Source organism: Nonomuraea sp. NPDC049158 (assembly GCF_040648335.1).
GTDB lineage: Bacteria > Actinomycetota > Actinomycetes > Streptosporangiales > Streptosporangiaceae > Nonomuraea.
Genome location: NZ_JBEZDM010000004.1, coordinates 169319 through 282641 on the forward strand (window position 1 = coordinate 169319; position 113323 = coordinate 282641).

Here is a 113323-nt window from a genome sequence, read left to right on the forward strand (position 1 = left end):
CCAGAACATGGCCTACGGCGTCAAGACGCCGCCGCTGGGCGAGTGGATCATCAATCTCGGCGAGGCGGCCGAGTACATGTTCGACCACACGCTCTTCCAGGACAATCTGGTCTTCGTCGACTACTGCGAGCAGATCGTCAAGGAGACCAACCCCACCCTGCTGCGCAGGGCGGAGACCACCGAGGCACCGCATGGCGGCGTCCACGGGTACCGGACGATCGCCGACATCATGCGGGCGTTCAACCCGTTCACCGGCGCGATGTACCGCGAGGCGCTGCAGGTCAGCCGGGTCACCCGGGAGATGTTCTGCCTGATGGAGGGGCGGCACGTACACCCCTCGACGATCTACCCGGGCGGCGTGGGCACGGTGGCGACGCCTCAGCTGTTCACCGACTACCTGTCGCGGCTGCTCAGGGTGCTCGACTTCGTGAAGAAGGTCGTCCCGCTCAACGACGACCTGTTCGACTTCTTCTACGAGGCGCTGCCCGGGTACGAGGAGGTCGGCCGGCGGCGGACGATGCTAGGTTGCTGGGGTTCGTTCCAGGACCCGGCCGTGGTCGACTACGACTACCGGAACATGGGCGAGTGGGGCCGGGGCATGTTCGTCACTCCGGGCATCGTCCTGGACGGCGAGCTGCGCACCACGAGCCTGGTGGACATCAACCTCGGCATGCGCATCCTGCTGGGCAGCTCGTTCTACGACGACTGGGTGAACGAGGAGGTCTTCGTCACCCACGACCCGCTGGGCAACCCGGTGGACCGGCGTCATCCGTGGAACCAGACGACGCTGCCCAAGCCGCAGAAGCGCGACCTGGCGGACGGCAACTACAGCTGGGTCATGAGCCCCCGCTGGTACGACGACCGCACGGGCGATCACCTCGCGCTCGACACCGGGGGCGGGGCCCTCGCGCGGCTCTGGACGACCGCGCTGGCCGGCATCGTCGACACCGGAGGCGTCCGGGCGACCGGCAACAGCGTGGAGATCAACCTGCCCAAGAGCGCGGCACTGCCGGAGACGCGTTTCGAGTGGAAGATCCCCAAGTGGTCCAACACGATCGAGCGCAACCGGGCCCGCATCTACTTCGTCGCCTACTCCGCCGCGATGGCCTTCCACTTCCTGGACCAGGCGATGGCCGAGGTACGCGCCGGCCGGACGCGGGTCTTCGCCGACTTCGACGTGCCCGATGACGCGATCGGCTGCGGGTTCCACGAGGCGGTGCGCGGGGTCCTGTCCCACCACATGGTGATCCGCGACGGCAAGATCGCCAACTACCACCCGTACCCGCCCACGCCGTGGAACGCCAGCCCACGGGACATCTACGGCACCCCCGGCCCGTACGAGGACGCGGTCCAGGGCATGCACATCTTCGAGGAGAACGGTCCGGAGAACTTCAAGGGCATCGACATCATGCGTACGGTCCGCAGCTTCGACCCCTGCCTGCCGTGCGGTGTCCACATGTACCTCGGCGACGGGAAGGTGCTCAAGCAGGTGCACTCCCCGACGCTGGGCGCGAGCATCTCCGGTTAGGGGCGGGCGATGTCACTGACCGACCGCGAGGTGGCCGACCGGCTGGCCCGGGTGGACGCCCTGCTGGACGGCGTCGAGTCGCTGCCCGACCCGGAGTCCACCATCGAGGTGCTCCAGGGGTTGCTCGACCTGTACGGCGAGGCGCTCGCCCGGATCGTCGCGATCGGCGGCGAAACGCTCGGGCCGGCGCTCGTGCGGGACGAACTGGTCTCCTACCTGCTGGTGCTGCACGACCTGCACCCGCTGGACGTGTCCGCCCGGGTGGAGAAGGCCGTGAGCGGTGTACGGCCCCGGCTCGGCGGCGCGGCCGTGGAGACGGTGGCCGTGGCGGACGGTGTGGCGAGCGTACGGCTGCTGCGCGGTCGCGGCGGCTGCGGCACCGCCGATCGGGCGGCTCTGCTGGAGGAGGCGATCCGCAACGCGGCCCCGGAGCTCGACCGGGTTGAAGTCGAGGAGATCGGCCCGCCACCCGTCTTGATCTCCATCGACGCCTTGCGCCGCGACCCCGGCGCGCGGACGTCGTGAGGGAGCGCGGCATGGCACGAGGGGGTCTGCGCGGCCTCATCGACCGGACAGCCGAGCGGCGTGCGGCTGACCAGCCGGCGGCTGATCACGACGGCAACCCCTGCCGGTGTGAACTGTGCGCCGCGCCCATCCCCGCCGACCACCGTCACCTGCTCGAACCGGCGGTCCGCGAACCACGCTGTGCCTGCCGCCCGTGCGCCCTGCTCTTCGAGCATCCACCGGCCGAAGGGGACCGCTACCGCCTAGTGCCCGACCGCCGGTGGTACCTGCCGGACTTCGCCCTCGACGACGCCACCTGGGCGGCCCTGGACATTCCCGTTCAGATGGCCTTCGCCTGTCACGACTCGGCCGAGGGCCGGACCGTGATCCGCTACCCGGGCCCGGCCGGAGCGGTCGAGGCCGCGGTCGAGCCGGCCGCCTGGGCCGCGGTGGAGGAGGCCAACCCCGTGCTGCGGCGGCTGGCCCCCGACGTGGAGGCGTTGCTGGTCAACCGGACGCGCGACGCGCGCGACCACTGGCTGGTGCCGATCGACGACTGCTTCGCCCTCGTCGCCGTACTCAGGTCTCGCTGGAAGGGCCTGGCCGGCGGCCAGGACGTCTGGAACGAGGTCGGCGCCTTCTTCACCGAGCTAGGGCGCCGAGCCAAGCCCATGCCCGTGGGCCTGTCGAAAGGAGTTCCACGATGACCGGCACCATCAAGGTGGGTCGTCCCGATGTGCGGCCCGACATGACCGCGCACCTGAAGGGCGTCCATGAGGGCAACGCGGTCGGCAACTACGAGCAGCAGCCCGGTCACCTTCCTGACGGCTGCTCGACGGCGGCCCGATCCACCGGGATCAACCCCAAGGACCGCGACCCGATCGACCCGGCCATGCCCAACCTGTCCCCGGCATGAGGCCGGAACCTGTCCCCGGCATGAGGCCGGACGCCGCCTTCGCCACGCGGGAGGACGCGCCGCCGCCGGTGCTCAGGTTCGTGATCGAGAGCGCCGCGGCGGTGGAGTTCGCCGCGGTGCCGACGGTGCGGTTCACGCTGCGGATCGACGGCGCCGGCTCGTCGCCGATCCGCAGCGTCGCGCTGGACACCCACATCCGCATCGACGCCGCGCGGCGCCAGTACGACCCGACCACCCGGCAGCGGCTCACCGATCTGTTCGGCGCGCCCGAGGATTGGGGCCGGACGTCGAGGAGCCTGCTGTGGGCGCGGGCGGTGACGCAGGTGCCCGGCTTCGACGGGCACACGGTGGCGAGCATCGACGTGGCCTGCACCTACGACTTCGAGGTGGCGGTCGCCAAGTACTTCCACTCCCTGCCGGACGGTGAGGTCCCGCTGACCTTCCTGTTCAGCGGGACGATCTTCTACCTCGACGCCGGCCTGCTCCGGGCGGCCCGGATCCCGTGGGACACCGACGTCGCGTTCCGGATGCCGGTCCGGGTCTGGAAGGACGTCATGGAGCACTACTTCCCGCGCAGCGCCTGGCTCCGGCTGGACCGCGACGCCTTCGACCGGCTGTACGACTACAAGGTCCGGCACACCCTGACGACCTGGGACGACGTCGTGACGGCACTGCTTGTACGTGAAGAGGGCGGTGGCTGACCGATGGACCAGGTGACACAGGTCGCGCGCGCGGTGCTGTACGAGGGCTACCTGCTGTGGCCCTACCGCCACTCGGCGCTCAAGAACGCGCAGCGCTGGACCCTGGGCGGCGTCTACCCCGAGCGGTGCGCCGAGACGGGCGACTCCTCGCTGATGCGCACCCAGGTGCTGATCGAGGCGGACCCGGCCGACACCATCGACGTCCGGGTCTGCTTCCTGCACTCCGTCGCCCGCCAGGTCGCGCGCGGCACCGGCGAGGAGCTCGTACCGGTCGCGGAGCTGACGGCCGGGGGCGAGCGCCACGTGGCCAGGGACGAGGCGACCGAGCGGGAGGCCGCCGCGCTCGGGCTCGACCTCGCGGGTCTCGTCCAGCGGGCCGCCGTGGTGGACATCGACATACCCGAGGGCGGGGACGTCGAATGGCTGATCGGCCCGGACGGGCGCGGGGTCGGGGCGCTTTCGCGCAGCTGGCGGGCGCTGCGCGGGCGGATCGAGGTCAGCGCGGAACGCCCGGCGCCCGGCGTCTTCCGGATCACCGTCGAGGTCGCCAACACGACCGGCTGGGCGGGCGGCAGCCGTACCGAGGGGCTGAAACAGGCGTTCCTCTCCGCGCACACGGTCCTGCACGCGCCGCGCGGGCGGTTCGTCTCGCTGACCGACCCGCCGGAGGAGCTGCGGCCGCTCGCGGAAGGTTGCGACAACGTCGGCGCCTGGCCGGTCATGGTGGGCGAGGAGGGCGAGCGGCACACCATGCTCTCGGCGCCGATCATCCTGTACGACTACCCCCGGATCGCGCCGGAGAGCCCGGGTGACCTCTTCGACGCCACCGAGATCGACCAGTTGCTCACCCTGAGCGTGCTCGCCCTGACCGAGGAGGAGCGGCGGGAGATCCGCGACGGCGATCCCCGGGCCAGGGAGATCCTCGACCGATGCGCCTCGCTGACACCCGAGCGGCTCATGCGGTTGCACGGAACCGTACGCGAGATCCGTCCGCTGATCGAACAGGAGCCGGTACATGACCGCGACGGATGACTTCTGGGCCCGGATGGAACGACGGGGCCCGGACACGGTGATCGTGGACGGCGTGACACTCGGCGCGGGCAGCCGGGTGCGGCTGCGCCCACGTTCGCGGGCGGACGTCTTCGACCTGGCCCTCGGCGGCCGGGTGGCCGTCATCGAGAGCGTCGAACAGGACGAGATGGGCGCTCTTCACCTGGCCGTCACCCTTGAGGAGGATCCCGGCCGCGACCTGGGAGAGGCGAAGCTGCCCGGACACCGGTTCTTCTACTCCGCCGAGGAGGTGGAGCCGATCGTGGAGGAGAGCCGGCCCGCCCGCGTCCTGGTCGCGGGCATTGGCAACATCTTCCTGGGCGACGACGGCTTCGGCGTCGAGGTGGCGCGGCTGCTGGCGGCCGAGGACCTGCCGCCCGGAGTGGACGTCGTGGACTTCGGGATCCGCGGTATGGACCTGGCCTACGCCCTGCAACGCGGCTACGACACGGTGATCTTCGTGGACGCCGCGCCGCGCGGGGAGACTCCCGGGACGCTGACCGTACTCGAACCGGCCGAGCCGGAGGCGGGCGTGCCCATGGAGACCCACGGCATGGACCCGGTACGCGTGCTCCGGCTGGCCGCCGAGCTGGGCCGGATACCGCCCCGGGTGCTCGTCGTCGCCTGCGAACCGGCGACCGTGATGACCGGGGCGCCGGACGAAGACGTGCTGGTCGAGCTGAGCGAGCCGGTTCGCGCGGCTCTCGGCCCGGCACTCAAGACGGTCCGGTCCCTTGTCGAGACTTGATCGAAGCCATCGATGGACCGGGGTTACTGAAAACCGAGGAGGTGGAAACGGATGAGGAAGGGGCCGGTGGTGGCTCTGGTGACGCTGTGCGCGGTCGTCGCGATGATCGCCGCGCAATGGCCGGAGATCAAGCGCTACCTGAACATGAGAAGGATGTAGGCACTTCATGCATGAGCTAGGAATGTGCGAGGGCCTGGTCGACCTGGTCCGGCAGCAGGCGGACGGCCGGCGGGTCACCGGGCTGCGGGTCCGGATCGGCGCCCGCCACGCCGTCGTGGGCGAGGCGTTCGACCATGCCTTCGCGCTCGCCGCCGAGGGCAGCGCCGCCGAGGGGGCGGCGCTCGACCTCGTCGTCACGCCCGTCACCGTGGACTGCGGGGCCTGTGGCCACCAGTCGGAGTCCGTCGACGTGCTCGCGGTCTGCGCGCGGTGCGGCGACGACGACGTGGACGTCCGCGGCGGCGACGAGCTGGTCCTGGAATCGGTCCAGTTCAAGGAGGAAGCGGATGTGCCTCGGGATCCCCGGTGAGCTGGTGGGCGACGTCGAGGAGCACACCGACCTCGCCATGGTGGACGTCAGCGGGGTACGCCGCCGCATCAACATGGGGCTGCTCGCCGACGACCAGCTCAAGCCCGGCGACTGGGTGCTCGTCCACGTGGGCTTCGCCCTGTCGAAGATCTCCGAGGCCGAGGCCAAGGCCGTGATGGACATGCTGCACGGACTCGGGCAGGCGTACACCGACGAGATCGACGCGCTCAAGGAATCGGACATCTCATGACCCTCCTCTGCAAGGAGCGCGATGCGCTTCGTCGATGAGTTCCGCGACGCCGACGCGGCCCGGGCGCTGGCCGCGCGGATAGCCGCCCGGTGCGAACCGGGACGCCGGTACAAGTTCATGGAGGTGTGCGGCGGACACACGCACACCATCTACAAGCACGGCATCGAGGACTACCTGCCGGAGGCCGTGACGCTCGTGCACGGGCCGGGCTGTCCCGTCTGCGTCATCCCCATGGGACGAGTGGACGACGCCGTCCACATCGCCCGGCAGCCCGACGTGATCATGACGTCGTTCGGCGACATGATGCGGGTGCCCGGGGGAGCGGCCACGTTCCTCGACGCCAAGGCCCAGGGCGCCGACATCCGGATGGTCTACTCGCCTCTCGACGCGCTCAAGATCGCCCGGGACAATCCGGACCGGCGGGTCGTGTTCATGGCGATCGGCTTCGAGACCACGGCGCCGTCGACGGCGGTGACCGTGCTGCGGGCGGCCGAGGAGGGCATCGACAACTTCTCCGTCTTCTGCAACCACGTCCTGATCATCCCGGCCGTCAAGGCGATCCTCGACTCGCCCGACCTGCGGCTCGACGGCTTCATCGGGCCCGGCCACGTCTCGACGATCATCGGCTGCCGGCCGTACGAGTTCATCGCGCGCGACTACCGGCAGCCGTTCGTGGTCGCCGGGTTCGAGCCGCTCGACATCCTCCACGCGGTCGACCTGCTCCTCGGCCAGCTGGCCGAGGGCCGTGGCGAGGTGGAGAACCAGTACGCGCGGGTGGTCCCGTGGGAGGGCAACCGGGTCGCCATGGAGGCGATCGGGACGGTGATGCGCGTACGCCCGCACTTCGAGTGGCGTGGGCTCGGCTTCATCTCGCACTCGGCGCTGGAGATGGCCGAGGAGTACGCCGCCTTCGACGCGGAGCGGATCTTCGACATCCCCGGCACACGCATCGCCGACCCCATGGCCTGCCAGTGCGGCGAAGTGCTCAAGGGCGTGCTCAAACCGTGGGAGTGCAAGGTGTTCGGCACCGCGTGCACCCCGGAGACGCCGATCGGGACCTGCATGGTCTCCTCGGAGGGAGCGTGCGCGGCGTACTACAACTTCGGCCGGTTCAGCCGGGAACGAGTGCGGGAGGCGACCCGGGCATGACCACCGAGAAGCAGGTCCTCGACCGGATCGAGCGCGTACGGCGGCGCCGCGCGGTGGTCCGGGAGGAACGCATCACCCTGGCGCACGGCTCCGGCGGCAAGGCGACCCGGACCCTGATCGACGCGGTCTTCCTGGAGGCGTTCCGCAATCCGCTGCTCGCCCCGCTGGAGGACGGGGCCATGCTGGCGCTGGACGGTTCCCGCGCGGTGTTCACCACCGACGCGTTCGTGGTCTCCCCGCTGTTCTTCCCCGGCGGCGACATCGGCGACCTGGCGGTCAACGGCACCGTGAACGACCTCGCGGTGTGCGGGGCCCGTCCGCTGTACCTGTCCGCCGGGTTCATCCTCGAAGAGGGGTTCCCGGTCGGCGACCTGCGGCGGATCGTCGCCTCGATGGCGGCCGCGGCGGAGGCGGCGGGCGTCACGATCGTCACCGGCGACACCAAGGTGGTCCAGCGGGGCAAGGCCGACGGCTGCTACATCACCACCGCCGGCGTCGGCGTCGTCGAGCGCCCGGCCACGCCGTCCATCTCCGCGGCCCGGCCCGGCGACGCGGTCATCGTGTCCGGGCCGATCGGCGAGCACGGTGTCGCCATCATGCTGGCCCGTGGCGAGCTCGGCATCGAGGCGGACACGGTCTCGGACACCGCGCCGTTGAACGGCCTGGTGGCCGAGCTGCTGGACGCCCTTCCCACCCAGGTGCGGACGTTGCGGGACGCCACCCGAGGTGGTGTGGCCACCGTGCTGAACGAGGTGGCGGGTGCCTCGGGCGTCTCCGTGGTGATGGACGAGGAGTCCGTACCCGTCCAGCCCGCGGTCACCGGGATGTGCGAGCTGCTCGGGATCGACCCGCTGTACGTCGCCTGCGAAGGGCGGCTGGTCGCCGTCGTCGACGGCGATCACGCCGAGCAGGCGGTCGACATCATGCGCGGCCATCCGGTCGGCGCCGGGGCCGCGATCATCGGGTGGGTCGGGGAGGACCCGCCCGGCCTGGTACTGCTGAGGACCGCCTTCGGCGGCACCCGCATCGTGGACCTGCTGGTCGGCGACCCGCTGCCGCGCATCTGCTGACGCCCTGCGCCGTGTTCAGCGGGTCGCTCTGTCCCGAGCTCCCGGTGTCGTGTTCAGCGGGTCGCTCTGTCCCGAGCTCCCGGTGTCGTGGTCAACGGGTCGCTCGATCCCGAGCTCCCGGTGTCGTGGTCAACGGGTCGCTCGATCCCGAGCGCCCGCCACCACGGCCTGCCCGAGACTGATGCCGCCGTCGTTGCAGGGGACGCGCCGGTGCAGCAGAACGCGCAGGCCGTGGCGGCGCAGCCCGTCGACCACGGCGCCGAGGAGGAGGGTGTTGCAGAACACCCCGCCGGACAACGCCACCGCCTCCAAGCCGTTGGCGGCCGCGACCCGCGTCGTGGCCGTCACCACCGCCTCGGCCAGCCCGTGGTGGAACCGCGCCGCGATCACCTCCGACGCCTCGCCCCGGCGAAGGTCATCGACGACCGCGCGGATCAGGTCGGTGCTGCGGATGACCGTTCCGGCGACGGCGACCGGATAGCCGCCGCGAACCCCCGGATCCGCCCGCTGCTCCAGCTCCACCGCCGCCTGCCCGTCGTAGGTGACCGTGTCCCGGATCCCGAGCAGCGCGGACACCGCGTCGAACAGCCGCCCGGCGCTCGACGTCACCCGATCCGCCGGGCCGTTCGCCACGAGCGCCGCCACGGCCGGCCACCGGTCGTGATTGCGGCGAACCACGTCGAGGTCGTCGAAGCCTTCGGGTCCGTACGCGCTGTGCAGGAAGGCCGCGGCCATCCGCCAGGGCTGCCGGATCGCCGTCACGCCGCCGGGCATCGGCACCGGCTCCAGGTGCCCGGCCCGCTCGAAGCCCGCCAGGTCGGCCACGAGCAGCTCGCCGCCCCAGATCGTGCCGTCCGTGCCGTACCCCGTGCCGTCGAGGGCGACGCCGACGACCGGGCCGGGCTCGCCGTTGTCGGCCAGGCAGGAGGCGATGTGGGCGTGGTGGTGCTGTACGCCGAGTGGCTGGACGCCGTCGAGGGTGAGGGCGTACTTGGTGGACAGGTATTCCGGGTGGAGGTCGTGCGCCACCACCTCCGGCTCGATCCCGAACAGCCGCCGGAAGTGCGCGACGCCACCGGCGAAGGCCTGCATCGTCGCGTAGTTCTCCAGGTCGCCCAGGTGCTGGGAGACGAACGCGTGGCCGCCCGTCGCCAGGCAGAAGGTGCTCTTGAGCTGCGCTCCGCACGCGAGCACCGGGCGGGGGAACGTCCAGGGCAGCGCCAGTGGCGCGGGAGCGTGCCCGCGCGCTCGCCGTACCGGAACCTCCACGTCGCGGAAGACCCGGACCACCGAGTCGTCAAGGCCCGCGTGAATCGGCCGATCGTGGGTGAGGAAGGCGTCGGCGGCCAGCCGCCGCGCGTCCTCGTCGCGGTGCGCGATGGGCTCGCCCGACAGATTCCCGCTGGTCAGTACGAAGGGGCGGCCCAGTTCGCGGGCCAGCAGGTGGTGCAGGGGCGTGTACGGCAGGAGCACGCCGATGTCCCGGTTGCCGGGCGCCACTGAGACGGCGATGGGCGAGCCGGGGCGTCGTGGCAGCAGCACGATGGGGCGGCGCGCGCCGGTGAGGGCGGCGACCACCCCGCTCGCCTCGCCGTCCAGCTCACACAGCTCGCGTACGGCGGCCAGGTCCGGCGCCATCACGGCGAACGCCTTGTCCCCACGGTGCTTGCGGGCCCGCAACGCCGCGACCGCGTCCTCGTCGGTGGCGTCCACGGCCAGGTGATGGCCGCCGAGCCCCTTCACCGCGAGGATGGACCCCCTGCGGAGCAGCGCCGCCGCCTCGGCCACCGGATCGCCCGCGATCACCGCGCCGTCGGAGGTGTGCAGGACGAGCGTGGGACCGCAGGCGGGGCAGCACACCGGCTGGGCATGGAAGCGGCGATCGCGGGGATCGCGATACTCGGTCGCGCACGCCGTGCACATGGCGAAGGTCCGCATGGTGGTCGCGGCGCGGTCGTAGGGGATGGCCGTGATGATCGTGAACCTGGGGCCGCAGTTGGTGCAGTTGACGAAGGGGTAGCGGTAGCGGCGGTCGGCCGGGTCGAACAGCTCGTCCAGGCAGTCGTCACAGGTCGCCGCGTCCGGCGACACATGCGCGCGTGGGGCGCCGCCGATCACGCCCGGTCCGCCGGTCGTGCTCTGGACGCTTTTCTCGCTCGGTACGCACATCCCGCTCGGTACGCACATCCCGCTCGGTACGCCCATCCCGCTTCTTGGTTCGCCTGTCTCGCTTGGGACGATGCGGAAGCCGCGGGCGCCTGTGGAGGGAACCGATTCCACGCTCACCCGGTCCACGACCGCCAGCGCGGGCGCGTTCCCGCTGACCGCCTCGACCAGCGCGCTCACCGCCCCCGGTGGGCCCTCGACCTCGATGAACACCCCGAAGCCGTCGTTGCCGACCGTGCCCGACAGGCCGTACCGGATGGCCAGGCCGTGGACGAACGGCCGGAACCCCACGCCCTGGACGATGCCCTCGACCCGGATCCGGGAGCGCATGATCGGGTCCAACGGTCAGTCCGCCTCGTCCAACGCCCGCTGAACCGACTCCCACAGCACATGGCACACGGTGGCCTGCGCCTCCTGGATCCGATGGACGGACGAGGACGGGATGACCAGCAGATGATCGACGGCACCGCACTCGGCCAGCTGGCCGCCCCCCGAACCGGCGAGCCCGACCGTCACCATGCTGAGGCGTTTCGCCTCCTGGAGCCCGCGTACCACGTTCAGCGAGCCGCCGCTCGTCGAGATCCCCATCGCGATGTCCGTACCGGTGCCCAGGGCGGCGAGCTGCCGGGCGAAGACCGCGTCGAAGCCGATGTCGTTGGTGAGCGCGGTCAGCAGCGCGATGTCGGTCGTCAACGACATCGCCGGCAGCCCTCTGTGGCTGGGTCCGGGAGCGAGGAACAGGTGGGCCACGGCCTGCGCGTCGGTGCTGCTGCCCCCGTTCCCGAAGGTGAACAGCCGACCGCCGGCGGCGAACGCCGCGGCGAGCGCCCCGGCGCACGCGGCGATCCGGGGGCCGAGCAGGGTGAGCACCTCTCGTCGCAGCGCGACGATCTCCTGGGCCTTCTCCGCCGTGGACCGGGTCACCGTGGCCAGCAGCGATTCGACGTCGCCCGCCGCAGAGGACAGGAAGGGATAGAGCGCGTCATTCACCGCCTTATCTCCAGCACCGCTCACTCCGGCACCGTTCTTTCTGGAACTGTTCTTTCCGGAACTGTTCTTTCTGGCACCGTTCTCTCCAGCACCGCGATGGCCTCTTTCGCGTGTACCAGGACCACGTCGCCGGCCCGCGCGTCGACCAGCCGGACGCTGATCTCCTCCGCGCCGACGGCGGTGTCGGCCAGCGCGAGGTGGCCGGGCCGCAGGGCGACGATCCGGACGGGTACGGCCATGTCCGAGCAGGTCACACACACCTCGTCGGGGCACTCCGGACTCGACCGGTCCGAACCTCCCGGCGAAGCCGTCGGACTGGACTGGTCTGGATCTCCCGGCGAGGTCATTGGGAGACCTCCGTCGCCGCGAGCCGAGGGTCGTTCAAGAACACATGCACCAACTCCCACAGCACGTGATATGTCGTCATTTGGAGCTCGCGGGCGACCCGCGGATCACGGCTGTGTGCCGTGAGAAGGTGATCCACCACCGCGCTGCCGAGCCCGCCCGCCTTCGTCAGCGCCACCGTCGTCATGCCCATCTCACGCGCCACGGCGAGCCCCGCCGCCACCTCGGCACAGTCCTCGTCGATCGTGATGCCCACTGCGATGTCCCCGGCGCGCCCGAGCAACCGCAACTGCGTCGCGAACACTCCCGCGCGGGCGAGCCCGCTCATCGCCGACGCGTCGTTGGCCAGCGAGAAGGCCGGCAGGGCGCGCTTGCCCACGATCACCGGATGGACGAACTCCACCGCGAGATGCGCCGCGTCGGCCGCCGACTGACCGGTGCCGAAGCTCAGCAGCCTGCCTCCCAGATGGAAGCGCAGGGCCACGGCATGGCACGCGCGGGCGATTCGCTCGGCGTCCTCCGCCAGCGCGAGGCCGGCTTCGTCGCGTTCCTGGAGAGACGTGCCGAGAACGAGTGTCATGGATGATCCTTTCCTCGGCTCTCGATTCTCAGTGCCCCGGAAGAAAGGCTGGCAATCGCGTTTTACAGGAGGTTGAAGTTCCGTTTCCTTTTAGCGGCGACAATGTATACAAATGGTCGTACTGGCGCGGAGAAAAGACATCAACCGGCGCTGATTCGGTGGCGGAAAACCCAATAGGTCCAGCTCTGGTAGAGCACCACCAGCGGCAGAAAAATCGCCGCGACCCTGGTCATGATGCCGAGCGTCTTCGGCGTCGAGGCCGCGTTCTGGAGGGTCAGGCTGTAGGCCGGGTTGACCGTCGAAGGCAGGACGTTGGGATACAGAACCACGAACAGGCAGATCACGCTCACGCCGACGGCGACCGCGGACAGCAGGAACGCCCATCCCTGACGGCCCTTGGCGATGGCGCCGAGCGCGGCCACGAAGGAAAGGGCGGCGAGGGCGGCCAGGATCACCGTGCCGGGCCCGCCGCCATGGAACTGCGTCCAGGCCAGGAAGACCACCGCGAGCACGGCCGCGACGCCGCCGGTCTTCAGCGCCAGCGTGGTCGCGCGCCGGCTGATCTCGCCGCTGGTCTTCAACGCCACGAACACGGCTCCGTGCGTGACGAACAGGGTCAGCGTGGTCAGCCCGCCGAGCAGCGCGTACGGATTGATCAAATCCCAGAACGTACCGACGTAGTCGTGGTGGGAGTTGAGCTTCACCCCCCGCACGATGTTCGCGAACGCGACCCCCCACAGCAGCGCGGGCACGAACGAGCCGATCGCGATGCCCACGTCCGACCACCGCCGCCACGGCACGGAGTCCCGCTTGCCGCGGTACTCGATGGCCACCCCGCGCACGATCAGCGCCAGCAGGATGAGCAGCAGCGGAACGTAGAACCCGCTGAACAGTGAGGCGTACCACTCGGGGAAGGCGGCGAACGTGGCGGCGCCCGCGGTGATCAGCCACACCTCGTTGCCGTCCCAGACGGGGCCGATCGTGTCGAGCATCGCCTGGCGTTCCGCGTCGTTCCGTGCCATGACGTGCAGCAGCATGCCGACGCCGAAGTCAAACCCCTCCAGGACGAAGTACCCGACCCACAGGACGGCGATCGCCACGAACCAGATCTCGGTGAGCTCCACTACCCGATCCCCCTAGTAGGCGAAGGACGTCTCGCCGCCGTCCTGCGGCTCGGCACCGTCGGCGGGCGGCGGGGCCGCCCTGCCGTACTTGATCATGAGACCGACCTCCACCAGGGCCAGCGCGCCGTACAGGGCGGTGAAGACGATCAGCGAGGTGAGTACGGTCCCCGTGCCGACGCTCGGCGACACGCCACGCGCGGTCTTCATCTGGCTGAAGACGATCCACGGCTGCCTGGCCATCTCGGTGAAGATCCACCCGAAGCTGTTCGCGAGGAAGGGCAGCACGACCGACCAGACGGCGGCCCTCCACATCCAGTCCTTGCCGCGGATCATTCGTCCGCGGGTCAGCCAGAGCAGGAGGAGCGCCACCAGCGCGGCGAGCATGCCGAAGCCGATCATCAGCCGGAAACCCCAGTAGGCGACCGGGATGTAGGGACGGTAGTCGCCCGGTCCGAACCTGCGTTCGTAGTCCGCCTGGATGTTGTTGACGCCCTCGACCTTGCCGCTGAACGAGCCGGTGGCCAGCTGGGACAGCAGGCCCGGGATCTCGAGCTGGTAGATCGGCTTGGTGCCGTCCAGCGTCCCGATGGTGAACACGGAGAACGGCGCGGGCTGCCGCGTCTCGTAGAGCGCCTCGGCGGCGGCCATCTTCATCGGCTGGGTCTGCGTCATGATCTTGCCGAGGAGATCCCCGGACACGAGGGTGCCGAGCGCGCCCAGCAGCACCGCCACGATGCCCAGCCGAAGCGACGGACGAAAGACGTCAATATCCCGCTTTCTAGCCAGATGCCAGGCGGAAACCGCCATGAAGATCACGCCACCGGCCAGCCAGCACCCGAAGATCGTGTGCGGGAAGGTGACCAGCAGGACCTTGTTGCTCAACACGGCCCCGAAGTCGACCAACTCGGCCCGCCCGTCGAGCCGGAAGCCCACCGGCCACTGCATGAACGAATTGGCGGCCAGAATGAAGTAGGCGGACAGCACCGTGCCGAACGCGACAATCCAGATGCACGCGAGATGCACCTTCTTCGGCAGCCGATCCCAACCGAAAAGCCACAGCCCCAGGAACGTCGACTCCAGAAAGAACGCCAGCAGCGCCTCCAGCGCGAGCGGCACCCCGAAGATGTCGCCGACGAACCTGGAATAGCTACTCCAGTTCATCCCGAACTGGAATTCCTGCACGATCCCCGTCACCACGCCCATAGCGAAATTGATCAGGAAGAGCGTCCCGAAGAACTTGGTGGCGCGCAGGTAGGCCACCTTGCCGGTCCGTACCCAGGCCGTGTTCAGGATCGCCACCAGCAGTGACATCCCTATCGTGACGGGCACGAACAGGAAGTGGTACACCGTAGTGACCCCGAACTGCCAGCGTGCGAGATCAACGGCATTCATGTGCACTACTGTACGTATCCGACCATGCCCAGCGCGTCATGACACACTGGGCCGGAAGTAGCGCACTCGCGCGGGTCAGTCCCAGGTGGGGAGGTGCTGCTCGGGATAGCGGGCGCCGAAGCCGCCGGCCGGGAGGATGTCGGCGATGAGCTTCAGGTCGGTGTCGTCGAGGGTGAGATCGGCGGCGGCGACGTTCTCCGCCAGGCGCTTGGGGTCGCGGGTGCCTGGGATGGGGACGATGTCGTCGCCCTGGGCGAGGAGCCAGGCCAGGGCGAGCTGGGCGACCGTGGCGCCCTTGGTGGCGGCCAGGTCGGCGAGCTGGTCGGTGGCCGCCACGTTCTTCTCGTAGTTGCCGGGCTGGAAGCGGGCGTCCCAGACTCGCATGTCGGTGGCGTCGTACTCGGCGCCGGGCTTGGCCTGGCCGGTGAGGAAGCCCCGGCCGAGCGGCGAGTAGGGGACGAACCCGATCCCGAGCTCGCGCAGGACGGGGAAGAGGGACTCCACCTCGCGCTCGAACAGGCTGTACTCGGTCTGCAGAACCGACACGGGATGTACGGCGTGCGCGCGGCGGATGGTGTTGGCGCCCGCCTCGCTCAGGCCGAAGTAGCGTACCTTCCCGGCCTCGACGAACTCCTTGACCGTCCCGGCCACGTCCTCGATCGGCACACTGGGGTCGACGCGGTGCTGGTAGAGCACGTCGATGACGTCGACGCCGAGGTAGCGCAGGCTGTTGTCGACGACCTCGCGGATGTGCTCGGGACGGCTGTCGACGCCGCCCTCCCGGGTGCCGCTGAAGTCGAACCCGAACTTCGTCGCGATGACCACCTCGTCCCGCACCGGTGCGAGCGCGGCCCCGACGATCCGCTCGTTCTCGCCCTGTCCGTAGAGCTCGGCCGTGTCGAAGAACGTCACTCCCAGCTCGTGGGCCCGGCGGATCGTCGCGGCCCCCTCCTCCTTGTCCGAGGGTCCGTACGCCAGGGAGATCCCCATCGCGCCGTATCCCAGAGCCGACACCGTCAGGCCCTGTTGTCCGAGATTTCGCTGCTCCATGATGCGCCTCTGTTCCGAATGTTAGAAGGCTCTTACATAAAGTAAGAGTACTCTAACATCTGGAAGAGGGGACAATCGTTCGCCGTGAGCAGTCCAACGACACCGCAACGCGGTTACCACCACGGCGACCTGCGCGCCGGGTTGATCCGCGAGGGCATCGCACTCCTGGCCGAGATCGGCGTGGCGGGTTTCTCCGTGTCCAAGGTCGCCGCCCGCGCGGGTGTGTCGTCGGCGGCGCCCTACCGCCACTTTCCCGATCGCGAGGCTCTGCTGGCCGCCTGCGCGGCCGCCATCGTCGCCGACATCGCCGACCTCCTCGCCCAGGCGGCCGAGCAGGCGGGACCCGACCCGATCGACCGGCTCGCCGCCACCGCGGGCGCATACACCCGCTATGTCCTGGATCATCGCGCCGGCGTCGACCTCGTCTACTCGTACGACTTCGGCGCCCCCTACAAACAGACCGTCCAGGAGCAGGGCCGCCGCCTCATGGACACCCTCATGGCCCTGGCCTCGGCCGCCCTGCCCGACGACATCTCCTGGGCCGAGACGACGGACTTCGTCTACGTTCATCTGTCCATGGCGCACGGTTACGCCACGCTGGTCCCAAGAGACGCCCGGCCACCGCAGGAAATCGACAACCTGGCCATCCGCGCCGTCACCGCCGCCCACGACCACATCACCGGCTACCTCGTGCGCCTGCGCGACCGGTGAGACCCCCTGACGAAGCCCTCAAGGCATGATCACCGTCGTCAGGCGTCAGCCTTCGTCCGAACGCTCCCGGGAACGGTTGATCCGCAGCGCTTCGGCGAGCTGGTCTTCCAAGATGACGATGCGGCAGGCGGCTTCGAGGGCGGTGCCCTGGTCGACGAGCTCGCGGGCCCTGGCCGCCAGACGTAGTTGGTAGCGGGAGTAGCGACGGTGGCCACCGCTGGAGCGTTGCGGCTCGATCAGTTTGGCGGCGCCCAACGCACGTAGGAAGGCGGCGGTGACGCCGAGCATCTCCGCGGCCGCGCCCATGCTGTAGGCGGGGTAGTCCTCATCGTCGAACCGGTCATTGGCTTTGCTGGGTGCGAGTGTGGGGTCGCTACGTGCTGGAGGTGTTTGATCCATAAATGCCTTCCGCATGCGTCAGGGGGCCCCGGCGCGTATTGCGCCGGGGCCCCGAAGAGGTTCAACACCATCTACCGGCCATCTAGCCGGTCTACTGTCGTCCGCATCAGCCGTAGTGGACGGCCATGACGCGGGGATCGCGGATGCGTGACCGTGTACCACCTTCCCATCTGTGGAACTCCGGTACCCGAGCGGCGAGTGATCAGCCGGCAGCGGGCGATCCCGATGGCGTTCAACGCTCCCTTCTCTTACTCGAACTTCTTTTCCTACTTCTCGTGTGGCAGCGCGTCCACGGCCAGGGCCCCTTGCCACTGCGCTGGCCCCGTCAGTCCGACCTGCTGCCATCACCTGGTATTTCGTCAAAATCATCCGGGCAGCTCGTCGTGGTGCTGGGGTCTTCGTGTTCTGCCCGGTTGGATCCGTTTCTTGCGATGTCAGAAACTCTAGCTTCCGTCATCGCGAATGTCTACCGCAGCCACTACAGATTTTTGGCAGCCGGTGGAGCAGGCCCTGAGCTCGTGGTTGATCGTCTTCGCGGTACGGAACGGGCGCCACGCGCGTGCGACACTCGGGGGTGACGGGCCCGCCGAGCCGTCCCGGCGGCAGCTGGACGGCCACCGCCGCCGGGTCAGGCGCGCAATGTGGGAGGCCTCAGCGTGAGCGTCCAGCGTTCGCAGCCGTACCGGCACTTTGACGCGGCGCTGATCCGCGCCACCGCGCACGGGACTGAATTGGATCTCCCTCCATGGCCCGAGCCGCATGCCCCACCGCCCCCTCAGCCGTATGTCGCGCCGCGCCCCGAGCCGCATGTCCCGCTGTCGCGCGAGCTGGATGACGAGGCCGACGTTGAGCGGTGGTGCGGGTGGCTCGTTCAGGTCTGGGCGCGGGAATCCGTGGCAGCGGCCGTCTCACTGGCCAGCCCGATCCTGGCGGCCCAGATCGAGGCAGTCCGCGCGGGCCGTCGGCCCCGCCCCGGTCGCCTCCGGCGCATGGCGCTGTCACTGGCCCGGTATCTGGTGCGGATGCGCGGCCGAGCCACGCCTTTCGGGACGTTCGCGGGCGTAGCCCCGCTCCGCTTCGGCGCGGAGCCGGAGCACCTGGCCGGAGACCCGCGCACGCGGACGACGGCGGACGGCGTGTGGCTGGCCGCGGTGATCGCCCGCCTGGAATCGGACCCGGAGCTGCGGCATCGCCTCCCGGTCATGGTGAACGATCTCGCGTTCGTACGGGGGGAACGCCTCGTGGTGCCCTGGCAGCCGCACGCGGGCGATCCGGCTCGCAGTGAGCTGACGGAGGTGTCGGTACGGCACAGCGTGGCCGTCCGCACAGTCATGGAGCTGGCCCAGGCACCCGTTCGGGCTGGTGACCTGGTCGACGGGCTGGCCGCCGCGTTCCCCAATGCCAAGGTCCCGGCGATCGAGACGATGGTCGCGGAGCTCGTCACGTGCGGGCTGCTGATCACCAGCCTGCGTGCTCCTTCGACCAGCGTTGACGGGCTCGCGTACGTGCTCGACCGGCTGCGAGACGCGGCGGACTCGCTCGATGACACCACCCCGCAGGAGCAGGTACGGGAGGCCGCCCCGCCGGGCCGGGAGGTCGAAGCCGCTCCGCAGGTCCGGGAGTCCGAGATCAGCTCGCTGGGCAGAGAGTCCGAGGTTGGATCGCTGGGTCAGGGGTTCGAGGTGGGCACGCTGGGCCGGGGCTCCGAGGTGGTTCGGCTGGTGCGGGAACTGCGTGCGATCCACACGGAGCTGCGGGCGGCCGATCAGGCGACCGGCGAGGCCGCCGTACGGGCCAGGCGAGCGGTCGGGGAGCGGATGCGGGACCTGGTGCCGGTTGAGGTCGCCCAGCCGCTCGCGGTGGACCTGCGGCTGGGCGGCACCGTGGTACTTCCTCGGGAGGTGGCTGCCGAGGCCGAGTCCGCCGCCGGGGCGTTATGGCGGTTGACGCCGGACCCGGCCGGGCATCCCGCCTGGCGGGAGTACCACGTCATGTTCCTGGACCGGTACGGGGTCGGCGGCGTCGTACCGATCGAGCAACTCGTCGATCCCACGGCGGGGCTGGGGTTCCCCGGCCATTACGACGGGCCTGCCGTCCCCGCGCCCCTGTCGCGCAGGGATCAGCGCCTGCTGGCCCTGGCACAGCAGGCGGCTCTGGACGGCGCGCAGGAGATCGTGCTGGACGATGCCGTGATCGAGGCTCTGGCGGCAGACAGTGTGGATGGGGCACGACCGCTCCCGTACATGGAGCTGGTCGCCGAAGTCCACGCGCCCACCATCGACGCGCTGACCGCCGGAGCCTTCACCATGATGGTCCTCGCCGTCGACGGCACGGCGGCCGGCCTGGTGGGCCGGTTCGCCGACCTCCTGAGTGACAGGCAAGACGGCGACTTGCGGGACGACCAGCCGCAGGACGGTCTCCCACGCGACCGCGACCGGCAGGGCAGCGGCTGGAAGGACGGGGACCGGAGTCAGATGGTCGGCCTCTACGGTCGGCTGCCCGTCGCGGTGGACGGTGCCGTGCCCGCCCAGTTGTCGTTCCCCGCCCGGCATCCGCGCGCCCAGGATGTCGCCCGTACCCCGCTCCTGCTGCCGGAGCTGATCACCCTGGCCGAGCACCGCGCCGGCCCCGACCGGCGGATCCCCTGGCGGGATCTGGCGGTCACTGCGGACAACGACCGGCTGTACCTGCTGTCGCCGTCGCGGCGGCAGGTGGTGGAGCCGGTGCTGAGCAGCGCGGTGGCGCGGCATGCGATGCCGCCGGTCGCGCGCCTGCTGTTCGAGATCCCGCGTGCTCGGGCGGCTGTGGTGTCGCCGTTCTCCTGGGGGGCGGCGGCCTGTCTGCCGTTCCTGCCACGGGTCCGGTACGGCCGCAGTGTGCTCGCGCCCGCTCAGTGGCGCATTCCCGCCGAGGCACTGCCCGGGCCGGGCGTCGCGTGGCCGGAGTGGGTGCGGGCCATGACAGAGCTGCGCGCCCGCCTGCGGCTGCCGGCCGCCGTGTCCGTGGGTACGGCGGACCGCCGGCTGCGCCTGGATCTGGACGAGCCCATGAGCCTGGCGCTGCTCCGCGCCCACCTGGACGGCGCCGGCGAGAGCGCCGTCGTGTCGGAGGCGACAGGACCGGCGGAGCACGGCTGGTTCGGCCGCCGCGCGCACGAGGTCGTCATCTCGCTGGCCGCCACCGCGCCGCCCGCCCGTGCCCCCGCCGCCGTGACGGTGCCGGGGCCGCTGCCGCTGGTCGGGCGCGAGGATGGGGTTCTGCCGGGGGCGCGCGTTCTGTTCGCCAAGCTGTACGGGGATCCCGGCGTGGTCGACACGATCCTCATCAGGCATCTGCCCGACCTGCTTGAGACCTGGGACGAGCCGCCGATGTGGTGGTTTGTGCGTTACCGCGACCCTCGTCCGCACTTGCGGCTTCGCTTGCACCTAGGCGAGCACGACTACGGTCCGTCTGCCGCCCGGGTCGGGGCGTGGGCCGCCGAGCTGCGTGGTCGTGGCCTCGTGGGTGACCTGGTCCTGGATACGTACCACCCGGAAACCGCGCGGTATGGATCGGGAGAGGTCATGGCCGGCGCGGAGGCCGTCTTCGCGGCCGATTCCGCCGCGGTGGTCGCCCAGCTCGCGACGCTGTCGGCGGCTCGCCACGTACACCCGCACGCGCTCACCGCGGCGAGCCTGGTCGATCTGACGGCCGCCCTGATGAGAGGCCGGGCGGCGGGGGCGCGTTGGCAGATCGAGCATCCTTTGACCGGGCACGCTGCCCCGAATGACCGCGAGGTCGTCCGCCAAGCGGTCGGCCTGGCGGACCCGGGCGGGGACCGGGCAGCGCCGGCGGCTCTTCCAGGCGGGGACCGGGCGGCGCTCGCGGCTCTTCCGGGCGGCTCGCGGATCGTCAGGGCATGGGAGCACCGGCGGCGAGCCGTGGCCGCCTACCTGGACCGCCTTCCACTCGGCGCACCACATCTGACCGAATCATCGGTGGTGGCGTCGCTTCTGCACATGCACCACATACGGGCGCTCGGGATCGACCGCGATGTCGAACGCCGGTGCCGCAAACTGGCCCGCACCGTCGCGCTGACCTTCGCCGCCCGCGACGACGCTTCACTTGGTGTCGACGAGTGACGCTGCCTGCCGCAGGGCAGCCCCCAGGCCGCAGCGGGCCGTGGCCTGGGGGCTGCGGTTGATATCGCCGGGCGCCCGTGTCCTGACTGATCGCCTGGTGCGGTGGTAGGTATGGACGGTGGCCCCTTTTTTCCGGACCAACAGCCCGGAATTCGACTTCCCGCCGTACGCCGGGCTGCCGCCGACTCGCTACGTCCTGGCCGCGGCGCCGCGCTCCGGCAGCAATATGCTCGTCCGCACGCTCTGGCACACCGGGCGGGCCGGTTTCGCCGACGGGTACCTCGCGGACACCCATGTTCTCGACTATTTCGAGCGCTGGGGATTCGACACCGCCGATCCGGAAGGCCGGGTGAAGGGCTATGTCAGTCGGTTAATGACCTGCCGCACCAGCCCGAACGGGGTTTTCGGCATCAAGGTGCACGGTGAGCACCTGCAGGGGCTCGAAGTCGACCTGGACGAGCTCCTCATGTCGCCTCAATACATCTGGCTGCGGCGCAGGGACCGGATCCGGCAGGCCATCTCGTACGTCCTGGCGAAGCAGACCGGCGTCTGGATCGTGGACGGGATCTACCTGTCGACCAGCCGGGCGCAGTCCGAGCCCCACTACGACTACGCCGAGATCCGCCGCCACCTGCAACACCTCGACGACGAGACGAGGGCGTGGCAACAGTACTTCGACCGCCGCGAGCGCGTCCCGCACGTCATCTACTACGAGGACATGCTCGCCGACTACCCGGAAACCGTCCTCGGCTGCCTGCGGCACCTGGGCGTCGACCCGCCCGAATCCCTCCCCGAGCCCGGCATCAAGCGCCAGGCGGGTGCGGTCACCGAACGATGGCTGGAGATGTTCGAGCGGGACAGCACCCAGGAAGCACAGGTGAGCGCCGACTATTAAGGGATCGTCGAGCTGAGCGGCCAGCGCCTGATCCGGTACGGCGTCCACCACACGTACCGCCCCACCTGATGCAGCAGGTCCGCCCGCAGATAGCGCTCCGTCACCGTCGGCGCCAGGCTCGTCGCCCGCACGCCCCGCAGCAGCGGCGCGATCGCCTCCTCGCGGTGCGGGTTGCGGATGACGAGGCGCCTGAACGAGCCCGTCCGGCGGTCGCGGATCTCGATGAAGCCGGGACCGAGCCGGTAGCCGCACTTCGCGATGTGGAAGGTGTCGCGCCACTCGGCCGCGATGCCGTCCCCGGCGGACCCCGCGTACACGGCAGCCGGAGGATGAAGGTGACTGAGCGGCCGCCAGCCCGCCGGACCGACCGACATGCGGAGGGTCCAGTCGACCGCGATGCCGTGGCTGGTCAGCTCGCGGATGACGGCGAGGGCGGCCACCGCCGCCGCGCCGCCCGGGTCGTCCAGATCGACCATGTCGTCCAGCTGGGCGAGCTGGACGCCGTCCGCCGCCAGCCGGGACACGGTCGCGAGGGGGTCGCCGGTGACGTTCACGCGGCCCGCGTACATGCCCCGGACGCGCATGGCCGCCGGGTCGCGGTCCTTCCACAGCGTCATCGGTACGTGCGCCGGTAGCGCGGCGTCGGTGCTCATCTGGGCGTCCCCACTGGTACCGCGGCCTCCGCGAGTGCCGGTACGAGCGGTTCGCCGCGACTGAGATTCTCGCCGTCGAGCCGCATCAGGTCCTGGTTGGCGACCGCCGGCGCGACGTGGACCGCCTGGCCGGCGTCGCAGAAGATCACGCCGAGTTCGCGCCAGCGCGCGAGCAGCTCGTCGATCCGGTCCTCGGTCGCATCGTCGTGCCGGGCCGCGGCCTTGCGTACGAGCGCCGCCGGGCTGTGCGGCGTGTCGAGCAGGCGGAACACCGTCAGCTCCAGCGGTTCGGTGAGGTCGAGCAGGTGCCAGGAGAAGCCGGGCCGGGTGTCGACGAGCACGATGTGGTCGCCCAGGTCGCAGTGGGTCAGGCGGCTGCGTGGATAGGCGTCCGTCCAGGCGGCGACGGCCGCGCGCAGGCGGTCGAGGCAGTCCGCGTCGATGCCGCGGCGCGGGGAGTCGAAGACGTAGACGAGGTCGTTGAGCTCGGATTCGGGAAGATCGTAGATGTGCTGGTACTGCGCGGCCGGACGGAGCTCCCCGAAACCCAGCTCAGGGCGGTCGAAGTACGGGCTGAAGCGCTCGACCTTCAGCCGGGTGGCGTTCGACGGCGGCATGAGGTGGTGCAGGGCGGGCGCCTGGTCGATCACGCTGTCGTAGTCGGCCTCGGACTCCTCCGGGAAGCCGTAGAGGTAGTTCCAGTTCAGGTTGATGCCGACGGTCTCGGCGTCACGCAGCAGCCGGACGTTCAGGCAGCCCGTCACGCCTTTGTCCATCAGGGTGAGAACCCGGCTGCTGAGGTTCTCGATTCCGGGCTGCATGTAGTCGATGCCGGCCGCGCGAAGGATCTCCAGCTGGTCCCGGCGCAGGTTCGACTTGATCTCGTAGCCGATCCGCAGGTCGTAGCCGGACTCCTGGAGGCGCGGCGCCATCGAGGTCAGGTAGGCCATGTCGAGGATGTTGTCGGTCACCCACACGTCGAGGACCCGATGCCGTTCGACGAGGCTGAGGATCTCCGCCACGAACCGGCCGGGATCCTTGCTGCGGAACTGCATGAGCGAGCCGTTCAGCCCGCAGAACGTACAGTGATGTTTCTCGCCCCACCAACAGCCGCGCGAGCTCTCCACGGTGAGCCGCGGCTCCACCCAGGAGCCCGCGAGGGATCTGGCGTGCTGTTCGAAGTAGTCGCCGAAGTCGGGCGGGACCAGCGCGTCGGGCGGTAGCGGCCGGGCCTCCACCGGGTTCACGACGGACTCGCCGCCCGGCCCGCGCCAGCACAGTCCGGCGATCTCGCTGACCTCGCCCCCGTCCCCGCCGTCGGCGCCGATCGCGGAGAGCAACTGCGGGAAGGCCAGCTCGCCCTCACCGCGTACGACGAAATCGATGAACGGGAAATTGCGGTGCATGGCCGCGCCTTGCGGACCCTCGCAGTTCGCGCCCCCGAACACCGTGACGGCATCCGGCGCCTGCCTCTTGACCGCGCGCGCCGCCGCGAGGGCCGCGGCGTTCTGCGCGAAGGTGGCGGTGAAGCCGACCACGTCCGGTGTCATGGCCGCGATCCGGGCGGCGGTCTCCTCGATGAACAGCGGCGCGAGCTCGTGGAGTTGCGTCGCCTTGGCGAGCATCGGCTCCGGCACGCTGCCACCGAGGAACTCGGCGAACTCCGCCACCTTCCACCGAGGCCGCTCGTTCAGCGCCGCCGAGAAGATCCACTCGCTGTGACCGGAGAAGTAGGAGCTCACGAAGGTGTCGTACTCCTCGAACGTGAAGCCGACATGCTCGTCCACCCAGTCGATGTAGTCGAGCTTGGCATGGATGACGTCCACTTCGGCGTCCGGAAACACGTCGAGGACCCGGCGCTTGAGCACACCGAGCGAGAGCGACGGCGCGTCGATCGACGACCACGGCATGTCCACCAACACGATGTGCATGGGTTTGTCCCTCATCTCCAGGTCGTACGGCTTACCGGGTCACCACAGGCCGCGCCGGGACAGCGCGCGACGCGCCGCGTCGCTCTCGGCCGTCGGGATGGCCGCGAACGCCGCGGCCACGCGCTCGGAGACCACGCCGCGAGTGACCCCGGCGGGCGTGGCGAAGTACGCGTACGGCACGCCGCCCGCCTGGCCGCCGCCCGCTTGGCCACTGCCCGCCTGGACGTCGACCGCTTGGCCGCCGCCCGGCGTGGCCTCGCTCCAGGAAGCGAGGGCGGCCGGCGTGTACCGGCGCAGAGCGGCGTGACCGCGGCCGGTCTCGACGATCCCCTCGCTCTCGATGACGAACGACAGCGGCTGCTCGCACGCCAGCGCCGCGAACAGGGCGATCATCAGCTCGTGTCCCACGGTCTCCCGCAGGATCGCGGCGTCGGCGTCGGCGTCGGTGTCGGTGTTGGCCTGCCGCGCCCGCCGCGCCTCCGTCAGATCGAGCAGGAACGCGGCGAACGCCTCCTCCACCGACACCCCCGGCCCCGAGTACGGAATCAGCCGGAACCTGCTGAAATGCGGCGACCCGAGGAAGCCGTCGAGCAACTCCGCATCACCGAGGCCGGTCGCCGCGAACACCGACACACTGCGCGGAAACGCCGACGCCAGGCTGCCGCCCGCGCCGAGCCGCCAGATGTTCGAGCGGAATCGGCGGGCGGCGGCGTCGAGCTCGTCAAGGTCGATGGTCTCCAGACACTCCAGCTCGCCCGCGTCCGCCGCCACGGCCATGGCGCCGTCGGTGGCGAGCCGCTCCCGCAGCCGGGCGTCGAGCAGCAGCCGCATGATCAGGTCGGCGAGCTGCTCACCGTCGAGTGACCGCGCGACCGGGGTACTCATCGCGCCGTCCTGTCCTGGCGCATCGTCCTATCCGGCTGCGTGGTCCCATCCGGGTATGCGGTCCCATCCGGGTGCGCTGTCTCGTCCCGCTGCGCGGTCCCGTTCCGCCACGCGGTCTCGTCCCGCCATGCGCCCACCAGCGCCTTCAGGCGGCCGTAGTTTCGCCGCGACTTCTCGACCAGTCGGCCGTCGTCGCGGAACATCGGGTCCTCGTAGGTCACGCCGAGCAGGTTGGGGCAGCGCGGCAGCAGGTACTCGGTGAGTTCGAGCTGCTCGTCCAGCAGCACCCCGTGATGCAGGTCGCGGAACTTGCCCTTCACGATCTGGCAGCCGGACAGATGCAGCTCCCGGCAGCGCTCGAGCGGCAGCGCCTCGATGTCGTCGACCATGTGGCGGCCGGTACGCCCACGCAGCCACTGGTAGCTGAGCAGGTGGCCCACGTCCAGCGTGACGTGCACGTCGGCGTCGTCGGCCAGCCGCGCGAAGTAGGTGAAAGCGTCGAGATGCCCGAGAACGAACGACCCGCCTTCGGTGAACCCGGGGAACTCGACGTGCAGCGGCAGCTCCAGGAGACGGGCGGTCTCGGCCACGTTCCGCGTGGCGATCTCCAGGCCCGGCTCGGTCAGCGGCGGCGGCAGCGGGTACGGCAGCGGATAGCCGCGGAGGTTCCAGATGCCGAGGTCCTCGACCACCCAGCGGAACCCGTAGCGAGCCGCGAGTTCGTTGGTGAACTCGGCCGCGGGTCGCCGGTCGTAGCGCTCGGGCGTTCCCATGTTGAACTCGGTCTGATGGAAGGCCCGGCCGAGCCCGGTGGGAAACGCCTGGAAGAAGCGGTCGTAGGTACGGATGTAGTCGGCTGCTCGCGGGGTCGCGCGTGAGCGGGGCTGGTAGGCGAAGGCGGCGTACGCGAAGTCGTCGCCATGGCGCTCGGCGAAGGCACGCACCCGTGGCGTGATGTCCCCGCCGCCGTCCGTCTCCACGAACCCGACGCCGCGCCGACCGAGCGAACCGCCGCCCCACGGCATGTCCATGAGGAGTCCGAACCCCAGCCTGACTGGGCCGGCCTCGCCGTCCCGGATGGTCCCGGTCGTGATGTCGGTCGTCATGTCGGCCTCCTGACGGGCTCCCCGCCCGCGACCACAGGCGGCGTCTCCCGATGCTTCTCATCCGCGCGTTCCGCGTCCGTGCCTTCGGTGCCCGGGTGTTCCTCATTCGTGTGCTCTGTGCCTGCCGTCGCCTCGACCAGGCGGGCCAGCAACCGCCGTCCGTAGGGGGTGCGCGCCTCGAGCACGCCGTCGGCGCGCTGCTCGACGTCTTTCAGCGGCAGCGCGTAGAACCGTTCCCAGACCAGATCGGCCACCAAGATCCGGCCATTCCCGTCCCCCTTGTCGCGGGTGGCACTGGCATCCTGGCCCTTCGCCCCCGCGAAACCGGCCGCGTCCACGCCCGCCGGCACCGTCCGTACCCATGGATACGGCCTGACGGCTGCGACGGCCGTCCGGGGCCCGACGCCGGGGCGGCGGGGCAGGATCGCGCTTACCTTGCCCGGCTTGACCGTGTGAAAGACGCGCACCAGGCGGTCGAGTGCCTCCGCCCGGGTGGGGCCGCCGGGCACCGTCAGGGGATGGCCGACACGGCCGGAAAGGTAGCTCAGCTCGGGATTGCCGACCAGCGCGCCCGAGGTGTCCAGCGAGAGGCCGAAGCCGTCCGGGTCCCGCGCCAGCCTGCTGCCGGGCTCGGACACCATGAGCTCCAGCGCGTCGATGCCGATGCGCTCCTGGTTCGCGGCGAGGAAGCGCAGGGACTCCTCGAACTCGGCGGGCGTCTCGTCGAAGACGTACCCCATCACCGAGAACCGCAGGACGATGCCCGCCGCCGCGACGTTCTCGACGATCCGCTGGTAGTCGGCCGCCCGTACGCCCCGGTCCATCAGGTCGAGCAGCCGCTGGGAGGTCCCCTCGTAGCCGACCGACATCAGCTCGCACCCCACCTCGGCAAGGCTCCGGCAGAACTCCGGGTCGGCCAGGGTGGCGTCCAGCCTGCTGCGTACGCCGAACCCCACGGTGACGCCGCGGTCGCGCACCTCGCGCATCGCCTTCACGATCAGCCGCAGGTTGGTGTTCTCATCGGAGATCGACACGAAGGCCGCGCCCGTGTCGCGGACCACGGTCTCCACGGCGTCGGCGATCTGGCGCACCGTGCCCTGCTGGTAGGCGCCCGGCGCGAGGGACCGGTTGCCGTACGAGCAGAACGCGCACCGCCCCCAGTAGCAGCCGACGCACGAGATGATCGCGACCTCCATGGTCTCGTTGAGGTACGAACGGACCGGCAGCCCGGCGAAGTCGGGCGGCCCGAGGTCGTGAAAGCGCAGCGTGACCGGCTGCTCGGAGCGATGGGCGAGCGAGGAGCGATGGGCTGGCGAGGAGCGGTGGGCGGGCGCGGAGGGTAGAGCGGGCGTGGCGCGCGGCAGCCAGATCATGCCGGGGACCGCGTCCGCCGGGACGTTCCCGTCCAGCGCGTCCAGCCAGCGTTCGAGCGGCTGCTCGCCGGCGGTCCAGCACAGCGCGTCCACCGTGTCCTGTACGCCGGGCAGCCGCGCCAGCTCCTCGTGCCGGAGCATCACCTGCTGGCCACCGAGGCAGATCCTGGCGTCCGGCCGCAGCCGCCTGATCCAGGCGGCGATGAGCAGCGCGGGGGCGAGCTGGCTGAAGAACGCCACGGACAGGCCGACCACGCGTGGCCGGTGCCGGGCCAGCAGCGCCTCGACCATGAGGTACAGCCGCTCAAGCGGTATCCCCGACGCGGCGGGCGGCAACCGGGCGGACCGCCGCACCGCGTCGTCGAGCTGGGCCAGATCCCGCCAGGTACGGACCAGAAAGGAATCGCGCACCAGCAGCTCGATCGCGTGATGGGCGAGCCTGACCGCACGAGCGGGGCCCAGCTCTCCGGCCGGCTCCTTCCGCAGGACATGCGCACGGAGCTCGTCGACGTATCGGGCCACGACGTCGGCCATCGCCCCTCGGTACCAGGTGCCCGCCCCGTCGTCCGGCTGCTCGCGCACCACGTCACCCAGCAGTTCCGGATGCCCCAGCAGGTCGTGCAAGAGGGCGATGTTCAGATCGGCCTGGTGGACCCGCCGCCCGTGCCGCCGTAGATGACCGGTGAGATAAGGCAGGCTCAAATAGGGAAAGAACCTGGCTTCGGTCTGCGGCGGAAACAGGAGCAGAACGTCGGCGTCGCGCGATTCCACCGGACCGGCCGACAGCCTCGTCAGCCCTTGGCGGGTAGGTCGCCGGTGTCCTCCGCCGCCTTGTAGGTGTAGGAGTGGTACGACCCGCTGAGCTTGAGCTCGCTGGATTCGATCACCTCAAGCTGGTCCAGCTCGGTGAATTCGTCGTCGATGACCATTTCGGGTTTCACCGCGACCACGGTGCCTCCTCGTGGGAATCTGCCAGGCAGTCTGGCGGTCCCGGCGGCAGTCAGCGCATGGACCGCACCCTTCTTAACCTGTTCAACGATAGTCACGTCATTCCGCACGTCAATAGCCGTCGAAAGGCAGCCGAGGGGACACAGCCATTCCGGCCGTACATTAAATCAGGCGGGCCGATTCCGGAATGAATAGCGCGATAAGTATTCGTCACCCAGCGGTGTGGGTCGAGGCGCTGTGGTAGTCGGTATAGGTATACGGATTATCGAGGATGGTCGTCTCGGGAATGTCAGGGTTCATCCCCTTCTGCCACGCCTCCTCGCCCATCGTCGAGCGCAGATACTCGATCGTCCGATCGGCGGCGTGGCGGGCCGCGGCGAGGTCGACGCCGACCAGGCGGTGCTCGTGCTTCACCACCCGGCCGTTGACCAGAACCGTGTGCACGTCCCCGCGCTGAGCCTGGAACGCGACGTGCCCGTACGGATTGAGCAGCGGGAACGACACCGGCGAAGCCTCGTTCTTGATGAGAACAAGGTCGGCCTTCTTCCCGGCGGCGATGACGCCGAGATCGTCGCGGCCGAGGGCGCGGGCGCCACCGCGGGTGGCCCACTCCACGACCTGGTCGGCGCGCAGGCTGCAGTGCGTGACGGTGTCGCCCTTGGCGTGCGCCTCCAGATGCTGGCGAGAGCGGTCGGCGCCGAGGGTGGCGCGCATGGCGGAGAACAGGTCACCGCTCCACCAGACGCTGGTGTCCATCGACAGGGACACTGGGATGCCGTGGGCGCGGATGGCCCAGGTGGGCGGGTAGCCCTGGCCGGCGCTCTGCTCGCTCTCGGTGGAGACCGAGATGGAGCCGCCGGTGGCGGCGATGCGGTGGTAGGAGTCGGCCGACAGCGACGCGGCGTGCACGTACACGGTCTCGGGCGTCATGAAGCCGTGGTCGTGCATGAGCCGGATACCGTCGTCGCCGGTGGCGCCCCACACTCCGGCATGCGTGGTGACCGGGACGCCGAGCTCGCGGGCGACTTCGAAGGCCGGCCGCTCGGGGAAGGCGGGGTCGCCCAGGACGTCGAAGGCGAGCTGGAAGCCGAGCAGGTCGTCCCCGGTGATCCGCCGCCGCACGAAGTCGCGGAACTCCGGTGTGCCCGTCCACGCCGCGGGCGGCTGCTGGATGTTGCCGTACGCGAGGACGTACCGGCCGGGCGCCGACTGGAGCGCGTCCACGGCCGCGTCGGCGTGGTCCACCGTCTGGAGACCGTGCGACCAGTCGACGACGGTCGTGACCCCGGCGTCGACGGCTTCGAGCGCGGCCAGCAGGTTGCCCGCGTGCACGTCCTCGGGCCGGAACAGCTTCCCGTGCTCCAGGTAGTACCAGACGAAGTACTGCGTCAGGGTCCAGTCCGCGCCGTAGCCGCGCATGGCGGTCTGCCACATGTGCCGATGGGTGTCGATCATCCCGGGCATGACGATGCCGTCGCTCGCGTCGATCTCGACGGCGTCGTCCGGCGCCTGGAGCTCGGGCCCCACGGCCGCGATCCGGTCGCCGGCGACGAGGACGTCCGTGCGGGGGAGCACCTGCCGCCCTTCGTCCATCGGGAGCACGGTGCCGCCGCGCAGCACCACGGGCCGTCCGTCCATCGACTCCATCGCCCTCTCCTTACCGCCTCGCGCCGCATTGGCGAACGAGTGTCCGCTGTACGGTCAGCGCAACTCTAGAAGCGCGGGAGAGGATGTCAAGCAGAGGATTTCCCGGTTAGAGTGCAACGGACCAATGTCCGTTGAACGGACGACGGAGGGTGAGTCAATGAGTGATGGGCCGCTGTCAGGTGTTCTGGTGGCCGACTTCTCCCGGATCCTGGCCGGCCCTTATGCCACGATGCTGCTCGCGGACATGGGCGCCGACGTGGTCAAGGTCGAGGGCCCGCAGGGGGACGACACGCGTACGTGGATGCCGCCGGTGCGCGAGGGCGTGTCGACGTACTATCTCGGCGTCAACCGCGGCAAACGGTCGATCGCGCTGGACCTGCGCGACCCGGCCGACGCGGCGGTGGCCAGGGAGCTGGCCCGCCGCGCCGACGTGCTGATCGAGAACTTCAAGCCGGGCGGGCTGGCCAAGTTCGGCCTCGACTTCGCGTCCGTGCGGGCCGCCAACCCGGGCGTCGTGTACGCCTCGATCACCGGGTTCGGCTCGGGCGCCGGGCGCGACGTGCCGGGATACGACCTGATGGTCCAGGCCATCTCCGGCCTGATGAGCCTCACCGGTGACGCGGACGGGCCGCCGTACCGGGCCGGGATCTCGGTCTTCGACGTCATGGCGGGCAACCACGCGGTCATCGGCATCCTGGCCGCGCTGCGGCACCGCGACGCCGTGGGGCAGGGGCAGCTGGTCGAGGTCAATCTGTTGTCGTCGGCGCTCACCGGGCTGGTCAACCACAGCTCGGCGTACGTGGCGGGCGGCACCGTGCCGTACCGGATGGGGAACGCGCACCCGAGCGTGTTCCCGTACGAGCCGCTGCCGACCGCGGACAACGACCTGATCATCGCCGCGCCCAATGACGGGTCGTTCCGCCGGCTCTGCGAGGTCCTCGGCATCCCGGACGTCCCCAGCGACCCACGGTTCGCGCGCAACGTCGACCGGGTGGCGCACCGCGAGGAGTTGCGGCCCATCCTGGTCGAGCGGCTGGTCAAGCGCGGCGCGGTCGAGTGGTTCCAGCTGCTCGTCGAGGCGGGGGTGCCGAGCGGGCCGATCAACACGATCGACGGGGGCTTCGCGATGGCCGAGCGCTTCGGGCTCGACCCGGTCGTGGCCGCCGGGGAGGGGGAGCGCGCGATGCCGACGACGCGACATCCGATCAGGTTCTCCGAGACTCCGGTGAGCTACCGGCTACCGCCGCCCGACCTCGACGAACACGGCGAGGAGCTACGCGCATGGCTGACCTCGTGAACGGCTACCCCACGGCGAGGAGCCGCGCGCATGGCTGACCACGGTTACCCCACGGCGCTCGGCGCGTCGACGCCGACGTCGATCACCCTGCTCGGCCAGGACCTGGCCGAGGAGGTGATGGGCAAGGTCGGCTTCGGTGAGCTGGCCTTCTGGCTGGCCACCCAGCGGCGGCCGACGCCGGCCGAGATCCGCGTGTTCGAAGCCGTGCTCGCCGCACTGGCCGACCACGGGTTCACGCCCACGGCGATCGTGACCCGCCTCACGTACCTGTCCGCGCCCGACTCCGTACAGGGCGCGCTGGCGGCCGGGCTGCTCGGCGGCGGGTCCCGCTTCCTCGGGGTCACCGAGGACTGCGGCCGGTTCCTGCACGACGTGCTGACCTCGCTCGACGGCCCGCCGCCGGACGACGACGCCGGGTGGGACGCCGTCGCCCTCGACGTCGTGTCGGCCCAGCGTACGGCGGCGCGGCGCATCCCCGGCCTCGGCCACCACGTGCACAAGGAGGTCGACCCCCGGACGCCGCGACTGTTCCAGATCGCCGGCGAGGAGGAACTCCTCGGGCCGCACCTGTCGTTGTTCGCCGCGATCGGCCGCGTCCATCCGCGGGTGCTGGGCCGTACGCTGCCGCTCAACGGCGCCGGGGTCTGCGGCGCGGCGCTCGCCGACCTGGGGCTGCCCCTGGAGCTGCTGCGCGGTTTCGCGTTGCTGGCCAGGACAGCCGGGCTGATCGGGCAGCTGGCCGAGGAGCTGCGCCACCCGGTGGCCAACGAGATCTTCCTGTCGGTCGACCTGAACCACCAGTCCGTCTCACCTGAGCCACATCCCCCTGGAGGTGCGCATGGCTGAACTGGTCGCGGTGATCGCGTCCACCCACCATCCCTTCTTCTACCGGGCCAGCACCGCCACCGGCGAGGACCGCCCGCCGTTCGCGGACGAGTGGGTACGCAAGGTGGAGGCGTTCCGGGAGACGCTGACCCGGGCCCGCCCGGACGTGCTGGTGATGGTCGGCTCGGACCACTTCCACCAGCTGTGGCTGGACAACATGCCGCAGTTCCTGGTCGGCAAGGCCCCCTTCTACGACGCGAACTTCTACAACGAGGAGCGCGAGTTCGGCCTGCCGAGGATGCTGTTCAAGGGTCAGGAGGACCTGTCGGCGTACGTGCTGCGCGAAGGCATCGACGCCGGGTTCGACCTGGCGTTCTCCAACGAGCTGCGGATCGACCACTCGATCACCTGCCCGATCATCACGCTCCGGCCGCAGAACGACCTGCCGATCGTGCCGATCTACACCAACATCTTCGCGCCGCCGTTACCGCGCCCGGCCAGGTTCGTCCAGCTCGGGCGGACGATCCGGCAGCTGGTCGAAGCGTGGCCGGCCGACAAGAGGGTCGCGGTCATCGGCACCGGGCACCTGTCGCTCGAGCTCGGCGGGCCCCGCCAGTTCGGCCCGCACGGGCCGGACCCGGAGTTCGACCAGAAGGCCGTCGGCTGGATCGCGTCCGGGGACATCGAGGGCTGCCTGGCCGAGGTGACCCTGGACAGCCTGTGGACGCCGGGCAACGCCACCCACGGGTTCATGGACTTCATGTTGATGATGGGCGTCGCGGGCGAGGGCAGGAAGGCCGACTACGTCGACACGTACGACCTGTTCCACACCATGGAGGCCTACTTCACCTGGTATCCCACCGGAGGCGGCTCATGAGCAAGTACCTGCTCGACAAGTTCCTGTTCACCGTCGACCGCGATCCCGAGCTCGTCGAGCGCTACCGCGAGGACCCGCGCGGCACGGTGACGATGTGGGAGGCCGACTACGCCAACCGCATCCTCAACTGCCACGACGGCGAGTCCTCCACCTGGTTGCGGTTCGACGACGTCGAGCGCGAGGCGCTGGCCACGCACGACTATCCGGCGCTGTTCGGGTTGGGGGCGCACCCCTTCCTCACGCTCACGCTGTTCATCGCGATGTTCGAGCGGGACCACGAGCCTCTGGGATTCCAGCTCGAGTACGCCCAGCGGCTCGCGCACTTCGCCATGCCCTATCCCGACATCGCCACCTGAGCCGCCGGGGTGATCACGAGGCGGTGACCTCGGGCACCGTCTCATACCGCGCCCAGTCGGCGCTGATCGCGCCGGCCGTGGTGAGCAGCAGCGGCAGGTATTCCTGGGTCAGCTTCCGTACGGAGGTCTCGGCCGCGTGCACGTTGACGTTGACGGACGCGATGACCTCGCCGAGCCCGTTGCGCAGGGGCGCGGCCACCGACCGGATGCCCAGCGAGAGCTCCTCGTCCGTCAGCGCCCAGCCCTTGGCCCGCACCACCCGCAGCGCCGCGTCGCGCTCCTCCGCGTCCGGCTCCCAGCGCGGCTGGATGCCCGAGCGGCTCGGCTCGGCCAGGACCCGGCTCACCTCGGCGGGTGGCAGCGCGGCGAGCAGTACCTTGCCGAGCGAGGTCTGCAGGGCCGGGAACCGCGTCCCGATCTGCACCCGAAGCGCGACGATCTTCGGCACGGCCACCCGGGCGACGTACACGATGTCCGACCCGTCGAGCTGAGCGATCGAAGAGGACTCGTTGGTCTGCTCGACCAGCCGCTCCATATGTGGCCGGGCGACCTCCCACAGACCCATCGAGCGCACGTACGACATCCCGAGCTCCAGCACGCGCGGGGTGAGCGCGAAGCCGCCCTGCTCGGCCCGCGCGTATCCCAGCTCCTGCAGGGTCAGCAGGATCCGCCGGGCCGTCGGACGGGCCAGCCCGGCCGCGGTGGCCACCTCGGTCAGCGACATGCTCGCCCGTCCCGGCTGGAACACTCTGATGACATCGAGGCCACGGGCCAGCGCCTCGATGAAATCGGGTCCGGTCTCGGCGCGCGCCATGGGAGGTCTTCCTCTGCTCGGTTGTCCGCGTGGCGGCGGCGTCCCGGCCGTGGCACCTGCGGCGAATCGCCTGATTATACCAGCGGGCGACCGCCAGCCGGACACTTGTCCGAGCAGACTGGTTCTAGCCGCCGATCACCCCGAAGACGGCGATGAAGACCGCGTAGCAGAGCACGATCACGACGGCGCCCACCATGTTCGCGCGGGCGGAAGCCGTCCGGCCGGGTACGAGCCATGCCGCGAAGACCCTGTTCACCAGCGGCATGGCCAGCCACGTGAGGGCGGTGACGCTCAACACGTTGCTGAGGAACATGGCGAGGTATCCGGGCAGGTGCGCCATCTCGAACCCACGGCCCACCGTCAGGTTGAGGATCATCACCGTGGGATAGAGAACCAGAAGCACCATCATGGCCTGTTTCCAGCTCGGCGGGGCGCCGTCTCCCGCTTCACGCCCGAACTGGAACCAGCCGCTGAACGCCGACTGGACCTTGCGCACGTCGTAGTCGACGAAGTAGTCGCGCCCCTCCTCCAGCAGTTTCCTGCGGCTGCCGGACCCGAGCCATTCGTCCAGATGCTCGCGGGTGTCATAGCGAAGCAGCACGACCCAACGATCCTGGACGCCGATCACCGGCTCGAACTCCTCGGTCCCCATGAAGCCCGCGAACCTCTCCTGCGCTTTGCGGACCTTCTCCTGCCAGCGCGCGAAGTCAGCCTCGCGCCCCGGCCGCACATGATGCGAGATCACCGCCGTGACGGCTTCCCGGACCGCCGTCCCCCCGGCGAGAACCTCCTGCGACGCGGGCTCCTCCAGCATCGGGCCGACCTCGTCGAGCAATTTCCGCCGCACCTCGGAATCAAGCCACGCGGTCAATTGCCCGATGCTGGAGAAGCGAAATACGACGACCCATGAATTCTGCTCGCCGGCGATCGGCGGATAAATCTGGGTGCCCTCGAATCCGGGAAAACCGCGAGCGATCTCGGTCGTCTTGTCCTGCCACCGCTCATAATCATTGTCGCGGCCTTGACGAACTTTCGAGGAAATAACCACGGTCGCGCCCTGACTGCCGGGACTGTGGCCACCACCAGGCTCCATGGGGCCGAGTGTAGTGCAGCAGCGCCCGGGGAAGGAGCGGGAAGCAGCGGTTGGCCAGATCGGCGAAGTGCCGAAACTTCAACCGCCTTTTACGGATCGGAGGTTTCGGAATGGACTCCAAGGATTTCATGGCGGAAGCGGTACGCCTCGCTATCGAGTCCGTAGAGAACGGTTGGGGCGGCCCTTTCGGGGCGGTACTCACCAACGACGGAGAAATCATCGCCCGGGGGCAGAATCGCGTCCTTCTCACGGGCGACCCCACGGCCCATGCCGAAGTGGAGACCATCCGCAAGGCCATTCAGATCTTGAATTCCCGGGCCCCCTCCATACCGGAGAGCCAGCAGAACGAATCGACCCTGGAGCTGGTGCCGCGCCCTGAGGGATCTCCCGATCTCATGCCGGAGCGAGCCCGGATGCTCATGGGATACACGCTTTACAGCAGTGGCGCCCCCTGCCCCATGTGCATGAGCGCCATCTACTGGTCCCGTATCGACCGGGTCTACTTCGCCTTCGACCTGGCGGCGACGAAGAAGATCGGCTTCGACGACGAGTTCCAGTACCAGGACTTCAACCGGCCGCTCGACGAGCGAAGGATCCTGATCCAGCAGGCTCAGCCTGATCTGGGCGCCAAGGCCTGTGCGGCGTGGATGAACAAGCCCGACCGGCACCCGTACTGACAGGCTGTCGGTACGGGCGCCGGTCAGGTCGTTCAGGTGATGCGGCCGGTCCAGTACGCGGCCGCGGCGCGGAAGATCATGTACAGCCCGGTGTCGAAGTACGGGGAGACCCCCGTGTCGTAACGGCCGTCGCCGTCGGTGTCGGAGACGCCGGTCGTGATGCCGTTGAGGTAGCCGAGGTGCTGGTCGTCGCTGTAGCTCTGGAGCCAGGAGGAGCCGAGGGAGCCTTCGCCGGTGAACGGCGAGTCGACGCCGACGGGCTGGTCGGCGGGCGGGTCGGACAGCCGCATGACGAAGGTCTGCCCGGTGGACCGCTCAAGTGTCTCGCCGGTGTAGGGCCGAGTTCCGTCGGGGTTGGCGCCGGCGGGATAGCCGAAGACGTCGACGGTCGGCGTCGTCGTCTGGTTGACGGCGAGACCCTGCCCGCCGACGATGTCCACCAGCCTCCCGGTAGTGGTCAGCGCTCCCGAGGCGGGCAGGACGACGCCGGAGAAGACGTTCACGAAGGCGAAGTCGCGGTCGTGGTCCCTGTACTGGGTGAAGTCGTAGTGGGTGAACGCCTGCTTCGCGACGTACAGGCCGGACGGGGTGGCCCCCTCGGTGTAGCCGGGAACGAAGGCCAGCTTGTCGACAGTGGCGGGGGCGCCCTCCATGTCGTACACACAGTGCGCGTCGGTGGCGACGAGGTTGCGGTACTGCGACTGCACGGCGGTGCCCGAGCACCAGTGCGGCTGACCGTCGGCGCCGACGAAGAACACCTTCCCCGAGGTCTGGGGCAGCTGCCCTTCCGCCGCCGGAGGCACCGGCACCACCAGAGCGGGCTTGCCGGGCGGAACGACGGGGTCGGACGTGCGTTCCCCGTGGGCTTCGGTCGTTGGGGCGTAGGGCGTGGCGCTCTTGAGGTTGGCGCCCCCGTCGGCGAGCCAGAAGGTCGCGACCTGCGGAGCGTTCGCCATAGTGGCCAGCGGGGCCGACACCACGTCCGCGGCCTGAGCGGGTGTGGCGACGGCGATGGCGCCCAGCAGCCCTACGCCGACACCTAACGCGAGCAGCCTGCGTCGGATCATCGATCATCCCCGTTCCGTCGTGGGGCGTCCATGGCGGCCCCATCAGCGTGGAAAGCCGGTCTGGCTGGACCAGCACCAAGATCGTAATCCTTGGAGATCATTCCGGGAAGCCCTAATGCGAACTCATGTTCGACATTCGCTGGCGGGGATTCGCGTGGGATAGACATGGATCATGTCCGGGCGATCCTCCCGGCCGAGAGCGGCATGTCCGTGGGAGGCAGCAGGTGTTCGATACCCGGCGTCCACTGGTCGGCAGAACCGCCGAACTGGCCCATCTGTCGGGTCTCCTGGACGCGCGGAGGCAATGGGTCTTCGTGTTGCTGACCGGTGAGCCGGGCATCGGCAAGACCCGGCTGCTGGGCGCGTTCGCCGATCTCGCGCGCGAACGGGGCATCGTGGCCATCGCCGGACGGGCCACCGAGTTCGAGCGCAGCGCGCCGTACGGGATCGTGCAGGACGCGCTCGCCGACGCCCACCAGCATCCTGAGCTCGCCGGACACCTCGATGGGCTGCGCGCGCTGCTGTCGCGGGAGAGCGGGACGGGTGACCTGGCCGGTCTGGACCGGCACCGCCGCTTCCGCGGGATGCGTCAGGGCGTGGAGCGGATGGGCGAGTCGAGCACGCTGCTGGTCCTCATGGACGACGTGCAGTGGGCCGACGACGCCTCGGTGGAGGTGATCGACTACCACATCAGGCATCCGCCGAACACGAGCGCCGTGATCGTGCTCGCCTGCCGTACCGGCGAGCTGCCCAGAGGGCTGGCCCGGTCGCTGACCTCGGCGAACGTCGTCAACCTGCCACTCGGCCCGCTGTCGGCCGCCGAGGCCGACAGCATGCTCGCCGGGCAGTTGCCCTCTCCGGGGAGGCGGCAGCTGTCCCGTCCGGGAAGGCGGCGGCTGTACGAGCGCAGCGGCGGCAACCCGCTGTTCCTGGAGATCCTGGCCGCGCTGCCGGACACCCCGGCCGCCGACCTCGCGGAGATCACCGGTGCTCTCGCGGAGGTCACCAGGACCGATGCCCTCGACCGGTTGATCGTGGCCGAACTCGCCGGGCTGGACCCGGACCGGCAGCTGGTGGCCCAGGCGGCGGCCGTCGCCGGTGACGACTTGGACGTGGCGTTCGTGGCGGCCGTGTCCGGGCTGGACCCCCGTACCGTCGAGCCGGCGTTGGACGAACTGGTGCGCCGCAGGGTGCTCGGAACGGCCGGGCGGGCGTTGGTGTTCAGGCACCCGCTGGTCCGCGCGGCCGCGTACCAGCTGGCCGGGCCCTCCTGGAGGCGGGCGGCGCATCGCCGGGCGGCGGAGCACCTGCTCGCGCGGGGCGTCTCGGACGTCCGCCGCGCGGTGCACATGGAGCACGCGATAGGCGTGGGCGACGCGGACGGGGCCGCGCTGCTCGTCGCGGCGGCGGAAGCGGTGTCGGTCAACGCGCCCGCGACGGCGGCGCGATGGTTCCGCGCCGCGCTGGAGGCGTCGCCCGCTGACGCGACGCCGGAGCTGCGGGTGTCGCTCGCGGCGGCGCTCGGCGTGTCCGGGCGGTTGGAGGAGGCCCGGGGGCTGCTGCACGAGCTCGTACGGGAAGGCGGCGGCAACAGGGACCAGGCGGTGGGGCTGCTGTCCGCGATGCAACGGTCGCTGGGACGGTTGGAAGAGGCCAGGGCGCTGCTCACCGGCGAGCTGGCCCGGGTGGACGACTCCGCGGGCAGGCCTCCCCTCCTGGTGGAGCTGGCGGCGATCGACCTCTTGCAGGGCCAGTGGGACTCGGCCGCGGACAACGCCTCACAGGCCCTGGACCAGCCGGACCAGGAGAGCCCCCAGGGGGCGCAGGCGAGCGTGCGGAGATCTGCCCGGCCGGGGACATCGGCGTCGGCCGTCACGCTGCTCGCGGTCGCCGAGCTGTACCGCTGCCGCTTCCCCGACGGATATCGCCTCCTCGCCCGCGCCAGGACGCTCATGGACGCCCTGACCGACCGCGAGCTGTGCGACGACCTCGGCGTCGTGGCACCTCTGGCGTGGGGCGAGTTCATCGTCGACCACCACGACGACGCGCTGCGGCACCTGGCCCGGGGGTTGCAGGTCGCCCGCGACCACGGCCGCGACAACGTCGTCCCCCTGCTGCACGCGGCGCGGGCCATGGTCCGTGCCGCGCTGGGCGAGATCGAGGCGGCGCTGGCCGACGCCGAGGAGGCGGAGGAGATCGCGCGTCATCTCGGCAGCGCCGAGATGCTCGCGTTCGCGCACGTGGTCAAGTCCCGGCCGCTGCTGTGGCAGGCGGGTCCCGAGGCCGCCGTGCCGCTGGTGGAGGAGGTGCTGCACGGTCCGGGCATGCGCTCGGCGTGGTGGCGGACCATCGCCGACGACGTGGTGTCGGAGGTGCTGCTGTCGGTCGGCCGTACGGAGGACTGCCGGCGGTTCCTGGCCGCCCGCGTCGGCGGCGATCCGTCGGGGCTCGGGCCCGGCGCGGCGAGTGTCTTCGCCCGCCGCGCGCGGACGGAGGCGGCCCGCGGCGACCTGACGGCGGCCGGGCAGTGGTACGAGCGGGCCGCCGCGGTCGTGGCGTCGGGAGCGCCGCCCGCCCGGTCCGCCGACGTCGAGGCGGCCCGCGCGGTGCTGGCGATGGCCGCGGACCGTCCGCATGAGGCGGAAGCGGCGGCTCGCGCGGCCGTGGACTGCCTCGTCACGGCCAGACTGCCCGTCGGCGAAGGCTTCGCCCGGATGCTGCTGGCCGAGGTGAGCGCGGACGCGGGCGACATCCGCACGGCGCAGGAGCAGCTCGGCCAGGCCAAGGCCCTGTTCACGCGGGTGGGCGCGCCGTGGCCGGCGGCGCAGGCCGGGCGCAGGCAGCGCGGCACCGCGGCCCATGGGGCGGGTGGGCGGTTGTCGGAGCGCGAACGCGAGATCGTCGAGTTGGTCGGCGAGGGCCTGACGAACCGGCAGATCGGCGAGCGGCTGTACCTGAGCCCGCGCACGGTCGAGACGCACCTGGCGCGCGTCTTCCGCAAGCTCGGCGTCAACACCCGCGCGGCCCTGGCCCGCCGGTCGGCGGGCCGGGTGTGAGATCACACGGTGCATCGGCGGGCGTGAGGTCACCTGGACATGGTGGATCGGCGGGCCCGGCCGCGGGATCCGTCGAACGACGTACCCCCTGATGAGACGGCATCCGTGAAATGACGGACCTTCCCGATTACGGGTCGGTGGCTCTTCGCCGGTGAAGGGCCACGTGGTGAGAATTCGGACGGATCAACCGAGCACCACGAACGGAAAGGCCTCCATGGGCATCCCCAGAAGACTGCTCACCGGATTACTCAGCGCCCTCATCGTCCTGGCCGGCTTCGTCGTCGCGTCACCGCCGGCCAGCGCCGACAGACTGGTCGCCGAGGCGTCGCTGCACTCCTGGCACGCCAACAACCAGAACAAGACCATCGACACCACGGTCAAGGTCTACGCCAGCGGCAACGTCTACGGGGTCTCGACGGTCGAGTCGGGCGTCTACCTCACCGGCGTCCGCCTGTGCGCCAAGGCTCTGCTCCTCAACGTCGACGGCATGGTCATCGGCGAGGTCGGCGGCGACTGCTGGGGCGTCAACGGCACCGCCTTGGGCTACTCCAAGCGTACGGAGAACTGGTCCGGGCAGGTCTCCCCGGACGTCGCCGAGCAGACGTACGCGGTGTCGATCGTGCACTGGAACAACGGCATCGACTGGGGTCAGGTCCTCGGCTTCGCCAAGTTCATCTGGACCGTGTACAAGACGCTCCGCACCGACGGCTCCGACGCCTCGGCCAACACCGTGGTCCTGCCCAACTACCAGCCCATCGAGTTCGCCGGCAACAACGGCAGCAGTGGTGGCGGTGGCGGCGGCAGCCCGCACAACCCCAAGCCGAACGATCCCTGACCGGAACCCTCCAACGGGGTGGCGCGACGACACACTCGCGCCACCCCTCCGGGCGTCACGTCGCGCTCCAGCCAGGTCAGCCCAGGTCCCGCGTGGCCGCCGTCCATGGCCGGAGCTTCTCGGGGTTGCGTACCGCCCAGATGCGCTTGATCCGGCCGTCTTCGACGTCGAAGGCCGCCACCGTCACGGCGACGTCGTTCTGATGAGCCACCAGACCGGGCTGACCGTTGACCGTACGCTCCAGGATGGTCAGGTCGGGTGCCCGGCCGGCGAGGGCGAGGATGTAGCGGGCGATCCGCTCGCTGCCTTCGATCGGGTGGAGCCCGGCGCTGACGAGGCCGCCGCCGTCGATGATCGCCGTGGCGTCGGGGTCGAGAAGACCGATGAGGGCGTCGATGTCCTTGGCCTCCCAGGCCTGCTTGAAGTCCCTGACGATGCCGGACTGCCGCGCCGCCGGAGTTGCCGGCGCCTGCGAGGCACCAAGCCGGCGGCGGGCCGAGGAGGCCAGCTGGCGACAGGCCCCCGGCGTACGGCCGACGATCTCGGCCACCTCGGCGAAGGAGTAGCGGAAGACATCGTGCAGGACGAGCGCGACGCGCTCGGCCGGGGTCATCGAATCGAGCACGACCAGGAAGGCCATGGTGATCGACTCGTCGAGGGTGACGCGGTCCACCGGGTCGACCGGCCGCCCGGTGATCCACTCCGTGGGGTCGGGCAGCGGCTCGGGGATCCATTCGCCGACGTAGCTCTCGCGCCGGGTCCGTGCCGAGCCGAGCAGGTCCAGGCAGATGCGACTGGCGACCGTCGTCAGCCAGGCGCCGGGGACTTCGATGACGTCCTGCTGCTGCCGGGTCATGGCGTACCAGCGGGCGTAGGTCTCCTGTACGACATCCTCCGCGTCGGCCAGGGAGCCCAGGAGGCGATAGGCGAGATTGATCAGCTGACGCCGCTCGCTCATGATCGCGCTCAGTCCCGGATCGGATGGGGTGGTCATGGTGGAGACGGCTCCCTTGGTCGTATCTGCCCTCACCCGTTCGACGAGACAGTGCGCGGGACTGTGAGGTCGGCGCGTCGCCTGACATTTTCCGTGGTTGTCTCGTCGGACTGCTGGGACCCGGATCGCAGCGATCAACGATGCGCGGGGACGGCTTCCTCAACGGAAGTTCTTGCAGGTAACAACCACAAAGGACAGCTTATGTTCACCGCTTATGTCGCGGTCACCATCTTCGCCGCGCTCCTGTTCGGCAGCGCCGCCGTCGTCTACCTGATCGGCCACGAATTTCCCAAGGCCCAGGCGGACATGAAGCGCCTGCCACGGTCGTGGGTACCGGTGCTGGGCATGATGCTGGCGGCGGGCTCTTTGGGGCTGCTGGGCGGGTTCGCCGTGCCGATGCTGGGGACACTCGCCGCCTACAGCCTCGTGCTGTACTTCGTCGGCGCGCTCCTCGCGCACCTGCGAGTGGGTTCCCGCAAGCTCGTGAACTGGGGCGGATTCTTCTTCACCGCGGTGGCCGCACTAGCCGTGAACCTGGCCTACCACTGGTCGTGATCCGTAGAGATCGAGAAGGGAGACCTCGCCATGACCGTCCGGCAGACGACGCCACGGCCGTGATGCGCTCCAGGGATGAACTACACCGGGTGATGAAGGCGAAGCGTGGCCGTCGCGCCGCCGTCCGGGGCGTTGGCGAAGGCGAGATCGGCGCCGATCACCTGTGCCTGTCCGGCGGCGATGGCCAGGCCCAGGCCATGGCCGTGGCCACGCTCGGCCCCGCCCGTACGGAACCGCTGCGGCCCCTCCGCCAGCAACCCGTCCGGGAATCCGGGGCCGTGGTCGCGTACGACGATCGTCGTGTCGTTCACGGCGACCTCGACCGGAGAGCGCCCGTGGCGGTGAGCGTTGGTGACCAGGTTCGTGATGATCCGGTCGATGCGCCGCGGATCGGTGTCGACCACCGGCTCACCGGTCACCGTCAGCCGGACCGCAAGCTTCGTCCGGGCCACGCACTCCTCGACGACCCGGCCCAGCGGCACCGGACGGCGATCGGCCCACTCCGCGCCCGCGTCCAGCCGGGAGATCTCCAGCAGGTCCTCCACCAGCGCCCGCAGCACCCGCACCCGGTCACGTACCAGGTCGGTGGCCTGGCTCTCCAGGAGCAGTTCGGCCGAGACGACCAATCCCATCAGCGGGGTACGCAGTTCGTGGGCCACGTCGGCGGTGAAGCGCTGCTCGCTCAACAGCCGGTCCCGCAGACTGTCGGCCATCGAGTCGATGGTGGCCGAGATCTCGGTGATCTCGTCACCGCCCCGGCGGCCCATCATGCTCCTGGCCTCCAGGTCGCCGTCCGCGATCCGCCGCGCGGTGCGGGCCACCCGCCTCAGCCGCCGGTTGGACGTCTCGGCGGCCAGCACGGCCAGAGGTACGACGATCGCGAGCGCGACCAGCGACGCCTTCACGATGTTCCGGTCCAGGGCCCACAGGCCGCGGATCTCCGAGCCCATGTCGATCTGCACGGCCAGCACCTGGCCGTCGATCAGCTGCGCCGCCCACATCCAGGGAACGTCCGGCCGGCGGTCGTCGTACCAGGTGCTGAACTCGCCGGTGCTCCTGGCCCGCTGGAGCAGCGCGGGCGGGACCTGAGCGGGCTGCGGCGCATCGCCCGTACGCCGGTAGGTGTCCACCTCGGCCAGCAGCGCGCTGAAAGCCCGGTCTCTGCCCAGGCTCATGGACCGGTCGAAGGCGCTCCGGTGGACCAGCACCCCGACGGCCAGCGCGACCGCGCAGGACGTCACGGCCACCAGCGCGGCGATCTTCCAGCGCAGCGACCGCCAGTTCAGCGGCCCACGTACCGTCCGGGCGATGGCCTGTCCCACGTCAGCGCCGCAGCTTGTAGCCGAAGCCGCGCACCGTCTCGATCCGGTCGGCGCCGATCTTCTTGCGCAGCCGCTGCACGCACAGGTCGACGACGCGGCTGTCCCCGTCCCAGCCGTAGTCCCAGACGTTGCGCAGCAGCGTCTGCCGGTCCAGCACGATCCCCGGATTCGCGGCGAACTCCAGCAGCAGCCGCAACTCGGTGGGAGCGAGCTCGACCAGCTCCCCGGCGCGGCGCACTTCCAATCCCTGCGGATCGATGGCCAGGTCCCCGAAGACCAGGCCGGTGGCCTCCTGGACGTGTTCCGGCCCCGGGGCGAAGGAGGCCCGGCGCAGCAGGGAACGGATCCTGGCCACCAGCACGGAGGTGTCGACCGGCTTGACCACGTAGTCGTCGGCTCCCGCCTCCAGCCCCGACACCACGTCCAGGGCGTCACCCCGCGCGGACATCATCAGGATCGGCACCAGGCTCCACTCCCTGACCTGCCGGCACAGCCCGATGCCGTCCAGGCCTGGCAGCATCACGTCCAGCAGCAGCACGTCGTGCCGCTGCTCCCTGAACAGTTCGAGGCCCGTCAGGCCGTCGGCCGCCGTGCTCACGCGATAGCCGTAGCGCTCCAGCACCATCCCGACGGTCTTGCGGATCACCTCGTCGTCCTCGACGAGCAGCACGGTCACCGGAGCCGACATTTCCCCCCAAAAGCTGTGACGCCACAGACGATACAAGCCGCGGACATCCGCGATGCCTCAGCCATGTATCAGCCACGAATCAACCCTCATACGGAGGAGGGGTATAGTCCCCACTCTACAACCCGTACACAGATGTACGAGATAGTGGGGAACGTGGATGCCATCCATTCAAGCGCGGCTGTCGGTGAACGGCCGCAAGCACGAGGTGGAGCTGGACACCCGGGTCAGCCTGCTCGACTGCCTACGCGAGCACCTCGGCCTGACCGGTACCAAGAAGGGCTGCGACCAGGGGGCCTGCGGCGCCTGCACGGTGCTGCTGAACGGTGAGCGGGTCAACTCCTGCCTCGTGCTCGCCGCGCAATGCGCGGACGCGGAGGTCACGACCATCGAGGGGCTGGCCTCATCAGAGGTCGGCCGGGCGATGCAGGAGGCGTTCGTCCGCAACGACGGCCTGCAGTGCGGCTACTGCACGCCGGGTCAGGTCTGCTCGGCCGTGGCCATGCTCGCCGAGTACGAGGCGGGGGTGCCGAGCGCCGTAGGCGGGTCCGGTCTGACGGACGCCGAGATCAGGGAACGGCTGGCGGGCAACCTGTGCCGGTGCGGCGCGTACAACGGGATCCTCGCGGCGGTGCGGGAGGTCGTCCAGTGAACCCGTTCTCTTACATACCGGCCACCGACACCTCCTCAGCCGTCGCCCTCGCCGCGAACGGGGCGAAGTACCTGGCGGGCGGCACCAATCTCGTCGACCTGATGCGCCAGGGCATCGAGACGCCGCACGAGCTCGTGGACATCAGCCGCCTGCCGCTCGCCGACATCGAGGAGCGGCCGGGCGGCGGCCTGCGGATCGGGGCCCTGGTCCGCAACACCCGGGTGGCCGCCGACGAGCGGATTCGCGAGCGTTACCCGGTGCTGGCCCAGGCCATCCTGAACGGCGCCTCTCCCCAACTGCGCAACCGCGCCACCGTGGGCGGCAACCTGATGCAGCGCACCCGCTGCGGCTACTTCTACGACCGGCACTCGGCCTGCGGCAGACGTGATCCGGGCGCCGGCTGCGACGCCCTCGACGGGTTCAACCGCACGCACGCCATCCTCGGCACAAGCGAGAGCTGCGTCGCCGTACATCCGTCGGACATGTGCGTGGCCCTGGCCGCCCTGGACGCCGTGGTCGACATCGCGGGCCGCGACCCCGTACCGCTGGTGGACTTCCACCGCCTGCCCGGAGACACGCCGCACCTGGAGACGGTGCTCGCGCCGGGGGAGTTGGTGACCTCCATCGATCTGCCGCCGGCTCAGCCGGGCCGCTCGGTGTACCTCAAGGTGCGCGACCGGGCCAGTTACGCCTTCGCGCTGGTCAGCGTGGCCGCCGTCGTCCGCATGGAAGCGGGCCGCGCCACCGGCGTGCGCATCGCGTTGGGCGGGGTCGCCGCCAAGCCGTGGCGTGCCTACGAAGCCGAAGAACTGCTGACCGGCACCTCTCTCGACGACGAGCACGTCAACCGAGCGGCCGAACTGGCGCTGACCGGCTCCCGCCCGCGCGCGCACAACGCGTTCAAGGCCGAGGTGGCCCGGCGCCTGATCCGGCGAGCGCTGCGAGGAGTCAGGTCATGAATCTCATCGCACGCGGCTTCACCCTCGCCAGCAAGGCGCTGACCAGGCTGGCCAGACTCCTGCCCGACGGCAGGCCCGATCCCCTGGCGCACCGCCGCGCCGAGCTCGGCAGGCCGACCGACCGGCTGGACGGGCGCGCCAAGGCCACCGGCGCCGTCCGCTACACGGCCGAGCGGCAGCTCCCCGGCCTCGCCTACGCGGTCGTGGTGGGCAGCACCATCTCCAGGGGCCGGGTCGCCGCCGTCCACGTTCCGCCGGCGCCCGGTGTGCTGCTCGTGATGACCCACGACAACGCGCCCGCGATGAAGCGCACCCCCGCCTACGCCACCATGAAGGGCCCGCTCGGTGCCGCCGCGATGAGCCTGCCGGTGCTCAACACCGACGAGATCTTCTGGTACGGCCAGCCCATCGCGGTCGTCGTGGCCGAGTCCCTGGAACAGGCCCGGTACGCGGCCTCGCTGATCCACGCCGACTACGAGCCGTGGCCGGCCAGGCTGTCGATGGCCGACGGGAAGCCGTACACGCCCGCGCACGCCGTGCTGGAGGAGCCCGTGACCAGACGCGGCGATGTCCGCACGGCGCTCGGCGCGGCGGCGGCCACGGTCGAGGCCGAGTACACCACGCCGCTCGAACACCACAACGCCATGGAACCGCACGCCACCGTGGCCAACTGGGAGGGCGACCGCCTCACGGTCCACGACACCGCGCAGTACCCCTATGGCGTCAAGGAGATGCTGGCCAAGAAGTTCTCACTCGCCGAGGAGAACGTCCGCGTGCTGGCGCCGTTCATCGGCGGCGGCTTCGGCGGCAAGACGCCGGCCTGGCCGCACGTCTGGCTCACCGTGGCGGCGGCCAAGCTCTCCGGCCGTCCCGTCAAGCTCGTGCTCTCGCGGGCCGACGTGTTCGCCATGACCGGTGGCCGGGCCCCGACCCGCAGCCGCGTCGCGCTCGGCGCCGACGCCGCAGGGCGGCTCATCGCGCTCGAACATGACGCCCTGGCCCCGTGCACGACCGACGAGTTCGCCGAGGCCGCCGTCGTCGCCTCCCGCCACCTGTACGCCTGCCCCAACGTCCATGTCGTCCAGCGGGTGGTCCGCCTGGACCGCATCCAGAACGCCTTCTTCCGCGGCCCCGGCGTCGCCCCCGGATCCTTCGCGCTGGAATCCGCCATGGACGAGCTGGCCTGGCGGCTCGACCTCGACCCGCTTGAGCTGCGCCTGCGCAACGAACCGGAGCGGGACCCGATGAGCGGCATCAGCTTCACCAGCCGCCACCTGCGCGAGGCGTACGCCCTGGGCGCCGAGGCGTTCGGCTGGTCCCGGCGCCCACCCGCACCCCGCGCGACGCGGGACGGCCGCTGGCTCGTGGGGTATGGGATGGCCGCCGCGATCAACCCCGACGCCGTGCTCATCGCCGGAGTCAAGCTGCGCCTGTCCGCCGACGGCACCGTCACCATCCGCAGCAGCACCAACGAGCTGGGCGCCGGCACCTCGACCGCGCAGAGTCAGGCCGCGGCCGACCGCCTTGGGCTGCCTCTAGACCGGATCCGCTTCGAGCAGGGCGACTCCAACGTGGCCAGGACCCGCATCCCCGGCGCCTCGGCCGCGACCACGACGCTCGCCTCGGCCGTCTGGTCCGCCCGCGACAACCTCGTCCGCGAGCTGCTGAAGCTGGTGCGTGAGACCGACTCACCGCTGGCGGGACGGCCGTTCGAGGAGGTGGAGACCCGCGACGGTGGCCTGTTCGGGCCCCGTGGGGGTGAAAGCTACGAGCGCGTTCTGGCCAGGGCCGGGCTGGAGGGCGTGGAGGTGGCGGGGAAGTCGGCGCTGCCGTACCAGACCATCAAGCGGGGCACCTACTCCTACGGCGCGCACTTCTGCGAGGTGCGGGTCGACGAGGAGACCGGCGAGGCGCGCGTCACACGCTGGGTCGGGGCGTTCGACGGCGGCAGGATCGTCAACCCCAAGCAGGCCACCAGCCAGATGCGCGGCGGCATCATCATGGGCATCGGCATGGCGCTGACCGAGGAGACGCTGCTCGACGAGCGCACCGGCCTCATCGTCAACCGCGGCCTGGCCGAGTACCACGTGCCGACCCATGCCGACGTGCCCGGCATCGACATCCACTTCGTCGACCGGCCCGACCCGCAGACCCCGCTGGGCGCCAAGGGCATCGGCGAGCTCGGCATCGTGGGCGTGGCGGCCGCCATCGCGAACGCCGTCTATCACGCGACCGGCGAACGCGTCCGCTCCCTCCCCATCACTCCGGACAAACTCATGTAGCGAGATTGGAATACGGTAGGGGGGTATAGTATGTTGAAGAAGTCGAAAGCGTTCCTGACGACCTCGCCGAGGAGGCGGTATGACATGAACACCGCGAGCAAACTAGGTGCCTACGCCGTGGGGCTGGCCGTTGTCTTCGGTGGCGCCCTGGGCGTCGGGAACGCGGTCGGGGAGAGTGCCCCCGCACCGGTGCGGCCGAGCCATGGGAGCACCCACGCTCAGGTCAGCGCAAAACCGCAGGACGATACCCCCGGGGGGCTGCAGGTGTCCCAGAACGGCTACACCCTCAATCCGTTGACCACCGTCAAGGCCGGCGAACCCACCGATTTCCGGTTCACCGTGACCGGTCCCGACGGCAAGCCGGTGACCGACTATCAGGTTCAGCACGACAAGAAGCTCCATTTCATCGTGGTCTCGCGTGACCTGGCGACGTTCCAGCACCTGCACCCCGAACAGGCCGGCGACGGGGTGTGGTCGGTGAAGCTGACGCTGGCCGACCCTGGCGCCTACCGGGCCTACGCCGACTTCGCGCCCGCGGGCGGGAGCGGTCTGACCCTTGGCACGGATGTGCCGGTCGCGGGCGACTACCAGCCGCGGGCCCTGCCCGCGGTCACTCGTACGGCGCAGGTGGACGGTTACACGGTTTCCCTGACGGGCGACCTGGTTCCCGGGCAGGCGAGCAAGCTCACGCTGAGCGTGAGCAAGGACGGCAAGCCGGTGACGGATCTGCAGCCGTACCTGGGGGCGTACGGCCATCTGGTGGCGCTGCGCGCCGGGGATTTGGCCTATCTGCACGTACATCCGGAAGAGAGCGACAAGGCCGGCCCCGAGATCACCTTCTACGCCGAAGTGCCCAGCGGCGGCGACTACCGGCTGTTCCTGGATTTCCAGCACGCCGGCAAGGTACGCACCGCGGACTTCACCGCCCGAGCAGGGGCCGGACAGCCCAAGCCCGCGGCGGAGCCGAGCGTCAGCCCGTCCCACGGCGACGACCACACGCACTGAGCAGAAAGGGGGAGTGATGTCTTCCCTCACCGAAGGCAGAGCTGTCGAACTCACCATCGGCGGCATGACGTGCGCCTCGTGCGCCAATCGCATCGAGCGCAAGCTGAACAAGCTCGACGGCGTGACCGCGACCGTCAACTACGCGACGGAGAAGGCGAAAATCACCTTCCCCGAGGGCATTGATCCGCAGCAGCTGATCACCGAGGTGGAGAAGGTGGGTTACACCGCCGCTCTGCCCGCCCCGCCCAAGACCGAAGCGCAGCGGCAGGAGGAGCCGGCGGACGAGCTGCGGCCGCTGCGTCAGCGCCTGCGCACCGCGGTGGTGCTGAGCGTGCCGGTGGTGGCGATGGCGATGGTCCCGGCGCTGCAGTTCACCAACTGGCAGTGGCTGTCGCTGGTGCTGGCCGCGCCCGTGGTGGTGTACGCGGGCTGGCCCTTCCACAAGGCCGCCTGGACCAACCTCCGGCACGGCGCCGCCACCATGGACACGCTGATCTCGCTGGGCACGCTGGCCGCGTTCGGCTGGTCGCTGTGGGCCCTGTTCTTCGGCACCGCGGGCACGCCCGGTATGACGCATCCCTTCACGTTCACCATCGAGCGCTCCGACGGTTCGGGCAACATCTACCTCGAGACGGCGGCGGCGGTGACCGCGTTCATCCTGGCCGGTCGCTACTTCGAGGTCCGTGCCAAACGCCGCGCCGGCGCGGCGCTGAAGGCGCTGCTGGAGCTGGGCGCCAAAGAGGTCGAACTGGCCGACGGCCGCCGCATCCCCACCGAGCAGCTGCAGGTCGGCGACACCTTCGTGGTCCGGCCGGGCGAGAAGATCGCCACGGACGGTGTGATCGCCGAGGGCAGCTCCGCCGTGGACGCCTCGATGCTGACCGGCGAATCCGTGCCCGTCGAGGTGCGGCCCGGCGACGCGGTCACCGGCGCGACGGTGAACGCGGGCGGCCGCCTGATCGTCAAGGCCACCCGAGTGGGCGCCGACACCCAGCTGGCGCAGATGGCCAGACTGGTCGAGGAGGCGCAGACCGGCAAGGCGCAGGTACAGCGGCTGGCCGACCGCATCTCGGGGATCTTCGTACCGATCGTGATCGCGTTGGCGGTCGGGACGCTCGGATACTGGCTCGGCACGGGCAACGGCGTGGCGGCGGCGTTCACCGCGGCGGTCGCCGTGCTGATCATCGCCTGCCCCTGCGCGCTGGGCCTGGCCACGCCGACCGCGCTGCTGGTCGGCACCGGGCGGGGCGCCCAGCTGGGCATCCTGATCAAGGGGCCGGAAGTGCTGGAGTCGACCCGCAAGGTCGACACGATCGTGCTGGACAAGACCGGCACGGTCACCGAGGGCAAGATGACCCTGGTCGCCGTACACCTGGCCGAGGGGGAGAAGCGCGAAGAGGTCCTCAGGCTGGCGGGCGCGCTGGAGCACGCCTCCGAGCACCCGATCGCCCAGGCCATCGCCCGCGAGGCCCGATCCGACGCCACGGTGGAGGACTTCGCCAACGTGGAAGGGCTCGGCGTGCAGGGCATCGTGGACGGTCACGCGGTGCTGGTCGGCCGTCCCCGGCTGCTGGCGGAGTGGTCCCAGCACCTGCCCGTCGATCTGGAAGGCAAGCTCGCCGATGAGCAGGCCAAGGGCCGCACCGCGGTGGCGGTCGGCTGGGACGGCCAGGCCCGGGCGGTGCTGGTGGTGGCCGACGTGGTCAAGCCGACCAGCAAGCAGGCCATCGCCGACCTGCGGGCGCTCGGCCTGACGCCGGTGCTGCTGACCGGCGACAACGAGGCGGTGGCCCGTACGGTGGCGGCCGAGGTGGGCATCGACGAGGTCATAGCCGAGGTGCTGCCCGCCGACAAGGTCGATGCCGTCAAGAAGCTACAGGCCGAGGGCAAGGTCGTGGCCATGGTGGGTGACGGGGTCAACGACGCCGCCGCGCTCGCCCAGGCCGATCTGGGGCTGGCGATGGGCACCGGCACCGACGCCGCCATCGAGGCCTCCGACTTGACGCTGGTGAGGGGCGATCTACGGGTGGCGGCAGACGCGCTGCGCCTGTCCCGCCGCACGCTGTCGACCATCAAGGGCAACCTGTTCTGGGCGTTCGCCTACAACGTGGCCGCCCTGCCCCTGGCCGCGCTCGGCCTGCTCAACCCGATGATCGCGGGGGCCGCGATGGCGTTCTCCAGCGTGTTCGTGGTGAGCAACAGCCTGCGGCTGCGCCGCTTCAAGTAACCGCTCGCGTGGCCGAAGGCGCTCACCGCCTTCGGCCACTCAGTGGTGGTACTGGTGCACCACCGCATGGCCCTTGCCCCGGGAGATCAGCCACTTGTTCACCGGCGTCGTCACCACGAAGGCCACCACCAACGACCCGGCCAGCGATGCCCAGAACAGCCAGCTGGTCAGCCCCGCGTCCATGGCACCGGGCACGATCAGGACCACCGCGTTGTCCATGACCTCCATCACCGCGATGGAGACGGTGTCCGCGGCCAGCGCCACCTTCAACGCGTCGCGAAAGCCGAGTCCGGCCCGCAGCACGCCACGCATGGTCAGCCCGTAGCCGAACACGAAGGCCAACACCACCGACAGCACTACGGTGGTGAAGTTGGACAGGCCGGCGGCGGTGCCGATGACCATGCCCAGCACCTCGCCGATGGCGCATCCGGTCAGGCAGTGCAGGGTCGCCTGCGCGGCGATCGCCCACGTGGCGGCGGACGGGGCGGGGTGATCGCTGTGGTCCATGATGATGCTCCTTTGCTGCCGTCAGAGCTTGAGCATACTCACAGGGGGTATCTCTCCGGCAACGTGGTTCCGGCGGCGTGCATCCAGCTCGTCGGTTCGTAAACTGGCCGGGTGCCGAAGCTGTGGAACGAGACGATCGAGGCGCACCGCCGTACCGTGCATGACGCGATCCTGGACGCCACGGTCGCGTTGGTGCGGGAGCGTGGGCTTCTGGCGGTGACGATGTCGCAGATCGCCGAGCAGACCGGCATCGGCCGCGCGACGCTCTACAAGTACTTTCCCGACGTCCAGACCATCCTGCTGGCCTGGCACGGCCGCATGGTCGCCGGGCATCTGGAGCACCTCGCCCAGGCGGTGGAGCACGAGGACGACGCCGGACGGCGGCTCGACGTCATGCTGGAGACATACGCCTTGATGCGTCAGCGGATGGCGCGGCATGGCTTCAGCCCCGATCTCGTCCTGCTCCTGCACCGGTCCGAGGACGCCGGCCGCGCCCAGCGGCAGCTGCATGACATGCTGCGCGACGCGCTGACAGCTGCCGCGCGGGCCGGTGACGTACGTGACGACGTGGCGGCGGACGAGCTCGCCACCTTCTGCACGCACGCGCTGCAGGCGGCCGTCGACCTGTCCTCGGAGGCCGCGGTCAAGCGTCTCGTCTCGCTTACCTTGGCCGGGCTGCGACCATTCAGCGGCGGCGCCTGAGGTGGGTGGCGATCAGGACGGCTTTCGCCAGAGCCATCACCAGAATGACCCCCAGGACCGCGTCCGTGCCCAGTCCGGCCCACTGCGGGATCGTCAGCACCCCGGCCGCCAGCCCCGCGTGCACGGCCACGGCCAGAACGGCGGCCAGTACGAGGCCGAGCGTCAGGTAACGGCTCCGGCGCGGCGGGGCCGTGGCTGGGACGGGGCTTGTGGTTCCGTCGGGGCGGCGCCAGTCCACGCTCAGGTTGTCACGCCTGCCCATTCTGGTGATGTTCCTGGTGAGAAGGGCTTGGACGCGCTGTAACCGGTCCTCGTCCACGGCCTCGACGCGCACCGTCAATCCCTCCAGGGTGGCCCGCAGGGTGCAGGTGCCCCAGTCGAGGCTGATGGTGCCGTCCGTCTCCGACCACTCTGCTTTGACGCCCTTGGGCCTTTCGCCGCCTATGTGCGGGCCGTGGCCTGGGCCGGTGGGCAGGCCGTGGCCCATCTGGTCGGCGTGGCGGCAGAGCTGGACGAGATAGCGGCCGGCGCGATCGGTGGTGATGTGAGCTTCGGCGGATTGCATGACTGTCCTTTCGCGGTCTCAATAGTGAACACTGTGCATTCGATATATACACTATGTCTCGAAAAACTACGGCAGGAGTCCGCGCAGTCGTAGGGTGGCCGTATGGTGAAGACCGCGGCACGACAGCCGGTACCCGCCCGGCGCGCCGACGCCGAGCGCAACATCGCCGCGATCCTCCAGGCGGGGACCCGGCTGCTCAGCGCCGACCCCACGGCCAGCGTGGCCGACATCGCCAAGGCCGCCGGGGTGGGCAGAGTCACCCTTTACGGTCACTTCCCGTCACGGGAGGCGCTCGTGGACGCGGTGCTCGACCACGCGGTCGGCGTGGCGGAGGCGGTGCTGGCGGACGATTCGATCGACACGGCACCCGCGCCCGAGGCCATGGCCAACCTGCTGCGGTCGTCCTGGGAGATCCTCGACCGGCACCGCCGCCTGTTCCTGGCCGCCGACCGGACATTGGCCACGGAGCAGATCAGGAAGCACCACGACCGGCCGCTGCAGCGGGTGGAGCGGCTCATCGCGCGCGGTCAGCGCGCCGGTGACTTCCGTACCGACCTGCCCCTGGCCTGGCTGGTGACGACGTTCTTCTCGATCATCCACAGCGCGGCACAGGAGCGCGAGGCCGGGCGTCTGGCGGCCGAGGAGGTCGAGCCGGTGCTGGTCAAGACGATGCTGTCCCTGCTGTCCGAGCCCGCCTGACCACGGCCGTCGCGGGCTCCCTCCAGAAGCTCATCCCGAATGAACCCTACCCGCGTATGGTTCATGGGTGCTAACTTGAACATCACTGTTCGAGTTAAGGAGACTTCGGATGAGTCTTGGCATGCCTCCCGCCCACACACGCACGGGCGGGTGGGGCCTGCTCGTGCTGCTGTGCCTGGCCCAGTTCATGTTGATCGTCGACATCACGGTGGTGCAGGTGGCGCTGCCGACCATCGGTACGGACCTCGCGCTCGACCGCGAGTCGCTGACCTGGGTGGTGACCACGTACACGCTCTGCTTCGGCGGCCTCATGGTGCTCGGCGGGCGGCTCGCCGACGCGTGGGGCGCCCGCCGCACGCTCATGACGGGGCTGGGCCTGTTCACGGCGGCCTCGCTGGTGTGCGGGCTGGCCGGGAGCGGCACGATGCTCATCGCCGGGCGGGCGTTCCAGGGCGTCGGGGCGGCGCTGCTCTCCCCGGCGGCCCTGGCCGTCGTCACCACCACCTTCCACGGCGAACGGCGCGGCCGGGCGCTCGGCGTCTGGGCGGCCATCGGCGGTACGGGGGCGGCACTGGGCGTGCTGCTCGGCGGCGTGCTGACCGCCGGGCCGGGCTGGACGTGGGTGTTCATCGTCAACGTCCCGATCGGGCTGGTGGTGCTCGCCGCGGTGCCCGCCGTCGTACCGCCCATGCCCGGGCGGGGCGAGCGGGTCGACGTACCCGGCGCCCTGGTCGTCACGCTGGCGACGGCCCTGCTGATCTACGGGCTGGTAACGGCGGGCGACGCCGGCTGGGGCGCGGCGGGCACGGTGCTGCCGCTGGTGGGGGCCGTGCTGCTGTACGCGTTGTTCGTGGTCGTCGAGCGGTCGGTACGCTCCCCGCTCATGCGCGCCGAGACCCTGGCCAGACGGCCGGTGATCTCGGGGACGTTCGTCATGCTGATGGCTACCGGGCTGATGCTGGGGCTGTTCTTCCTCAGCTCGCTCTACCTCCAGAACGTGCTGCGGTTCAGCGCGCTGGAGACCGGGCTGCTGTTCCTGCCCGTGGCCATCGCGATCACGATCGGCGCGCAGCTCGGCGGCCATCTCATCGGCCGGATCGGCGGCCGGCCGGTGGCGGTGGCGTCCTTCGTGGTGACCGCGGCCGGGGCTGCGCTGATGACCCGCATCTCGCCCGACGCGAGCGCGTACACCACGCTGCTGCCCGGCTTCGTGCTGGCCGCCCTGGGGATCGGGCCGGCGTTCGTGACGGCCACCACCACGACCATGGCGAACATCCCGCCCGGCGAGAACGGCGTCGCCTCCGGCGTCATCAACACCTTCCACGAACTCGGCGGCTCGATCGGCGTGGCCGTCGTCTCCACGGTCGCCGCGTCCAGCCTCGTCCCCGGTTCGGCGGCGGGCATCGGCGGCTTCGTCTCGGGGCTCACGCTGTGCGCCGTGGTCGCGGGAGTCGCGGCAGCCGTCGCGCTGTGGCTGGTGCCACCGGGCAAGCCCGCGGCGGCGTTCGTCGGCCACGGCCACGGTCACTGACCTGCCGACCCAAACTTCTCACTCTTTTACCGCACGCCCCGGACGCGTCCTTGATCTCGATTTGACTACAGAGAGTCATATTTCAACTGCGAGACGTGGTCACATGTCGGCGTCCTTGAGCCCTTAGAACTCGTGGGGTCCTTCGAGCCACGGTCGCCTCTCACCTTTCCGTATGAACATCGGAGCAACGATGCGCAAACCGGGCCGCGTGCTCCAGGAGACCCATGCCCAGGCTCGCCGCGGCCGCCGCGGCGAACAGCCGGGTCACCGGGTCGCCTTCTTCCATCCGGATGACGATGCCGCTCCGGTCGGGCTCCTCGTCGTCCTGAAGGATCAGCCATTCGACCAGCTCCTTGAGCCGGCCGGGAGGCAGACATGACGCCCCTGCCTCAAGCTGCTCGATCGAGGCCTCGGTCAGGAACTCCAGGACCTTCCAGCGGATGGCGTCATCGGAGTCGAGGCCCAGGTTCAGCACCTGCGCGATGATGGGCCCGTGCCGTCCGTCGGCGTTGGCCAGCGCGACGGCGATCGCTTAGTAGCGGACGTTGCGGATCGGGCTGGTCAGGAGGGACGGGAGCTCGTCCATCATCGGGGCGGCGCGCTCTACCAGCTCCGACAGCAGCCAGGCGCCGGTCTCCTCGAACTCCTTGTCTGGCCTTTCGATCCGCTGCGCGTGCCCGACCTCGTAGCCCAATCTGCCTTCCTCATCTTTCCGCACCTCGAGGCTCTTCCGCCTTTGAGCGAACCAATCCCGTCATGCCGGATGACCATACCTCGACATTCAGGTAAATGCGCCATTTCCGCGCCATGGAATTGTGGCGGAAGAGGAGCGGAAGAAAAGCGGAAGAGCGGTCTCTTAGCATTCTCCATATGTCATTGCGGCCGGTGCGGCAGAAAGATCAATGGCACATTGGCGGAGGTATAACCGTGATCGCCCCCATGGTGCCGCCGATCCAGCGGAAGCCGGACCCTCTTCACTGAACCCGCACGGAGCCGACATGTCAGTACCCACACCAGAGCAGGACGCGGCGTTCCTGGCCGAGTACGTGGAACGCGGCCAGGAGGTCATTCGTGGCCTGTAAGCCGCGCAAATGGCGATCGGACAGCTCGAGGGTCGGGCGGAGAGCACCGACGGCCTGGTGTGGGCGACCGCCAATGGCCAGGGCCGGGTGACTCGGCTGAACATCAACCCGCGGGCGCTGCGAAAGAACGAGCGGGAGCTCGGCCGCGAGGTGACCGCGGTGCTCCAGGCGGCCCAGGGCGACGCCGCTCGACGAGACCTTCGGCCCGCGCGCTCTGCGCATGGGCAGCCAGGACCTGGCCGAGGAGGTCATGGCGACCCTCGACCTGGCGGGCGCCGCCGCCCAACGCCAGGCCGACGCCCTCCTGCGCGACGCTCTTCCCGGGTACGACCTGGAGCAGGCCGCCACCGATCACCAGAGCGTCATCGGTTACTGGCGCTGACCTACGACGCGGCGAGCGAGGTCTGGGCCGCCGGCGGCCGCCCAGACCAGTGCGTAGGCGGGAATGGGTTGTTCAGTAGGTGATGAATCCATACAGCGCCATATGGTTTGACTTCGTGCTGCTCACCGTGTGATCGATGCTCGACGGCCGTACGGTGCCCTTGACGAACAGATAGTCGATCTTTCTGGAGCCGGACGTCACCTTCGCGCCATAGCCGGTCATGCCGAAGCCGCCGAGCGTCGTGGCGGCGATGTTCGGGCGATTGGCGTCGATCCCGATCACCCGGATCGTCGACGCGTTCATCAGACTGGTGGCGTCCGCGCCGAGGTGGATGCCGGAGTTCGCGATGCCCGTGTCGCCCGCGCCCGCGCAGGCGTTCGCTCCGTTCTGTTCCGGGAGGTGCATAGTCGCGGCGAAAACCGTGGTCCCCGTCTCCTTGATCGTGAACTTCGCCGCGATAGCGCTCGTACGCTTCCATTTGTATGCGTTGGTGGTGCCGTCGTCGTTGCTCGGCGGCTTGTACAGCGTGCATCCGGCTCCGCCGCCGTACGATGTCCCCGGCTTTAACCAGCCCGCACTCCAATACGCTGAAATGTCGCCCGACGCCAGGCTCAGCGTTCGGGTGTTGTAGACGATGCCGTTGGTCTGCTTCTTCTTCAGATCGCCCAGCTCCTGCTCAGCGCACTTGTGCGTGGAGCCCCATGCCTCGGGGTCGTCCCAGGCCACGATCGCCTTGTAGGTGCCCGCCGGATATCCGAACTTGGCCGAGAGCTGGTCGGCGTAGGCCGTGGCCTGTCCGGTGCCGCGTACCTGCTGCACGATCAGGAGATCGGGAGCCTGCACACCGGAGGTGCCCGTCTTGCCGTTGTCGTCGACTAGCATCGACGTGAGGTGGTCCGGCGCGGAGACCCGGGTGCAGGAGCCGTCGGCGTTGTTCCGTACCAGGTTCTCGATGTTGTTGTTGTAGACACGCAGGACCCGATCCGCCGCGGCCGTGGGCGCTGCTTGCGCCTGCGCGATCGAGGTCGTGGTGGTGGCCAGCGCGAGGGCGGCCGCGAGCGCGATCGCGCCGGATGATCGATAAATGAACGACATGATCGCAGGGTAATGACCGACGCTGAGAGCACCCCGCGACCATGACAAGACGGACGACCCATCGAAGACGGGTCAGTCGGTCTCCCTCATACTCAGGCAAGCCCGGATCTTGGCCCAGCTGGTCATTCCATGGCGGGGAGATCGATGGGTAGGCCGAGTGGCGGGTCGTTGGCCAGGTCGAACGCGGCGGCGAGGATGCTGAGGACCTGAGGCATGGCCTGCGGCGCCAGCTCGTACTCGCCGCGCCGCCGTTGCGTGATCAGCCTGGCGCTCTGCAGCGCGCGCAGGTGGTGATAGAGCTGGCCGCTGGTGGTCTGCTCGCCGTCTCCGGCGAGGGACTCTTGGAGGTCGTTGCTGGTGCGCCGGCCTTGCTGTAGAAGCGCGGCGAGCAACGCCAGCCGCGGTCGGCTGCCAAGGGTCTCCAAGATGTGGGCCACCGGCGCCCAATCAGCCGACAGCAACTCGGCAAGGGAGAGCTGCCTGTCCCAGAGAGATTCGCCGGCGGCCAGCCGTGACGCTCCGATGTAGCCCACCGCCCCGAGCTTGTCCTCCTTCTTCGCCTGGCGAAGCATGCCGGTGGCCGCCGCGCTGAGGGACGGCGACTCCGGCGAGCGTCGCGGCGGGCCGACGGGGTCCAGCCGACTCTCCAGGTGGGCGATCCGGCGTTCGAGTGCGGTGAGTCTGTCCTCGCTCATGAGGCTCTCCTACGTAATTCCATTATTACGAAATAGCGTAGGGGGTGGGCGCGGGCATGGCAACGGGTGACGGCGGTCGCGAGAACGGGCAGGACCGCGAAAGACATCCACACGCCGAGTCCGCATGCGTTCGCTCCCGCCTCTCACGCGTGACGAGGCCCAGCCACGGCCACGTTGTCCGAGAACCTGCCCGATCGGGATCACGGACTGAGCGTTGGCGCTGATCGAACCCGCGTTCACCGCGTCGCTGAACGGCACCTGGGTCATACCCGCGGCCCCGATGCTGCGCTTACTGGCGCACATGGCCTGAAGGCCGCGGCCGCGCGGCCCTCAGGCCATAGAGGTTCCGGAGTGCGTGGTCAGCAAGCCGAGAGCCATCTGACGAACACGGCCCTGGACGGGATGCCGTTCGGCACCACCACGACGTGGTCCCACTCATAGACGATGCTCGGTCCCTCGTCGCCTTCGGCGGGCACCATGTTGGGCGAGTCCAGAGGGCTCTCGCCCGTGCTGCCCACGCTGGCCACCACCCGCTGCTGGGCGTCCATGAAGACGAGCTGGCTGTGCCAGACGTCGGCGTGCCTGGTGAAGTCGGTGTCGCTCACGGCGTGCACGTGTACGCGAGTAGTGCCGCTCTCGATATAGACGTAACTGGGAAACTCCAGGTGGCAGTCCCCGACCTTCCACGGGCTGCCGAACGCCCCTCGCGCGAAGAGCGAGCTCGACGTGAGCGAGAGAATCCTGGAGTCGGTGGCGGCGTCCGCGGAGGCTGGGCTTGGGATGCCGAGCATGGCGGTGAGCGAGACGATCGCGGCGACGGTGAAGAGACGCGTTGAGATGCGCATGGATCCCCCTGAAAGGCAGTCTTGCCCTTTAGGCGTTCCACGTCGTTCCTTCATGGTTCAGGGCGGTCGCCCGGCTTGCCACTGCTATCCCCAGTCCAATACAGAGCATTTCTACCTACGCGCCCGGCTGAGTGACTGACGATTTGATGGACGATGCCTTTTCGCTTCAACCCTCGGAGCCCGTGCCGGTCGTTATCGTTGCGTGGGCATCGAGGCCATGAAGGTACGGGCGAGGCGGTCGATCTCGTCGTCCCTGGAGGCCTCGTCGACGCGCTGATCTCGGTCGATCCGGCCGCGTTCGGCTTTCAGCCGGCGCTCCTCCTCGCGGAGCCTGATCTCGTACTCGCCGGTCGTCTGCCGGGTGGTGAAGTTCAGTTCGGCCTCGTGGCAGGCTGAGCCCGCGCGCAGCTCCTGAGTGAGGAGGCGGTCGTACTCGGTCTTGCCGTTCAGCATCTTCGAGATGATCGGCATGCAGTCGAGTAGGACGAAGATGATGCGCAGCAACCAGTGGGCGAAGGTGACCATGCCGCTCTGGCCGGCGACCGTACCCAGCGCCTCCCATCGGTCCAGCAGGCCGATGTCGTTGTAGGCGCGCCTCGTCTCCTCGACGTGCTCGGCGTTCTTCTTGCTGAGAGTCTTTGAGCGTTCCTTTTCGGCGCTGTTCTGATCGGCCGCGAGAGAGTCGATCTCGTCCTTCCGCTCTGCGATTTCCTTCTGCTGTTTGGGGATGTCATGGCTGGTGACGAAGGCCTTGAGATCGTCCGTATAGACCTTGCACCGGGGACCGTGGCCCGCCAAACCTGTGGTCCGATTCGCGACCTTGATCCCGCTACACTCCCGGTTGCGGATTGCCTCCAGGTCCTCGCGGCGTTTTATGTCCGCCGCCAGCCGATCTTCCGCGTCCTTGAGGATGCTCTTACTCTGTGTGATGTTGCGTTCGATAGCGACTGCCTGCTCGCCGCCGTCCAGGAAATAGCCGCTGCAGTTGACACCCGAAGGCGCCGGTCCTGTCGGGGGGTTGCATTGCTTGTACCGGCTCTCCGTCAGGCTGATCGCCTGGTCGCGCTCGACCATGATCTGCCGGTCGAGCCGTTCCTGGAATAGCTTCAGGGTCAGGGGTTCGGCGATGAAGATCCCGATGACAACGGCGAGGGCAAGGCGGATGAGCACGTTGCCCCAGCGGGACCAGCCGTCAGCGTCGCCATGGAGGCTGGTGATCAGGAATCTGTCGATGTTGGCGATGATCAGGCCCCACAGCACCGCCATCGGCACCAGGTAGAGCAGGGACACCTGCGAGAGCAGGGTCAGCGCGCCCAGCATGGAAGCGCCCGCGATAAGCGCGGTGCTGACCACGATTCCGCCGAGGCTGGTATAGCGGGAACGTTCCTGCGGGACACTTGCCAGGATCTTCTCGTCGACTCCGGTGAACCGACGCAGGAACGTCCCGAGAGTGAGCTGTTCCCGGCGCCGAGGGTGTCGCCCGTGCTGGTCGGCCGCCTTGGATCCGTGGAGGATGTCAACCACGGACGTCCTCCTCCATGAAGAAATCGTCGTCGGTGTCGCCCGTCGTCACCTCGGCGCGGGCCTCGTAGGCGGGTCCTTCGAGGTTCTTCACCTCCGCCTCCGGTTCGACGTCGTCGAAGGTGGCCAGCAGTTCCTTGCCGGTCGTCTCGTTGAACAGGCCCTGGGCAATCGCCGTCCGGACGACGTCGGCCCGGGCGCGGGCCTGAACGACCTGCAACTCGTGCTCGCGTTGGACCCTGCGCTCGATAGCGCTGTATCCACGGTCGCCCAGGGCGGCGTAACGGTCGGCGACCTGCTGGTGGCTGAGACCCTGAACCGTGGCGTACAGGCCTTCGGCGGCGCCGGGACCGCTGTTCAGGAAGTCCCGGACCTTCGTGGCTTCGGTGATCTGCTGATCCCGGTCGAGGGCCGCCTCCTGCCGGGTGAAGTCGTTGGCGCTGTGGCCCGTGGCGTGCAGGTAATCCTGCTCATCGAGTTCGAAGTCACGGTCGAGCTTGCGCTTGGCGTCGCGGAGGCCGTGTTCGCCCTGGATGTTGTGCAGGCTGGTTTCGTAGCGCCGCCGCCCATGGGCGATCTCGTCGGGGGCGTACACATCGAGGCCGGTGAACTCGGCCGACATACCGGGCAGTACACACGGCACCACGGTCGTGTAAGCCTTCACCTGGGCATGCACGATCGTCCACAACTCGTGGACCTCGTCCAACCCGTAGCTTCGGCCGAGTTCGAAGAGCTTGTGGTAGGCCCGGATGTAAGTGATCAGGTGCTCGGTGACGTCGGTCAGGCCGGCTCGCACCACCTCGATCGGTTCGTCGACCGTGCAGCGGAACTGCGCCGCGACCGTGAAGTCATGGGCGCCGGAGGAGTTGATCGACACGTGGATCGTCACCGGGTGGTCCTTGGCCACGTCCACGACGCTGACGCTGTCGCCGTGCAGCACGTGCGGTTCGTCGCCGCGCAGTCGCCGGTCGCCCAGCACGAACGTGCCGTCGTATTCGAAGACGAGCCGCTGGTGCGGGAGCTGGCGGGGCAGGCTGGAGATCAGGCGCCGGGGTTTGCTCAGGAACCCTTGCTTGGCGACAGGATCAAGGGGGATCTGGCTGATCACGGGGTAGCTCATGGACGCTTTCCAATGGTGTCGAGGGACAGTACGGCCGGGCTCAAGAAGATGCGGAGCAACGACAGGAGAATCTCCAGCCGGTTCTCGTCGGTGTTGCGGGAGATGGCGTATCGCCGCAGGTCATGGGCCAGTAGCGGCCGTTCCTTCTCAGGGAGCGCCGCCACCAGTGCTGCGAACAGGGCACGGACACGGTCGCGGTCATCGTCGTCGCGCTCGTCGAGGGCGCAGACGGCGTCGTACAGGGCGGCCAGTGCGGCCCTGCGGTGCGGGCGCTTGACCAGAACCGCGGACCAGAGTTTGGCGAGGGGGGCAGCCGATTCAGGGCGACTGCGTAGGTGAGCGGTGACGGTGGGGATCCCGACGCCGTCCGCGCGAGCCGACAGGACACTCAGGATGGCCCGAATCAGCGGGTCGACCGCACGGCCGATCCGCCTGTCGTTGCTGATCTGACGCGCCAACCAGTCGAGCATCGGGAGGGCGTTGCCGGTGGCCTCGGTCAGCGCTGCGAACAGACGGGCCAGTGCGATCTCCGCATGCCGGACAGGCTTCTCACTGTCTCTGATCTGCAGCCAGAGCAACCGGGCCGCCTCCAGCGGGAACCGGATGCCCAGCTCACCGGACCAGGCAAGGGTGGCGGTGAATTTGGGTCTGGCGGCGGACGCCCTCGTCCACAAGCTGACCGTACGCAGAACCTCCGGACGGGTCGTCTCGTCCAGGCACAACCATGAGACGGCCATCGCGGCGGTGGCCTGGCTGCGCATGACGCCCCTTCCGCGGGCCCAGGGGGTGAGAAAGGTGCTTTCGACGTACGAGTAGTCCGCGACGGAGGCCAGAATCGCCACGCCCCTGGCGATCTCCGCCTGTGCGCTCGGGTCGCGTAGCGCGGCGCACTCATGCAGCCATTCGGTGACCGGATCCCATAACCGCATGCCGTGCCGCTGGTACAGCTCCCGCATCACATGTGTTCGATGACCCCCGACCTTGAACTCCAGCCGGCGTCCCGGCGACAGGCTGAAAAGGGAGCCCTCTGCCACCCGGAGCAGGCGGCGGCTCGGCATTGGATCATCAGCCGAGATGGCATCCGCTTTTTCCACGCCCATACCGGCGATGGATTCCAGCCGGGCGAGCAACGACTCGAAGCCGCTTTCCGGGAGGCCGGCGGTGAAGGCCATGGCGGCCATCTCGAAGAGCTCACCTCGAGTACGCGCGCCATCGAACCAGGCGACCACGTCGCGCCGCCCGGCGGACTCCAGCTTGCCGAGCGCATCGGCCAGCGGAGCCCCTGAGGCCAGACCACGCGCCAGTGTCACCACGTCGGTCATGGCATGGTCGGTGGTGATCTGGGCGGCCGCCTCGTCAGCGACCTCTGGTGCCACCTGGTGAGCCAGCAGGACGTCGCGGGCCGGCGGCGGTAGCCACGGTATTTGGTCTCCTTCGGGCAGCGAAGTAGCCGTCCCAGTGATCACCAGGTAAGCCCCGGCATCGCGCACGCGGCGCCTGATCTCCCGTACGTGAAAGTCGGCGATGCTCCCGTCAACGTCGTCCTTGGGCCAGTCGCACAGTAAATAGCCGTGAGCCTTCCGGTATTCGCGGGCGGCCAGCTTCTCCAGCGTGTAGCCCGGGCTGAGTTCCACCACCACCTCGCGTCGTCCCCCGACGAAGTCATGAAGCAGATTGAGCGCCGCCGTCCGGCGGCCGGTGCCGGCCTTGCCGATCAAGGCCACCATGTTGCAGCTCCCCAGCTGTTCGGCGGCGGCCTCGTAGCTGGCGTGGCGCACGTAGCAGGTGCGGGCCTCCGCCATCTCGTACGGGGATACGGGTCCGGATGTGCGGCGGGACTTGGGGTGGGAACCCGAGATGCCGAAAGAGGCTCCCCCGATGTTGCCGTGGATGTGGTTGATGACGGTCTGGACCTGGGAGACCTGCGCGAAACTTTCGTCCGTCGCCTCGGCCTGATCAGCCAACTCGACCGGCGTGGCCTCATCGCCGACCAGGACCCCCTCGGCCGGCGAGTCAGTTTCGGATGCCAAAGTTGATCTCCTCACCAGATATGGGAGCGGTGATCAGGTTGACGGTCATCTGCTTGGCGTTGAACTGCTGCACGAACTGCTCCGCGGTGGCGTCGGCACGCACCAGCTTCTCCAGAGACTCCAGCAGGTCATCGCGCGACTCCGGGGCGGCCGGCCGGCCCTGCTCGGATCGGAACTCCTTGATCTTCGCGAGCAGTCTCCGGGCGCCACCGAGCCCGGTCTCGGTGCCGTAGGCGCCGAGACGTTCGAGGGCGCCGCCAGCGATCAGCGCCCACAGGGTGTCGGCGACCTCGGGCAGGTTGTCCATGTCGAGGGTCCCTTTCTGCTTCAGGTCTTCTGCGGGAATCCACATCCAAGCGATCTCGGTGCGTTCCTTGGTCGGCACTTCCAGCCGGATGAAGGACTCTGGTCGGTAGGAGGTGTGGCGTTGCCGGACGACGTCCTCATAGAGCCGATCGGTGAGGATCAACACCAGGTCGGCGCGCGGGTTCACCTTCAGGGCGAGACGGGCGGCCTTCGCGTCGAGCAGCCGGCAGGTGGTCACGACGACCTGGCCGACGAAGCCCATCGCGCCACGCTTCACGACGCCGTGGCCGATAGAGATGCGTATCCGCAGGCGGGAGTCGTCTCGGCGTTCGCGGTTGTAGTCATGGAGCGCCTTGCGCACGCGGCGGATCAGGTCGTCGATGACCCGGAGTTCGGGCTCCCCTTCGGGGAGGACGCTGACCTCACCGTCGCCGGCCTCCTGGCGGGTCCAGGCCTCGCGGCGCAGGCCGGCCTCTCGTGCGCCACGGTCCATGACCTGGGCCAGACCTGACTGGATCGAATCGTGCCGCAGGTCGTCGCCGCGGCCGTATCCCTCCGCGTCGACCGCCACGACCAAGCGGCGGCTGAAATCATCATCGAGCATCACGTCACCTTGTGGTTGCGAGAAGGATCGACCAGAGTGGTCGGGGAGATCGTCGGGGACAGAGTCTGGCGAAGATCGCGTCGCCTGAAGACGTACCAGTACGCTTTACCGGAAATTGGCTAGACCGATTGGGTCGATGACGATCTTCCGGCGATGGCTGGGGTCGATCAGTTCAAGGTCCTTGAAACGTCGGATGGCTTTGAAGACAGCGTCTTTTCTGGCCCCGACAAGATTGGCGATCTCCTCATGGGTGAGATCGACTCCGAGGTCCCGTTTTCCGTCGCCCCTGTCGGCTCCGTGCCGGCCGGAGATTTCCATGAGCACGTTCGCGACCCGTACCGGCACGCTGAACTGGGCGAAGTCAGTTCTTCTCCGGTTGGCCCAATCGAGCCGGTCGGCGATCATTCTGGCCAGCGCATTCCAAGCCGCCGGGTGGCGATCGAGGAAGTCGGTGAACGCCTGTGCGCGGATGACGTGCACCAACATAGGACTGCACGTGGTCACCATGGCCGATCTCGGCTGTCTGCGCAGCGCTGCAAGTTCGCCGACCACGTCGCCGCTGACGCGGATGCCCAGCATGGCCGCCCCGCCCGATTCCAAGTAGGCCGTCACCTTCACACACGCCGTGAGCGGCTGGTTGGGAATGGATCTCAGCAGATAAACCTCGGACCTTTTTCGATCTCCTTGGGAGATGAGCGGCTCGCCGGCTTCTCGCGAGGACGACGGTGCGAGAGCCAGAAGTTCTGTCCGGTCCTCCGGGCTAAGTCTGTCCATAAGGGTGCCAATGGGCCATCTAGCCGGAATATGATCATTTGTCACGGGTTATGCGCCTTGGAGTCATTGATGTGAAGCTTTTAGAAGTTACACCCTGAAATAGCCATAGGCCAGCTGTTAAACGATCTTCGGACTAGCTATTTGTGGCATTTTGTCCACCTACTTCCTAAAAAGGGTGGAGAATTCGGGGGGGAACGGAACAATGTTCCTGTGATTGGCGTGAATCGCTGGAATGTTGGTGCTGATCTGCGACTTATGTCCTTGTAGGGTCGCTCATCAGGGGTTTCTGCGGCATCTGTACTAATCCGGCCCGCGCTCGCTTCGACAGCCGGCTTGTCACCTACCTCACCGATCCCGGGACCACCCAACTGCCCGCCGCACCGGGGCGGGCCCGCCTGGACCGCACAGCGTGATCGCGCCATGCTTGTGCTGGCCCTGCACGGGAGGAGCGACGCCATAACTCGTCCCACTTCTGATCGACCAGCTACTGGCGGGCGATCGCGGCGTTCCGCCCCTTGAAGTCGGGCAGTTTCACTGTGCCCGCACGCGAGGCCGCGCAGCACGGGCTCGCGCACCAACTGCGCAGCATCGAGGGCGGCCATGATCTCGGGGTCGCGCGTGCGGCGGTTGAGTTGTGTCACGCCTGGTGGTTTCCGCTGCTCGTCTTCTCCGGCACCACCAGCCCGAGGCCGAATTGGTGTGCGCCTGGCCGATCCTGTTGCCGACGCCGTGTTGCCCAGCTTCTGGCCGACCACTATGGGCACAGCGCTTACTGACGGGCTCTCAAGAGACGGCTCGAACCGGTGCTTGCCGACTGCGACAGAACGGACCGACAGGCGGACATGACGGAGCTGTCCACGCGCCTGCTGCTCGAGGAGGTCGGGTGGCCGTGGCGGATCCCGCACAGCAGTGATCTGCTCGCGCGCGGGGCGGACGGTTCACGTGACCGCTGACAGCCGTGAAGGCCGAGCGCATAGTCAACGTGGCGGTTGCGAACCGCGTGGCGCGCTGGATTAAGAATGGGGAATTGGCGGGCGATCTAGGTCGATTCTCGACAGCGTGATGAACAGCCAGCCGACGTTGATCGCCACTCCACACCCCTACAGCGCCGTGCAAATGGCGCAATAAACGCCGACTGCGAATGTCCGGAAAATGTCCGGTCCCTGCCCTTGGCCGGGTCATCAGCGAGGAGGAATGTGGCAGTCAACCCGGCTTTGGGCCAGCTGGAACGGAAGAAGGAGAAGACCATGAGTACGAAAATCATGCGGATGGTGTCAGCAGTCGCTGCCACAGCCGTGCTGGCATTAGGCATGGCCGCCTCCCCCGCACAAGCGCACACGGTTAAGCCGGGAAACGAGTGGGGTTTCGCGGAGCTCAGTGCCAACCACGCGAACCTGAATGTCTGCCGGATCCTGGGGCACTATCCCGATTCAGACGTCTGGGGCACAGTAAAGTACCTCCACTCGGGCGTCGTATCTCTCGTACGTTATGACGCGCCAACGAACAGCGGCTTGTGTTACAAGCACAACCTAGCGGCCAGCAACGTCATCGAGGTCAGGTTCTGTTGGCGGCCCTCAGGGGCGAACAACAACTGTACGGCGTGGCAGGCCGCCTGACCTCTCTCCTGCGGGGCGTTGCCACGCCTTCGCGCCACGTCAGGAGCCCCGCCGTCGGCATCTCCACGGTCGCTGCCGACGCTCGGGGCGGTCAGCCGTCCGTGAGCTGCGCGCTACCTCTGGAGTGCTACGGCAGCATCCCCACCAGCGCGGCCAACTCGGGGTCGCTTTCGTACCGGCGCCGGTGCAGGTCGGCGATCTTCGATCCCATCTGCGGGTCGTCATCGTCGGTGATGTCGTACGAGTCATACTTCTCGACCAGCGGCATGCCGATCCGGTCGGTGCGCGTGCGCCGGATGCGTCAGGTACTCCCAGTAGCCGTCGAGGTCCTCGATGACGAACACGCCGCCCCAGTCGAAATCGCTTCCGTAGTCGCGGCCGACGACGAACGACTTCACCGCCGAGATGACCCGGCCCTGGTCGCGCATGCTCTCCAGCGCCTCTTCGACCTGCTCCTGCGTCACGTCCGCCGTGGCCTTCATGCGGATGCTGTGGTAGATCATCGTGCTCCTCTTCATAGGCGGTGCCCGACGCCATGGAGCAAAAGGTCCCGCGCGTCAGCCGACTATGAACGAGCCTGGTGTCTCGTCGCATCGGTACGAGTTGCCTATTCGATGGCAATGGCGCGTAGGCACATGCCCGCCAGGCCGAAGCCGGTGAGCACGACTCCCGGCCGACCGCAATTCAAGCTCGCTCTTCAGCAATCTCCCGCATCGACTTCATGACTTACCTGCGCCTACGGTTGCCGCTTGATCGGCATCGTTCGCGGCGAGGCGGAGGCCCACTGCCGCCGGCTTCGCGCATTGCGCCCCTTCCTTCTCGTTCCCGCGCAGGTATTGGAGTTCGCATGTCCGCTGTGACCATGTCACGGGCCCTTCGCCGCCGCTGGTGGTGGACCCTGTGGAGTCTTCTCGCCGTGCTGGCGACCGGCATCACGGCCTACTTCGTGCCGCCGTATCTGGTCGGCGGCACGACCGTTCCGGGTCTCGACATGAGCATCCCGGGGTACTACGTGAGTCTCGTGTTCCACGCGGTGCCTGCCGGCACGGCACTTCTCGTCGGGCCGTGGCAGTTCGTGCCGCGGTTGCGGGCCCGTTTTCCCCGGGCGCATCGCCGAGGCTCTGCCGCGGCAGGCCGAGCGCTACCGCAGCAGTGAGTCGACCTCGTCGGCGTACAGCAGCGCGACGTCGATGTCCATGCCGGTGAAGTGGCCGGCGAGCTCGAGGGACAGCACGCCGTGCAGCCGGGTCCAGAACGTCAGGGCCTGGCGCAGGACGGCCGTCGGCGCCGTGGGGTCAGGCGTCCAGTGCCGGTGGCTGTCGAGGTGAGCGCCGAAAGGGCTGTCCGGCGAGGGGATGTCCGCCTCGCGGTAGGCGCCGATCAGCACGGCCATGATCTCCTGCGACAAGGCGACGGTGTCGGGGGGCGCCTGATAGCCGGGTACGGGGGTGCCGTAGATCAGCAGGTACCGGTGGGGATCGCTCAGGGCCCACGCGCGTACGACGTGAGCCAGCGCGGCGATGTCGGCACCGGAGTCGTACGCCTCGCCCACGGCGGCGGCGAGGCTGCGATAGGCGTCCCGGATGAGCGCCGTGATCAGATCGTCGCGACTGGCGAAGTACCGGTAGAGGGCCGGGCCGCTCATGCCCAGATGCTTGGCGATCGCCTTGAGAGACAACGCTGACACGCCCGTGGTGGCGATCTGCTGCCAGGCGTGTTGCTTGATCTCGGCTTGCACCTGCGCTCGGTAGCGCTCGCGCGGGCTCACCACATCGCTGTCCATGGGTCGGCCTCTCCGGTTCCCGTGCGCCACCTCGAGTTAGAGGCTATCACCATTGCGATTGACGAAAGCTTGAGGCCAGTTATAGGGTGTAACGAAAGAGAGCTGGGATAACGCGATGTGCGCTGCTCGTCACCCGTACCGGAGAAGTGGTCTCGGACGCGTTGCCGCGACTCGTGCCTGCCGACGAGCAGATCGGTGGTGAGCGCAGGAGTCCGCATAACGGGAACGGTAAATGATCGCCGCATATCGGGCACCCGGCTCGAACCCCGCCGTCGACAAACGGTGACATGCGGCGGACAACGCGCGCACATTCAGCACCAATCGTGGTTCGTCATGAACGAGCGGCGTGAGCTCCCTGATCGAACCGAACCGGCGGGTCTTCGGAGAGGGATCGGGGACATTAGCAAGCAGTCCGGATTGCTGGAATGGCGCCTGCGAGCAGCGCGCGAGACGGCGTTCGTGGGCCGGGAGGAAGAGCTCGCGGTTTTCAGCGCGGCGTTGTACGGCGGAGAATGCAGCGTTCTGTACGTGCACGGTCCCGGCGGCATCGGGAAGTCGGCCTTGTTACGGCGGTTCGCTCACGAGGCCGCGGTGGCGGGGCGGCCGGTGTCCATGGTGGACGGGCGTTCGCTGGAGCCGTCGCCGGTGGCGTTCGAGGCCGAGGCCGAGCCGGTGTTTCGCGGTGCGGACGCGGTGCTGCTGATCGACGGCTTCGAACGAATCCAGGGCTTGGCGGGATGGCTGCGCGAGCGGTTCCTGCCGCGGGTGCCCATGGGCGCGCTGGTGGTGATCGCCGGGCGAAACCCGCCGGACCTGCGGTGGCGGGCGGATCCGGGATGGGCGGGGGCGCTGGAGGTGCTGCCGCTGCGCGACCTGCGAGCCGGAGACGCGCAGGCCCTGATGGTCTCCTCTGGGGTGCCGGCCGAGTCGCGCGAGTCGCTGTCGGCCTTCGCCGGTGGTCATCCGCTGGCGCTGCTGCTGGGGGCGGCCGTGGCGGTGAAGGAGGGCGGGGCGGGCAGGCGGTGGACGCCGAGTCAGGACGTGGTGGCCACACTGCTGGATCAGCTGGTGGGCGAGCTGCCTTCGGCGGCGCATCGGCAGGCGCTGGAGATCTGCGCGCATGCGTACATGACGACGGAGGACCTGCTGCGGGCGGCCCTGCCGCAGGACGCCGGGACGTTGTTCCGGTGGTTGCGGCGGTTGCCGTATGTGGAGTCGAGCAGTCTTGGGCTGTTTCCGCATGACGTGGTGCGGGAGGTGCTGGAGGCGGACCTGCGATGGCGGGATCCCGAGGGGTACGCGGTCATGCACGAGCGCGTTCATGCGCATCTGGCGGAGAGGGTACGCGCGGCGAGCGATGCGGAGGTGCTCGGCGCGGTGGCGGCACTGCTCTACCCGCATCGTGTCTACCCGCATCGTGGCACCGAGGCGCATTTCCCTGGGAGCGAGTTCCAGGAAGAGGTGTTGCGGGAGGAGGACGCCGGCGCGTTGCTCCGGGTGGCGGCGACGGCGGAGGGCGCGGCGTCCGCGCGCGGTGCCGCCTTTTGGGCTGAACGTCAGCCGGAGGCGTTCCGGGTGTATCGACGGGCCGAAAGCGGGGAGCCCGTGGCCGTTTCCGCGTGGTTGCGTCTGGCGCGGCTCGATGAGGAGGAGCTGGCAGCCGATCCCATCGTGGCCGGGGCGTGGGCGCACGCGCGGGCTACCGCGCCGTTGCGTGCCGGTGAGCATGTGGCGGTCGGCCGGATCTGGATGCCGCACGACATTTCGCCGGTGGTGGAGTGGCGAATGATCGCCAATTGTCTGCGGACCGAGCGGATGGCCTGGTCATATATCGCGGCACGGCGTCCGAGCCAGGCGTGGACGGACCATTTACGGCATTACGGCATGCGTGACCTCTCCGAGCAGCCGCTGCTGGGGGATGACGCGTACACCCTGTTCGTCCATGATTGGCGCGCAGTGCCGGCACAGGCGTGGCTGGAACGGATGAACAGGCTGCTCATCGCGGGTTCCGCCGACGGCCCGGGCGCCGCGACGGCGGAGCTGGCGGTGCTGTCCCGGGCGGAGTTCGCCGAGGCGGTCCGCGAGGCGTTGCGCCGGCTTTCGCGGCCGGAAGCGCTGGCCGCTTCTCCGCTGACGCGCACCAGGCTGATCGCCGAGCGGGCCGGGCGGGATCCGGCCGCGGCACTGGGTGACCTGCTGCGCCAGGCGATCGACGGCCTGCGCGAGGATCCGCGCTCGGTCAAGTTCCACCGGGCGCTGTCCGTCACGTTCCTCCGCGGCACGCCCACCCGGGAACTGGCCGCGGAACGACTCGGCCTGCCTTTCACCACCTACCGCCGCCACTTGATGGCCGGCATCGAACGCCTCTGCTCCGACCTGTGGCACCGGGAGCTGTACGGCACGCACGGATCCACCTAAGAGCCGGCCAGCGCGAAGCCGGCCGCCCGCTCCGCGTGCAGCCGCGCGCTCGGCAGCGCCGGGATGGCGGTGTCCTTCTCACTGATCAGCAGCTCGATCTCCGTGCAACCGAGGATGACGCCTTCCGCGCCGTCGTCCGCGAGATCGGCGATGATCTGGGTGTAGGCGTCCCTGGACGATTCCCGGAGTACCCCGCGTATCAGTTCGTCGAATATCACCCGATGAACCAGTTCCCGCTGCTCGCGCCGCGGTACGACCACGTCGAGGCCGTGGGCGGCCAGCCGATCCCGATAGAAGGCCTGCTCCATGGTGAACCGCGTGCCCAGCAGACCGACCTTGCGCATCCCCCTGGCGCGGGCCTCGGCGCCCACGGCGTCGGCGATGTGCAGCACGGGCACGCTCGCGGCCCGCGCCACATCATCACTCACCCGGCTGAAGGTGTTGCTGCAGACGAGCAGGACATCGGCGCCGAGATCCTCCAGTTTCCGGCCGGCACCGGCCAGCAGCGTACTCACCTCGTCCCAGCGGTCGGCGAAGATGAGGTCCTCGACGGTCGTGTAGTCGACCGACCAGATGAGGCTGTCGGCGGAATGGCTGCCGCCGAGTCGCTCGCGTACCCGCTGATTGATGATCTGGTAGTAGATCACCGTCGATTCCCAGCTCAACCCACCGATGAGCCCGATAGTACGCATGAAACTCCATTTCCCCTGGACAGTCACTGAGCCAGCGCACGGGCGCAGACGCTGAGCCCGATCTCGCTGGAAGCCTTGACGAGCACCACGTCTCCCGGTTCGAGGAGCGCGGTGGCCAGCCTGGTGGCCTCGGCCACGTCCTCGACGGTGTGGACGGCCACGCCCTGGTCCGAGGACGCCGCTGCCCACGCCATCGCGAGCGGATCCCCTGATCCGACCGCGATCAGCACGTCGAAGCGAAGGTCGGCGACGAGTCGCCCCATCTCCGCGTGCCGGGCGCGGGAAGCGTCCGCCTGCTGCCCCATCGCGCCGAGCACGGCGACGGTACGACGGCCGCCGGCCAGGGCCTTCACCGCCCGCAGCCCGGCCCGCATGGATTCGGGGTTGGCGTTGTAGGCGTCGTTGACGATGGTGATGCCGTCAGGTCGTTCGACGATCTCCAGCCGGCCCGCGGAGCGCCGCCGTGCGGCGTTCAGCCCATCGGCGATCTCGGCGACGTCCATACCGAGCACGGTGGCGACGGCGGCGGCGGCCAGGGCGTTGCTCACCTGGTGCTCACCTATGAGGTCGAGCTCGACCGGGGCGCGGCCGGAGGGCGTCACCAGCTCGAACACGGTTCGCGCCCGGTCGTCCATCCGTACGCCTTCTGCTCGCACCCGCGCCCCCGCCGACCTGCCGTACAACAGGACCTGGGCCTTGGTGCGGCTGATCATGCCCATGACGTACGGGTCGTCGGCGTTGAGCAGGGCGAACCCGTCCAGCGGGAGCGCCTCGACCAGCTCGCCTTTGGCCTCGGCCACGTCGGCCAGCCCGCCTCCCATACGCTCCACGTGCGCGGTGCCGACATTGAGCACCAGCCCGACACTGGGCGGCGCGAGCCCCGTCAGATACGTCAGGTCGCCCTTCCGGCCCGCGCCCATCTCCAGCACCAGGTAGCGGGTGGTGGCATCGGCACGCAGCACGGTCAGCGGCAGGCCGAGCTCGTTGTTGAACGACCTGTCGGTGGCGACCGTCGCCGCGTCCCGTTCGAGGACCTGGGCCAGCAGGTCCTTGGTCGTGGTCTTGCCGACGGAGCCGGTCAGGCCGATCACGGTCGGGCTGATGTGTTCGAGCAGGTGCCTGGCCAGCAGGCCGAGCGCGAGCTGAACGTCCTCGACCACGAGCGCGGGCACGCCGACGGGCCTTGAGGCCAGTACGGCGACGGCGCCGCCCGCGACGGCGCCCGCCGCGTAGTCGTGACCGTCGACGTTGGCGCCGACCGTCGCGGCGAACAGGCCGCCGGGCACCACTTCGCGGGAGTCGACCGCCGTGGGCGCCGTCACCGGCGCCTCGGGGTCGCGTACGTCATGCAAGCTCGCGCCGACGACCCGCGCGATGTCGTCCAGCGTCATGGGGATCATGAGCCGCTCCTGGCGAACGCCAGGTCGATCAGGCGGCGCAGCAGGTCAGGGTACGGGACACCGCGTGCGGCCCATGCCCTGGCGTAGACGGAACGAGGGGTGAAACCGGGCATCGTATTGATCTCCAGTACGTACAGGCGTCCCGTGTCCTCCTCATAGAGGAAGTCGACGCGGGACAGGCCGTAGCCGCCGATCGCCCGGAAGGCGCGCACGGACAGCTCGCGCACGTCCTCGGCCACCCATTCGGGCAGCACGGCGGGGATGGCGGCGATCTCGGCCCGGCTGAGGTATTTGGCCTCATAGTCGAGCCAGTCGCCGGGCACGATGAGCTCGCCGGGCACCGAGGCGTCCTGCGTGTCATGGTCGCCGAGCACGCCGCAGATGATCTCGCGCGCGGTCACGCCCTGCTCGACGACGACCACCCGGTCATGGGCGAGCGCCAGCTCCACGCCCGCGCGCAGCTCCTCCATGGAGGTGACACGTGAGATGCCGATGGAGGAGCCCATGTTGGCCGGTTTGACGTACATGGGCCAGTCGAGCGACTTCACCAGACCCCAGTGGTCGGCGGTGGTGCGCCATTCATGCCCGGTGAACCACACATACGGGGTGACGGGAATGTCCTCCGCCAGGAACGCGCGCCGCATCGCGACCTTGTCCATGCCCACGGCCGAGGCCAGGACGCCGCAGCCCACGTACGGGATGCCTAAGGTCTCCAGATGACCCTGGACGACGCCGTCCTCGCCGAACGGCCCGTGCAGCACGGGGAAGACCACGTCGGCCAGGTCGCGTCCCAGCTCCACCGGCCATCTGCCCTGCCGGTCGATGATGACGGCGACGGGCTCGTACAGATCTTTCGGCAGAGCATCGAGCACAGCCTGCGCCGACTGCAGCGACACTTCATGCTCGGCGGACGGCCCACCCGCCAGCACAGCCACGCGTACACGTTCAGTCACGATCAATGAGCCTTCCTCGGTGGCACGGTGTTCGCCGTCGCAGGACCAGCCCGCCGAGTGTCGGCTCTTCGCCTGACCAGTTCCCAGGCCATTCACTGTCCAGTTCCTGACCAAAGCGCACCCGCGCCGGCAGGGGTCCGTGGCCCGTGCGCCCAGGCCCCGTGGTGGCGGGGCCTGGGCGCTTTCCGGTCGCTAGCTCCCCGCCTTCTGCCCGGTTCCCTTGATGCAGTACGGGCAGAAGGGCTCAGGGTCGACGCAGATCTTGACGCTGTCGGAGTTGTTGGCGGGATCGAGGTCCAGCTCCTTGCCGTCGGCGATGGCCGCGTTGGTCGTCTCTCCGATCGCTGTGGCCTTGGCATGGATGGTCAACGTGGCCGAGGCGCCACTGGCCAGCGCGCCGACGGTCCACATCCCGCTCGCCGGCGTGTAGGTCCCGTTGGAGGCCGTGGCGGACACGAAGGTGAGGTTGGCCGGCAGCATGTCCTTGACCGTGACCCCCTTCGCGCCGTTCGGGCCGGCATTGCGTACGGTGACGCGGTGGGTGACGGTCTGGCCCACGGTGACCTTGGTCGAATCGGCGGACTTGACCACGCTCAGGTCCACGGCCGGGTTGACCTTGGTAACGGCGTCGCCGCTGGTATAGGTCAGCTGCTCCGGCTCCGGACCGAGCCGGTTCTCGTAGCCGACCGTCGCCTGGTTGGTCACCTCCCCGCCCGCGGCGTCCCGGCCGACCTTGACCTTGAACTCCACGGTGGTGCCGCCGGGCAGGCTCGCGGCGTTGGGCAGCGAGCCGCCGGCCGCGGCGGTGGCGCCGTTGCCCAGGGTGAAGGAGACCTTGCCGCCCGCGGCGTTGAAGTCGCCCTGGTCGTCGCCCGCCTGATCGGTCTTGTCCCCGGTGCCCGGGCCGTCGACCACTCGCAGCGAGCCGGGCACGTAGGTGGTCCCCGCCGGGACGGCGTCGGTGAGGCGCACGTTCTCCGCCGGGGCGCCGCCCCTGTTGACCGCGTTGACCCGGTAGGTGATCACATCGCCGACGTCGACCGGCCCCTGCGGGCTCGCGGTCTTGGTGACGACGACGCACGGCGCGGTCGCGAAGGAGATGTCATCGAGCAGGTTGCCGAAGGTGGCGTTCCCTCCGGCCGCCGAGATGGAACGGAAGGCGAACCTGGTGGTCGTCTGGCCCGCGGGCACGATGTAGGCGCCGGAGTAGGTGCCCCAGCTCCCGGTGCCGTCCGACATGACCTGAAGTTGCACCGGGGACGCCGGAGCGCCGATGTCCAAGGCCATCGTGTCGACCCCCAACCGGCCGCGGTGGGACAGCCGCCAGTACAGCTTCGCCCCCGGGCTGGTCACGCGGTCCTGGTACAGGGTCGAGACCTGGTTGGCGTTCAGCTCGGCCAGTTGCCTGCCCTCCTTGGGCGGGGTGTTGGCCGGGTTCGGCGGGCTGGCCCACAGCTCGATCATGTGGTCGGTGGCGGTGGTGAGCCAGCCGGGCACATGGTTCGGCGCGCCGGTCTGCGAGGCATCGGGGAACGAGGCCCACGTCCCGCGACTGACGACCGGCTGCTCGAAACCGCCGTTGACCAGCGACACCTGGTCGGGGCATGAGGCGGGATCCGGCGCGACCCGCGGAACCGCCGGGGCGGTGACGACGGGTGCGGCGGCGGCCGGGACCGCGCCGAACAGCGTCAGCGGAAGGGCCGCCGCCGCTTGTTCAGCGCGTACACGACACCGACGGCGTCATCGTGGGCCGCTCGAACTGGCAAACCCCAACATTTACCCTTTTCTCGAACAGATCCCGCCGCATCGCCGGCTGCCGATTTACTTCGCGCATGAGATTCATCCGGCAGGGGGCCGTACTGGCCGCGGTCACCGTCATGACGGCGGTGGTCACCCCAGTGGCGGCGACAGCCGCGCAGAGTTCGTGCGAGGCGCCGGCACGGAGCGACCCGGCCTACAACGACTTCGTGCTCACGTACAAGTCCGCATGCGCCACGAAGAAGAACTACGACCGGACGTTCCAGGACGTCACAGCGTCCGTCCTGGTCGACAAGCGCAACAGGCTGGCGGTCACGACGTCGACGGCGCTGGCCGGCGCGATCGCGTCGGTCAAGGTCAACAACAAGGAGTTCATCTCCAGCGGCGGCCATGGCGCCGCCTTCCAGTACGCCTTCCACGCCTGGCAGGAGGGCGAGGCGGCGACCGAGTGCTACAACCCCACGCAGGCCGGCACCCGCCTGGACGACGTGGACCAGCCGCCTCCCTACCACGGCCCCAGTACGAGCGCGCTCTACACCATGGCCAGGTCCGGCAGTTCCATCCGCACGGCGGGGCGGCCCGCGATGTTCGTGACCCTCGCGGACACGAAACCGGGTTGGGGCAACTGCCGCAGCGCCGACCACCAGGACAAGCGCGTCCCGTTCACCATGGGCCTGTCGCCGTACTGGCTGGAGACCGAGATCGAGCTCGCCCCCGATCACGACGCGCCCGCGCTGGAGAACGTCTTCCGCGCTGCCGCCACGATCACCTCGGACGACGAACGACACGACCGCTTCAGCGGCGTCTTCGTCGCCTACCTGCAGCCGGATTTCACGAAGGTCTTCTCCTACAGCCCCGCCACCGGTCGCCTGTCGCCCAAGCCCGTGGACTCCCACACGAGCAAGGACCCCATGGTTCGTTGCACGGACGACGGCGCCTACTGCCTCGGCATGTACGTCAAGCCCGAAGTTCTCGGCGGCAAGGCCTACTACTACACGATGACCCGCCGGCCCATGGACTACAACGGTTACTTCGGCGAGAACACCATCCAGGTCACCAGCCCCGGTGGAGCCATGGACAGAAAAGACAAGGTCAAATACGAGACCTATGTGGTCGTCGGCGACAAGAGCCGCGTCGAGCGCACCATGACCCAGCTCCATCGCGCATTCGGGTAGCAACAGCGGACTATCCGAAGCATGCATTTCGTACGACGCGATCTGGATAGCCATTGCCAGATTCATTCCCTACAGTTCATTCCCGGGCCCACTGCTCTGGCTATGTCGACAAAGCGTTCAGCGCCAGTTCATCGATTCTCGATTTACCGGGAGGAACCATGCGCCGCACCATTCTCACCCTGGCGGCGATTGTCGCCCTTGGCGGCTTCGTCGCGTCACCGGCCGCCGCTGCCGCAAGTCCGGACGGGAGCGTGCGCATCACCGGCGCAAGCTCGGCGTCCGACGGGTCCGAACTCGAGTTCGGAATCGGGACCTTCGGCTCGGAGATCATCTGCTGCTAGTGGATCGCCGATAGGCCACGTTCCGTGGACCCGCAGGTGGCCCGTCAGGGGTCACCTGCGGTGGTGGACGCTCACCGTGACCCGTACAAGGTGCTGGAGGGCGATTGGCCGTAGGTCTCCCTGTAGAGGCAGGCAAAGCGGCCCAGATGCATGAAACCCCAACGCGTGGCCACGTCCGTGACAGTGCTCTGAGTGCCCGTCTGGGCCATGCGCACCAGGTCGGCATGGGCGTGCGCCAGCCGTACTTTGCGCAGGTAGGCGAGCGGTGTGGTGTGCAGGTGATGGCGAAAGTCGTATTGCAGGGTGCGGACGCTGACCCTGGCCGCGGCGGCGATGTCCCGCAGGGAGACACATTCACCCGCGTGTTCCTCGCAGTAGCGCTGCGCCCGGCGCAATGCCGCTGGACTGGACGAGATGTCAGGCTCGGCGCGGGTGGCGGAGTAGTCGTGCGGCTGCGAGCCCAGAAGGGTGTGCAGCAGAAATTGCTCGAAATGATGCCCGGCCAAGGACGAGGCCATGAATGGTAACCTGCCGTCGGCACTCGCCAGCGACAACATGGTAAGCACCCCGCTGAAAGCGCTGTCTCTGGCGATGTCCGGCCGGAAACGCGGGGCTTGCTTCGGAGGATCACCCAGATAATCGGCAAGTGTCCGCTCGATCAACGCCGCGGGAATGTGGATGATCAGCACCTCGTGGTCGACGCTCCACCACATGTCGGACTGCTCATGGGGGCCGACGATGATCGAGGGCGCGTCGATATACTCGCCCTCGATTTTCACCTTTCCGGCGCCTCTCAGCGGAAGGTAGATCTTGTAGGAGTCCGGGCACCGCGGGACGGTGACACGGACTTCGGCTCCGTACGACAGGATGCGCATACCGATGTTGCCCTCGTACAACTCTTTGTAGCCGCCGCCTGCCGGATGTCCTTCGGACGTCAAGGGCGCCAATTCTCATACCTCGATCTGCTGATCGCTACAGGTCCATGGGTGACCCACATTTCTGCCAGCCGTTGTCGTCCTGGCGTCGTTTCGCCGTCGCCTGGTCGGTGCTGAACGAGAAGTCCTCGCGACCAGCTATAACCGCATCCCGGGGCAGCCAGATCCAGCGTGTCCTCGTGCGCTTCCGGAAACGACCGTCGGGTGTCCAGATCGCGCCGCGGACCGCTCACTTGCCGGATAGTCCGGCATCCCATTTCTCCGTACGATCCACCGCAGGAGACCGAGAGACCCGAGCATCAGGAGGAAAAGTGCGTAAGACCGTTCTCGCCCTGGCCGCGACTTTGGCGTTCACCGGGGCTGGACTCGCGTTCGCCGCCGCTCCGGCGAGCGCCGCGAACCGCGACTTCTCAGCCGGCAACCGCGACTTCTCGGTCGGCAACCGCGACTTCTCGGCGGAGAACCGCGATTTTTCGATACTCGCCGACCCTGACTCGCGCCATTGGGCGAACGGCGGAGGCGTGTCCACGTCATCCATGAAGTTTGGCTGAGCCGCAGAAACCGCGGTTCTGCGATTCCGGGTGGTGCCCGGTACCCGACGTCACCTGCTGATGAGGGCGCTGACCTCAGCGGCTTCCGGGCTGCCGATCGCGGAGAACAATGAGAGCGCTTCCCGCCAGTACGGCACCGCGGTGTCGGCTCCCTCCTCTTCGTACAGGGCCTCGCCGATCACTCGCAGAGCCCTCGCTTCGCCGAGGCGGTGTCCGGTGTCGCGGTGCAGTGCGAGAGCCTGATGGGCCTGAGCGACAGCTTCGGACGGCGCGTCCCTCGCGATGCTGATCTCTGCGAGCGCGGTCAGTGCGAGGCCTTCGAGCACGCGGAAGGACCAGTCGCGGGCGATCTCGTAGGCCCGTTCGGCCTGTGCGGCGGCGTCGGAATGGCGGCCAAGGCTTCTGGCGGCGTCGGCCAGGCCGATCAGGCTGACGACTTCGGGATGGCGGTTTCCGCCCTGTTTGGTGGCATCGAGTGCCTGCTGGTGGAGTTTCAGCGCCTCGCCGTATCGGCCAAGATCACGATGGAGGGTGGCGACGACATTCAGGGTTCCCGCCTGGAGAAGATGGTCGTCCAGGTCCTGGCTCATCGCCAGGGCCATGCTGCTCAGTTCGAGCGCCTCCGCGTGGTGTCCGAGGTCCCGGCGCAACGCTGCCAGCACAACCAGGCACTCCAGCTCGACGGCGTGGTCACCTCGCTGGCGGCTGAGGGAGATGCCGTCGTGGAGATACCGGGCCGCCTCGTCGAGCCGGCCCAGGCTGTGGCAGACCGCTCCCATCGTGCAGATCAACGCCGCGGAACGGTCTGTGGCGAGCTCTAGGGCCTGACCGAGTTGATCGAGGGCCAGCTCCAGTCGTCCGAGCTGGTGGTGGGCGTTCGCCAGGTTATTGAGGTAGGCCTGTTGCCCGCGCTTGCGATTGGTCTGCCGGGACAGCTCGAGAGCCCTGCCGAGATGTTCGACAGCCTCTAGCAGATGTCCCAGGCGCAGGTAGGCGTTGGACAGCCCGCCGAGGGCGGAAGCCTGGCAGTCCAGCCATCCGACCTCCTCGGTGAGTGACAGGGCGCGGGCGTACAACGCCATCGCCTCCGCGGGCCGGTCCTGATGCGTGTGGGCGTCGGCCAGGCTCAACTGGATCACGGCCTGGGCAGCACGGCTACCTTCGGCCTCGGCGACGGTGAGGGCGGCTTGGGCGCAGGTGAGCCAGTCGTCCAGATGTCTGCTCACCCAGAAATGGCCACGAAGCGCGTCCGTCAGGCGCCATACCAGCTCGCCGGGACCGTGCTGATGCGCGTGGCGAATCATGGCGACGAGGTTGGCGTGTTCGGCCTCCAGCCAGGCGGCGGCGGCTTCCTGGCTGTCGAAGGCCGCCGGAAGCGCGGTGCTGGTGAGTGGTGGCTGCGGCAGCCGTACCCAATGGGGGTGAAGTAGTTGGGCGGCGGCGAGCACGCTGTGCAGGTACCAATCGTGCAGGCGCCGGCCGGCCTCCAGCAGCTCTCCGGGGGTTTCGTCGGAGCGGGCGTGCTCGGCGGCGTACAGGCGTAGCAGGTCATGGAAGGCGTAGCGGTCGGGGCCGAGCGCTCGGATCAGATGGTAGGCGGCGAGCCTGTCCAGCCCCTGTCTTGCCTCGGCCGTCGAGCAGCCGGCCAGCGCGGCCGTGGCGGCCGCGGTGAAGTCCGCACCGGGCAGCAGCCCGAGCAGACGAAACAACCTGCGCTGTGGCTCGGGCAGGGCGGTGTAGGACAGGTCGAAGGTGGCATGCACCGCGGCTGCTTGATCATTCCCGGCTTCCAGGGCGGCCAGCCGGTTGCCTTCGCGCAGCTCGCTCACGTAGTCGGTCAGGCTCAGGTGTGGGTTGGCGTCGAGATTGGCAGCCGCGATGCTCAGCGCCAAGGGGAGCCGGGAGCATAATTCGCCGAGCTCCGTCTCCGCCTGCGGAGCGGTGCTTAGGCGGTCTTCGTCCAGGAGCGAGAGCAGGAGGGAATGGCTTTCCTGCGGCGAGAAGACGTCGAGGGAGACGCGGAACGCGCCTTCTCGGGCGGCCAGTCCGCGCAGCTGGTTGCGGCTGGTGATCAGTACGGCCGACTGCGCCCCGGGGAGCAGGGGGCGTACCTGCGCCTCGTCGCGGGCGTTGTCGAGGAGTATCAGCATGCGGCGCCCGGCCAGCATGCTGCGCAGCAGCGCCGAGCGCGCGTCCAGCTCGGCCGAGAGCCGCTCGGGCGCGACATCCAGCGCCCGCAGCAGCATCTCCAGAGCGGCGGCGGGCTCAACCGGCGCGCCGGGGCCGAATCCACGTAGATCGAGGTAGAGCTGGCCGTCAGGGAACCGGTCCTGGACCATGTGCGCCCAATGGACGGCCAGCGCGGTTTTTCCCACTCCGCCGGTGCCGCCGATGATGATCGGCCGCAGGGCCTGGCCCTCGGACGCGGGCAGCATTTCTTCCAGGGTCGCCAGCTGGGCCAGGCGGCCGGTGAAGTGCGCGATGTCAGCGGGCAGCTGTCGGGGAGGGGCGGCCGACGGGGCAGAGACGGACGCGGATGCTCGTGCTGGTTGCGCGGTCACGTCAGCCGGCCGCTCCTGAGCACCGGCCACGCTGTTCGAGTCGGGAGGAAACAGCAGGGCGGGATCGCCGGTGAGGATGTCGTGATGCAGCTTCCGTAACTCGTCACCGGGATCGACGCCCAGCTCCTGGCGGAGCAGGGTGCCGACGGTGTGGTAAACCTGGAGCGCTTCGGCCTGATGGCCGGATCGATACAGTGCGAGCATGAGCTGAGCCCATAACCGCTCACGCAGCGGGTGTGCCGTGGTGGCCGCTCTGAGCTCCACGACCAACTCATCATGGCGGCCTGACCGCAGCCCAAGGCCGAACCAGCGCTCCAGCACCTGCACCCGCTGCTCGGTCAGCACGAGCACGTGATCGCGATGCAACGACTCCGACGGCACGTCGACCAGGGCAGGACCTCGCCACAATGCCAGTGACCGCTGGAGGAGATCCGTCTCGCCCCGCTCGTCACCGGCCTGGCCGGCTCTCTTGGCACGGGCGACGAGATCAAGGAAGACAGCGACGTCGAGGTCCTCCACCGGGAGCTTGAGGACATACCCCTCTCCCCGCGTGCGGATCAGCTGCTGCTCATCACCGCGGTCGAGCAAGGTACGCCGCAATCTGCCTATATGCGTCTGAACGGCCCCGCGCGCATCCTCCGGAGCCTCCCGACCGTCCCACATTCGTTCGGCGAGCTGATCGAGCGATACATGCTGATTCGCCTGCAGGAGCAACGTGGCCAGCGCGATCCGCTGCTTGAGCGCCGACACGGCTACCGGCACCCCATCGCGCACCACCTCAAGGGCCCCCAGCACACCGAACCGTGTCCCCATGCCGAAACGATTTCACGCTTTCCCAGCGGGGCCCCAAAGTTCAAAATACTTGAAAGCCAGAGGGGCTCGGCGGCGTGGCGCGTGCCCGTGAACGCTTCACCCAGTGTGGATGGCGAGGAATCCGCGCAGCATCTCGGCCTCGGGCTCCACGGCGTCGCGCTCGGCCGGCGACAGCGGCGTGAACGGCTCGACGTGGATCTCGCCGGCACGCAGGCTCCAGATAGCCCGCCAGAAACCGTCCACCAGCAGGGTGCCGGGCCTGGCGCCATTGCCGGGCGGCAACGGTACTTGGCGGTCGTTCATGATCACCCTGGACCGGTCCGCGTGCGACAGCAGCAGGTTGTCGTACTCGGGCAGGAAGCGGGGCGGCGCGGGGGTGTCCGGTGTGGACAACTCGGCCGGGCGGAAGCCGGCCAGTCGCGTTCACAGGCCGACGTACGGCGCGAGCGGCGCCTGCGACTGCATCCCCGCCAGGTGCTCGATCGCCTCCAGCGCCGGCAGCTCCGCACGCTCCAGCAGGAACTGGCGCGCCGGCGTGGCCCGGTTCAGGCCACGCCGGCTCAGCATCCGCGTCACCGCAGACCGTCGAAGAAGGCGGACAGGTCCTCGGCCAGCTGCTCGGGCGCCTCCATCGCCGGAAAGTGCCGGCCGCGGTCGTGCTCCAGGCACGGGCGTCATGCATATTCCTGCGTCGATTTCCGCCTCACTGGACCAGGCGCGGATGAGCCTAGCCGTGCACGGCGGCGAACAATATCCGCGTTACGTCTGATCCCACTGCGCGTTCGGGATAGCAGCCGGCGCCTCGGTAGGGGTCGGTGATGACAGCCGTCCGGCCGCGGCGCAGCTCCACCAGCCCCTCATCGTGTAACTGCTGGTAACCGCACAGGACGGTGGTGCAGGTTGATGCCGAGGGCGGCGGCCACGCGGATAGGTCTCAGGAGCGTCGGAGCAGCCGACAATGCCACGTCAGCAACGTCGCCGGTGTGACCGGCCGATGAGCGCGCAGGCGTGATGCAACACCATGATCTCCGCGTCCTCGGGCGGAGCCGGCGCGCAAGGCGCAGTTGTACGGCAGGCTGGGGGTGCGACTGGCATATCACCCCAGCAAGCACAAAGTCCTGGTCAGTTCTGCGTCCGACCAGGACTTCATTGGTGAATCGAGTGTGTCCGAGGGGGGACTTGAACCCCCATGCCCCGCAAAGGGCACTAGCACCTCAAGCTAGCGCGTCTGCCTATTCCGCCACCCGGACTTGGTGCCTGCACGTGGGACCGTCATCCCGCGTCGGCTCCGTAAGGTTAGCAAACTCTGAGGGGTGCGTCATACCAGGATTCCGGAGGCAGGATGAGACGGCAATCCGTACCTGATCGAAGGAGCCCCCGTGGCCGAGGACGAGGTCGTTGAGCTGTGCCGTGATCTGATCCGTATTGATTCCACCAACGCCGGAGACAACGCGGGGCCCGGGGAGAGAGCGGCGGCCGAGTACGTCGCGGAGAAGCTCGCCGATGTAGGGCTCGAGGTGACGATCCTGGAGAGCGACGATCGGCGGGCGAACGTCGTCGCGCGCATCGAGGGTACCGATCCGGGCCGTGACGCGCTGCTGCTGCACGGGCATCTCGATGTCGTGCCGTTCGACGCGGGTGACTGGCGGCATCATCCGCTCTCGGCGGAAGTGGCCGACGGGTGCGTCTGGGGGCGTGGGGCCGTGGACATGAAGGACATGGACGCGATGATCCTTGCGGTTGTGCGGCAGCGGCTCAGGGAGGGGCGGCGGCCCGGGCGTGACGTGGTGCTCATGTTCACCGCCGATGAGGAGGCGGGCGGCGAGTACGGGGCGAAGTTCCTGGTCGAGGAGCACCCGGAGCTGTTCGAGGGGGTCACGGAGGCGATCGGGGAGGTCGGCGGGTTCAGCGTGTCGATCGGGGAGGATCGGCGGCTCTACCTGATCGAGGCCGCCGAGAAGGGCATGGCGTGGATGCGGGTGACCGCGAACGGCCGGGCCGGGCACGGGTCGATGCTCAACCTGGACAACGCCGTGACCGAGCTCGCCGACGCCGTGGCGCGTGTGGGACGGCATCAGTGGCCGGTACGGCTGACGCCGACCATGAACAGGTTCCTGGAGGAAATAGGCGGCGGCGATCCCGAGGCCGCGATCGACAAGCTGGGGCCGCTGGCCAGGATGCTGGGCGCGGGGCTTCGCAACACGGTCAATCCGACCATGCTGGAGGCCGGCTACAAGGCGAACGTGGTGCCGCAGACGGCCTCGGCGATGATCGACGGGCGGTTCCTGCCGGGGTTCGAGGAGGAGTTCTTCGCCACGGTCGACGAGCTGCTCGGGCCCAACGTCACGAGGGAGTTCGTGCAGCACCAGGTGGCGCTGGAGTTCGGCTTCGAGGGGCCGCTGGTGACGGCCATGGTGGCGGCGCTGCTGGCCGAGGACCCGGCCGGGCGCGCCGTGCCGTACACGATGTCCGGAGGGACGGACCTCAAGTCGTTCAGCAGGCTCGGCATCCGCGGATACGGGTTCGCGCCGCTCAAGTTGCCTGCGGACCTGGACTTTTCTGGGATGTTCCATGGGGTCGACGAGCGGGTGCCGGTGGATTCGCTCCGGTTTGGGGTGCGGGTGCTTGACCGCTTCCTGGATCACTGCTGAAAACCTCTTGCGGCAACCTTGAGTGATGCTACGGTTACGGATCGTTGAGGGGTGAGTCCACGGACCGGCCTCACAGTGTGAGGTCGGTCCTGGTGCTTCTGAAGGAGGGTTCACGTGGCACGCATGCCGGTGCGGTGGTGGCGGGCAATGCCCGCACTCGCTGCCCGGCGCGTGCCCGTGATCATCTTCGCGGAGGCTGCGATCGCCGATCGGGCCGCCCGGATGGCGCGGTTCGCGGCCGGCGCCCGCCAGGTCATCGCACGAGTAGTCGCGGCCGGCTTCCTGCTGGCCGCGGGATGGCTGCTCGCCGTTCTCTTCGGACTGCTCTTCGCCGCTCCGGCGGCCGCGGATTCCACCGCGGCGACAGGGACGGCCACAGCAGCCGACACCTCTCACACCGTCACCGGGTCCATCACGGACGGTTTCCCCACGGCTGACGGAAAGGTCTTGGCGTCGGACAACGCCGAGATGATCGGAAAGGTCTTGGCGTCGGACAACGCCGAGGCGATCGGAAAGGTCTCGGCGTCGGACAACGCCGAGGCGATGGCGGGGCGGACGGTCGACGGGCTCAACAGCCAGTCCGATCCCGGCATGCCGCCTGCTTCTCCTGCGACCGACATCTTGGACACCAATGGTCTGGTGCCCAACGGCGGTGGCAGCGGCCCGTTCGGGCCAAGCATGGGAGATATCGCGAGGTCCTTCTTCGACCCGCGTGTCGAGGCTCGGCGCGCCCCCTTGGCGTCCGTGCTTCCTCCGGTCGTCCGCACAGCGGCGGATGACCCCTCTTTCTCACCTGACTGACCCCCGCCACAGGTTCCGATGAGTACGGCGGCGGAGCGCGGCTAGATCCCCTCCGCCAGCGGGTCACATGTCAGTCATCTTGGTTCGCGATTCCCCGAGGTCTCCGCTGTGCGCGGCGCACTGCGACCTCGCATGCCCTCGGCTGCCCGCGAACTGTCAGGTATCCCCCTATGAACCAAGTAGGAGCATCCATCATGCGTACGTGGGCGAAGGCTTCGGCCCCCGCGGCTCTTCTAGCTGTAGCCGTCATGTCCTTCGGCAGCGGCACCGCGCTGGCCGACACCTCCGGAGACTCTTCCGTCGGCGGTGGCAACCAGGTCAACCTGCCTGTCTCGCTGCCGATCGACATCAGCGGCAACTCCGCCGCCGTGCTGGGCAAGTCCCAGGCGAGTTCCCAGGGCGGCGCCACGGTCGTCAACACCGGCAAGGGCGGCACCTCCGACAGGACCTCCGGCGACGGGAGCGTCCTCGGTGGCAACCAGGTCAACGCGCCGATCAACGTCCCGATCAACGCCTGCGGCAACGCGGTGGCCGTGATCGGCAGGTCCGACGCGGGCTGCAAGGGCGGCGCCACGGTCAAGAACACCGGCAGGGCCGGCAGCTCCAACAAGACCTCCGGCAAGGGAAGCATCCTCGGCGGCAACCAGGTCAACGCGCCGATCAACGTCCCGATCAACGCCTGCGGCAACGCCCTGTCCCTGATCGGCAGGTCCGACGCGGGCTGCAAGGGCGGCGCCACGGTCAAGAACGCCGGCAAGGGCGGGGCCGGTGGCAACCACACCTCGGGCCAGGGCTCCGTGCTCGGCGGCAACCAGGTCATCGCGCCGATCAGCGCCCCCATCAACATCTGCGGCAACGCGGTGGCCGTGCTCGGCAGGGCGTTCGCGGGCTGCAAGGGCGGCGCCACGGTCAAGAACGGCGGGCACACCCACTACCGGGGCGGTCACGGCTCGGCGGGCAACGACACCGACGGGCGCTTCGGGGTCGGCAGCGGCAACCAGGTCATCGCACCGGTCAACCTGCCCATCGTGGCCTGCGGCAACGCCGTCGGCAACGCGCACGCCGGCTGCAAGGGCGGCGCCTCGGTCAAGAACACCGGCAAGGGCGGCCCTGGCGGCAACACCACGTCCGGCAAGGGCTCCGTGCTCGGTGGCAACCAGGTGATCGCGCCGATCACCGCGCCGATCAACGTCTGCGGCAACGCGGTGGCCGTCATCGGCAAGGCGTTCGCGGGCTGCAAGGGCGGCGCCACGGTCAAGAACGGCGGCCGGGGCGGCGCGGGTGGCAACACCACGTCCGGCAAGGGCTCCGTGCTCGGTGGCAACCAGGTGGTCGCCCCGATCACCGCGCCGATCAACGCCTGCGGCAACGCCGTGGCCGTGCTCGGGCTGTCCGGGGCCCACTGCAAGGGCGGCGCCTCGGTCAAGAACGGCGGTTCGGGCGCGGGTGGCAACACCACGTCCGGCAAGGGCTCCGTGCTCGGTGGCAACCAGGTGATCGCGCCGATCACCGCGCCGATCAACGTCTGCGGCAACGCGGTGGCGGTGCTCGGTGACGCCGCGGCCGGGTGCCTCGGTGGCGCGAGCGTCGGCAAGCCGGGACACGAGGGCTACCACCCCTACGGCCACTACAGCTCCCACCAGGCCGCCGACTCCAAGTCCGGCGGCGTGCTTCCCGCGCTTCCGCCGGTCCCGGTCCTGGGTGGCCTGCAGGGCGTGGGCAACATCACCCCGATGCGCGGCGGCGGCTCGCCCGAGCTGCCGGTCGTCAGTGACATGCCCCTGGTCGGTGACCTGCCCGAGCTGTTCGGCCTGCCCGAGCTGCCCGGTCTGCCCGGCCGGCCCGTCACCCCCGTCCGGCACGTCACCCCGGCCAAGCACGTCAAGGAGGGCAAGGCTCCGGTCGCCCACGCCGCCCGCGCCGAGGACACGCAGCAGTCGCCTCTGGCCCCGGTGACCTCGCTGGTCGCCGCCACCCCTGTCGGTGGTGCGGTGAAGCTGGCGACCAGCAGCCTGCCCACCGGCGACCTGGGCCTGATGAGCGCCGCTCAGCCCGCGGGCGTCACCGGGATGACCACCGGCTCGCTGTTCGCGCTGGTCCTGGGCGCGATGTTCGCCGCCTCGGCCACGCTGTTCGCGGCCACCCGCCGCTTCCGGCTCGGCCGGAAGTAAGGACAAGAACGTCTACCGCTCACAGCCGGTGAGCGAGTAGCGAAAGACGCTTTGCCCGTTCCGGGGGCGCGGCCCGGGGCGGGCAAAGCCATGTCCGATCACAGGGTGCTGCGGACGCGCATGACCTTACGGCGCAACCGTACATGACGGCTTCCGTCAGGGTGCAGGCGCACACGCGAGAGCTCCCACTTACCGTACTCCGCGTGTTCGGTGAGCAGCTGACGTGCTGCTTCGCGGGACAGATCGCGCGGAATGAAGATATCCATGTAGGAGTAGTCGAGCACAACGATTAGTCTCCAGGGTGAGTCAGGGCGCGATGCCGCTCGATGGGGCTTATTCTGCGTGCTTGTGGGTGCGTCCGGAAGCTAGTGGGTAGTCCCGGGGGAAGGAAAATTCCGCGAGTCGGGTTACCTTTCAGATCAGTGCCGGCTCCCGGCAGGGGGAATTGCAAGCGAACAGTGAGGTAGGAAGCAGCGTGCCAGCCAACAACGGCAGCACCGGTGGAACCCGCCGTCTGGTGATCGTCGAGTCGCCCGCGAAGGCGAAGACGATCAGGGACTACCTCGGTGCCGGCTACATGGTCGAGTCCAGCATTGGCCACATCCGCGATCTGCCGGAGCGGGCCGATGACATCCCCGAGAAGTACAAGGGGGAGGCATGGGCGCGCCTCGGGGTCAATGTCGAGCATGAGTTCGAGCCGCTGTACGTCGTCAACGCCGACAAGAGGTCGCAGGTCAGCAAGCTGAAGCAGCTGCTGAAGGATGCCGACGAACTCTACCTGGCCACTGACGAGGACCGCGAGGGCGAAGCCATCGCATGGCACCTGCGCGAGGTGCTCAAGCCCAAGGTGCCGGTGCACCGCATGGTCTTCCACGAGATCACCCCGCAGGCCATCCGGGACGCGGTGGCCAATCCGCGCGACCTGAACCTGCGCCTCGTCGACGCCCAGGAGACCAGGCGCATCCTCGACCGGCTCTATGGCTACGAGGTCAGCCCGGTCCTGTGGAAGAAGGTCAAGCCGCGGCTGTCGGCGGGCCGGGTGCAGTCGGTGGCGACCAGGCTGGTGGTGGAGCGCGAGCGGGAGCGCATGGCGTTCACGTCCGCCCATTACTGGGACCTGCAGGCGCTGTTCGACACGGGCAAGGCCGAGGAGCGTCCGCGTGACTTCTCCGCGACGCTGACCTCGGTCGACGGCAAGCGGGTCGCCCAGGGGCGCGACTTCGCCACCACCGGCCTGCTGAAGACGAACGACGTGCTCCACCTGTCGGAGGCCGCCGCCGGTGAGCTGGCGAGCCGGCTCCATGGTTCGTCGTTCGCGGTCAAGTCCGTCGAGCGCAAGCCGTACACCCGTAAGCCGTACGCTCCCTTCCGGACGACCACTTTGCAGCAGGAGGCGAGCCGGAAACTGGGCTTCTCCGCCAAGTACACGATGCAGGTGGCGCAGCGGCTCTACGAAAACGGCTTCATCACCTACATGCGTACCGACAGCATCACGCTGTCGGAGACGGCGGTGGCGGCCGCGCGCTCCCAGGCGATCAAGCTGTACGGCTCTGCGTACGTTCCCGACAAGCCGCGTGTTTACACCAGCAAGGTCAAGAGCGCGCAGGAGGCGCACGAGGCGATCCGGCCTTCCGGGGAGGAGTTCCGCACTCCCGGTGAGACCAACCTGAACGGGGACCAGTTCCGCCTGTACGAACTGATCTGGCAGCGGACCGTCTCGTCCCAGATGAAGGACGCGGTCGGCGAGTCCGTCACGGTCAAGGTGCGCGGCGCGTCGGCCACCGGCGAGGACGTCGAGTTCAGCGCCTCGGGCCGGACGATCACGTTCTACGGCTTCCTCAAGGCCTACGTCGAGGGCGCCGACGATCCGTCGACCGACCGCGACGACTCCGAGAAGCGGCTGCCGAACCTGGCCGAGGGCGACGCGCTGAGCGTCTCGCGGCTCGACGTGGCCGGCCACTCGACCAAGCCGCCCGCCCGCTACACCGAGGCTTCGCTGGTCAAGGAGATGGAGGATCGGGAGATCGGGCGTCCTTCTACGTACGCCTCGATCATCGGCACGATCCTCGACCGTGGCTACGTGTTCAAGAAGGGCACCGCGCTGGTGCCGTCCTTCCTGGCGTTCGCCGTGGTCAACCTGCTGGAGCAGCATTTCGGCAACCTGGTCGACTACGACTTCACCGCCGAGATGGAGAAGGTGCTCGACGACATCGCCAACGACCGGGCGGAGCGGGTGCCGGAGCTGCAGCGCTTCTACTACGGCGAGGACGGCGACGAGGGCCTGAAGGAGATGGTCACCGACCTCGGTGACATCGACGCCAAGGAGATCAGCTCCTTCCCGATCAGGGGCACCGACATCGTCATCAGGGTCGGGCGATACGGCCCATACCTTGACAGGGGCGGCGCTCGGGTGAACGTCCCCGAGGACACGACGCCCGACGAACTGACCGCCGAGAAGGCCGAGGAGCTCTTCTCGCGGCCCACCGGCGACCGCGAGATGGGGACCGACCCGGTCACCGGGCACAAGATCGTGGCCAAGGACGGGCGATTCGGGCCGTACGTCACCGAGATCCTGCCCACGCAGGAGGAGGAGACCCCGAAGCGGCGCACCAAGAAGGCCGACGCGGCGAAGCCGCGGACGAGCTCGCTGTTCAAGTCGATGTCGCTCGACACCGTGACGCTCGAGGACGCGCTCAAGCTGCTGTCGATCCCCCGGGTCGTCGGCGAGCTGGAGGGCGAGGAGGTCGTCGCCTACAACGGGAAGTTCGGCCCCTACCTGAAGAAGGCCACCGAAACGCGGTCGCTGACCGCGGAGGAGGACCTGTTCACGGTCACGATCGAGCAGGCCAAGGAGCTGTTCTCCCAGCCCAAGCCGCGGGGCAGGGGCCGGGCGGCGGCCGCGCCGCCGCTGCGCGAGCTGGGTGAGGACCCCAGCTCCAAGAAGCCCGTCGTGGTCAAGGAGGGGCGATTCGGTCCCTACGTGACCGATGGCGAGACGAACGCGTCGCTGCGCAAGGGCGACACGGTCGAGGAGATCACGATCGAGCGGGCGGCGGAACTGCTGGCCGAGCGGCGTGAGCGGGCTCCGGCGCCGAAGAAGACGACGACCAGGAAGGCGCCGGCCAAGAAGGCACCCGCGAAGAAGCCGGCGGCCAAGTCGTAAGTAGCATTGCCGCGTGGTGGTCTTGGTCTTCGTGGGCCTGGTGTTCGTGGCGCATCTCTATCTGTGGCATCGGATGGTGCGCTCGACCACTCGGCGCGGGCGGGTGCGCACGGGCCTGACCTGGGGGTTGGCGGGGCTGCTTCTGCTGGTCGTGTTGACGTTCGCGGGGATGCGGCTGGAGATGTTCCAGTGGCTGGCGTGGCCGGGGTATCTCTGGATCGCGATCATGTTCTATCTGGTGATCGCTCTGGTCCTGCTGGAGATTCCTCGGTTGGTGGCGTGGTTAGCGCTGGTCCGGGGGCGGGCGGCTGTGTCGTCGCCTGTAGCGGTGGCGCGGCCGGTGACTGTGCCCGCCTCCGACATTTCGGATATTTCGGGTTTTGAGCAGGTTTCGGGGGTGGAGCCGTCGCCGGGCGGCGACGCGATGAGCAGGCGGCTCTTCCTCGGACGGACCACCGCCGCCGTCGCGGGCGTGGGCGCGCTCGGCACGGTCGGGTACGGCATCAGCGTCGCGCTGGGTGATCCGGTGATCGAACCGGTCAAGGTCACGCTGCCCGGGCTCGACACCCGGCTGAGCGGGCTGCGGTTCGCCGTGGTCAGCGACATCCACCTGGGGCCGCTCACGGGCAAGGCGCACACCGAGCGCATCGTACGGATGATCAACGGCCTGCGGGCCGACGTGGTCGCGATCGTCGGCGACCTGGTCGACGGCTCGGTCGCCGAGCTGGGCCCGCTGGCCAGGCCGCTGCAGAGCCTCGAATCCCGCTATGGCGCCTATTTCGTGACAGGTAATCACGAGTACTACACGAGAAACGGCCCCGGTGAGTGGGTCGAGGAGCTGGACCGGCTCGGCGTTCGCTCGCTGCGGAACGAACGGGTGGAGATCCGGCACCAGGGCGGCGTGCTCGACCTGGCCGGGGTGAACGACCTCAACGGCGCCACCGCGAACGACGGGCCCGACTTCGACAAGGCGCTCGGCGGCCGCGATGCGAGCCGCTCCACGGTCCTGCTGGCCCACCAGCCGGTTCAGGTCTCCCAGGCCGCGCGTTATGGCGTGGATCTGCAGCTGTCTGGGCACACGCATGGGGGGCAGCTCGTGCCGTTCAACCTCGTGGTGCCGCTGCAGCAGCCGGTCGTGTCGGGGCTGGCGACGGTTGATGGGGTGCAGGTGTACGTGACGCGCGGCGCCGGGTTCTGGGGGCCGCCGGTCCGGGTCGGCGCGCCGCCCGAGATCACGCTGCTTGAGCTGCGCTCCTGACTTCCGCGGTGGTTGAACCGCGCTGCTGACTTTCCGCTATCCGCTGGTCACTCAAGCCGCGAGGGGGTAGTATCCAAGCGGATACGTTGGAGGTGGGATGATCTCTTCCCCGGTGGAGGGGGCGTTCGGCGACCTGCTCCCCGAGCGGGGCGAGGCGCCTGAGGGGCCGACGCCCGACGTCACGTTCTGGGCGGAGCGCGGCGGACTGCTGCTCAAACAGGCCAGACACGCGGCCAATATGAACCAGAAGGCGCTCGCCGGCATGAGCGGCACGTCGCGGACGACGCTGTCGGCCTACGAGCACGGCCGGAAGTCGCCCACGCTCGAAACGGCCGGGCGCATCCTCGACGCCGCCGGGTTCCGGCTGACGCTGGAGGCCAAGATCGAGTTCACCACCTGCCAGGGGGCCGACGGCCGCCCGTTCCACGTGCCCAACCGGTTGCCGCGCCTGCCGGCGTTGCGGGCCCTGGGCACCGTCCGCCTCAGTGACAGGACCTATGACCTGGCCGATCGCGGGGATCGCCGGGATGCCTACGTCATGCTGTTGCGGGAAGGGAGTCAGCGGGAGCTGCTCGAGCATCTCGACGGGCTGCTGCTGGTGGAGCTCTGGGATGAGCTGGTGCTGCCTGAGCCGGTACGGGCCGGCTGGCAGCCGTTGGTGGAGCTCGCCCGGCCGTACAAAAGGGACTAGCGCGACAAGAGGGATCTGTCTGGTGTTTTCGGGGGCCTATTCGAGCTGTGCATCATGCGCGACGGCCTGTATACGTAATACTCTCAGCGACGAGCAGCCGGGTATATCCGGCTCGTCTCCTGTCTTCCCATTTCCGGCGAGCACCTGGATACGCTGACATTATGACCGCCCGTGGCCGACGCCAACCGACACATGTGCTGGCTAACGCATCTTTCCGCCGGCTCTGGACGGCGATGTCGGTGTGCAGCCTCGGCGACTGGCTGAACATCCTGGCACTGACCGCCCTCGCAGGAAACCTGACCCAGGGCGACTACCGCACGCAGTCGCTGGCCGTCGGCGGTGTCTTCATCGCCAAGATGCTGCCCGCCGTCCTGCTCGGACCTCTCGCGGGAGCGTTCGCCGACCGCTTCGACCGGCGGGTGACGATGTTCACCTCCGACCTGGCCCGGTTCGCCGTGGTCCTGTCGATCCCGCTGGTCGGCAGCTATCAATGGATCATCATCGCGACGATCCTGGTCGAGTGCGTCAACCTGTTCTGGGTCCCGGCCAAGGACGCCACTGTCCCCAACCTGGTGCCGAAGGATCAGCTCGAATCGGCCAACCAGCTCAACCTGCTGGTCACCTATGGCAGCGCGCCGATCGCCGCGATCCTGTTCGCGGCGCTGTCCGTGGTGGGCGACGTGCTGAAGAACGCCGTGCCGTTCCTGTCCGGCATGGACCCGACCGGGCCGGCGCTGGTCGTCAACGCCTGCGCCTACTTGGTGTCCGCGTTCCTGATCTTCACGCTGCGCGGCATCCCCAAGCGTGACGGCGCCATCTCCACCCCGTCGGTGCTCAAGCAGATCGTCGAGGGCTGGCGGTTCGTGGGCGGTGACCGGCTGGTGCGCGGTCTGATCATCGGCATGCTGGGGGCGTTCGCGGCGGGCGGCGCGGTCGTGGGCGTCGCGAAGATCTACGTGAGCGCGCTCGGCGGCGGCGACGCGGCCTACGGAGTGGTGTTCGCCGCGGTCTTCGTCGGCATGGCGCTGGGCATGTTCTTCGGCCTCCGGCTGCTGCGCGAGCTGTCGCGGCGCCGGTTGTTCGGTCTGGCGATCATCGTGGCGGGCGTGGTGCTGGTCGCGATCGCGATCATCCACAACCTGGTGATCGTGGTCATGCTGACCGTGCTGCTCGGGGCATGCGCGGGCATCGCGTGGATCATCGGCTACACGCTCATCGGCCTTGAGGTCGAGGACTCGATGCGGGGGCGGACGTTCTCGTTCCTGCAGTCGACCGCGCGGGTCACGCTGCTGTTCGTGGTGGCGGTGGCCAACCCGCTGGCCGCGCTCGTCGGCGCGCACCCGCTGAGCGTGGGCGACGTGATCTACCAGTTCGACGGCTCCAACCTGGTGCTGGTGGTCGGTGGCGTGCTCGCGACGGTCGTCGGCCTGCTGGCGCTGCGCCACATGGACGACAGGAAGGGCGTCTCGCTCTCCGAAGACCTGATCGCGGCGGTGCGCGGCGAGCGGCCGAAGTCGGAGACGGCGGAGCAGGTGCCGGGGCTGTTCGTGGCGTTCGAGGGCGGTGAGGGGTCGGGTAAGACCACCCAGTCGCGACTGCTCGCCATCTGGCTGCGCGACCAGGGCTTCGACGTCGTACAGACCCGTGAGCCCGGCTCGACCAAGGTCGGCATGAGACTGCGCGCGATCCTGCTCGACGCGGCCGAACGCGGGCTGTCGGCGCGCGCCGAGGCGCTGCTGTACGCCGCCGACCGGGCCGAACACGTCGAGAAGGTCATCAGACCGGCCCTCTACCGCGGCTCGCTGGTGATCTCCGACCGCTACGTGGACTCGTCGCTGGCCTACCAGGGAGCGGGGCGGGCGCTCGACCCCGAGGATGTCTCCAAGGTCAACGCCTGGGCCACGGGTGGGCTGGTGCCGCATCTCACGGTGCTGATCGACACGCCGCCCCAGGTGGGGCTGACCAGGCTGGGGGGCGCGGCGGACCGGATCGAGGCCGAGCCGCTGGAGTTCCACGAGCGGGTGCGCAAGGAGTTCCGGACGCTGGCCGCCGCCGATCCCGACCGCTACCTGGTGGTCGACGGGCTGCTGCCGCCCGAGCAGATCACCCGGCTGATCCAGGACCGGGTGCACGAGATCCTGCCCGATCCGGTGCCCCAGGAGTCCGAGGACATCACGGGCACGATGCCCGCCATCCGCGACTAGCCTTGTCGGGTGAGCGTCTTCGATGACCTCGTCGGTCAGGACCAGGCGGTGGCCGTGCTGTCCCGCGCGGCCGCGGCGGCAGGCGACGCCGTGCGGGGTGGCCGCGGCGCGGGCATGACGCATGCCTGGCTGTTCACCGGCCCGCCCGGGTCGGGCCGGGAGGAGACCGCGCGGGCGTTCGCGGCGGCGCTGCTCTGCCTGGACGGCGGTTGCGGTCACTGCGACCAGTGCCACCAGGTGCTGATCGGCTCACACCCCGATCTCGAGGCGGTACGCCCCCAGGGCCTGTCCTACAGCGTCAAGCAGACGCGCGAGCTCATCCTGAGGGCGGCGGGCGCGCCCACGCAGGGACGCTGGCGGGTCATCCTGTTCGAGGACGCCGACCGGGCCACGGAGTCAGCGGCGAACGCCCTGCTCAAGGCCATCGAGGAGCCGCCGCCACGTACGGTCTGGCTGCTGTGCGCGCCCGCCGCCGACGACATGATGATCACCATCCGGTCGCGCTGCCGGGTGATCACCCTGGCCACCCCCGCCACGGAGGCGGTCGCCCACGTGCTGGCCACCCGCGACAGCGTGCCCTGGGAGACCGCCCGCTTCGCCGCCCGCGCCTCTCAGGGGCACATCAGCCGGGCCCGGGCGCTGGCCCTGGACGAGAACGTACGTCGGCGCCGGGAGGCCGTCCTGGCCATCCCTCGCTCGCTGTCCGGGGTCGGCGAGTGTGTCTCGGCCGCCGAACGCCTGGTCAAGACGGCTGAAGAAGAGGCCGCTGCGGCGACGGCCGCGCTCAACGAGACCGAGACCACCGAGCTGCGCAAGATCTACGGCGAGGGCTCCACGGGCAAGGGCCTCAATCGTGGGTTGGTGCGGGGCGGCGCGGGGGCGTTGAAGGAGCTGGAGGACCGGCAGAAGTCGCGGGCCACGCGCATCAAACGCGACTCGCTCGACGCGGCGCTGCTGGAGCTGGTGTCGTTCTATCGGGACGTCCTGGCCATGCAGTTCGCGGCCGGGGTGGAGCTGGCCAACGACGACATCCGCTTCGACCTCGACCAGCTGGCCAAGCTGTCGACGCCGGAGGAGACGTTGCGGCGGATCGATGCGATCATGCGGTGCCGCGAACGCCTCGACGCCAACGTCAACCCGCAGATCGCGGTCGAGGCTATGATGCTCTCCCTCCGGTCCGCCGCGTAGCGCGCTGTCGGCTTGGTCCGGCGTATGGGCGACTGGTCGGTTCGGGCAAGCGGACATCGAAGCAGGCGGCCAAGAAGACGCATGTCACGGCGCCCAGCCCCGTAAATCGCAGGAGCGTGTCCCGAACGGAGGCCGGCCCTGTACGGGGGGATGGGGCTCACCGGGTCGGTCGTAAAGCGCGCTGTAAAGCGGCGGGAGTTCGTCGTGTGGCGAGAGCAGCAGATGGGGTTGCTGGGCGTCTCTGTTATGTGAAAGTCGAGCAGCTGTCCCCTGGAGGGGCTCTGATACAGAAACGCGTCGATGTCGCGGCGGTCTTCGCCGAGCATCATGTGGGTCTCGTCCGGCTGGCGCTGGTCATGGTCGGTGATCAGGCGACCGCCGAAGACGTCGTCCAGGAGGCGTTCGCCCGGACCCACGCGGGTCGGGGGAGGTTGCGAGATCCGGACAAGGCACTGGCCTATGTGCGCTCGGCGGTGTTCAACGGCTGCCGGTCGGTGATGCGGAGGAGGGCGACGGTTTTCCGCCGCGCCGTGCCGTACGAACCGCCTGTCTGGTCAGCCGAGAGCGCGGCCCTGGTGAGCGAGGAGCGTCGCGAGGTGCTGCGCGCCCTGCGAGGGCTGCCGGGCCGGCAGCGCGAGGCGCTGACGCTGCGCTACTACCTCGACCTGTCCGATCAGGAGATCGCCGAGACCATGGGGATCAGCGGGAGCACCGCCAGGTCCACGATCGCGCGTGGGCTCGCCGCCCTCGGCCGCGCACTTGGGGAGGATTCATGAACAGTCCGATCGAAGACCGCCTGCGCGAGGCGCTGGCCGAGGCGGGGGCGACCGTTGACGCCAGCACGCTGAGCCCCCTGCGGTCGTCGGGGCGGTCTCGGGTGCGGGTCGACTTCCGGTTGCTGGCGGCAGCGGGGGCGGTGGTGCTCGCGGGGGCCGTGACCGCCGCCGTGCTCGTCTCTCCCGGTGACGAACAGCGGGTGGCGGTGGCTAACCCGCCTGTCGAGCAGAAAGACGACACGGAGCTGTCCGTCTTCCTATGCACGAAGGAGTTGGCGAAAAACCCGGACTGTCCCGGCGGCGCCACCATGGAGCAGACACAGGCGATCCACCGTGCTCTGACAGCGACGCCGGGGGTGATAGAGGTGCTCTATGTGACTCGGGAGCTGGCCTATAAGAGCTTCCACCGAGACTACGCCGACGACAAGGCGCTGCTCGACGCGATCGATGTGACCGACCTGCCCCCCTCGTTCCAGGTCAAACTTAAGCCGGGCGCCGACCTGAAGACGCTGAGGGTCAAGATGAAGTCCATTGGAGGCGTGATGGGCTCCACGTCTGATGGGGAAGTTGCCAAGATGATGGCCTCAACGCCGGTGGAGAACGCACATATCGCTGTCTTTCTCTGCCGGGAGCATTCGATCCAAGTGTCGTGCGGCGCGACTGTCGCGCCCGACTCGACGAAGAACCCGCCCACGTTCGCCGAAGACGGCAAGGCCATCACGCCTGCCCAGCGGAGTGCCCTCACCAAGGAGATCGACACGATGCCCGGCGTCCAGTCGGCCCGTTTCGAGAACCAGCAGCAGGCGTACGAGAATTTCAAGCGCAGCTTCAAGGACAACAAGACACTCCTTCGGTCCACCAAGGCATCGGACATGCCGGAGTCGTTCCGCCTTCAGATGAGCCCGGACGCGGACTGGGACGACGTGACCGCCAAGCTGCAACGCCTACCCGGCGTCGCTCACGTCAGCAAGAACAGGTGCGCGACCAAGCGGCTCGTATTCCTTTCGCGCTTTGGCGTTCAGCCGCCTGAGAGCAATCTCTGCGCCTCCTGGCCGGGGTAGAGCTCTCACGCTGCGCGCACCGACACACGTAGTGTGGCAACCGAAGGCCGTAAGAACCCCCGAGGCCGTCAGGAGGCGAGCACGAGCCCATGGGAATGATCATGGCCGTGAGCTTCACCCGCTACGGGCGGCTCTACTACCTCGATCCCGGTGGCCACGCTCCCAAGGTGGGCGACAAGGTGCTGGTCCCGACCGACTCGGGTCCTGAGGTGGCGGAGTGCGTGTGGGCGCCGCAATATTCGAGTGAAGACATCGACGGAATGCCGGTGTGCGCAGGCATAGCGGGAGAGGAACACCTCTCCCGCGACGAGACCAACAAGCGCCGCAGGGCCGAGGCCCGCAGCGTGTCCAAGCGGTTGATCAAACGGCACGAGTTGCCGATGAAGGTGGTGGGCGTCGACTACCTCGACCAGGACAACGTCTATACGGTCTACTTCTCCGCTCCGCATCGGGTCGACTTCCGCGCGCTGGTCCGAGACCTGGCCCGCAACCTGCGGGCTCGGGTGGAGCTGCGGCAGATCGGCCCGCGTGACGAGGCGCGGTTGCAGGGCGGCATCGGCCCATGTGGTCGTGATCTGTGCTGCGCCACGTTCCTCAAGGACTTCGAGCCGGTCTCCGTACGCATGGCCAAGGACCAAGACCTCCCGGTCAACCCCTTGCGCATCGCCGGGGCGTGCGGGCGGCTGATGTGCTGTCTCAAGTACGAGCATCCGCTCTATGTCGAGACCCGCAACCGGATGCCGCGTACGGGCAGCCGGGTGAGCACGCCGCAGGGGGAGGGAAGCGTCCTGGGGCACAACGTTCCGGCGGACACGGTGACGGTGCGTCTGGACGATGGTGGACGGCGCTGTGCGTGCCCTTCCGCGTCGGTGTGCTCGCCACGGCAGCAACACGACAAGATGTACGGCGAGGAGGACGGCACGGCGTCTTCTGGCATTTCGACATAAGTCAAAACCGATTTTTAGTTTTCATAAGTCATAACTCTGCGATCTTGATTTCATGATCGCTGGATTTTCCGGGCCGGAGGCGCCCGCTGACGGCCGTACAAACGCGACAGCGGGCCTTCCCATCAGGAGGAGGGGCCGCTGTCGCGGGACGCACGGTGGATGCTACGGGCGGTCGTCTTCTTCGAGACGGCGAAGGGTGGCGTCGCGCTTCTTCCGCTCGCGGTAGTGACGTGGCTTGACGGCCTTCATGTGGCTGACCAGCAAGTTCGCTTGACAACCCCAGACAGCGATCGTTCCGCCAGGCGGGGACATGGGGGCTATTCGATGATCCAGGACTGGGCGCCGGGCGGCGACGCCTGGCCGCAGGTGAACTGCATGAGTGCGCTCCCGCGGCCGCTGACCGTGTCCAGGCACTGGTTGGTTCCCGCGTGCCGCAGGGTGAGTCCATCCACCACCCACTGTTCAGAAGCCGACCCGTTGCAGGTGAACTCGTCGACCGTCTCTCCGGGTGTACTTGTCCCGTCGTTGACCTCCATGCAATCGCCGCTCGCCACGTTCACAACGAAGTACGTGTCCGCCACACCGGTCGGCACGAACGTCCACAGTCGCGTACTGACCAACCTGCTGCAGGGGGCGAGCTTGAGCCGTACGTTGAGGACGCCGCCCGGGGCGTCCACGCACTGTGAGTAGGCGGCGTTGCGGATCTGACGGTGACCACTCGGGACAGCGGCGCTCGCGCTGTTGGCGATCATGATCGAGGCGGCGCCGGCCAGGAACAACGCCATCAGTCCTGTGACCGCCCGTGAGATGTTTCTTAACATCTGCCCGCTCCTTTCAGCGGATGGGTTCTCAACTGATGTGGCGTTCCCTCCCGTTCCATCCCCACTGACACCGCGCTGATGGTCGGCCGACCGCCGAAGCGGAGTTTCGGGACTTTCGGGAGTGGTCCTCGCCGAGTACGCGCACGAGTCCCGGCCGCCGCGGTGTGTGACCTGCAGCGCTCGTTGGCCAGGGATCTGCAACATTATCTGGCCGCATGTCACGGACAGCGGCACCACCTCACCGCTTGATCAACCCGATCCCTCGGAAGGAACCGCCCCGCGAAAGGATCCGAGATCGCGGTTCTACCAGTCGTCGGGGTTGGCTCGCACCTGGCTCATGTCGCCTGCCCGGAGTGCTTTGGCCGGGGCGACAAACCGCACAATGCCCCCGTCGCCCCACTCCCACATGTGGGTGCCGGCGAGCGTGAGCAGGTGAGCATAAGGCTCCTCCTGCGACAGCTCCTGCAACAGGTCAACGCCGTAGCTGCGGATCGGTGGCCAGCCGAACGCCTGATTGCTCATGCCACCCCACTCGGTGTCTTGTTTGTCCACGCAGTACCGCGGCCAGGCATCCTCGCCGAACTTGTCGACCACCAGCCAGCCGGGATTCACGCGGTAAAGCGATGACCGCTCGATCTCGTCTCCGTAGTCGAGGGTGCTGAGCACCGGATCGCAGTCGTAGGACGACATCGAGGGCAAAGTGACGGCAGGGTTGGCGCGCATCCGAACCCGGTCGAACCTCGGGGCCGGATCCGGTGCCGGGACCTCGACCGCGCATTGCGGGTCAGCAGGCACGACCCTCCGAGTTCGCCGACACCGTACGCCTCTCCCGGTACATCGGCCTGTGCTACGGCCCCGCCGGCGTCGGCAAGACCTTGTCGGCCCACTCCTACGCGCGCTGGCCGGAACAACGCCCGCTGCTGGAGATGCCCCACGCCCTGGCCGACTGGTTCCACGCCGGCGCCAACCGGCCCGACTGGCACACCGTGCTCTACACGCCGCTGATCAACACCCCGCCCGGCCGGGCCCTGACGGACCTGACCGGCCTGACCAACCGCCACGCCATGGTCCGCGCCCGTGACATCGACGACCCCAAGCGCGAGACCAACCTCCACGGCGCCAGCCTCTACACCGAACTCGTCATCATCGATGAGTCCGAACGGCTCACCACCCGCGCCCTTGAACAGGTCCGCGACTTCTACGACCGCAGCAGCCTGGGGCTGATCCTCATCGGCATGCCCGGCATCGAAAAGCGCCTGGCCCGCTACCCGCAGCTCTACAGCCGCATCGGCTTCGTCCACCACTACCGCACCCTTGCCGCCGATGAACTCACCACCGTCTTGACCACGGCCTTCGCCCACCTGGGCCTGGACATCCCTGACGCCACCACAACCGAGGCCATCGCCGCGATCAACCGCACCACCGCGGGCAATTTCCGGCTGGTCACCCGGCTTCTGGAACAAGCCGAACGGGTGATGAAACTCAACGACGGCGTCGACCGGATCACCGCCGAGGTCATCGACGCCGCCCGCGATGCTCTTGTCATCGGAATCAGCTGATGGTGAGAGGTCCCGGCTCAGGACGATGCGGGTGTCCCGAAGGAAGTGAAGAAAGCTGCCGACTCATCGTCGCTTGCTAGATCAATCCAGCCAGTCAGCGACCGTCGCGACGTAGTCGCGCGTCTCCGACAGGGGCAGGAGGTGCCCGGCCAAAGGGAAGGTGCGGTGCGCCCAGTCGGGACGACGAGTGGCAACGTCGTCGACGGTGGTCGTGGTGACCAGCTTGTCCTGCGCCCCGGCCAGCAGCAACGTGGGCATGCCGAGCTGGTCGATCATCCGGTAGGACGCATCCCGGTTGACGTAGAGGCTGGACACCACCGAGGCAAAGGCCGCGATGGCGTCACCGAGGCGGCGCGGGTCGGTGGCCCGCAGTTCGTCGCTCAGCAAGGCCATCATCTCGGGCGAGACCCGTTCAAGGTCATCACCGACCACGCCGCCCGACCAGGCGCCGGGATCGGCGTAGGCGCGCAGCTTGAAATCGATCATGCGCTGGCCCGCCACTCGCAGCACGCCCCGCAGCAGACCGGGCCCGATCACGAGCAGCGGGCGGCCCAGAACGCGCCAGAAGATGACCTCGTCCGGCGGGATCGGGCCGGGCAATGCCGGGCAGGCCAGGACGAGGCGACCGACCCGGTCCGGTGAGGACGTCGCGAAGTGGACCGCGACCAGGCCGCCCATGGACCAGCCGTGGGTGACGGTGGCCTTGAGCCCCATTCGGCCCGTGAACACTCGCAGGAAACGCGCGCCCAGTTCGGCCTTGGACGCACGCGGGTGCGGCGAGTCGGTGTGGCCGAACACCGAGCCCGGCAGGTCGGGCGCGAACACCTGACCGTGGGCGCTCAGCTCGGCGATGGCGTCCATCCACATCGACGCGCTGCCTGCCATGGGATGGACCAGCAGGTGGGTGGGGCCGCCCTGATCCTTGCCGGCGCTCAGGTAATGGACTTTGGTGCCGGAGACGTCGATCTCCTGACTGTGGATTCCGGCCCACCGTGGGGAACGTTCGCCCCAGTCTGCATACTGCACCCCTTCAACCTGCCACGCCGGGGCCCGGGGCGTGGACCCAATCGGGGGGTCGGGGAAAGATCGTCGGATACTGACGGAGACACCCTCTGATACCCGTCGCTGTCCGTGACGATACGTGGCCAAATAATGTTGCAGATTCCCGGTCAAGCTACGTTGCAGGTCACACGCGGTGTGCCCTGCAGTGCTCGTTGTCCGGGAATCTGCAAGATTATGGCTCTGGCGTAGAGATCGTGAACCCGTGACTGAGGGTGAGGCCAGTGGGAGAGAAGGACGCGTTTTCGGAGGAGGTCGAGGTTGGCTCGGCCGAACATCTGTCGCTTGAGGTGCTTGATGCCGCAGACGTTGCCCTCGACTGCGCCTGAGCTGTGTGTAGAGGTGAGGCCGTTGGTGACGGCATCCTGGTCACGCGGGCGAGGGAGTGCAGGGCGGGGAAGTCGCCGTTCTGGATGTTGGTGAGCCAGCCTTCAAGGTGCTGGGTTCCGGTCCTGTTCGTCATCATTTGGGCGAAGTCGGTGACATGCCCGGCGAGCGAGGTCAGGCGGGTGCTGCGTGACTTGAGCTGGGCGAGCTGATGGCTTCATCGGTCGTGAGGTGGTCGGGGTCGCTGGTGATCCAGCGGGTTGCTTCACGGACGGGCGGTGATCTCGACGTGCAGTTGGGCCGCGTCGTGTATGCCTTCGTTCCAGCGCTGAGCCGGGGTTCAGATGACGCCGCCCGTGGCGTTGACGTTCTGTCCTGTCATCCAGCGGGCGTCGTCGCCGGCCAGGAAGGCGATCACGCGGGCGACGTCCGTGGGGGTGCCGACACGGTTGAAGGCCGACATTCCCGCCGCGACCACGCGGTCACGTTCCGGCAGCAGGTCGGTGTCGGTGTACCCGGGCGAGACGGCGTTGACCGTGATCTCGCGCGGTGCCAGCTCCCGTGACAGGACCCGGACGAACTGTTCAACGGCCCCCTTGCTGCCCAGATAGAGCGCGAGGTCGGTGAACCACATCCGGGTGCCGGCGGTGGAGACCGCGATGATCCGCCCTCCGTCGCGCACGCGCCGCGCGGCCTCCTGAAGGGTGAAGAACACCCCCTTGGTGTTGGTGTCGAAGACGTGGTCGAAGTCCTCCTCGACGCAGTCGGCGACAGGCTTGGCCAGGGCGGTGGCGGCGTTGGCGACCACGACGTCGAGCCGGCCGAACGCCGCCTGCGCCTCGTCGAACAGCCGCGACACCTCACCCGGCCGCGACATGTCCGCCCGTACCCGGACGGCCTTGCCGCCTGTCTCGTTGATCGCGTTCACGACCTCGTGCGCGGCCCGCTCGTCCCGTACGTAGTTGACCACCACCGAAGCGCCGTCGGCGGCCAAGCGCTGGGCGATGGCCCGGCCGATGCCGCGCGAGCCGCCGGTCACCACCGCGACCTTGTCCTGAAGGGCAAACAGCGACACAGAGACCTCCCATGGCCGTCATCTTTGATGGTCAGCATCGGCCACCACGCCGAACGAGATCAACGGCGATCTGTGCAAAAATCGATGCCCTCAGCGCATGGATCCCTAACCACGTATCAAGGTGAGCAGTCGTGAAGCTGACCCTCCCTCACATCGAGGCATTCCTGACGCTGGCTGAGGAGCTGCACTTCGGACGCACCGCCGAACGCCTCTACCTCTCCCAGCCGCGGGTCAGCAGGCTCATCGCCGCCCTGGAACGCGAGGTCGGCGCCTCCCTGTTCGAGCGCACCAGCCGACGGGCGCTCCTCACCCCTCTGGGGGAGCGGCTACGCGAGCGGCTGCTGCCCGCGTACGGGGAACTGCTGGCGGCCGTCGACGACGCCCGCACCACCGCCAGGCAGAGCGCTGGGGTGCTGCACATCGGATTCGCGCTGAGCACCGGCGGCGAGCAACTCAACGCCCTGGTACGCGCCGTCAAGCGCGCCTACCCCGAGATCGAGGTGCGGCTGCGCGAGATCTCGACCAGCGAGCCGCTCGACGAGCTTCGCCTCGGCGAGGTGGACGTCCTGGTCAACTGGCTGGTCCTGGACGCCCCCGACCTCACCCTGGGGCCGCAGCTGGACGAGCAGGACAAGGTGCTCATGATGGCGGCGGATCACCCGCTGGCCGAGCGCTCCAGCGTCCATTTCGACGAGGTGGCCGACTACGTCCTGACCGATATGCCCACACTACGGCGCCGCAACGGCGACCCGCTGTTCTTCCCCCTGCGCAGCGCCGCCGGGCGGTCCGTGAAGCTGCAGCCCGTCCGCACCCTGGGCGAGGCGCTGCTCCAGGTGAGCCTGGGCAAGACCGTCCATGTGACCGTCACCTCGCTACGTCACCTAGTAGCCCGTCCCGACCTGGTGTTCGTCCCGATCGACGACCTGCCTCCGGCGAAGCTCGGCCTGATCTGGCGCACCGCGTACGAGAACGCCCGCATCCGCGCCCTCGCCGAAGTCGCGGCCTCCCGCCGTGGACCGGAACCGAGCACTGGAGCGGGGGGATGAACTCCTCAAACGATCGGGGCTGACTGGAGCGGGGGCGTTGATGAGTTCCTCGGCTGTGGTGGCCTTGCGGAACTTGCGGACGGTCGTGCGGCTCAAACCAAGCTGCTGGGAGATCGCCGCGATGGTCCAGCCCTGCTCGACGAGTTCGTGGACGGCGGTGTGACGTTCGCGGGTCCGAACCGCAGTGCGTGGTTCGGGCAGCGATGTGGATTCCTGCCCCGTGGGCGCGGTCGGCAACGGCTGATGACGGCGGCCAGCACGAGGCCTCCCAGACGCAGCACCCGCTGTGCTTCGGCGAGCGCCTGCGCGCGGTCGGCTGGTCCGGTCAAGTGGTAGATGGGGCCGAGTAGCAAGACGACATCCGCACTTTGGTCCTGGGCACTCAGATGACGGGCATCGCCCACCTCTGCGCTGACGCCGGGTAGAGCCGCTGCGGCCTCGACATGGGTATGCACCGGATCGACCAGCTGCACCTCGTAGCCATCTGCGGCCAGCCACTGTGCGTGCACTCCCGTGCCGCCCCCGACGTCGAGGATGCGCGCCGGAGGCGGCATCAACGTTCTCCGCAGCAACTCTTGGGTGCGCAGGTACTCCAATCTGCCGTGCGGCGGCCTTGTGAGCCGGGTGCTCTCGGAGGTCTCCTTCGTGTAGTGCTCCATCAGCTTCGTGATCACAGGAATCATGGTGGCCACTGGGCGTGCGCCAGCAAAGGGAATCTCAATGGCCCACTGGCCGAATGTCACGCACAGCAGTGCGCTGTAGTGGCGAAAGCCAGCGGGCATGACACCATCCGCAGGCGGGAGGGCGACAGGACGCGCGTAGGATTCGGAGCGTGTGGGTTCGGATACTGACCGTCGTCGCCGCGACTGTGTTGTTCGCCTCCGCCTGTGCCGGGACGAAAGCACCGGCGGACGGGCTGAGCTGGTCCGGCTGTGGCGACGGGTTCGACTGCGCGAAGCTGTCGGTGCCCCTCGACTACGGTCAGCCGAACGGCGAGCACATCAAGATCAGCGTGGTCCGGCTGCCGGCCACCGGCGACCGAATCGGGTCTCTCGTGGTCAACCCAGGCGGTCCAGGAAGTTCCGGGGTCACGTATGCGCGAGCCGCCCGATCGATCGTGAGCGAGGAGGTGCGCGAACGGTTCGACATCGTAGGGTTCGATCCACGCGGTGTGGGTGAGTCGTCGCCCGTCGAGTGTCTGAGTGACTCGCGGCTCGACGCGTTCATCGCCCTGGACACCACCCCCGACACGCCGCAGGAGCGGGCCGCGCTCGAGCAGGGCTCGCGCGAGTTCGCGAAGGGGTGCCAGGCCGGGTCAGGCCGTTTGCTGCCACATGTGGGCACCGTGGACGCCGCACGGGACATGGACGGGCTGCGCCAGGCGCTCGGTGACCAGAAGCTGACCTATCTCGGCAAGTCCTACGGCACCTTCCTGGGCGCTGTTTATGCGGATATGTTCCCAGGCAAGGTCCGAGCCCTCGTACTCGACGGCGCTCTCGACCCGGCCATCTCCCGGTTGAAGCTCAACGCCGACCAGGCGATGGGATTCGAACGCGCCCTCCGCGCCTACCTGAAGTCCTGCCTGGCCGAGGGCGACTGCCCGTTCCACAGCCGTACCGTCGACGGCGCCCTGGCCGAGGTGACCGAGCTCCTGCACCGTACAGACGCCCGTCCGTTGCCGGCCGACGGGCGCCAAGCCGGCGAGTCGCTCGCCACTCTCGGCGCCCTGACGCCGCTCTACGACCGCGGCTCCTGGCCTGAACTAACCGAAACGTTCCGCCAGGCCCTGAACGGCGACGGCAGATTGCTCCTCCGCAATGCCGATCAATTGATCGACAGACACGCCAACGGCGCCTACTCCAACCAGACCGAGGCCAACATGGCCATCAACTGCGTAGACGGCGCCTATCCCAAGGACGTCTCCGCCTACGCGGCCGCGGCGACGGAGGCAGAACGCCAGGCACCCAGGTTCGGCTCCTACCTCATGTGGAGCTCGCTCCCCTGCGCCTTCTGGCCCGCCAAGCCGACACTCACAAACCGCCCACTCACCGCCAAAGGCGCCGCCCCGATCCTGGTCATCGGCACCGAACGCGACCCGGCCACACCGTACGCATGGGCGCAGGCCCTGGCGGGCGAACTGAACTCGGGCGTGTTCCTCGGCTATGACGGTGACGGTCACACGGCGTACTTCAACGGCTCGACATGTGTGGACGACGCGGTGAACCACTACCTGCTGACGGGTACGCCACCACAGGACGGAACAGTCTGTCCGGGCATCGGCTGATCGGGGGAGCAAGAACCCTCCGGGCTCCTGTAGACTCGTTCACGCTGTACGGCACGCCGCCTTAGCTCAGTCGGCCAGAGCACTTCACTCGTAATGAAGGGGTCTCGGGTTCGAATCCCGAAGGCGGCTCCAGCTCAAAGGCCCCTCGCGATGATCGCGAGGGGTCTTTTGCTAACACCCTTGCTAACGGGAGGTCCGTGCAGGGTGAGCGATCACGACATACCTCTCGTCATGGATCGGTCGGCCCCAGAGCATGGGATCGGTGAGACGTTCGGTGTAGACCACGTTGGCCAATGGCTCAAGCGCTTTGCTCAACCGGGTGGCTGTGACGCCGCCGAGCCAGGGCAGCTCCGGCGAGCCGGTTGTGTATGTGCCGCTACTTGTGGAGGTCTGCCAGCGTCCTTCCACGAGCACCAGCCGTCCGTTTGGGCGTAGCAGGTCAAGCCAGCGGGCAAGTGCTTCTTCAGGGGCCGGGAGCGTCCACACGAGGTGACGGACGAGGACCGCGTCGAACGGGCCGCACGCGACGGCAGGTGGATTGCTCGCATCGCCCACGATCATCGGCACATTGAAGCCTGATGCGGAGAGCTTTCCGGCGGCGAGTTCGATCATGCGTGGGGATAGATCGATTCCGGTCGGCCGATGTCCTTGTTGGGCCATGAGCAAAGTCAGTGAGCCAGTCCCACAGCCGAGGTCGAGAATGTCGGCTGGGGAGTCAGGGAGCCATTCAGAGCGCCGTTGTGCCCACGCGGCGCTGACCTGGGGAGAGCGGAGCCCGTGGTCAGCCTCATTGTCGAAGGTATCGGCTGATGCGTCCCAGTAGGCGGATATGGAGGCGAGATCTGATGCTGGCATGAAAGGACTTTCGCAGGTCGCGCTGACAATCTTGGGACGCCAAACAGCTCCGGCCATCGCGCGGAGACCGGAGCTGTCATCGACTCCAACCGGACTATTCGAGAGACTTGGCGAAGATGTCGGCAGCAGCCGTCTCTGCCGAACGGATCACGTGGGCGTAGACGCGTAGGGTGATCGCGGGGTCGGCGTGGCCGAGGCGGGCCGCGACGACGTGTACGGGGACGCTGGCCAGGAGCAGCAGGGTCGCGTGTACGTGACGTAGGTCGTGCAGGCGGATCATCGGTAGCGGGTCGGTGGCGGTCTTGTTGTGGGCTTCGATGAGCTTGCGCGGTAGGCCGGTGACGGTGGTGGGGTAGATGGGGCCGCCCCAGGCCGTCGTGAACACGGTGTCGTCGGTGCCCTTCCACGAGTCGCCGACGCGGGCCTTCTCGGCTTCCTGGGCTTTCTGGTGTTCGCCTAGGACGTTCACTGTGGTGTCGTCAATGCTTACTACGCGCGTCCTGCCGCTCTTCGTGGTGCCCTCGACGCGCTGGCCCTCCACGACACCGACGGAGCCTTTGATGGTGATGCGCTTGCCGTCGAGGTCGATGTCCCGCCAGCGGAGATTGAGCAGCTCTCCGCGACGGGCACCGGTGTACGCGGCCAGGTGGAAGAAGGCATGAAGCCGGTGTGTACGGGCCAGGGTGAGAAACGTGCGGAGTTGGGCGGCGGTCCAGATCGTGCCGGGGGCGTCGAAGTCCGCTCGTGGACGCTTGGCTTTCTCTACCGGCGAGCTGCTGATGTACTCGTGGACGAGGACGGCATCGCGGAAGGCTCGGCAGAGGATCGCATGAGTATGGGTGACCGTTGAGACCTTGAGTGGCTTGCCGTTCTTGCTGCCCTTGGCCAGGAGGTCGCGGTAAAGCTTGGTGATCGTGGATGGGCGCACCGCTTGCAGGCGCATCTTGCCGATGTACGGCTTGACGTAGAGGCGGATGCCGATCCGGTAGTCCTCCAGAGTGCCGGGCTTGATCTCCATGGCGTGGTCTTCGATCCACATGTCCAGGTAGTCGGCGACCGTGATCTCGTTGCGATCGACGTACTCACCGCGCCGGGCGTTGACGCGGGCCTCGTCGCGGGCGGCCTTCGCGTCCTCCTCGGTGGCGAAGCCGCCCACCCACCTGGGCTTGCTCTCGCCTGTCTCAGGGTCGCGGACGCGGATCACGTATGACCAGGTGGTTCCGCGCTTCATCACACCATCGCGCAGTCTGGGTGCCTTCTTCTTGCGCGGCTGCTCGTTCGGTGTCCCGACCAGGGTCTTCGTCATGCGGCGGTCTCCTTCCTGGTCAGGCGGGCGATGTAGTCGCTGAGGGATGAGACGGGGATGCGACGGGAGCCGTCGATGCGGAGCGAGGCGACCGCGCCGGAGGCCATGAGCTGATAGAGCTTGCTGCGGGAGATCGCCAGCGCTTCGGCGGCTTCTGGGACGGTAAGAAGGAGTCGGGTCATGGATGGTCTCCGAGCGTGCTCCCGGTGAGGGCGGCGGCGAGGAGTTGATCTCCAGCGGAGAGGCCCTGTCCGGCGTATCGCCAGTGGGCGATGACGAGGACGGTGTCTTCGTCGAAGAGCGGGAGCCGTCCTGTGGTGATTTCTTCGGCGCGTTGGTGCTCTTGGCGGGCGGCTCGGAGAGCGCCGAGAGTGGTGGAGTAGCGGCGGCTCTTGGTGGAGAAGTGGCCGCGGAAGCCGAGCATGTGGGCCCATTGGGTGAGCCGGAGGCCGGTTAGTTCGTCGAGGGCGCCCAGGCGTAGGCATTCGGCGATCAGTCGCCGGGCGTGCTCTCGCAGAGGGAACAGGGCCAGTTCGTCGAGGGTGTGGATGCGCCGGTCCAGGGTGCCGACGCATTCGGCGGCCTTGGTGGCGTACTTGGCGATGTAGGCGGCGACGGCTTGCTCGGTGAGGTCGCCGGTCATGGTTATGCGGCGGACGTCGAGCTGAGTGCCCCATCGGAAGGTACGGCTGAGCGGCTTGATCTCCGCAGTGACCGCGCCCGCCGCGTGCTCAACGGCTTGGGCCAGGGCTTCGGCGGTCGCCCAGTCCGGGGGCGGTGAGGTGGGACCGTCGGGCCCGTCGAGGCGGATGACGGCGTGGAAGTGGACGACGCCGCGTCGCTGGTATTCGGCGACCTTGGCGAAAGAGATGACGGCCTGTTGGCGTAGCTCTCGCAGGGTGAGGCCGGAGAGTTTGGCGAAGCGCCGGCGAAGTGCTTCGGTGAAGCGTCGCCACAGTTCCGAGCTGATGGCGTTGAACAGGACCGAACCCTCATAGTCGTAGCAGTCCGCGCACAGCGGTTCCCCCAGCCGCGGATCGTCGGCTCCGTGCCGTTCCGTACACGACATCACCTGCCCGTGTGGGCAGCTCTCGGCGTTGCGGCGGGCGTGGCAGGGCAGGGCCTTGCCGTTCTTCTCCCTGCGTGTGTGCACGGTGCCGAAGGAGGGTGCGGTGAGGGTGACGAACAGGCACGGGTGAGCGCTGACCGTCTCCGGGACGCCTTTGCCGCCGATCAGGCCTGCGCGGACGAGTTGGTAGGTGTCGGCTCGGTAGGTCTCGGCGCAGGCCGGGCAGCGGGAGGCGCGGCGGGTCTTGCAGGGCACGCGCAGGATGCCGTCGGGCTCGTTGCGGGTGGTGTAGCGGTGCAGGAGGTGGCCGGTGGCCTGGTCGTAGTGTTCGACCTTGCCGCGTAGGTGGATGGGCTGGCGGCAGCCGCCGGTGCGTTTGATCTGGCTGGCCCAGCGATCGTAGTCGGGTTGGTTGAGCCGGTCGATCATTCCGGCGACGGCATGGCTGTGGGCAAGGTGGGGCACGATGGGATCCGTCCTATCCAGTGACGCTGGTGTGGATGGCCCCCGGCCTGGCGCGGATCTTGGCGGATGTGTGGCCAGGCGGGGGGCGCTACGGCTATGCGCCGTGGTTGTCGATGCCGCTGCCGTGGCAGTCGGCGCAGGTCTGGTCGTCGGTGAGGCCGTTGCAGGTGCAGCAGCGGTAGTGGGCGAGTGCGGCGTCCATGGGTCAGTGGTCCTTGCGCGGGATGATGCGGACGTAGACGCGGTAGGTGTGCGGGCGGGAGCGGTCGGGGTAGGCGCGTGACATCGCGGTGACGGTGAACATTTCGCGCAGGTGGATCATGCCGAGGGTGATTTCGGCGCGGTTTCCTTCGAGGCGGATGCGCATGGTCGGGTTCTCCTTGGTTCAGTGGGTGTCGGGTGTGACGCAGCCGCGGTAGCTGTCGTGGGCGGCGTAGCGGGCGCGGGCGGCGGACAGGATGGCCACGGCGCGGTATTCCACGGGGCCGAAGGTCAGGGAGGTCGTCACGTGGCCGCCGTCGCTGTCGACAGGCGTGCCGAGTAGGGCGGCGAGGCGTTCGATTCCGGCGCGCATGTCGGCGTCGTCGGCTCGCGGGATGAAGTGGTGGACGATGACCTGGTCGGGGGTGGGGATGTCGGGGCGTACCTCTAGGAATCCGGCCAGAGCGTGAAGGCCGACGATGAGGTGGAGACGCGGGTGCGCGACGGGCATGGGGTTCTCTCTTTCAGTGGATGTTGGCGGTGCCAAGGGTG

108 protein-coding genes, 2 tRNA genes and 2 pseudogenes (2 of these 112 cut by a window edge) are annotated in these 113323 nt (G+C 68.7%); 53 read left to right on the forward strand and 59 right to left on the reverse strand.

The genetic code is table 11. The features are described 5' to 3' along the window. From AB0B61_RS11150 to hypE, 11 genes are all read left to right on the forward strand, one after another. Nucleotides 1–1528, forward strand: the 3' portion of a protein-coding gene (locus AB0B61_RS11150) for a nickel-dependent hydrogenase large subunit (RefSeq protein ID WP_358430762.1). The gene continues 266 nt to the left of window position 1, outside the view; only the last 1528 of its 1794 coding nucleotides appear in the window; the start codon falls outside the window, past its left edge; the stop codon is at nucleotides 1526–1528. 9 nt (nucleotides 1529–1537) lie between these two features. Continuing rightward, the gene (locus AB0B61_RS11155) at nucleotides 1538–2053 is read left to right on the forward strand and encodes a hypothetical protein (protein WP_358430764.1); all 516 of its coding nucleotides are present in this window, start codon (nucleotides 1538–1540) and stop codon (nucleotides 2051–2053) included. Between the two features lie 11 nt (nucleotides 2054–2064). Beyond that, a complete protein-coding gene (locus AB0B61_RS11160; protein WP_358430767.1) occupies nucleotides 2065–2739 on the forward strand; it encodes a DUF5947 family protein in 675 nt (224 codons plus the stop codon). Continuing rightward, on the forward strand, nucleotides 2736–2948 hold the full coding sequence (locus tag AB0B61_RS11165; protein WP_358430770.1) for a hypothetical protein: 213 nt from the start codon (nucleotides 2736–2738) through the stop codon (nucleotides 2946–2948). The genes AB0B61_RS11160 and AB0B61_RS11165 overlap by 4 nt, the downstream gene beginning before the upstream one ends. Then, on the forward strand, nucleotides 2945–3649 hold the full coding sequence (locus tag AB0B61_RS11170; protein WP_358430772.1) for a DUF6084 family protein: 705 nt from the start codon (nucleotides 2945–2947) through the stop codon (nucleotides 3647–3649). Before AB0B61_RS11165 ends, AB0B61_RS11170 begins: the two co-directional genes overlap by 4 nt. Nucleotides 3650–3652: 3 nt before the next feature. After that, nucleotides 3653–4681: a hypothetical protein gene (locus AB0B61_RS11175; RefSeq protein ID WP_358430775.1), complete on the forward strand. Its 1029-nt coding sequence runs from the start codon at nucleotides 3653–3655 to the stop codon at nucleotides 4679–4681. After that, nucleotides 4665–5447, forward strand: a complete 783-nt coding sequence (locus AB0B61_RS11180) for a hydrogenase maturation protease (RefSeq protein WP_358430777.1) — start codon at nucleotides 4665–4667, stop codon at nucleotides 5445–5447. The genes AB0B61_RS11175 and AB0B61_RS11180 overlap by 17 nt, the downstream gene beginning before the upstream one ends. Before the next feature lie 166 nt (nucleotides 5448–5613). Continuing rightward, complete coding sequence (locus tag AB0B61_RS11185; protein WP_225301604.1) at nucleotides 5614–5976, forward strand: hydrogenase maturation nickel metallochaperone HypA; 363 nt, start codon at nucleotides 5614–5616, stop codon at nucleotides 5974–5976. Beyond that, nucleotides 5954–6226: a HypC/HybG/HupF family hydrogenase formation chaperone gene (locus AB0B61_RS11190; protein WP_358430780.1), complete on the forward strand. Its 273-nt coding sequence runs from the start codon at nucleotides 5954–5956 to the stop codon at nucleotides 6224–6226. Before AB0B61_RS11185 ends, AB0B61_RS11190 begins: the two co-directional genes overlap by 23 nt. A 21-nt stretch (nucleotides 6227–6247) precedes the next feature. Beyond that, nucleotides 6248–7375, forward strand: a complete 1128-nt coding sequence (gene hypD, locus AB0B61_RS11195) for a hydrogenase formation protein HypD (RefSeq protein ID WP_358430783.1) — start codon at nucleotides 6248–6250, stop codon at nucleotides 7373–7375. Further along, nucleotides 7372–8445, forward strand: a complete 1074-nt coding sequence (hypE, locus tag AB0B61_RS11200) for a hydrogenase expression/formation protein HypE (protein ID WP_358430785.1) — start codon at nucleotides 7372–7374, stop codon at nucleotides 8443–8445. Before hypD ends, hypE begins: the two co-directional genes overlap by 4 nt. Before the next feature lie 129 nt (nucleotides 8446–8574). Here hypE and hypF read toward each other — a convergent pair whose 3' ends face one another. From hypF to AB0B61_RS11235, 7 genes are all read right to left on the reverse strand, one after another. Then, the gene (gene hypF, locus AB0B61_RS11205; RefSeq protein ID WP_358430788.1) at nucleotides 8575–10941 is read right to left on the reverse strand and encodes a carbamoyltransferase HypF; all 2367 of its coding nucleotides are present in this window, start codon (nucleotides 10939–10941) and stop codon (nucleotides 8575–8577) included. Between the two features lie 15 nt (nucleotides 10942–10956). Next, nucleotides 10957–11601 (reverse strand): SIS domain-containing protein, encoded by a 645-nt coding sequence (locus AB0B61_RS11210; RefSeq protein WP_358430791.1) that lies wholly within the window; start codon nucleotides 11599–11601, stop codon nucleotides 10957–10959. A gap of 20 nt (nucleotides 11602–11621) precedes the next feature. Beyond that, entirely contained in the window at nucleotides 11622–11840 is a 219-nt protein-coding gene (locus AB0B61_RS11215; RefSeq protein ID WP_358430794.1) for a HypC/HybG/HupF family hydrogenase formation chaperone, read from the reverse strand. Between the two features lie 104 nt (nucleotides 11841–11944). Beyond that, the gene (locus AB0B61_RS11220; protein WP_358430797.1) at nucleotides 11945–12526 is read right to left on the reverse strand and encodes an SIS domain-containing protein; all 582 of its coding nucleotides are present in this window, start codon (nucleotides 12524–12526) and stop codon (nucleotides 11945–11947) included. A 140-nt stretch (nucleotides 12527–12666) separates the two neighbouring features. Then, nucleotides 12667–13650 (reverse strand): cytochrome d ubiquinol oxidase subunit II, encoded by a 984-nt coding sequence (gene cydB, locus AB0B61_RS11225; protein ID WP_358430800.1) that lies wholly within the window; start codon nucleotides 13648–13650, stop codon nucleotides 12667–12669. 12 nt (nucleotides 13651–13662) lie between these two features. Beyond that, complete coding sequence (locus tag AB0B61_RS11230) at nucleotides 13663–15042, reverse strand: cytochrome ubiquinol oxidase subunit I (RefSeq protein WP_358430803.1); 1380 nt, start codon at nucleotides 15040–15042, stop codon at nucleotides 13663–13665. A gap of 75 nt (nucleotides 15043–15117) precedes the next feature. Further along, the gene (locus tag AB0B61_RS11235; protein WP_358430806.1) at nucleotides 15118–16092 is read right to left on the reverse strand and encodes an aldo/keto reductase; all 975 of its coding nucleotides are present in this window, start codon (nucleotides 16090–16092) and stop codon (nucleotides 15118–15120) included. An 84-nt stretch (nucleotides 16093–16176) separates the two neighbouring features. Here AB0B61_RS11235 and AB0B61_RS11240 point away from each other — a divergent pair, with 84 nt between their 5' ends. Next, nucleotides 16177–16803 carry a TetR/AcrR family transcriptional regulator gene (locus AB0B61_RS11240; RefSeq protein WP_358430809.1) on the forward strand — a complete coding sequence of 209 codons (627 nt, stop codon included), beginning with the start codon at nucleotides 16177–16179 and terminating at the stop codon, nucleotides 16801–16803. 45 nt (nucleotides 16804–16848) lie between these two features. Here the strand turns inward: AB0B61_RS11240 and AB0B61_RS11245 are convergent, their stop codons facing one another. Further along, nucleotides 16849–17202, reverse strand: coding sequence for a helix-turn-helix domain-containing protein (locus tag AB0B61_RS11245; protein ID WP_358430812.1), 354 nt, complete (start codon nucleotides 17200–17202; stop codon nucleotides 16849–16851). A gap of 656 nt (nucleotides 17203–17858) precedes the next feature. Between AB0B61_RS11245 and AB0B61_RS11250 the strand changes: the two genes are divergently transcribed. Beyond that, nucleotides 17859–21323 (forward strand): lantibiotic dehydratase, encoded by a 3465-nt coding sequence (locus AB0B61_RS11250; RefSeq protein ID WP_358430815.1) that lies wholly within the window; start codon nucleotides 17859–17861, stop codon nucleotides 21321–21323. A 118-nt stretch (nucleotides 21324–21441) separates the two neighbouring features. Continuing rightward, nucleotides 21442–22218: a Stf0 family sulfotransferase gene (locus AB0B61_RS11255; RefSeq protein ID WP_358430817.1), complete on the forward strand. Its 777-nt coding sequence runs from the start codon at nucleotides 21442–21444 to the stop codon at nucleotides 22216–22218. Here AB0B61_RS11255 and AB0B61_RS11260 read toward each other — a convergent pair. From AB0B61_RS11260 to AB0B61_RS11290, 7 genes are all read right to left on the reverse strand, one after another. After that, nucleotides 22215–22871, reverse strand: a complete 657-nt coding sequence (locus tag AB0B61_RS11260) for a DUF5825 family protein (protein WP_358430820.1) — start codon at nucleotides 22869–22871, stop codon at nucleotides 22215–22217. The two genes, AB0B61_RS11255 and AB0B61_RS11260, sit on opposite strands and share 4 nt — an antisense overlap. Next, nucleotides 22868–24802, reverse strand: coding sequence for a RiPP maturation radical SAM C-methyltransferase (locus tag AB0B61_RS11265; protein WP_358430823.1), 1935 nt, complete (start codon nucleotides 24800–24802; stop codon nucleotides 22868–22870). Before AB0B61_RS11265 ends, AB0B61_RS11260 begins: the two co-directional genes overlap by 4 nt. 39 nt (nucleotides 24803–24841) lie before the next feature. Next, nucleotides 24842–25687 (reverse strand): hypothetical protein, encoded by an 846-nt coding sequence (locus AB0B61_RS11270; RefSeq protein ID WP_358430826.1) that lies wholly within the window; start codon nucleotides 25685–25687, stop codon nucleotides 24842–24844. Beyond that, entirely contained in the window at nucleotides 25684–26793 is a 1110-nt protein-coding gene (locus AB0B61_RS11275) for a DUF692 family multinuclear iron-containing protein (RefSeq protein WP_358430829.1), read from the reverse strand. Before AB0B61_RS11275 ends, AB0B61_RS11270 begins: the two co-directional genes overlap by 4 nt. Then, nucleotides 26790–28868 (reverse strand): radical SAM protein, encoded by a 2079-nt coding sequence (locus tag AB0B61_RS11280; protein WP_358430831.1) that lies wholly within the window; start codon nucleotides 28866–28868, stop codon nucleotides 26790–26792. The genes AB0B61_RS11275 and AB0B61_RS11280 overlap by 4 nt, the downstream gene beginning before the upstream one ends. 89 nt (nucleotides 28869–28957) lie before the next feature. Beyond that, entirely contained in the window at nucleotides 28958–29116 is a 159-nt protein-coding gene (locus tag AB0B61_RS11285; RefSeq protein WP_357938498.1) for a hypothetical protein, read from the reverse strand. A 208-nt stretch (nucleotides 29117–29324) separates the two neighbouring features. After that, on the reverse strand, nucleotides 29325–30761 hold the full coding sequence (locus tag AB0B61_RS11290; protein WP_358430834.1) for an amidohydrolase family protein: 1437 nt from the start codon (nucleotides 30759–30761) through the stop codon (nucleotides 29325–29327). A gap of 157 nt (nucleotides 30762–30918) precedes the next feature. Here AB0B61_RS11290 and AB0B61_RS11295 point away from each other — a divergent pair, with 157 nt between their 5' ends. From AB0B61_RS11295 to AB0B61_RS11310, 4 genes are read left to right on the forward strand one after another with little or no spacing between them, the layout of a single operon-like run. Further along, complete coding sequence (locus AB0B61_RS11295; protein ID WP_358430837.1) at nucleotides 30919–32058, forward strand: CoA transferase; 1140 nt, start codon at nucleotides 30919–30921, stop codon at nucleotides 32056–32058. 30 nt (nucleotides 32059–32088) lie between these two features. Then, on the forward strand, nucleotides 32089–32904 hold the full coding sequence (locus AB0B61_RS11300; RefSeq protein WP_358430839.1) for a citryl-CoA lyase: 816 nt from the start codon (nucleotides 32089–32091) through the stop codon (nucleotides 32902–32904). Continuing rightward, entirely contained in the window at nucleotides 32897–33760 is an 864-nt protein-coding gene (locus AB0B61_RS11305; protein WP_358430841.1) for an extradiol ring-cleavage dioxygenase, read from the forward strand. The genes AB0B61_RS11300 and AB0B61_RS11305 overlap by 8 nt, the downstream gene beginning before the upstream one ends. Beyond that, nucleotides 33757–34116 carry a hypothetical protein gene (locus AB0B61_RS11310; protein ID WP_358430843.1) on the forward strand — a complete coding sequence of 120 codons (360 nt, stop codon included), beginning with the start codon at nucleotides 33757–33759 and terminating at the stop codon, nucleotides 34114–34116. The genes AB0B61_RS11305 and AB0B61_RS11310 overlap by 4 nt, the downstream gene beginning before the upstream one ends. Before the next feature lie 13 nt (nucleotides 34117–34129). Here the strand turns inward: AB0B61_RS11310 and AB0B61_RS11315 are convergent, their stop codons facing one another. Together AB0B61_RS11315 and AB0B61_RS11320 are read right to left on the reverse strand one after the other, a co-directional pair. Continuing rightward, on the reverse strand, nucleotides 34130–34930 hold the full coding sequence (locus AB0B61_RS11315) for an IclR family transcriptional regulator C-terminal domain-containing protein (protein ID WP_358430844.1): 801 nt from the start codon (nucleotides 34928–34930) through the stop codon (nucleotides 34130–34132). A gap of 124 nt (nucleotides 34931–35054) precedes the next feature. Then, a complete protein-coding gene (locus AB0B61_RS11320; protein ID WP_358430847.1) occupies nucleotides 35055–36023 on the reverse strand; it encodes an antibiotic biosynthesis monooxygenase in 969 nt (322 codons plus the stop codon). A 110-nt stretch (nucleotides 36024–36133) separates the two neighbouring features. Between AB0B61_RS11320 and AB0B61_RS11325 the strand changes: the two genes are divergently transcribed. Beyond that, nucleotides 36134–36700: a nucleoside deaminase gene (locus AB0B61_RS11325; protein WP_358430849.1), complete on the forward strand. Its 567-nt coding sequence runs from the start codon at nucleotides 36134–36136 to the stop codon at nucleotides 36698–36700. 32 nt (nucleotides 36701–36732) lie between these two features. On the opposite strand, the gene AB0B61_RS11330 is transcribed toward AB0B61_RS11325, so the two are convergent. Continuing rightward, entirely contained in the window at nucleotides 36733–37767 is a 1035-nt protein-coding gene (locus AB0B61_RS11330; protein ID WP_358430852.1) for a hypothetical protein, read from the reverse strand. Nucleotides 37768–37991: 224 nt separating this feature from the next. Between AB0B61_RS11330 and AB0B61_RS11335 the strand changes: the two genes are divergently transcribed. Further along, nucleotides 37992–40823: an AAA family ATPase gene (locus AB0B61_RS11335; RefSeq protein ID WP_358430854.1), complete on the forward strand. Its 2832-nt coding sequence runs from the start codon at nucleotides 37992–37994 to the stop codon at nucleotides 40821–40823. A gap of 214 nt (nucleotides 40824–41037) precedes the next feature. Next, the gene (locus AB0B61_RS11340) at nucleotides 41038–41658 is read left to right on the forward strand and encodes a hypothetical protein (RefSeq protein WP_358430856.1); all 621 of its coding nucleotides are present in this window, start codon (nucleotides 41038–41040) and stop codon (nucleotides 41656–41658) included. 76 nt (nucleotides 41659–41734) lie between these two features. Here AB0B61_RS11340 and sigJ read toward each other — a convergent pair whose 3' ends face one another. After that, entirely contained in the window at nucleotides 41735–42652 is a 918-nt protein-coding gene (sigJ, locus tag AB0B61_RS11345) for an RNA polymerase sigma factor SigJ (RefSeq protein WP_358430859.1), read from the reverse strand. Nucleotides 42653–42853: 201 nt separating this feature from the next. Here sigJ and AB0B61_RS11350 point away from each other — a divergent pair, with 201 nt between their 5' ends. Next, on the forward strand, nucleotides 42854–43207 hold the full coding sequence (locus tag AB0B61_RS11350; RefSeq protein ID WP_357938526.1) for a DoxX family protein: 354 nt from the start codon (nucleotides 42854–42856) through the stop codon (nucleotides 43205–43207). A gap of 80 nt (nucleotides 43208–43287) precedes the next feature. On the opposite strand, the gene AB0B61_RS11355 is transcribed toward AB0B61_RS11350, so the two are convergent. After that, a complete protein-coding gene (locus tag AB0B61_RS11355) occupies nucleotides 43288–44529 on the reverse strand; it encodes a HAMP domain-containing sensor histidine kinase (RefSeq protein ID WP_358430861.1) in 1242 nt (413 codons plus the stop codon). 1 nt (nucleotide 44530) lies between these two features. Then, nucleotides 44531–45217 carry a two-component system response regulator CseB gene (cseB, locus tag AB0B61_RS11360; protein ID WP_358430863.1) on the reverse strand — a complete coding sequence of 229 codons (687 nt, stop codon included), beginning with the start codon at nucleotides 45215–45217 and terminating at the stop codon, nucleotides 44531–44533. Nucleotides 45218–45374: 157 nt separating this feature from the next. Between cseB and AB0B61_RS11365 the strand changes: the two genes are divergently transcribed. From AB0B61_RS11365 to AB0B61_RS11385, 5 genes are all read left to right on the forward strand, one after another. Then, a complete protein-coding gene (locus AB0B61_RS11365; protein ID WP_358430865.1) occupies nucleotides 45375–45866 on the forward strand; it encodes a 2Fe-2S iron-sulfur cluster-binding protein in 492 nt (163 codons plus the stop codon). Then, nucleotides 45863–46825: a xanthine dehydrogenase family protein subunit M gene (locus AB0B61_RS11370; protein ID WP_358430868.1), complete on the forward strand. Its 963-nt coding sequence runs from the start codon at nucleotides 45863–45865 to the stop codon at nucleotides 46823–46825. The genes AB0B61_RS11365 and AB0B61_RS11370 overlap by 4 nt, the downstream gene beginning before the upstream one ends. Further along, entirely contained in the window at nucleotides 46822–49107 is a 2286-nt protein-coding gene (locus AB0B61_RS11375) for a xanthine dehydrogenase family protein molybdopterin-binding subunit (RefSeq protein WP_358430870.1), read from the forward strand. The genes AB0B61_RS11370 and AB0B61_RS11375 overlap by 4 nt, the downstream gene beginning before the upstream one ends. A gap of 84 nt (nucleotides 49108–49191) precedes the next feature. Further along, the gene (locus AB0B61_RS11380; protein WP_358430872.1) at nucleotides 49192–50112 is read left to right on the forward strand and encodes a hypothetical protein; all 921 of its coding nucleotides are present in this window, start codon (nucleotides 49192–49194) and stop codon (nucleotides 50110–50112) included. Between the two features lie 16 nt (nucleotides 50113–50128). Beyond that, nucleotides 50129–52339 carry a heavy metal translocating P-type ATPase gene (locus AB0B61_RS11385; protein ID WP_358430873.1) on the forward strand — a complete coding sequence of 737 codons (2211 nt, stop codon included), beginning with the start codon at nucleotides 50129–50131 and terminating at the stop codon, nucleotides 52337–52339. A gap of 39 nt (nucleotides 52340–52378) precedes the next feature. On the opposite strand, the gene AB0B61_RS11390 is transcribed toward AB0B61_RS11385, so the two are convergent. Continuing rightward, the gene (locus tag AB0B61_RS11390; RefSeq protein WP_358430876.1) at nucleotides 52379–52846 is read right to left on the reverse strand and encodes a DUF4396 domain-containing protein; all 468 of its coding nucleotides are present in this window, start codon (nucleotides 52844–52846) and stop codon (nucleotides 52379–52381) included. 111 nt (nucleotides 52847–52957) lie between these two features. Here AB0B61_RS11390 and AB0B61_RS11395 point away from each other — a divergent pair, with 111 nt between their 5' ends. After that, entirely contained in the window at nucleotides 52958–53548 is a 591-nt protein-coding gene (locus tag AB0B61_RS11395; RefSeq protein ID WP_358430878.1) for a helix-turn-helix domain-containing protein, read from the forward strand. On the opposite strand, the gene AB0B61_RS11400 is transcribed toward AB0B61_RS11395, so the two are convergent. Further along, nucleotides 53532–54113 carry a DUF2218 domain-containing protein gene (locus AB0B61_RS11400; protein WP_358430880.1) on the reverse strand — a complete coding sequence of 194 codons (582 nt, stop codon included), beginning with the start codon at nucleotides 54111–54113 and terminating at the stop codon, nucleotides 53532–53534. The two genes, AB0B61_RS11395 and AB0B61_RS11400, sit on opposite strands and share 17 nt — an antisense overlap. 102 nt (nucleotides 54114–54215) lie before the next feature. Between AB0B61_RS11400 and AB0B61_RS11405 the strand changes: the two genes are divergently transcribed. Together AB0B61_RS11405 and AB0B61_RS11410 are read left to right on the forward strand one after the other, a co-directional pair. Next, complete coding sequence (locus AB0B61_RS11405; RefSeq protein WP_358430882.1) at nucleotides 54216–54812, forward strand: TetR/AcrR family transcriptional regulator; 597 nt, start codon at nucleotides 54216–54218, stop codon at nucleotides 54810–54812. Nucleotides 54813–54921: 109 nt separating this feature from the next. Next, entirely contained in the window at nucleotides 54922–56343 is a 1422-nt protein-coding gene (locus AB0B61_RS11410) for an MFS transporter (protein ID WP_358430884.1), read from the forward strand. Between the two features lie 160 nt (nucleotides 56344–56503). Here the strand turns inward: AB0B61_RS11410 and AB0B61_RS11415 are convergent, their stop codons facing one another. Then, nucleotides 56504–56818: a hypothetical protein gene (locus AB0B61_RS11415; RefSeq protein WP_358430886.1), complete on the reverse strand. Its 315-nt coding sequence runs from the start codon at nucleotides 56816–56818 to the stop codon at nucleotides 56504–56506. A 57-nt stretch (nucleotides 56819–56875) separates the two neighbouring features. After that, the gene (locus AB0B61_RS11420) at nucleotides 56876–57061 is read right to left on the reverse strand and encodes a hypothetical protein (RefSeq protein ID WP_358430889.1); all 186 of its coding nucleotides are present in this window, start codon (nucleotides 57059–57061) and stop codon (nucleotides 56876–56878) included. A 373-nt stretch (nucleotides 57062–57434) separates the two neighbouring features. On the opposite strand from AB0B61_RS11420, the pseudogene AB0B61_RS11425 reads away from it, so the two are divergent. Together AB0B61_RS11425 and AB0B61_RS11430 are read left to right on the forward strand one after the other, a co-directional pair. After that, nucleotides 57435–57602: pseudogene (locus AB0B61_RS11425) on the forward strand (YbaB/EbfC family nucleoid-associated protein); the annotation flags it as partial. A gap of 43 nt (nucleotides 57603–57645) precedes the next feature. Then, on the forward strand, nucleotides 57646–57807 hold the full coding sequence (locus AB0B61_RS11430) for a hypothetical protein (RefSeq protein ID WP_358431392.1): 162 nt from the start codon (nucleotides 57646–57648) through the stop codon (nucleotides 57805–57807). Nucleotides 57808–57879: 72 nt separating this feature from the next. Here the strand turns inward: AB0B61_RS11430 and AB0B61_RS11435 are convergent, their stop codons facing one another. The 8 genes from AB0B61_RS11435 to AB0B61_RS11470 form a co-directional block, all read right to left on the reverse strand. After that, entirely contained in the window at nucleotides 57880–58950 is a 1071-nt protein-coding gene (locus AB0B61_RS11435; protein WP_358430891.1) for a hypothetical protein, read from the reverse strand. Between the two features lie 74 nt (nucleotides 58951–59024). Then, complete coding sequence (locus tag AB0B61_RS11440) at nucleotides 59025–59597, reverse strand: helix-turn-helix domain-containing protein (RefSeq protein WP_358430893.1); 573 nt, start codon at nucleotides 59595–59597, stop codon at nucleotides 59025–59027. 359 nt (nucleotides 59598–59956) lie between these two features. Then, nucleotides 59957–60442 (reverse strand): hypothetical protein, encoded by a 486-nt coding sequence (locus AB0B61_RS11445; protein WP_358430894.1) that lies wholly within the window; start codon nucleotides 60440–60442, stop codon nucleotides 59957–59959. Nucleotides 60443–60634: 192 nt separating this feature from the next. Next, complete coding sequence (locus tag AB0B61_RS11450; protein ID WP_358430897.1) at nucleotides 60635–61966, reverse strand: DUF4407 domain-containing protein; 1332 nt, start codon at nucleotides 61964–61966, stop codon at nucleotides 60635–60637. Next, nucleotides 61959–63083, reverse strand: coding sequence for a hypothetical protein (locus tag AB0B61_RS11455; protein ID WP_358430899.1), 1125 nt, complete (start codon nucleotides 63081–63083; stop codon nucleotides 61959–61961). The genes AB0B61_RS11450 and AB0B61_RS11455 overlap by 8 nt, the downstream gene beginning before the upstream one ends. Continuing rightward, entirely contained in the window at nucleotides 63080–65113 is a 2034-nt protein-coding gene (locus AB0B61_RS11460) for a hypothetical protein (protein WP_358430901.1), read from the reverse strand. The genes AB0B61_RS11455 and AB0B61_RS11460 overlap by 4 nt, the downstream gene beginning before the upstream one ends. Then, nucleotides 65097–66023: a hypothetical protein gene (locus tag AB0B61_RS11465; RefSeq protein ID WP_358430903.1), complete on the reverse strand. Its 927-nt coding sequence runs from the start codon at nucleotides 66021–66023 to the stop codon at nucleotides 65097–65099. Before AB0B61_RS11465 ends, AB0B61_RS11460 begins: the two co-directional genes overlap by 17 nt. Nucleotides 66024–66128: 105 nt before the next feature. Then, nucleotides 66129–66797 carry a Crp/Fnr family transcriptional regulator gene (locus AB0B61_RS11470; RefSeq protein ID WP_358430905.1) on the reverse strand — a complete coding sequence of 223 codons (669 nt, stop codon included), beginning with the start codon at nucleotides 66795–66797 and terminating at the stop codon, nucleotides 66129–66131. Between the two features lie 1196 nt (nucleotides 66798–67993). Between AB0B61_RS11470 and AB0B61_RS11475 the strand changes: the two genes are divergently transcribed. Further along, entirely contained in the window at nucleotides 67994–68413 is a 420-nt protein-coding gene (locus AB0B61_RS11475) for a hypothetical protein (protein ID WP_358430908.1), read from the forward strand. 127 nt (nucleotides 68414–68540) lie between these two features. Here AB0B61_RS11475 and AB0B61_RS11480 read toward each other — a convergent pair whose 3' ends face one another. Further along, nucleotides 68541–68681 (reverse strand): hypothetical protein, encoded by a 141-nt coding sequence (locus AB0B61_RS11480; protein ID WP_358430910.1) that lies wholly within the window; start codon nucleotides 68679–68681, stop codon nucleotides 68541–68543. Beyond that, nucleotides 68659–68916, reverse strand: coding sequence for a Dabb family protein (locus AB0B61_RS11485; protein ID WP_358430913.1), 258 nt, complete (start codon nucleotides 68914–68916; stop codon nucleotides 68659–68661). The genes AB0B61_RS11480 and AB0B61_RS11485 overlap by 23 nt, the downstream gene beginning before the upstream one ends. Before the next feature lie 344 nt (nucleotides 68917–69260). Between AB0B61_RS11485 and AB0B61_RS11490 the strand changes: the two genes are divergently transcribed. Then, entirely contained in the window at nucleotides 69261–69569 is a 309-nt protein-coding gene (locus AB0B61_RS11490; RefSeq protein WP_358430917.1) for a hypothetical protein, read from the forward strand. Here AB0B61_RS11490 and AB0B61_RS11495 read toward each other — a convergent pair. Next, complete coding sequence (locus AB0B61_RS11495) at nucleotides 69555–70196, reverse strand: TetR/AcrR family transcriptional regulator (RefSeq protein ID WP_358430920.1); 642 nt, start codon at nucleotides 70194–70196, stop codon at nucleotides 69555–69557. The two genes, AB0B61_RS11490 and AB0B61_RS11495, sit on opposite strands and share 15 nt — an antisense overlap. A 417-nt stretch (nucleotides 70197–70613) precedes the next feature. Between AB0B61_RS11495 and AB0B61_RS11500 the strand changes: the two genes are divergently transcribed. After that, nucleotides 70614–72614 carry an ATP-binding protein gene (locus AB0B61_RS11500; RefSeq protein ID WP_358430923.1) on the forward strand — a complete coding sequence of 667 codons (2001 nt, stop codon included), beginning with the start codon at nucleotides 70614–70616 and terminating at the stop codon, nucleotides 72612–72614. On the opposite strand, the gene AB0B61_RS11505 is transcribed toward AB0B61_RS11500, so the two are convergent. The 4 genes from AB0B61_RS11505 to AB0B61_RS11520 all read right to left on the reverse strand — a co-directional run bounded on the left by AB0B61_RS11505 (nucleotide 72611) and on the right by AB0B61_RS11520 (nucleotide 77252). Continuing rightward, nucleotides 72611–73306: an aspartate/glutamate racemase family protein gene (locus AB0B61_RS11505; RefSeq protein ID WP_358430926.1), complete on the reverse strand. Its 696-nt coding sequence runs from the start codon at nucleotides 73304–73306 to the stop codon at nucleotides 72611–72613. The two genes, AB0B61_RS11500 and AB0B61_RS11505, sit on opposite strands and share 4 nt — an antisense overlap. A 23-nt stretch (nucleotides 73307–73329) precedes the next feature. Continuing rightward, nucleotides 73330–74706: a UDP-N-acetylmuramoyl-tripeptide--D-alanyl-D-alanine ligase gene (murF, locus tag AB0B61_RS11510; RefSeq protein ID WP_358430927.1), complete on the reverse strand. Its 1377-nt coding sequence runs from the start codon at nucleotides 74704–74706 to the stop codon at nucleotides 73330–73332. After that, nucleotides 74703–75659, reverse strand: coding sequence for a D-alanine--D-alanine ligase family protein (locus AB0B61_RS11515; protein WP_358430930.1), 957 nt, complete (start codon nucleotides 75657–75659; stop codon nucleotides 74703–74705). The genes murF and AB0B61_RS11515 overlap by 4 nt, the downstream gene beginning before the upstream one ends. 192 nt (nucleotides 75660–75851) lie before the next feature. Next, the gene (locus tag AB0B61_RS11520) at nucleotides 75852–77252 is read right to left on the reverse strand and encodes an isopeptide-forming domain-containing fimbrial protein (protein ID WP_358430933.1); all 1401 of its coding nucleotides are present in this window, start codon (nucleotides 77250–77252) and stop codon (nucleotides 75852–75854) included. Between the two features lie 239 nt (nucleotides 77253–77491). Between AB0B61_RS11520 and AB0B61_RS11525 the strand changes: the two genes are divergently transcribed. Together AB0B61_RS11525 and AB0B61_RS11530 are read left to right on the forward strand one after the other, a co-directional pair. After that, nucleotides 77492–78592: a hypothetical protein gene (locus AB0B61_RS11525; RefSeq protein WP_358430935.1), complete on the forward strand. Its 1101-nt coding sequence runs from the start codon at nucleotides 77492–77494 to the stop codon at nucleotides 78590–78592. 158 nt (nucleotides 78593–78750) lie between these two features. Then, nucleotides 78751–78933 carry a hypothetical protein gene (locus AB0B61_RS11530; protein WP_358430938.1) on the forward strand — a complete coding sequence of 61 codons (183 nt, stop codon included), beginning with the start codon at nucleotides 78751–78753 and terminating at the stop codon, nucleotides 78931–78933. Between the two features lie 71 nt (nucleotides 78934–79004). On the opposite strand, the gene AB0B61_RS11535 is transcribed toward AB0B61_RS11530, so the two are convergent. Beyond that, complete coding sequence (locus AB0B61_RS11535) at nucleotides 79005–79871, reverse strand: AraC family transcriptional regulator (RefSeq protein ID WP_358430941.1); 867 nt, start codon at nucleotides 79869–79871, stop codon at nucleotides 79005–79007. Nucleotides 79872–80179: 308 nt separating this feature from the next. Between AB0B61_RS11535 and AB0B61_RS11540 the strand changes: the two genes are divergently transcribed. Next, nucleotides 80180–80419, forward strand: a complete 240-nt coding sequence (locus AB0B61_RS11540; protein WP_358430944.1) for a hypothetical protein — start codon at nucleotides 80180–80182, stop codon at nucleotides 80417–80419. 50 nt (nucleotides 80420–80469) lie between these two features. On the opposite strand, the gene AB0B61_RS11545 is transcribed toward AB0B61_RS11540, so the two are convergent. From AB0B61_RS11545 to AB0B61_RS11560, 4 genes are all read right to left on the reverse strand, one after another. Then, nucleotides 80470–83793 carry a BTAD domain-containing putative transcriptional regulator gene (locus AB0B61_RS11545; RefSeq protein WP_358430947.1) on the reverse strand — a complete coding sequence of 1108 codons (3324 nt, stop codon included), beginning with the start codon at nucleotides 83791–83793 and terminating at the stop codon, nucleotides 80470–80472. A 96-nt stretch (nucleotides 83794–83889) separates the two neighbouring features. Beyond that, complete coding sequence (locus AB0B61_RS11550) at nucleotides 83890–84186, reverse strand: crosslink repair DNA glycosylase YcaQ family protein (protein ID WP_358430949.1); 297 nt, start codon at nucleotides 84184–84186, stop codon at nucleotides 83890–83892. 30 nt (nucleotides 84187–84216) lie between these two features. Beyond that, nucleotides 84217–84360 (reverse strand): hypothetical protein, encoded by a 144-nt coding sequence (locus tag AB0B61_RS11555; protein ID WP_358430952.1) that lies wholly within the window; start codon nucleotides 84358–84360, stop codon nucleotides 84217–84219. 597 nt (nucleotides 84361–84957) lie between these two features. Then, a tRNA-Leu gene (locus tag AB0B61_RS11560) sits at nucleotides 84958–85043 on the reverse strand. 129 nt (nucleotides 85044–85172) lie between these two features. On the opposite strand from AB0B61_RS11560, the gene AB0B61_RS11565 reads away from it, so the two are divergent. From AB0B61_RS11565 to AB0B61_RS11575, 3 genes are all read left to right on the forward strand, one after another. Further along, complete coding sequence (locus AB0B61_RS11565; RefSeq protein WP_358430955.1) at nucleotides 85173–86444, forward strand: M20/M25/M40 family metallo-hydrolase; 1272 nt, start codon at nucleotides 85173–85175, stop codon at nucleotides 86442–86444. A 123-nt stretch (nucleotides 86445–86567) separates the two neighbouring features. Further along, complete coding sequence (locus AB0B61_RS11570) at nucleotides 86568–87245, forward strand: hypothetical protein (protein WP_358431380.1); 678 nt, start codon at nucleotides 86568–86570, stop codon at nucleotides 87243–87245. A gap of 194 nt (nucleotides 87246–87439) precedes the next feature. Beyond that, nucleotides 87440–89416 (forward strand): chaplin family protein, encoded by a 1977-nt coding sequence (locus AB0B61_RS11575; protein ID WP_358430958.1) that lies wholly within the window; start codon nucleotides 87440–87442, stop codon nucleotides 89414–89416. A 98-nt stretch (nucleotides 89417–89514) separates the two neighbouring features. Here AB0B61_RS11575 and AB0B61_RS11580 read toward each other — a convergent pair whose 3' ends face one another. Further along, nucleotides 89515–89700, reverse strand: coding sequence for a DUF5703 family protein (locus tag AB0B61_RS11580; protein WP_357938673.1), 186 nt, complete (start codon nucleotides 89698–89700; stop codon nucleotides 89515–89517). 191 nt (nucleotides 89701–89891) lie between these two features. On the opposite strand from AB0B61_RS11580, the gene topA reads away from it, so the two are divergent. From topA to ricT, 8 genes are all read left to right on the forward strand, one after another. Beyond that, a complete protein-coding gene (gene topA, locus AB0B61_RS11585) occupies nucleotides 89892–92579 on the forward strand; it encodes a type I DNA topoisomerase (RefSeq protein ID WP_358430961.1) in 2688 nt (895 codons plus the stop codon). 13 nt (nucleotides 92580–92592) lie between these two features. Beyond that, a complete protein-coding gene (locus tag AB0B61_RS11590; protein WP_358430964.1) occupies nucleotides 92593–93837 on the forward strand; it encodes a metallophosphoesterase in 1245 nt (414 codons plus the stop codon). A 97-nt stretch (nucleotides 93838–93934) separates the two neighbouring features. Beyond that, on the forward strand, nucleotides 93935–94528 hold the full coding sequence (locus AB0B61_RS11595) for a helix-turn-helix domain-containing protein (protein WP_358430967.1): 594 nt from the start codon (nucleotides 93935–93937) through the stop codon (nucleotides 94526–94528). Between the two features lie 161 nt (nucleotides 94529–94689). Then, entirely contained in the window at nucleotides 94690–96732 is a 2043-nt protein-coding gene (gene tmk, locus AB0B61_RS11600) for a dTMP kinase (protein ID WP_358430969.1), read from the forward strand. 9 nt (nucleotides 96733–96741) lie between these two features. Further along, entirely contained in the window at nucleotides 96742–97920 is a 1179-nt protein-coding gene (locus AB0B61_RS11605; RefSeq protein ID WP_358430971.1) for a DNA polymerase III subunit delta', read from the forward strand. A gap of 248 nt (nucleotides 97921–98168) precedes the next feature. Then, nucleotides 98169–98696, forward strand: coding sequence for a SigE family RNA polymerase sigma factor (locus AB0B61_RS11610; RefSeq protein WP_358430974.1), 528 nt, complete (start codon nucleotides 98169–98171; stop codon nucleotides 98694–98696). After that, nucleotides 98693–99757, forward strand: a complete 1065-nt coding sequence (locus AB0B61_RS11615) for a permease-like cell division protein FtsX (RefSeq protein ID WP_358430977.1) — start codon at nucleotides 98693–98695, stop codon at nucleotides 99755–99757. The genes AB0B61_RS11610 and AB0B61_RS11615 overlap by 4 nt, the downstream gene beginning before the upstream one ends. A 95-nt stretch (nucleotides 99758–99852) precedes the next feature. Continuing rightward, nucleotides 99853–100704, forward strand: a complete 852-nt coding sequence (ricT, locus tag AB0B61_RS11620; RefSeq protein ID WP_358431381.1) for a regulatory iron-sulfur-containing complex subunit RicT — start codon at nucleotides 99853–99855, stop codon at nucleotides 100702–100704. A 317-nt stretch (nucleotides 100705–101021) separates the two neighbouring features. Here ricT and AB0B61_RS11625 read toward each other — a convergent pair whose 3' ends face one another. Together AB0B61_RS11625 and AB0B61_RS11630 are read right to left on the reverse strand one after the other, a co-directional pair. After that, nucleotides 101022–101525 (reverse strand): RICIN domain-containing protein, encoded by a 504-nt coding sequence (locus AB0B61_RS11625; RefSeq protein ID WP_358430980.1) that lies wholly within the window; start codon nucleotides 101523–101525, stop codon nucleotides 101022–101024. Between the two features lie 303 nt (nucleotides 101526–101828). Then, nucleotides 101829–102215, reverse strand: coding sequence for a hypothetical protein (locus AB0B61_RS11630; protein WP_358430983.1), 387 nt, complete (start codon nucleotides 102213–102215; stop codon nucleotides 101829–101831). Between the two features lie 65 nt (nucleotides 102216–102280). On the opposite strand from AB0B61_RS11630, the gene AB0B61_RS11635 reads away from it, so the two are divergent. Further along, complete coding sequence (locus AB0B61_RS11635) at nucleotides 102281–103084, forward strand: AAA family ATPase (protein WP_358430986.1); 804 nt, start codon at nucleotides 102281–102283, stop codon at nucleotides 103082–103084. Between the two features lie 81 nt (nucleotides 103085–103165). Here AB0B61_RS11635 and AB0B61_RS11640 read toward each other — a convergent pair whose 3' ends face one another. Beyond that, on the reverse strand, nucleotides 103166–104110 hold the full coding sequence (locus AB0B61_RS11640) for an alpha/beta fold hydrolase (RefSeq protein WP_358430989.1): 945 nt from the start codon (nucleotides 104108–104110) through the stop codon (nucleotides 103166–103168). Nucleotides 104111–104810: 700 nt separating this feature from the next. Then, the gene (locus tag AB0B61_RS11645; RefSeq protein WP_358430991.1) at nucleotides 104811–105545 is read right to left on the reverse strand and encodes an SDR family oxidoreductase; all 735 of its coding nucleotides are present in this window, start codon (nucleotides 105543–105545) and stop codon (nucleotides 104811–104813) included. Between the two features lie 131 nt (nucleotides 105546–105676). Between AB0B61_RS11645 and AB0B61_RS11650 the strand changes: the two are divergent. Further along, a pseudogene (locus tag AB0B61_RS11650) lies at nucleotides 105677–106537 on the forward strand (LysR family transcriptional regulator); the annotation flags it as partial. On the opposite strand, the gene AB0B61_RS11655 reads toward AB0B61_RS11650, so the two are convergent. Both AB0B61_RS11655 and AB0B61_RS11660 read right to left on the reverse strand, forming a co-directional pair. Further along, on the reverse strand, nucleotides 106427–106792 hold the full coding sequence (locus AB0B61_RS11655) for a helix-turn-helix domain-containing protein (RefSeq protein WP_358431382.1): 366 nt from the start codon (nucleotides 106790–106792) through the stop codon (nucleotides 106427–106429). The pseudogene AB0B61_RS11650 and the gene AB0B61_RS11655 sit on opposite strands and share 111 nt — an antisense overlap. Then, nucleotides 106684–107373 (reverse strand): class I SAM-dependent methyltransferase, encoded by a 690-nt coding sequence (locus AB0B61_RS11660; protein WP_358430993.1) that lies wholly within the window; start codon nucleotides 107371–107373, stop codon nucleotides 106684–106686. Before AB0B61_RS11660 ends, AB0B61_RS11655 begins: the two co-directional genes overlap by 109 nt. 50 nt (nucleotides 107374–107423) lie before the next feature. Between AB0B61_RS11660 and AB0B61_RS11665 the strand changes: the two genes are divergently transcribed. Further along, nucleotides 107424–108875: an alpha/beta hydrolase gene (locus AB0B61_RS11665; protein WP_358430995.1), complete on the forward strand. Its 1452-nt coding sequence runs from the start codon at nucleotides 107424–107426 to the stop codon at nucleotides 108873–108875. Between the two features lie 55 nt (nucleotides 108876–108930). Next, nucleotides 108931–109007 (forward strand) — tRNA-Thr (locus tag AB0B61_RS11670). A 51-nt stretch (nucleotides 109008–109058) separates the two neighbouring features. Here AB0B61_RS11670 and AB0B61_RS11675 read toward each other — a convergent pair. The 7 genes from AB0B61_RS11675 to AB0B61_RS11705 all read right to left on the reverse strand — a co-directional run. Then, nucleotides 109059–109787, reverse strand: a complete 729-nt coding sequence (locus AB0B61_RS11675) for a class I SAM-dependent methyltransferase (RefSeq protein ID WP_358430997.1) — start codon at nucleotides 109785–109787, stop codon at nucleotides 109059–109061. A gap of 37 nt (nucleotides 109788–109824) precedes the next feature. After that, nucleotides 109825–111036, reverse strand: a complete 1212-nt coding sequence (locus AB0B61_RS11680; protein ID WP_358431000.1) for a tyrosine-type recombinase/integrase — start codon at nucleotides 111034–111036, stop codon at nucleotides 109825–109827. Continuing rightward, nucleotides 111033–111218 (reverse strand): helix-turn-helix domain-containing protein, encoded by a 186-nt coding sequence (locus tag AB0B61_RS11685; RefSeq protein ID WP_358431002.1) that lies wholly within the window; start codon nucleotides 111216–111218, stop codon nucleotides 111033–111035. The genes AB0B61_RS11680 and AB0B61_RS11685 overlap by 4 nt, the downstream gene beginning before the upstream one ends. Beyond that, nucleotides 111215–112534: a replication initiator gene (locus AB0B61_RS11690; protein WP_358431384.1), complete on the reverse strand. Its 1320-nt coding sequence runs from the start codon at nucleotides 112532–112534 to the stop codon at nucleotides 111215–111217. Before AB0B61_RS11690 ends, AB0B61_RS11685 begins: the two co-directional genes overlap by 4 nt. Before the next feature lie 241 nt (nucleotides 112535–112775). Next, nucleotides 112776–112937, reverse strand: a complete 162-nt coding sequence (locus AB0B61_RS11695; protein WP_358431004.1) for a hypothetical protein — start codon at nucleotides 112935–112937, stop codon at nucleotides 112776–112778. 18 nt (nucleotides 112938–112955) lie between these two features. Next, nucleotides 112956–113282, reverse strand: coding sequence for a hypothetical protein (locus AB0B61_RS11700; RefSeq protein WP_358431005.1), 327 nt, complete (start codon nucleotides 113280–113282; stop codon nucleotides 112956–112958). 13 nt (nucleotides 113283–113295) lie between these two features. Further along, nucleotides 113296–113323, reverse strand: partial view of a DUF2637 domain-containing protein gene (locus AB0B61_RS11705; RefSeq protein ID WP_358431008.1) — the 3' end only. 680 nt of this gene lie beyond the right edge of the window; the window shows 28 of its 708 coding nt (coding positions 681–708); its start codon lies beyond the right edge, outside the window — the gene reads right to left on this strand; the stop codon is at nucleotides 113296–113298.

Coding starts and splice junctions, on each gene's coding strand:
- AB0B61_RS11155 (WP_358430764.1), top strand. CDS start 1,538: ATGTCACTGACCGACCGCGAGGTGGCCGACCGGCTGGCCCGGGTGGAC.
- AB0B61_RS11160 (WP_358430767.1), top strand. CDS start 2,065: ATGGCACGAGGGGGTCTGCGCGGCCTCATCGACCGGACAGCCGAGCGG.
- AB0B61_RS11165 (WP_358430770.1), top strand. CDS start 2,736: ATGACCGGCACCATCAAGGTGGGTCGTCCCGATGTGCGGCCCGACATG.
- AB0B61_RS11170 (WP_358430772.1), top strand. CDS start 2,945: ATGAGGCCGGAACCTGTCCCCGGCATGAGGCCGGACGCCGCCTTCGCC.
- AB0B61_RS11175 (WP_358430775.1), top strand. CDS start 3,653: ATGGACCAGGTGACACAGGTCGCGCGCGCGGTGCTGTACGAGGGCTAC.
- AB0B61_RS11180 (WP_358430777.1), top strand. CDS start 4,665: ATGACCGCGACGGATGACTTCTGGGCCCGGATGGAACGACGGGGCCCG.
- AB0B61_RS11185 (WP_225301604.1), top strand. CDS start 5,614: ATGCATGAGCTAGGAATGTGCGAGGGCCTGGTCGACCTGGTCCGGCAG.
- AB0B61_RS11190 (WP_358430780.1), top strand. CDS start 5,954: ATGTGCCTCGGGATCCCCGGTGAGCTGGTGGGCGACGTCGAGGAGCAC.
- hypD (WP_358430783.1), top strand. CDS start 6,248: ATGCGCTTCGTCGATGAGTTCCGCGACGCCGACGCGGCCCGGGCGCTG.
- hypE (WP_358430785.1), top strand. CDS start 7,372: ATGACCACCGAGAAGCAGGTCCTCGACCGGATCGAGCGCGTACGGCGG.
- hypF (WP_358430788.1), bottom strand. CDS start 10,941: ATGCGCTCCCGGATCCGGGTCGAGGGCATCGTCCAGGGCGTGGGGTTC.
- AB0B61_RS11215 (WP_358430794.1), bottom strand. CDS start 11,840: ATGGCCGTACCCGTCCGGATCGTCGCCCTGCGGCCCGGCCACCTCGCG.
- AB0B61_RS11220 (WP_358430797.1), bottom strand. CDS start 12,526: ATGACACTCGTTCTCGGCACGTCTCTCCAGGAACGCGACGAAGCCGGC.
- AB0B61_RS11230 (WP_358430803.1), bottom strand. CDS start 15,042: ATGAATGCCGTTGATCTCGCACGCTGGCAGTTCGGGGTCACTACGGTG.
- AB0B61_RS11235 (WP_358430806.1), bottom strand. CDS start 16,092: ATGGAGCAGCGAAATCTCGGACAACAGGGCCTGACGGTGTCGGCTCTG.
- AB0B61_RS11245 (WP_358430812.1), bottom strand. CDS start 17,202: ATGGATCAAACACCTCCAGCACGTAGCGACCCCACACTCGCACCCAGC.
- AB0B61_RS11260 (WP_358430820.1), bottom strand. CDS start 22,871: ATGAGCACCGACGCCGCGCTACCGGCGCACGTACCGATGACGCTGTGG.
- AB0B61_RS11265 (WP_358430823.1), bottom strand. CDS start 24,802: ATGCACATCGTGTTGGTGGACATGCCGTGGTCGTCGATCGACGCGCCG.
- AB0B61_RS11270 (WP_358430826.1), bottom strand. CDS start 25,687: ATGAGTACCCCGGTCGCGCGGTCACTCGACGGTGAGCAGCTCGCCGAC.
- AB0B61_RS11275 (WP_358430829.1), bottom strand. CDS start 26,793: ATGACGACCGACATCACGACCGGGACCATCCGGGACGGCGAGGCCGGC.
- AB0B61_RS11290 (WP_358430834.1), bottom strand. CDS start 30,761: ATGGAGTCGATGGACGGACGGCCCGTGGTGCTGCGCGGCGGCACCGTG.
- AB0B61_RS11295 (WP_358430837.1), top strand. CDS start 30,919: ATGAGTGATGGGCCGCTGTCAGGTGTTCTGGTGGCCGACTTCTCCCGG.
- AB0B61_RS11300 (WP_358430839.1), top strand. CDS start 32,089: ATGGCTGACCACGGTTACCCCACGGCGCTCGGCGCGTCGACGCCGACG.
- AB0B61_RS11305 (WP_358430841.1), top strand. CDS start 32,897: ATGGCTGAACTGGTCGCGGTGATCGCGTCCACCCACCATCCCTTCTTC.
- AB0B61_RS11310 (WP_358430843.1), top strand. CDS start 33,757: ATGAGCAAGTACCTGCTCGACAAGTTCCTGTTCACCGTCGACCGCGAT.
- AB0B61_RS11315 (WP_358430844.1), bottom strand. CDS start 34,930: ATGGCGCGCGCCGAGACCGGACCCGATTTCATCGAGGCGCTGGCCCGT.
- AB0B61_RS11320 (WP_358430847.1), bottom strand. CDS start 36,023: ATGGAGCCTGGTGGTGGCCACAGTCCCGGCAGTCAGGGCGCGACCGTG.
- AB0B61_RS11325 (WP_358430849.1), top strand. CDS start 36,134: ATGGACTCCAAGGATTTCATGGCGGAAGCGGTACGCCTCGCTATCGAG.
- AB0B61_RS11330 (WP_358430852.1), bottom strand. CDS start 37,767: ATGATCCGACGCAGGCTGCTCGCGTTAGGTGTCGGCGTAGGGCTGCTG.
- AB0B61_RS11340 (WP_358430856.1), top strand. CDS start 41,038: ATGGGCATCCCCAGAAGACTGCTCACCGGATTACTCAGCGCCCTCATC.
- sigJ (WP_358430859.1), bottom strand. CDS start 42,652: ATGACCACCCCATCCGATCCGGGACTGAGCGCGATCATGAGCGAGCGG.
- AB0B61_RS11350 (WP_357938526.1), top strand. CDS start 42,854: ATGTTCACCGCTTATGTCGCGGTCACCATCTTCGCCGCGCTCCTGTTC.
- cseB (WP_358430863.1), bottom strand. CDS start 45,217: ATGTCGGCTCCGGTGACCGTGCTGCTCGTCGAGGACGACGAGGTGATC.
- AB0B61_RS11365 (WP_358430865.1), top strand. CDS start 45,375: ATGCCATCCATTCAAGCGCGGCTGTCGGTGAACGGCCGCAAGCACGAG.
- AB0B61_RS11375 (WP_358430870.1), top strand. CDS start 46,822: ATGAATCTCATCGCACGCGGCTTCACCCTCGCCAGCAAGGCGCTGACC.
- AB0B61_RS11380 (WP_358430872.1), top strand. CDS start 49,192: ATGAACACCGCGAGCAAACTAGGTGCCTACGCCGTGGGGCTGGCCGTT.
- AB0B61_RS11385 (WP_358430873.1), top strand. CDS start 50,129: ATGTCTTCCCTCACCGAAGGCAGAGCTGTCGAACTCACCATCGGCGGC.
- AB0B61_RS11390 (WP_358430876.1), bottom strand. CDS start 52,846: ATGGACCACAGCGATCACCCCGCCCCGTCCGCCGCCACGTGGGCGATC.
- AB0B61_RS11400 (WP_358430880.1), bottom strand. CDS start 54,113: ATGCAATCCGCCGAAGCTCACATCACCACCGATCGCGCCGGCCGCTAT.
- AB0B61_RS11405 (WP_358430882.1), top strand. CDS start 54,216: ATGGTGAAGACCGCGGCACGACAGCCGGTACCCGCCCGGCGCGCCGAC.
- AB0B61_RS11410 (WP_358430884.1), top strand. CDS start 54,922: ATGAGTCTTGGCATGCCTCCCGCCCACACACGCACGGGCGGGTGGGGC.
- AB0B61_RS11430 (WP_358431392.1), top strand. CDS start 57,646: ATGGGCAGCCAGGACCTGGCCGAGGAGGTCATGGCGACCCTCGACCTG.
- AB0B61_RS11440 (WP_358430893.1), bottom strand. CDS start 59,597: ATGAGCGAGGACAGACTCACCGCACTCGAACGCCGGATCGCCCACCTG.
- AB0B61_RS11445 (WP_358430894.1), bottom strand. CDS start 60,442: ATGCGCATCTCAACGCGTCTCTTCACCGTCGCCGCGATCGTCTCGCTC.
- AB0B61_RS11455 (WP_358430899.1), bottom strand. CDS start 63,083: ATGAGCTACCCCGTGATCAGCCAGATCCCCCTTGATCCTGTCGCCAAG.
- AB0B61_RS11465 (WP_358430903.1), bottom strand. CDS start 66,023: ATGCTCGATGATGATTTCAGCCGCCGCTTGGTCGTGGCGGTCGACGCG.
- AB0B61_RS11470 (WP_358430905.1), bottom strand. CDS start 66,797: ATGGACAGACTTAGCCCGGAGGACCGGACAGAACTTCTGGCTCTCGCA.
- AB0B61_RS11480 (WP_358430910.1), bottom strand. CDS start 68,681: ATGCCGCTGGTCGAGAAGTATGACTCGTACGACATCACCGACGATGAC.
- AB0B61_RS11485 (WP_358430913.1), bottom strand. CDS start 68,916: ATGATCTACCACAGCATCCGCATGAAGGCCACGGCGGACGTGACGCAG.
- AB0B61_RS11490 (WP_358430917.1), top strand. CDS start 69,261: ATGTCCGCTGTGACCATGTCACGGGCCCTTCGCCGCCGCTGGTGGTGG.
- AB0B61_RS11495 (WP_358430920.1), bottom strand. CDS start 70,196: ATGGACAGCGATGTGGTGAGCCCGCGCGAGCGCTACCGAGCGCAGGTG.
- AB0B61_RS11505 (WP_358430926.1), bottom strand. CDS start 73,306: ATGCGTACTATCGGGCTCATCGGTGGGTTGAGCTGGGAATCGACGGTG.
- murF (WP_358430927.1), bottom strand. CDS start 74,706: ATGATCCCCATGACGCTGGACGACATCGCGCGGGTCGTCGGCGCGAGC.
- AB0B61_RS11525 (WP_358430935.1), top strand. CDS start 77,492: ATGAGATTCATCCGGCAGGGGGCCGTACTGGCCGCGGTCACCGTCATG.
- AB0B61_RS11530 (WP_358430938.1), top strand. CDS start 78,751: ATGCGCCGCACCATTCTCACCCTGGCGGCGATTGTCGCCCTTGGCGGC.
- AB0B61_RS11545 (WP_358430947.1), bottom strand. CDS start 83,793: ATGGGGACACGGTTCGGTGTGCTGGGGGCCCTTGAGGTGGTGCGCGAT.
- AB0B61_RS11555 (WP_358430952.1), bottom strand. CDS start 84,360: ATGCTGAGCCGGCGTGGCCTGAACCGGGCCACGCCGGCGCGCCAGTTC.
- AB0B61_RS11570 (WP_358431380.1), top strand. CDS start 86,568: ATGCCGGTGCGGTGGTGGCGGGCAATGCCCGCACTCGCTGCCCGGCGC.
- AB0B61_RS11575 (WP_358430958.1), top strand. CDS start 87,440: ATGCGTACGTGGGCGAAGGCTTCGGCCCCCGCGGCTCTTCTAGCTGTA.
- AB0B61_RS11595 (WP_358430967.1), top strand. CDS start 93,935: ATGATCTCTTCCCCGGTGGAGGGGGCGTTCGGCGACCTGCTCCCCGAG.
- tmk (WP_358430969.1), top strand. CDS start 94,690: ATGACCGCCCGTGGCCGACGCCAACCGACACATGTGCTGGCTAACGCA.
- AB0B61_RS11615 (WP_358430977.1), top strand. CDS start 98,693: ATGAACAGTCCGATCGAAGACCGCCTGCGCGAGGCGCTGGCCGAGGCG.
- ricT (WP_358431381.1), top strand. CDS start 99,853: ATGATCATGGCCGTGAGCTTCACCCGCTACGGGCGGCTCTACTACCTC.
- AB0B61_RS11625 (WP_358430980.1), bottom strand. CDS start 101,525: ATGTTAAGAAACATCTCACGGGCGGTCACAGGACTGATGGCGTTGTTC.
- AB0B61_RS11630 (WP_358430983.1), bottom strand. CDS start 102,215: ATGTCGTCCTACGACTGCGATCCGGTGCTCAGCACCCTCGACTACGGA.
- AB0B61_RS11660 (WP_358430993.1), bottom strand. CDS start 107,373: ATGCCCGCTGGCTTTCGCCACTACAGCGCACTGCTGTGCGTGACATTC.
- AB0B61_RS11675 (WP_358430997.1), bottom strand. CDS start 109,787: ATGGCCGGAGCTGTTTGGCGTCCCAAGATTGTCAGCGCGACCTGCGAA.
- AB0B61_RS11680 (WP_358431000.1), bottom strand. CDS start 111,036: ATGACGAAGACCCTGGTCGGGACACCGAACGAGCAGCCGCGCAAGAAG.
- AB0B61_RS11685 (WP_358431002.1), bottom strand. CDS start 111,218: ATGACCCGACTCCTTCTTACCGTCCCAGAAGCCGCCGAAGCGCTGGCG.
- AB0B61_RS11690 (WP_358431384.1), bottom strand. CDS start 112,534: ATGATCGACCGGCTCAACCAACCCGACTACGATCGCTGGGCCAGCCAG.
- AB0B61_RS11695 (WP_358431004.1), bottom strand. CDS start 112,937: ATGCGCATCCGCCTCGAAGGAAACCGCGCCGAAATCACCCTCGGCATG.
- AB0B61_RS11700 (WP_358431005.1), bottom strand. CDS start 113,282: ATGCCCGTCGCGCACCCGCGTCTCCACCTCATCGTCGGCCTTCACGCT.